Annotated in this window: 110 protein-coding genes, 2 pseudogenes and 1 riboswitch; of the genes and pseudogenes, 61 read left to right on the plus strand and 51 right to left on the minus strand. The window is 71.2% G+C overall.

What is annotated here, in order from left to right; genetic code table 11:
• The coding region (locus AB0I88_RS16155) for a hypothetical protein (RefSeq protein WP_361024016.1) at nucleotides 1-2,252 on the minus strand (2,252 nt) is incomplete at its 3' end.
• A 149-nt stretch (nucleotides 2,253-2,401) separates the two neighbouring features.
• On the opposite strand from AB0I88_RS16155, the gene ndk reads away from it, so the two are divergent.
• Nucleotides 2,402-2,818 (plus strand): nucleoside-diphosphate kinase, encoded by a 417-nt coding sequence (ndk, locus tag AB0I88_RS16160; RefSeq protein ID WP_361024019.1) that lies wholly within the window; start codon nucleotides 2,402-2,404, stop codon nucleotides 2,816-2,818.
• Nucleotides 2,819-2,830: 12 nt separating this feature from the next.
• On the opposite strand, the gene AB0I88_RS16165 is transcribed toward ndk, so the two are convergent.
• From AB0I88_RS16165 to AB0I88_RS16180, 4 genes are read right to left on the minus strand one after another with little or no spacing between them, the layout of a single operon-like run.
• A complete protein-coding gene (locus AB0I88_RS16165; RefSeq protein WP_361024022.1) occupies nucleotides 2,831-3,616 on the minus strand; it encodes an ABC transporter permease in 786 nt (261 codons plus the stop codon).
• Entirely contained in the window at nucleotides 3,613-4,383 is a 771-nt protein-coding gene (locus AB0I88_RS16170; protein ID WP_361024025.1) for an ABC transporter permease, read from the minus strand. Before AB0I88_RS16170 ends, AB0I88_RS16165 begins: the two co-directional genes overlap by 4 nt.
• Nucleotides 4,380-5,357: an ABC transporter ATP-binding protein gene (locus AB0I88_RS16175; protein ID WP_361024027.1), complete on the minus strand. Its 978-nt coding sequence runs from the start codon at nucleotides 5,355-5,357 to the stop codon at nucleotides 4,380-4,382. The genes AB0I88_RS16170 and AB0I88_RS16175 overlap by 4 nt, the downstream gene beginning before the upstream one ends.
• A 28-nt stretch (nucleotides 5,358-5,385) precedes the next feature.
• Nucleotides 5,386-6,393, minus strand: a complete 1,008-nt coding sequence (locus tag AB0I88_RS16180; RefSeq protein ID WP_361024029.1) for an ArsR family transcriptional regulator — start codon at nucleotides 6,391-6,393, stop codon at nucleotides 5,386-5,388.
• Between the two features lie 404 nt (nucleotides 6,394-6,797).
• On the opposite strand from AB0I88_RS16180, the gene ileS reads away from it, so the two are divergent.
• Together ileS and AB0I88_RS16190 are read left to right on the plus strand one after the other, a co-directional pair.
• Nucleotides 6,798-9,914, plus strand: a complete 3,117-nt coding sequence (gene ileS / locus AB0I88_RS16185; protein WP_361024032.1) for an isoleucine--tRNA ligase — start codon at nucleotides 6,798-6,800, stop codon at nucleotides 9,912-9,914.
• A gap of 132 nt (nucleotides 9,915-10,046) precedes the next feature.
• Nucleotides 10,047-10,718, plus strand: a complete 672-nt coding sequence (locus tag AB0I88_RS16190) for a lysophospholipid acyltransferase family protein (RefSeq protein WP_361024035.1) — start codon at nucleotides 10,047-10,049, stop codon at nucleotides 10,716-10,718.
• 134 nt (nucleotides 10,719-10,852) lie between these two features.
• Here the strand turns inward: AB0I88_RS16190 and AB0I88_RS16195 are convergent, their stop codons facing one another.
• Nucleotides 10,853-12,031 carry a hypothetical protein gene (locus AB0I88_RS16195; RefSeq protein WP_361024038.1) on the minus strand — a complete coding sequence of 393 codons (1,179 nt, stop codon included), beginning with the start codon at nucleotides 12,029-12,031 and terminating at the stop codon, nucleotides 10,853-10,855.
• 224 nt (nucleotides 12,032-12,255) lie between these two features.
• Between AB0I88_RS16195 and AB0I88_RS16200 the strand changes: the two genes are divergently transcribed.
• The 18 genes from AB0I88_RS16200 (at nucleotide 12,256) to AB0I88_RS16285 (ending at nucleotide 32,661) form a co-directional block, all read left to right on the plus strand.
• Nucleotides 12,256-13,053 (plus strand): alpha/beta hydrolase, encoded by a 798-nt coding sequence (locus AB0I88_RS16200; RefSeq protein WP_361024041.1) that lies wholly within the window; start codon nucleotides 12,256-12,258, stop codon nucleotides 13,051-13,053.
• 29 nt (nucleotides 13,054-13,082) lie between these two features.
• Entirely contained in the window at nucleotides 13,083-15,575 is a 2,493-nt protein-coding gene (locus AB0I88_RS16205; RefSeq protein ID WP_361024044.1) for a SpoIIE family protein phosphatase, read from the plus strand.
• Nucleotides 15,572-15,919: an STAS domain-containing protein gene (locus AB0I88_RS16210; RefSeq protein WP_361024047.1), complete on the plus strand. Its 348-nt coding sequence runs from the start codon at nucleotides 15,572-15,574 to the stop codon at nucleotides 15,917-15,919. Before AB0I88_RS16205 ends, AB0I88_RS16210 begins: the two co-directional genes overlap by 4 nt.
• A 31-nt stretch (nucleotides 15,920-15,950) precedes the next feature.
• Entirely contained in the window at nucleotides 15,951-17,939 is a 1,989-nt protein-coding gene (locus tag AB0I88_RS16215; protein ID WP_361024050.1) for a TIGR03960 family B12-binding radical SAM protein, read from the plus strand.
• A gap of 51 nt (nucleotides 17,940-17,990) precedes the next feature.
• Nucleotides 17,991-18,725 (plus strand): TIGR03936 family radical SAM-associated protein, encoded by a 735-nt coding sequence (locus tag AB0I88_RS16220; RefSeq protein WP_361024053.1) that lies wholly within the window; start codon nucleotides 17,991-17,993, stop codon nucleotides 18,723-18,725.
• Nucleotides 18,726-18,858: 133 nt separating this feature from the next.
• Nucleotides 18,859-22,110: an Rne/Rng family ribonuclease gene (locus AB0I88_RS16225; RefSeq protein WP_361024056.1), complete on the plus strand. Its 3,252-nt coding sequence runs from the start codon at nucleotides 18,859-18,861 to the stop codon at nucleotides 22,108-22,110.
• 108 nt (nucleotides 22,111-22,218) lie between these two features.
• Nucleotides 22,219-22,707 (plus strand): hypothetical protein, encoded by a 489-nt coding sequence (locus tag AB0I88_RS16230; protein ID WP_361024059.1) that lies wholly within the window; start codon nucleotides 22,219-22,221, stop codon nucleotides 22,705-22,707.
• Between the two features lie 157 nt (nucleotides 22,708-22,864).
• Nucleotides 22,865-23,179 (plus strand): 50S ribosomal protein L21, encoded by a 315-nt coding sequence (gene rplU, locus AB0I88_RS16235; RefSeq protein ID WP_093621557.1) that lies wholly within the window; start codon nucleotides 22,865-22,867, stop codon nucleotides 23,177-23,179.
• A 7-nt stretch (nucleotides 23,180-23,186) separates the two neighbouring features.
• Nucleotides 23,187-23,444 (plus strand): 50S ribosomal protein L27, encoded by a 258-nt coding sequence (gene rpmA, locus AB0I88_RS16240; RefSeq protein WP_361024061.1) that lies wholly within the window; start codon nucleotides 23,187-23,189, stop codon nucleotides 23,442-23,444.
• 137 nt (nucleotides 23,445-23,581) lie between these two features.
• Entirely contained in the window at nucleotides 23,582-25,078 is a 1,497-nt protein-coding gene (gene obgE, locus AB0I88_RS16245; protein WP_361024064.1) for a GTPase ObgE, read from the plus strand.
• A gap of 57 nt (nucleotides 25,079-25,135) precedes the next feature.
• Entirely contained in the window at nucleotides 25,136-25,549 is a 414-nt protein-coding gene (locus AB0I88_RS16250) for a GNAT family N-acetyltransferase (RefSeq protein WP_361024067.1), read from the plus strand.
• 24 nt (nucleotides 25,550-25,573) lie between these two features.
• A complete protein-coding gene (gene pepN / locus AB0I88_RS16255) occupies nucleotides 25,574-28,069 on the plus strand; it encodes an aminopeptidase N (protein ID WP_361024070.1) in 2,496 nt (831 codons plus the stop codon).
• A gap of 68 nt (nucleotides 28,070-28,137) precedes the next feature.
• The gene (locus AB0I88_RS16260; RefSeq protein ID WP_361024073.1) at nucleotides 28,138-29,640 is read left to right on the plus strand and encodes an ATP-binding protein; all 1,503 of its coding nucleotides are present in this window, start codon (nucleotides 28,138-28,140) and stop codon (nucleotides 29,638-29,640) included.
• A gap of 47 nt (nucleotides 29,641-29,687) precedes the next feature.
• Nucleotides 29,688-30,293, plus strand: a complete 606-nt coding sequence (gene nadD, locus AB0I88_RS16265) for a nicotinate-nucleotide adenylyltransferase (RefSeq protein WP_361024076.1) — start codon at nucleotides 29,688-29,690, stop codon at nucleotides 30,291-30,293.
• A 40-nt stretch (nucleotides 30,294-30,333) separates the two neighbouring features.
• Nucleotides 30,334-30,735 carry a ribosome silencing factor gene (rsfS, locus tag AB0I88_RS16270; RefSeq protein ID WP_361024079.1) on the plus strand — a complete coding sequence of 134 codons (402 nt, stop codon included), beginning with the start codon at nucleotides 30,334-30,336 and terminating at the stop codon, nucleotides 30,733-30,735.
• Nucleotides 30,732-31,364, plus strand: coding sequence for a histidine phosphatase family protein (locus AB0I88_RS16275; protein WP_361024082.1), 633 nt, complete (start codon nucleotides 30,732-30,734; stop codon nucleotides 31,362-31,364). Before rsfS ends, AB0I88_RS16275 begins: the two co-directional genes overlap by 4 nt.
• Before the next feature lie 35 nt (nucleotides 31,365-31,399).
• Nucleotides 31,400-31,783, plus strand: coding sequence for a hypothetical protein (locus AB0I88_RS16280; RefSeq protein ID WP_361024085.1), 384 nt, complete (start codon nucleotides 31,400-31,402; stop codon nucleotides 31,781-31,783).
• 29 nt (nucleotides 31,784-31,812) lie between these two features.
• Complete coding sequence (locus tag AB0I88_RS16285) at nucleotides 31,813-32,661, plus strand: DegV family protein (protein WP_361024088.1); 849 nt, start codon at nucleotides 31,813-31,815, stop codon at nucleotides 32,659-32,661.
• A gap of 472 nt (nucleotides 32,662-33,133) precedes the next feature.
• On the opposite strand, the gene AB0I88_RS16290 is transcribed toward AB0I88_RS16285, so the two are convergent.
• Nucleotides 33,134-34,174: a hypothetical protein gene (locus tag AB0I88_RS16290; protein ID WP_361024091.1), complete on the minus strand. Its 1,041-nt coding sequence runs from the start codon at nucleotides 34,172-34,174 to the stop codon at nucleotides 33,134-33,136.
• An 18-nt stretch (nucleotides 34,175-34,192) separates the two neighbouring features.
• Entirely contained in the window at nucleotides 34,193-34,960 is a 768-nt protein-coding gene (locus AB0I88_RS16295; protein WP_361024094.1) for a putative protein N(5)-glutamine methyltransferase, read from the minus strand.
• A 106-nt stretch (nucleotides 34,961-35,066) separates the two neighbouring features.
• Between AB0I88_RS16295 and AB0I88_RS16300 the strand changes: the two genes are divergently transcribed.
• Nucleotides 35,067-35,921 carry a ComEA family DNA-binding protein gene (locus AB0I88_RS16300; RefSeq protein ID WP_361024097.1) on the plus strand — a complete coding sequence of 285 codons (855 nt, stop codon included), beginning with the start codon at nucleotides 35,067-35,069 and terminating at the stop codon, nucleotides 35,919-35,921.
• Between the two features lie 810 nt (nucleotides 35,922-36,731).
• Nucleotides 36,732-38,036, plus strand: a complete 1,305-nt coding sequence (locus AB0I88_RS16305; RefSeq protein ID WP_361024100.1) for a recombinase family protein — start codon at nucleotides 36,732-36,734, stop codon at nucleotides 38,034-38,036.
• A 25-nt stretch (nucleotides 38,037-38,061) separates the two neighbouring features.
• Here AB0I88_RS16305 and AB0I88_RS16310 read toward each other — a convergent pair whose 3' ends face one another.
• The 5 genes from AB0I88_RS16310 to AB0I88_RS16330 form a co-directional block, all read right to left on the minus strand.
• Nucleotides 38,062-38,301, minus strand: a complete 240-nt coding sequence (locus tag AB0I88_RS16310; protein ID WP_361024103.1) for a winged helix-turn-helix domain-containing protein — start codon at nucleotides 38,299-38,301, stop codon at nucleotides 38,062-38,064.
• A gap of 387 nt (nucleotides 38,302-38,688) precedes the next feature.
• The gene (locus AB0I88_RS16315) at nucleotides 38,689-39,789 is read right to left on the minus strand and encodes a hypothetical protein (RefSeq protein ID WP_361024106.1); all 1,101 of its coding nucleotides are present in this window, start codon (nucleotides 39,787-39,789) and stop codon (nucleotides 38,689-38,691) included.
• A gap of 1 nt (nucleotide 39,790) precedes the next feature.
• Nucleotides 39,791-40,012 carry a hypothetical protein gene (locus AB0I88_RS16320; RefSeq protein ID WP_361024109.1) on the minus strand — a complete coding sequence of 74 codons (222 nt, stop codon included), beginning with the start codon at nucleotides 40,010-40,012 and terminating at the stop codon, nucleotides 39,791-39,793.
• Nucleotides 40,009-40,293 carry a hypothetical protein gene (locus AB0I88_RS16325; RefSeq protein ID WP_361024112.1) on the minus strand — a complete coding sequence of 95 codons (285 nt, stop codon included), beginning with the start codon at nucleotides 40,291-40,293 and terminating at the stop codon, nucleotides 40,009-40,011. Before AB0I88_RS16325 ends, AB0I88_RS16320 begins: the two co-directional genes overlap by 4 nt.
• Nucleotides 40,290-40,658 carry a hypothetical protein gene (locus AB0I88_RS16330; RefSeq protein WP_361024115.1) on the minus strand — a complete coding sequence of 123 codons (369 nt, stop codon included), beginning with the start codon at nucleotides 40,656-40,658 and terminating at the stop codon, nucleotides 40,290-40,292. Before AB0I88_RS16330 ends, AB0I88_RS16325 begins: the two co-directional genes overlap by 4 nt.
• 178 nt (nucleotides 40,659-40,836) lie before the next feature.
• On the opposite strand from AB0I88_RS16330, the gene AB0I88_RS16335 reads away from it, so the two are divergent.
• On the plus strand, nucleotides 40,837-41,025 hold the full coding sequence (locus AB0I88_RS16335) for a hypothetical protein (protein WP_361024118.1): 189 nt from the start codon (nucleotides 40,837-40,839) through the stop codon (nucleotides 41,023-41,025).
• Here the strand turns inward: AB0I88_RS16335 and AB0I88_RS16340 are convergent.
• From AB0I88_RS16340 to AB0I88_RS16360, 5 genes are all read right to left on the minus strand, one after another.
• On the minus strand, nucleotides 41,022-41,633 hold the full coding sequence (locus AB0I88_RS16340) for a hypothetical protein (RefSeq protein ID WP_361024121.1): 612 nt from the start codon (nucleotides 41,631-41,633) through the stop codon (nucleotides 41,022-41,024). The genes AB0I88_RS16335 and AB0I88_RS16340 overlap by 4 nt on opposite strands.
• Before the next feature lie 273 nt (nucleotides 41,634-41,906).
• Nucleotides 41,907-42,164 carry a hypothetical protein gene (locus AB0I88_RS16345; protein ID WP_361024124.1) on the minus strand — a complete coding sequence of 86 codons (258 nt, stop codon included), beginning with the start codon at nucleotides 42,162-42,164 and terminating at the stop codon, nucleotides 41,907-41,909.
• On the minus strand, nucleotides 42,161-42,337 hold the full coding sequence (locus AB0I88_RS16350; RefSeq protein ID WP_361024126.1) for a hypothetical protein: 177 nt from the start codon (nucleotides 42,335-42,337) through the stop codon (nucleotides 42,161-42,163). The genes AB0I88_RS16345 and AB0I88_RS16350 overlap by 4 nt, the downstream gene beginning before the upstream one ends.
• Before the next feature lie 147 nt (nucleotides 42,338-42,484).
• Nucleotides 42,485-44,680, minus strand: a complete 2,196-nt coding sequence (locus AB0I88_RS16355) for a phage/plasmid primase, P4 family (protein WP_361024129.1) — start codon at nucleotides 44,678-44,680, stop codon at nucleotides 42,485-42,487.
• A 131-nt stretch (nucleotides 44,681-44,811) separates the two neighbouring features.
• Nucleotides 44,812-45,003, minus strand: coding sequence for a hypothetical protein (locus AB0I88_RS16360; protein WP_361024132.1), 192 nt, complete (start codon nucleotides 45,001-45,003; stop codon nucleotides 44,812-44,814).
• A gap of 327 nt (nucleotides 45,004-45,330) precedes the next feature.
• On the opposite strand from AB0I88_RS16360, the pseudogene AB0I88_RS16365 reads away from it, so the two are divergent.
• From AB0I88_RS16365 to AB0I88_RS16375, 3 genes and pseudogenes are all read left to right on the plus strand, one after another.
• Nucleotides 45,331-46,929: pseudogene (locus AB0I88_RS16365) on the plus strand (ComEC/Rec2 family competence protein); the annotation flags it as partial.
• Nucleotides 46,930-47,167: 238 nt separating this feature from the next.
• Nucleotides 47,168-48,151 carry a DNA polymerase III subunit delta gene (gene holA, locus AB0I88_RS16370; RefSeq protein WP_361024321.1) on the plus strand — a complete coding sequence of 328 codons (984 nt, stop codon included), beginning with the start codon at nucleotides 47,168-47,170 and terminating at the stop codon, nucleotides 48,149-48,151.
• Nucleotides 48,148-48,378 (plus strand): annotated as a pseudogene (locus tag AB0I88_RS16375) (hypothetical protein); the annotation flags it as partial. The gene holA and the pseudogene AB0I88_RS16375, both read left to right, overlap by 4 nt.
• Before the next feature lie 1,224 nt (nucleotides 48,379-49,602).
• On the opposite strand, the gene rpsT reads toward AB0I88_RS16375, so the two are convergent.
• Both rpsT and AB0I88_RS16385 read right to left on the minus strand, forming a co-directional pair.
• The gene (gene rpsT / locus AB0I88_RS16380) at nucleotides 49,603-49,869 is read right to left on the minus strand and encodes a 30S ribosomal protein S20 (RefSeq protein ID WP_093621541.1); all 267 of its coding nucleotides are present in this window, start codon (nucleotides 49,867-49,869) and stop codon (nucleotides 49,603-49,605) included.
• Nucleotides 49,870-50,045: 176 nt separating this feature from the next.
• On the minus strand, nucleotides 50,046-51,026 hold the full coding sequence (locus AB0I88_RS16385) for a phosphotransferase (RefSeq protein ID WP_361024135.1): 981 nt from the start codon (nucleotides 51,024-51,026) through the stop codon (nucleotides 50,046-50,048).
• 54 nt (nucleotides 51,027-51,080) lie between these two features.
• On the opposite strand from AB0I88_RS16385, the gene AB0I88_RS16390 reads away from it, so the two are divergent.
• The 3 genes from AB0I88_RS16390 to AB0I88_RS16400 all read left to right on the plus strand — a co-directional run bounded on the left by AB0I88_RS16390 (nucleotide 51,081) and on the right by AB0I88_RS16400 (nucleotide 54,057).
• Nucleotides 51,081-51,614, plus strand: a complete 534-nt coding sequence (locus AB0I88_RS16390; RefSeq protein WP_361024138.1) for a DUF4240 domain-containing protein — start codon at nucleotides 51,081-51,083, stop codon at nucleotides 51,612-51,614.
• A gap of 198 nt (nucleotides 51,615-51,812) precedes the next feature.
• A complete protein-coding gene (gene lepA / locus AB0I88_RS16395) occupies nucleotides 51,813-53,693 on the plus strand; it encodes a translation elongation factor 4 (RefSeq protein WP_361024141.1) in 1,881 nt (626 codons plus the stop codon).
• An 82-nt stretch (nucleotides 53,694-53,775) separates the two neighbouring features.
• Entirely contained in the window at nucleotides 53,776-54,057 is a 282-nt protein-coding gene (locus AB0I88_RS16400) for a GlsB/YeaQ/YmgE family stress response membrane protein (protein WP_361024144.1), read from the plus strand.
• A 73-nt stretch (nucleotides 54,058-54,130) separates the two neighbouring features.
• On the opposite strand, the gene AB0I88_RS16405 is transcribed toward AB0I88_RS16400, so the two are convergent.
• From AB0I88_RS16405 to AB0I88_RS16415, 3 genes are all read right to left on the minus strand, one after another.
• Nucleotides 54,131-55,753 carry a PAS domain S-box protein gene (locus AB0I88_RS16405; protein ID WP_361024147.1) on the minus strand — a complete coding sequence of 541 codons (1,623 nt, stop codon included), beginning with the start codon at nucleotides 55,751-55,753 and terminating at the stop codon, nucleotides 54,131-54,133.
• Nucleotides 55,754-55,846: 93 nt separating this feature from the next.
• A complete protein-coding gene (locus tag AB0I88_RS16410) occupies nucleotides 55,847-56,713 on the minus strand; it encodes a hypothetical protein (RefSeq protein ID WP_361024150.1) in 867 nt (288 codons plus the stop codon).
• 114 nt (nucleotides 56,714-56,827) lie between these two features.
• Nucleotides 56,828-57,592 (minus strand): enoyl-CoA hydratase-related protein, encoded by a 765-nt coding sequence (locus AB0I88_RS16415; RefSeq protein WP_361024153.1) that lies wholly within the window; start codon nucleotides 57,590-57,592, stop codon nucleotides 56,828-56,830.
• Between the two features lie 27 nt (nucleotides 57,593-57,619).
• Between AB0I88_RS16415 and hemW the strand changes: the two genes are divergently transcribed.
• The gene (gene hemW / locus AB0I88_RS16420; protein WP_361024156.1) at nucleotides 57,620-58,819 is read left to right on the plus strand and encodes a radical SAM family heme chaperone HemW; all 1,200 of its coding nucleotides are present in this window, start codon (nucleotides 57,620-57,622) and stop codon (nucleotides 58,817-58,819) included.
• A 3-nt stretch (nucleotides 58,820-58,822) separates the two neighbouring features.
• Here the strand turns inward: hemW and AB0I88_RS16425 are convergent, their stop codons facing one another.
• On the minus strand, nucleotides 58,823-59,284 hold the full coding sequence (locus tag AB0I88_RS16425) for a DUF4870 domain-containing protein (protein ID WP_361024159.1): 462 nt from the start codon (nucleotides 59,282-59,284) through the stop codon (nucleotides 58,823-58,825).
• 130 nt (nucleotides 59,285-59,414) lie between these two features.
• Here AB0I88_RS16425 and hrcA point away from each other — a divergent pair, with 130 nt between their 5' ends.
• The 3 genes from hrcA to AB0I88_RS16440 all read left to right on the plus strand — a co-directional run bounded on the left by hrcA (nucleotide 59,415) and on the right by AB0I88_RS16440 (nucleotide 62,548).
• A complete protein-coding gene (gene hrcA, locus AB0I88_RS16430) occupies nucleotides 59,415-60,440 on the plus strand; it encodes a heat-inducible transcriptional repressor HrcA (protein ID WP_361024162.1) in 1,026 nt (341 codons plus the stop codon).
• A 34-nt stretch (nucleotides 60,441-60,474) separates the two neighbouring features.
• Nucleotides 60,475-61,611: a molecular chaperone DnaJ gene (dnaJ, locus tag AB0I88_RS16435; protein ID WP_361024165.1), complete on the plus strand. Its 1,137-nt coding sequence runs from the start codon at nucleotides 60,475-60,477 to the stop codon at nucleotides 61,609-61,611.
• 202 nt (nucleotides 61,612-61,813) lie between these two features.
• A complete protein-coding gene (locus AB0I88_RS16440; RefSeq protein ID WP_361024168.1) occupies nucleotides 61,814-62,548 on the plus strand; it encodes a 16S rRNA (uracil(1498)-N(3))-methyltransferase in 735 nt (244 codons plus the stop codon).
• 185 nt (nucleotides 62,549-62,733) lie between these two features.
• On the opposite strand, the gene AB0I88_RS16445 is transcribed toward AB0I88_RS16440, so the two are convergent.
• On the minus strand, nucleotides 62,734-65,100 hold the full coding sequence (locus tag AB0I88_RS16445; protein WP_361024171.1) for a glycoside hydrolase family 3 C-terminal domain-containing protein: 2,367 nt from the start codon (nucleotides 65,098-65,100) through the stop codon (nucleotides 62,734-62,736).
• Between the two features lie 73 nt (nucleotides 65,101-65,173).
• Between AB0I88_RS16445 and AB0I88_RS16450 the strand changes: the two genes are divergently transcribed.
• The 8 genes from AB0I88_RS16450 to AB0I88_RS16485 all read left to right on the plus strand — a co-directional run bounded on the left by AB0I88_RS16450 (nucleotide 65,174) and on the right by AB0I88_RS16485 (nucleotide 73,145).
• Nucleotides 65,174-65,521 carry an HIT domain-containing protein gene (locus tag AB0I88_RS16450; RefSeq protein WP_361024174.1) on the plus strand — a complete coding sequence of 116 codons (348 nt, stop codon included), beginning with the start codon at nucleotides 65,174-65,176 and terminating at the stop codon, nucleotides 65,519-65,521.
• Nucleotides 65,522-65,585: 64 nt separating this feature from the next.
• The gene (locus AB0I88_RS16455) at nucleotides 65,586-66,968 is read left to right on the plus strand and encodes a serine hydrolase domain-containing protein (protein ID WP_361024177.1); all 1,383 of its coding nucleotides are present in this window, start codon (nucleotides 65,586-65,588) and stop codon (nucleotides 66,966-66,968) included.
• 237 nt (nucleotides 66,969-67,205) lie between these two features.
• Nucleotides 67,206-68,285, plus strand: a complete 1,080-nt coding sequence (locus tag AB0I88_RS16460; protein ID WP_361024180.1) for a PhoH family protein — start codon at nucleotides 67,206-67,208, stop codon at nucleotides 68,283-68,285.
• Between the two features lie 24 nt (nucleotides 68,286-68,309).
• Complete coding sequence (ybeY, locus tag AB0I88_RS16465; protein WP_361024183.1) at nucleotides 68,310-68,780, plus strand: rRNA maturation RNase YbeY; 471 nt, start codon at nucleotides 68,310-68,312, stop codon at nucleotides 68,778-68,780.
• 2 nt (nucleotides 68,781-68,782) lie between these two features.
• The gene (locus tag AB0I88_RS16470; RefSeq protein ID WP_361024186.1) at nucleotides 68,783-70,132 is read left to right on the plus strand and encodes a hemolysin family protein; all 1,350 of its coding nucleotides are present in this window, start codon (nucleotides 68,783-68,785) and stop codon (nucleotides 70,130-70,132) included.
• Nucleotides 70,125-70,490 (plus strand): cytidine deaminase, encoded by a 366-nt coding sequence (locus AB0I88_RS16475; protein ID WP_361024189.1) that lies wholly within the window; start codon nucleotides 70,125-70,127, stop codon nucleotides 70,488-70,490. The genes AB0I88_RS16470 and AB0I88_RS16475 overlap by 8 nt, the downstream gene beginning before the upstream one ends.
• A 602-nt stretch (nucleotides 70,491-71,092) precedes the next feature.
• Nucleotides 71,093-72,013 (plus strand): GTPase Era, encoded by a 921-nt coding sequence (gene era / locus AB0I88_RS16480; protein WP_361024192.1) that lies wholly within the window; start codon nucleotides 71,093-71,095, stop codon nucleotides 72,011-72,013.
• Nucleotides 72,014-72,095: 82 nt separating this feature from the next.
• Nucleotides 72,096-73,145: an acyltransferase gene (locus tag AB0I88_RS16485; RefSeq protein WP_361024195.1), complete on the plus strand. Its 1,050-nt coding sequence runs from the start codon at nucleotides 72,096-72,098 to the stop codon at nucleotides 73,143-73,145.
• Here the strand turns inward: AB0I88_RS16485 and AB0I88_RS16490 are convergent.
• A complete protein-coding gene (locus tag AB0I88_RS16490; RefSeq protein WP_361024198.1) occupies nucleotides 73,132-73,902 on the minus strand; it encodes a DUF4097 family beta strand repeat-containing protein in 771 nt (256 codons plus the stop codon). The genes AB0I88_RS16485 and AB0I88_RS16490 overlap by 14 nt on opposite strands.
• A 106-nt stretch (nucleotides 73,903-74,008) precedes the next feature.
• On the opposite strand from AB0I88_RS16490, the gene recO reads away from it, so the two are divergent.
• Nucleotides 74,009-74,785 carry a DNA repair protein RecO gene (gene recO, locus AB0I88_RS16495; protein ID WP_361024201.1) on the plus strand — a complete coding sequence of 259 codons (777 nt, stop codon included), beginning with the start codon at nucleotides 74,009-74,011 and terminating at the stop codon, nucleotides 74,783-74,785.
• On the plus strand, nucleotides 74,782-75,564 hold the full coding sequence (locus tag AB0I88_RS16500) for an isoprenyl transferase (RefSeq protein WP_361024204.1): 783 nt from the start codon (nucleotides 74,782-74,784) through the stop codon (nucleotides 75,562-75,564). Before recO ends, AB0I88_RS16500 begins: the two co-directional genes overlap by 4 nt.
• Here the strand turns inward: AB0I88_RS16500 and AB0I88_RS16505 are convergent.
• Both AB0I88_RS16505 and AB0I88_RS16510 read right to left on the minus strand, forming a co-directional pair.
• Nucleotides 75,551-76,231: a haloacid dehalogenase-like hydrolase gene (locus AB0I88_RS16505; RefSeq protein ID WP_361024207.1), complete on the minus strand. Its 681-nt coding sequence runs from the start codon at nucleotides 76,229-76,231 to the stop codon at nucleotides 75,551-75,553. The two genes, AB0I88_RS16500 and AB0I88_RS16505, sit on opposite strands and share 14 nt — an antisense overlap.
• Complete coding sequence (locus AB0I88_RS16510) at nucleotides 76,228-76,521, minus strand: MTH1187 family thiamine-binding protein (protein ID WP_361024210.1); 294 nt, start codon at nucleotides 76,519-76,521, stop codon at nucleotides 76,228-76,230. Before AB0I88_RS16510 ends, AB0I88_RS16505 begins: the two co-directional genes overlap by 4 nt.
• A 113-nt stretch (nucleotides 76,522-76,634) precedes the next feature.
• Between AB0I88_RS16510 and AB0I88_RS16515 the strand changes: the two genes are divergently transcribed.
• From AB0I88_RS16515 to AB0I88_RS16525, 3 genes are all read left to right on the plus strand, one after another.
• The gene (locus AB0I88_RS16515; RefSeq protein WP_361024212.1) at nucleotides 76,635-76,856 is read left to right on the plus strand and encodes a type II toxin-antitoxin system VapB family antitoxin; all 222 of its coding nucleotides are present in this window, start codon (nucleotides 76,635-76,637) and stop codon (nucleotides 76,854-76,856) included.
• The gene (locus AB0I88_RS16520) at nucleotides 76,853-77,275 is read left to right on the plus strand and encodes a PIN domain nuclease (RefSeq protein ID WP_361024215.1); all 423 of its coding nucleotides are present in this window, start codon (nucleotides 76,853-76,855) and stop codon (nucleotides 77,273-77,275) included. The genes AB0I88_RS16515 and AB0I88_RS16520 overlap by 4 nt, the downstream gene beginning before the upstream one ends.
• A gap of 127 nt (nucleotides 77,276-77,402) precedes the next feature.
• Nucleotides 77,403-77,546: an aldo/keto reductase gene (locus AB0I88_RS16525; RefSeq protein ID WP_361024218.1), complete on the plus strand. Its 144-nt coding sequence runs from the start codon at nucleotides 77,403-77,405 to the stop codon at nucleotides 77,544-77,546.
• Here AB0I88_RS16525 and AB0I88_RS16530 read toward each other — a convergent pair.
• From AB0I88_RS16530 to AB0I88_RS16555, 6 genes are all read right to left on the minus strand, one after another.
• Entirely contained in the window at nucleotides 77,537-78,457 is a 921-nt protein-coding gene (locus AB0I88_RS16530; RefSeq protein WP_361024221.1) for a 5,10-methylenetetrahydrofolate reductase, read from the minus strand. The two genes, AB0I88_RS16525 and AB0I88_RS16530, sit on opposite strands and share 10 nt — an antisense overlap.
• Before the next feature lie 214 nt (nucleotides 78,458-78,671).
• On the minus strand, nucleotides 78,672-79,175 hold the full coding sequence (locus tag AB0I88_RS16535) for a hypothetical protein (RefSeq protein ID WP_361024224.1): 504 nt from the start codon (nucleotides 79,173-79,175) through the stop codon (nucleotides 78,672-78,674).
• A complete protein-coding gene (locus AB0I88_RS16540; protein ID WP_361024227.1) occupies nucleotides 79,172-80,869 on the minus strand; it encodes a PHP domain-containing protein in 1,698 nt (565 codons plus the stop codon). Before AB0I88_RS16540 ends, AB0I88_RS16535 begins: the two co-directional genes overlap by 4 nt.
• A 182-nt stretch (nucleotides 80,870-81,051) precedes the next feature.
• Nucleotides 81,052-81,855, minus strand: coding sequence for an energy-coupling factor transporter transmembrane component T (locus AB0I88_RS16545; RefSeq protein WP_361024230.1), 804 nt, complete (start codon nucleotides 81,853-81,855; stop codon nucleotides 81,052-81,054).
• Nucleotides 81,852-83,282, minus strand: coding sequence for an ABC transporter ATP-binding protein (locus tag AB0I88_RS16550; RefSeq protein ID WP_361024233.1), 1,431 nt, complete (start codon nucleotides 83,280-83,282; stop codon nucleotides 81,852-81,854). Before AB0I88_RS16550 ends, AB0I88_RS16545 begins: the two co-directional genes overlap by 4 nt.
• Before the next feature lie 3 nt (nucleotides 83,283-83,285).
• Nucleotides 83,286-83,876 (minus strand): ECF transporter S component, encoded by a 591-nt coding sequence (locus AB0I88_RS16555; protein ID WP_361024236.1) that lies wholly within the window; start codon nucleotides 83,874-83,876, stop codon nucleotides 83,286-83,288.
• 70 nt (nucleotides 83,877-83,946) lie between these two features.
• Nucleotides 83,947-84,049, minus strand: a riboswitch (TPP riboswitch).
• A 94-nt stretch (nucleotides 84,050-84,143) separates the two neighbouring features.
• Here AB0I88_RS16555 and AB0I88_RS16560 point away from each other — a divergent pair.
• Together AB0I88_RS16560 and AB0I88_RS16565 are read left to right on the plus strand one after the other, a co-directional pair.
• The gene (locus tag AB0I88_RS16560; RefSeq protein WP_361024324.1) at nucleotides 84,144-84,959 is read left to right on the plus strand and encodes an alpha/beta hydrolase; all 816 of its coding nucleotides are present in this window, start codon (nucleotides 84,144-84,146) and stop codon (nucleotides 84,957-84,959) included.
• 31 nt (nucleotides 84,960-84,990) lie between these two features.
• Nucleotides 84,991-85,512 (plus strand): DUF6328 family protein, encoded by a 522-nt coding sequence (locus tag AB0I88_RS16565; RefSeq protein ID WP_361024239.1) that lies wholly within the window; start codon nucleotides 84,991-84,993, stop codon nucleotides 85,510-85,512.
• On the opposite strand, the gene AB0I88_RS16570 is transcribed toward AB0I88_RS16565, so the two are convergent.
• Genes AB0I88_RS16570 through AB0I88_RS16600 form a run of 7 tightly spaced genes read right to left on the minus strand, consistent with a single transcriptional unit; the run spans nucleotide 85,489 to nucleotide 89,759 of the window.
• Complete coding sequence (locus AB0I88_RS16570) at nucleotides 85,489-86,100, minus strand: hypothetical protein (protein WP_361024242.1); 612 nt, start codon at nucleotides 86,098-86,100, stop codon at nucleotides 85,489-85,491. The two genes, AB0I88_RS16565 and AB0I88_RS16570, sit on opposite strands and share 24 nt — an antisense overlap.
• Nucleotides 86,101-86,116: 16 nt before the next feature.
• Nucleotides 86,117-86,518: a transcriptional repressor gene (locus AB0I88_RS16575; protein ID WP_361024245.1), complete on the minus strand. Its 402-nt coding sequence runs from the start codon at nucleotides 86,516-86,518 to the stop codon at nucleotides 86,117-86,119.
• Entirely contained in the window at nucleotides 86,515-86,814 is a 300-nt protein-coding gene (locus AB0I88_RS16580; RefSeq protein ID WP_361024248.1) for a metalloregulator ArsR/SmtB family transcription factor, read from the minus strand. Before AB0I88_RS16580 ends, AB0I88_RS16575 begins: the two co-directional genes overlap by 4 nt.
• A 30-nt stretch (nucleotides 86,815-86,844) precedes the next feature.
• Nucleotides 86,845-87,714, minus strand: a complete 870-nt coding sequence (locus AB0I88_RS16585) for a metal ABC transporter permease (RefSeq protein ID WP_361024251.1) — start codon at nucleotides 87,712-87,714, stop codon at nucleotides 86,845-86,847.
• Nucleotides 87,714-88,496, minus strand: coding sequence for a metal ABC transporter ATP-binding protein (locus AB0I88_RS16590; RefSeq protein ID WP_361024254.1), 783 nt, complete (start codon nucleotides 88,494-88,496; stop codon nucleotides 87,714-87,716). Before AB0I88_RS16590 ends, AB0I88_RS16585 begins: the two co-directional genes overlap by 1 nt.
• A 44-nt stretch (nucleotides 88,497-88,540) precedes the next feature.
• On the minus strand, nucleotides 88,541-89,461 hold the full coding sequence (locus AB0I88_RS16595) for a metal ABC transporter substrate-binding protein (protein WP_361024257.1): 921 nt from the start codon (nucleotides 89,459-89,461) through the stop codon (nucleotides 88,541-88,543).
• Nucleotides 89,462-89,510: 49 nt separating this feature from the next.
• The gene (locus AB0I88_RS16600; protein ID WP_361024260.1) at nucleotides 89,511-89,759 is read right to left on the minus strand and encodes a DUF6703 family protein; all 249 of its coding nucleotides are present in this window, start codon (nucleotides 89,757-89,759) and stop codon (nucleotides 89,511-89,513) included.
• Between the two features lie 35 nt (nucleotides 89,760-89,794).
• Between AB0I88_RS16600 and AB0I88_RS16605 the strand changes: the two genes are divergently transcribed.
• From AB0I88_RS16605 to dusB, 5 genes are all read left to right on the plus strand, one after another.
• Nucleotides 89,795-90,136 (plus strand): antibiotic biosynthesis monooxygenase family protein, encoded by a 342-nt coding sequence (locus AB0I88_RS16605; RefSeq protein ID WP_361024263.1) that lies wholly within the window; start codon nucleotides 89,795-89,797, stop codon nucleotides 90,134-90,136.
• A gap of 43 nt (nucleotides 90,137-90,179) precedes the next feature.
• Nucleotides 90,180-90,668: a hypothetical protein gene (locus AB0I88_RS16610; protein ID WP_361024266.1), complete on the plus strand. Its 489-nt coding sequence runs from the start codon at nucleotides 90,180-90,182 to the stop codon at nucleotides 90,666-90,668.
• Between the two features lie 69 nt (nucleotides 90,669-90,737).
• Complete coding sequence (locus AB0I88_RS16615; RefSeq protein WP_361024269.1) at nucleotides 90,738-92,117, plus strand: glycine--tRNA ligase; 1,380 nt, start codon at nucleotides 90,738-90,740, stop codon at nucleotides 92,115-92,117.
• A gap of 151 nt (nucleotides 92,118-92,268) precedes the next feature.
• Nucleotides 92,269-92,577 carry a hypothetical protein gene (locus AB0I88_RS16620; protein WP_361024272.1) on the plus strand — a complete coding sequence of 103 codons (309 nt, stop codon included), beginning with the start codon at nucleotides 92,269-92,271 and terminating at the stop codon, nucleotides 92,575-92,577.
• A 65-nt stretch (nucleotides 92,578-92,642) separates the two neighbouring features.
• A complete protein-coding gene (gene dusB / locus AB0I88_RS16625; protein ID WP_361024327.1) occupies nucleotides 92,643-93,761 on the plus strand; it encodes a tRNA dihydrouridine synthase DusB in 1,119 nt (372 codons plus the stop codon).
• Nucleotides 93,762-93,852: 91 nt separating this feature from the next.
• Here dusB and AB0I88_RS16630 read toward each other — a convergent pair whose 3' ends face one another.
• The 10 genes from AB0I88_RS16630 to AB0I88_RS16675 all read right to left on the minus strand — a co-directional run bounded on the left by AB0I88_RS16630 (nucleotide 93,853) and on the right by AB0I88_RS16675 (nucleotide 103,803).
• The gene (locus AB0I88_RS16630; protein WP_361024275.1) at nucleotides 93,853-94,836 is read right to left on the minus strand and encodes an arabinan endo-1,5-alpha-L-arabinosidase; all 984 of its coding nucleotides are present in this window, start codon (nucleotides 94,834-94,836) and stop codon (nucleotides 93,853-93,855) included.
• Between the two features lie 62 nt (nucleotides 94,837-94,898).
• Nucleotides 94,899-95,999, minus strand: a complete 1,101-nt coding sequence (locus AB0I88_RS16635) for an MFS transporter (RefSeq protein ID WP_361024278.1) — start codon at nucleotides 95,997-95,999, stop codon at nucleotides 94,899-94,901.
• A 54-nt stretch (nucleotides 96,000-96,053) separates the two neighbouring features.
• Complete coding sequence (locus AB0I88_RS16640; protein ID WP_361024281.1) at nucleotides 96,054-97,130, minus strand: DUF2786 domain-containing protein; 1,077 nt, start codon at nucleotides 97,128-97,130, stop codon at nucleotides 96,054-96,056.
• A gap of 76 nt (nucleotides 97,131-97,206) precedes the next feature.
• Complete coding sequence (locus AB0I88_RS16645; protein ID WP_361024284.1) at nucleotides 97,207-98,853, minus strand: family 43 glycosylhydrolase; 1,647 nt, start codon at nucleotides 98,851-98,853, stop codon at nucleotides 97,207-97,209.
• 252 nt (nucleotides 98,854-99,105) lie between these two features.
• Complete coding sequence (locus AB0I88_RS16650) at nucleotides 99,106-99,477, minus strand: hypothetical protein (protein WP_043526192.1); 372 nt, start codon at nucleotides 99,475-99,477, stop codon at nucleotides 99,106-99,108.
• Nucleotides 99,478-99,528: 51 nt separating this feature from the next.
• Entirely contained in the window at nucleotides 99,529-100,017 is a 489-nt protein-coding gene (locus tag AB0I88_RS16655; RefSeq protein ID WP_361024287.1) for a roadblock/LC7 domain-containing protein, read from the minus strand.
• A 38-nt stretch (nucleotides 100,018-100,055) separates the two neighbouring features.
• Complete coding sequence (locus tag AB0I88_RS16660) at nucleotides 100,056-101,066, minus strand: DUF4388 domain-containing protein (RefSeq protein WP_361024290.1); 1,011 nt, start codon at nucleotides 101,064-101,066, stop codon at nucleotides 100,056-100,058.
• 30 nt (nucleotides 101,067-101,096) lie between these two features.
• Nucleotides 101,097-101,447, minus strand: a complete 351-nt coding sequence (locus AB0I88_RS16665) for a hypothetical protein (RefSeq protein ID WP_361024293.1) — start codon at nucleotides 101,445-101,447, stop codon at nucleotides 101,097-101,099.
• 133 nt (nucleotides 101,448-101,580) lie between these two features.
• Complete coding sequence (locus tag AB0I88_RS16670; RefSeq protein WP_361024296.1) at nucleotides 101,581-102,087, minus strand: DUF4388 domain-containing protein; 507 nt, start codon at nucleotides 102,085-102,087, stop codon at nucleotides 101,581-101,583.
• A gap of 129 nt (nucleotides 102,088-102,216) precedes the next feature.
• Nucleotides 102,217-103,803 carry a methyl-accepting chemotaxis protein gene (locus AB0I88_RS16675; protein ID WP_361024298.1) on the minus strand — a complete coding sequence of 529 codons (1,587 nt, stop codon included), beginning with the start codon at nucleotides 103,801-103,803 and terminating at the stop codon, nucleotides 102,217-102,219.
• Nucleotides 103,804-103,848: 45 nt separating this feature from the next.
• Between AB0I88_RS16675 and AB0I88_RS16680 the strand changes: the two genes are divergently transcribed.
• The 7 genes from AB0I88_RS16680 (at nucleotide 103,849) to AB0I88_RS16710 (ending at nucleotide 111,483) form a co-directional block, all read left to right on the plus strand.
• Complete coding sequence (locus AB0I88_RS16680) at nucleotides 103,849-105,060, plus strand: deoxyguanosinetriphosphate triphosphohydrolase (protein ID WP_361024300.1); 1,212 nt, start codon at nucleotides 103,849-103,851, stop codon at nucleotides 105,058-105,060.
• 11 nt (nucleotides 105,061-105,071) lie between these two features.
• Entirely contained in the window at nucleotides 105,072-106,934 is a 1,863-nt protein-coding gene (gene dnaG, locus AB0I88_RS16685; protein WP_361024303.1) for a DNA primase, read from the plus strand.
• Nucleotides 106,931-107,470: a hypothetical protein gene (locus tag AB0I88_RS16690; protein ID WP_361024306.1), complete on the plus strand. Its 540-nt coding sequence runs from the start codon at nucleotides 106,931-106,933 to the stop codon at nucleotides 107,468-107,470. Before dnaG ends, AB0I88_RS16690 begins: the two co-directional genes overlap by 4 nt.
• Nucleotides 107,471-107,503: 33 nt before the next feature.
• Entirely contained in the window at nucleotides 107,504-108,427 is a 924-nt protein-coding gene (locus tag AB0I88_RS16695) for an ABC transporter ATP-binding protein (RefSeq protein ID WP_361024309.1), read from the plus strand.
• A complete protein-coding gene (locus AB0I88_RS16700; RefSeq protein WP_361024312.1) occupies nucleotides 108,427-109,185 on the plus strand; it encodes an ABC transporter permease in 759 nt (252 codons plus the stop codon). Before AB0I88_RS16695 ends, AB0I88_RS16700 begins: the two co-directional genes overlap by 1 nt.
• A 27-nt stretch (nucleotides 109,186-109,212) precedes the next feature.
• Nucleotides 109,213-110,025 carry an ABC transporter permease gene (locus AB0I88_RS16705; RefSeq protein ID WP_361024315.1) on the plus strand — a complete coding sequence of 271 codons (813 nt, stop codon included), beginning with the start codon at nucleotides 109,213-109,215 and terminating at the stop codon, nucleotides 110,023-110,025.
• Between the two features lie 339 nt (nucleotides 110,026-110,364).
• Nucleotides 110,365-111,483 carry a YihY/virulence factor BrkB family protein gene (locus AB0I88_RS16710; RefSeq protein ID WP_361024318.1) on the plus strand — a complete coding sequence of 373 codons (1,119 nt, stop codon included), beginning with the start codon at nucleotides 110,365-110,367 and terminating at the stop codon, nucleotides 111,481-111,483.
• Nucleotides 111,484-111,555: the final 72 nt, after the last annotated feature.

A 111,555-nucleotide genomic window follows, 5' to 3' on the forward strand; every position in this document is an offset into this window, starting at 1 on the left:
GCCGGGCGGGTCGTGGGCGTTTCGGTCACGGTCTGCGGCGGTGCCGGGCGGGTCGTGGGTGTTTCGGTCACGGTCTGCGGCGGTGCCGGGCGGGTCGTGGGTGTTTCGGTCACGGTCTGCGGCGGTGCCGGGCGGGTTGCGGGTGTTTCGGTCACGGTCTGCGGCGGTGCCGGGCGGGTCGTGGGCGCACCGGACCGGGGGGCGCGTGGCGGGGGTGAGCCGGCGTGGCTCGGCCGGGGCGTGTACCCCGGGGGCGGTGTGGGCGCGTTGGCCGGGCGGGGGGCAGGGGGCGGCGGTGGGCGCAGTTCCTGACTCCACACGCCGGGCGGGGGCGGGGGATTGCCGGTCCGGGGAGTCCGCGAGGCCGGCGAGACCGGATCGACCGGCTCTGCGACCCGCCGTGGCCGCCTCAGGTCCTCGGGTGCCTCCGGCGGGGCGCTGTGGACGGCGGACGTCGCCTCCGGCGTGGTTTCCGGAGAATCCGGTCGTGGGCCGCGGTCATCCGGTCGTGGGCCGCGGTCATCCGGTCGCGGGCCGCGGTCGGCGGCCTCCGGTTGCGATCGGGACGGGCCGGATGCCGCGCCGGTCTCGGTGGGGCGGGCCGGGGCGTCGCTTTCGTCCGCTCGGTGGTGGGCCGCCTCACGAGGGGCGGGCACCGGCTGGGCGGCGGCTGCGGCCGTGGGGCCCGAGGGCGTCGAGCGGGTCGGTGGGCCGTCCAGGTCCAGGTCGATGGCCGCGTCGGGGTCATCCGTGTCGAGGTCGCTCGGCGGGACCGAGGTTTCGGCTCGGCGGGCGCCGGCCGCTTCCGCGGTGCTCCGGCGGGTCTCGGACGCTTCGGTGGTGTCCTGGCGGGTCTCGGACGGGACGGCGTCGCCGGGGTGCGTTTCGTCCGGGTGAGCGGTGTCCCGGCGGGTCTCTGCCACGTGTCCGGGCATCGGGCCGGTGGGGTGATCCTCGTCCACGTGGAGGGTTGCCGGATCGGGCTCCGCGACCATACCGGTGGCGGCAGACGACTCGCTGGATGTGCGCTGGGACGGGGGCATGGTGGTGCCCGCCTGCGGGGTCGCCGTCGTCGTGGTGGTGGCGGTGCGGGAGGCGGCCGACGGGGCGCCGCGCTCGGCCGTCGCGGTGGCTGAGCCACCTCGGGGGCGTGGGCTCGGACGGGAGCCCGGTGGGCGGGATGCCGTGGTGGGCCGGGCTCCGCCCTGCGGGCCCGGCCCGCCGGTGGACGGGCCGGGGTCCCCTGAACGGCCGGAAGTGGAACCGGCGGCCGGTGCGGCGGCGAAGGCCGCTCCGCCCGGCGACTCCGCGTAGGGCGAGGCGGACCCGGAGGAGTGCGAGGGTGCGGCGGGGCCGGAGGAGTGCGAGGGCGCGGCGGGGCCGGAGGAGTGCGAGGGCGCGGCGGGGCCGGAGGTGGGCCGCGGGTCGTCGAGGGGGGAGAAGCCCGGCTCCTCGTCATGATCGTGGGCCGTGGAGCGGGGCGGGTCGTCGAAGGCGGTGGACGCCGTGGCGCCGGCCGGGCCGAACGGGCGGGCCCGCCGGGGCAGCGGCGGAGGCTCCTCGTCGGTGCCGACGACGTGGCCCTCGACGATGGTGCCGGCCGGAGTGTCGCGGACCACGACCGGTGTGGTGGTCCGGCGCCCGAAACCGCCGGAGGAGGCGTGCGGTCCGGCCGGGTCCTCGGTGTCGACGTCCCACTCGCGTTCGCGGCCCTCCCACGGGGCCGGGTCGACGGAGCCGAGCAGTTCGTCGTCGAGGTCGTCGGGCTCGGCGTGGTCGGCGGGTGCGGGAGGCGGAGGCGGGTCCTCGCCCTCGGGGCGGGTGGCCGCGTCCTTCCAGTTGATCCGGACGCGGCGGGTGTCGTCGACGTCGACGGTGATCGGGATGGTCGCGCCGGGCACCGGCCACTTCTCGATCGGCACCCGGGACTCGCGGACCGTGGCGTCGAAGGCGCCGAGGCCGGGCGCCACCACGATCAGTTCGAGGGTGGCCCGCCCGTACGCCCCGACGGGCGGCGGCTCGGTGATCGACCGCACCTCGGCGGTGCCCGCCACGGTGGCCCGGCCGCCGCGGCGCGACACGTTGAGGAAGGCGACCGCTATGGCGATGAGGAGAACCGCGACGCCGAAGAAGGCGACGGCGGAACTGCGCATGCCGAGCCCGTAAACGATCACGAAGGCCGCCAGCGTGGCCATGATCGCCGCCACCAGCTTGCGCGCCGGTGCGATAGGCCGGCCGGTCTGGTTCGCCACTGTGGACCTCCCGGTTGTCCCCGTCAGGTTATGGCCCGGCGGTGCGTCCGCGAAAGTGCGGTAGTCCGGACATCGCCGCTCGCCCCGTTCGCGGTACCGATAGGCTGAACTCCCCGCGTGTCGGCCAGTAGTGATAACGGAGGAACCGCGTGTCCAGCACTACCGAGCGTTCGCTCGTCCTGATCAAGCCGGACGCGGTCCGCCGCGGCCTGCTCGGCGAGATTCTGTCCCGTTTCGAGCGTAAGGGCCTGGTCGTCGAGGCGCTGGAGTTGCGCACGATGGACGGCTCCCTGGCCGACGCGCACTATGCCGAGCATGTGGACAAGGCCTTCTACCCGCCGCTGAAGGATTTCATGACCGGCGGCCCGCTGGCCGCTCTGGTCCTCTCCGGCGACTCGGTCATCGAGGTGGTCCGGGCCATGATCGGCGCGACCGACGGCCGCAAGGCGGCCGCCGGCACGATCCGTGGTGACCTGGCCCTCTCCAACCGGGAGAACCTGGTGCACGCCTCCGACTCCCCGGAGAGCGCCGAGCGCGAGCTGGCCCTCTGGTTCCCGAAGCTCTAGATCCGACAGTCGCTACCGGGTCTCCAGGCCGGCCCGGCGACGGGACTCGGCCTCGAAGACCTTGAGCAGGAGCGCGGCGAGGACCGCGTAGCCGGCGCCGACCAGCAGTTCCCGGCCCAGCACGGGCGCGGCCGCTTCGAGGCCGCGCCCGGCGGCCAGCAGCCGGGCCGCTTGCGCCGCATGGGTGATCGGCAGCAACTGTCCGACAGCGATCATCCAGTCGGGCAATTCGCCGCGCGGCACGTTGACCCCGGTCAGCAGGAGCAGCAGCGCGGCCGACACGTTGGAGACGACCCAGACGTCGCGGAACCTCAGGCCCACCGCGCCCAGGGTGAGCCCGAAGAAGCCGCAGGCCAGCGAGCCGGCGGCCAGTGCCAGCGCCAGGCCCGGCACGGCCGTGACGGGGATTCGCAGACCGAGCAGCAGCACCCCCATGAACAGTGTGAACGCGGCGATGAGCAGACCGTTGCCGGCGTACGGCAGGACTCGTCCCCAGAACACCACGGTCCGGCTGCGCGGGGACAGCAGGACGTGGCCGAGGGTTCCGTAGCGGCGCTCGTTGGCGACCGCCATCGTCCCGCCGAACACGCACGCGGTGGACGCGGCCAGCACCGCGTTGCCGACGATGAAGAACCGGTCGTCGGCCACCTGCAACTGCCGTCCCAGGTAGGCGAAGAACAGCAGTTGGAAGGTGGGCCCGGCGAGCAGTGTCCCGGCGTACATCGCGGGGGTGGTCCAGTTGAAGAGGGCCCGGTACGCCAGCGCGCCACCGATGCCGATCAGCCGTAGCGTCCTCATGCCAGCGCCAGGGTGCCGGCCGCACGGGCGCGGCGCTCGAAGGATTTCAGCAGAACCGCGCCGAGGGCCAGGCACACTGCGCCGAGGGTCAGGCAGATCCCGATGGACGGCCAGACCGGCCCGCCGATGGTGGCCTCGCGCAGCGCCCGGGCGCCCCAGGTGGTCGGCAGGACGGCCGCGATCGGGGCGGTCCAGGCCGGCAGCACGCTGATCGGCACGAGCATCCCGGAGAGCAGCCAGACCGGGTAATCGAGCGAGTTGACCAGCGCGTTGGCATTGCGCAGCAGCACGAACGTGGAGGCCATCAGCAGCCCGAACATGCCGAGCCCGGCGATGCAGGCCACGGTGGCGGCCCCGAACGCGACCGGGTGCGCGAGGTCGATCGGGATGCCGTAGACGATCCGGCCCCACAGCAGTGTGGCGATCAGCGCGTAGCAGCCGGTGACCGCGGTGGCCGCGGTGAGCGGCAGGACGACGATCGCCGGGTGCCGGGGCGTCAGCATGATGATCTCGAGGGTGCCCTCGAACCGCTGGTGCTGGATGGCACCGCCCGAGCCGGTTAGCACCGACGCCCAGACGCCCATCAGCCCTGCGCCGACGGCGGCCTCGAGCAGCCGGTGCGGTTCGTCGCCGGCCCGGAACAGGTAGACCGCCAGGGTGGCCTGGACCAGCGGAATGACCAGGGCCAGGGCGATCTCGAGGGGTGACCGGCTGAGATGCTTGGCGCGCAGCACGGTGCCGAGCAGCAGGGTGCGCGGAGTTCTCATGCGGCGCCCACGATCGCCACGTACGCGTCCTCCAGCGTCGGTTCCCGGCTGTCCACCCGGCCGAGCCGGATCCCGGTGAGTTCCCGCAGCACGTCGCCCTGCACGTCGACGTGCGCGTCGGACTGGACGGTCAGCAGTTGCAGCGCCCCGCGGTCCTCCACCGAGGTCTCGCGGACGCCGGGCAGCCCCCGTAGGGCGCTGATCGCGGTGGTCGGGACTCCGTACGCCTCGACCTCCACGACCCGGCGCCCGTCTGCCCGGCACCGCAGCTCGGCCGGTGTGCCGAGCGCCTGGATCTCGCCGCCGGAGATGACCGCGATCCGGTCGCAGAGCTCGTCCGCCTCGGCCATGTAGTGCGTGGTCAGCACGACCGTGGTGCCGGCTGCGGCGAGCCCGGCCACGGTGCGGCGCAGTTCCCGGGCGGCGACCGGATCCACCCCGATCGACGGCTCGTCGAGGAACAGCACCTCGGGGGCGTGCAGCAGGCCGCGGGCGATGTGCAGCCGCTGCCGCATGCCTCGGGAGTAGCCCTCGACCCGTTCCCGCTCCCGTCCGGTGAGGCCGACGAGTTCCAGCAGTTCGGCGATGCGGCGCCTCTGGTCGCGGGGCGGCACACCGTACAACTCGGCGAAGTAGCGCAGGTTGTCCAGCGCGGACAGCCGGTCGTAGAGACCGCGGTCGCCGCCGAACACGTACCCGATCCTCCGGCGTACCTCCCGGGTCTGCCGGACCACGTCGAAGCCGCGGATCCGTGCCGTGCCGGCGGTCGGGATGAGCAGGGTGTTGAGCATCTTGATGGTGGTGGTCTTGCCGGCGCCGTTCGGGCCGAGCAGGCCGAACAGCTCGCCGCGGCGCACTGTCAGGTCGACCCCGCGGACGGCCTCCACCGTCTCGCGCCGGGGCCGCAGCCAGCCGGTGCGGGTCCGGTACGTGCGGCGCAGGCCCTCCGCCTCGATGGCGTAGTCGCTTTCCATGCCCGGAAAGCTAGAGAACGCCGATCGTTCAGGAAACGGATTCGGTGGTGGCCGAATCGTCGCCGAGCAGATTGACGAGCGCGAGCCCCGCCGGTTCCAGACCGTAGAGGACCCGGCGCCCGGCCCGCCGCCGGTGCACCACCCCGGCGGCCTGCAAACCGGCCAGATGCTCGGAGACCGTGCTCGGGGCGAGCCCCAGCAGGGTGGCCAGCCCGGTGGTGGTGGTCGGAGTGGTCAGCGTCCGCAGCACGGTGGCCCGGCCGCGCCCGATGAGCAGTGCGAGCCGGTCGTCCGCGGCCGGGGTGTGGGTCTCGGCGAGGACGGCGGCGCCGCGGGCCTGGTAGGTCACCAGCACCACCTCGGGATGGTCCGAGCTGTAGAGCAGCGCGCCGCGCGAGAAGATCAGCGGCACCAGCAGGAGCCGCCGGTCGGTGGCGGTGAAGCTGTCCTCCAGCTGTTTCCTCAGGGTGAGCACCGGACGCTCCCAGTGGACCCGGTCGTGCAGCCGGGCGAGCAGCGCGTCCGGCCCGTCGGCGGCCAGCGCCCGGGCCCGCAGCAGGACCTCCTCGTCGAGGGCGGCCCGCATGGCCGGCCAGTACGGGGCCATGGCGCCGTCCCAGAACGCGGCGAGACCGTCGGCGAGCCGGTGCAGCGCGGACTCCCGGTCGTCGAGGAAGGGCCGCAGGCAGGGCGGCACGCCGTCCGGGTGGTGCCGGGCGATCTGCGCCGCGATCACGTCGGCGGGCGTGTGCCGTACCTCGTCGATCTGCTCGCCGATGGTCGGCGCGGCCGTGGTCGGCATCGGGGCCAGGAAATCCGGCAGCATCCGCCCGACCTCGGAGTAGACCCGCAGCGGGGCGGTCACCGGGTCGGTGGCCAGCACCATCCGGGCTCGCCGGGCCCAGGCGTCGTACGGCCACGGGGCCGCCTCCGGATGACTGATCAGCAGCCAGAGTCCGCAGACCGTCTCGATCAACGGGCTGATCGCGATGCGGGTACGCGACAGCGTCGGTTCGTCGAACTCGATCCGGATCACAGGACGGAGTTTAGGGAGGGTGGTCCCGCCCACGGGACCGCGGCGGGAGGGTGAGTGGGCAGCTCCGCCCGGCGCGGGCGGCGCCGGGCGTGAGCAGCGACGGTCGTCGCCTGCCTGCCACGGCGGGGGCGCGCAGGCGTACCCCTCGGGGTAATGCGGATGAGGGAAGCGGAGCGTGCCCGGTATCGTTGTGCGCACGCAGGCTTTGAACCGGCCATCACCGGGGAGCCTCCGGAAGAACGGGCGCGAGCTCTAGTAGAACCGGGCGGACACCGGACCGCGCAGCCTTCCGGCGAATGAGCGGGCGGGTCTCCACGGACCGTCAAGCGAGGTGGTACCGCGGGTCTTCGTCGGAGGCTCGTCCTCGCAGTCACGTCATGTGAACTGCTTGAGGGGAACACCAGATGGCCTACCCGAAACACACCGACGCCTCCGGCGTTCCGGCGAGCCCGGATCTGCCGGCGGTCGAGCGCTCGGTCCTCGACCACTGGGCCGCCGACAAGACGTTCGAGGCGTCCGTCGAGCGGCGCCCGGCCGGGGACAGCGGCGCCAACGAGTACGTCTTCTACGACGGGCCGCCGTTCGCCAACGGCCTGCCGCACTACGGCCACCTGTTCACCGGGTACGTGAAGGACCTGGTGCCGCGTTATCAGACGATGCGCGGCAAGCGGGTGGAGCGGCGGTTCGGCTGGGACACGCACGGCCTGCCCGCCGAGGTGGAGGCGGAGAAGCAGCTCGGCATCACCAGCAAGGCGCAGATCGTCGACCTGGGCATCGACAAGTTCAACGAGGCCTGCCGGACGTCGGTGCTCGCCTACACGAAGGACTGGGAGCGTTATGTGACGCGCCAGGCCCGGTGGGTGGACTTCGCGAACGACTACAAGACGCTCGACCCGGCTTACATGGAGTCGGTCATGTGGGCGTTCAAGACGCTGCATGACAAGGGTCTGGTCTACGAGGGCTTCCGGGTTCTCGCCTACTGTTTCCGGTGCGAGACGCCGCTGTCGAACACCGAGACGCGGATGGACGACGTCTACCGGGACCGGACGGATCCGGCTCTGACGGTCAGGTTCCGGTTGGACACCGGCGAGGACATCGCGGTGTGGACCACCACGCCGTGGACCCTGCCGTCCAACCTGGCGCTCGCCGTCGGCCCCGACATCGAGTACGCCGTCATGTCCGATGATTCTGGACAGAAGCTGCTTGTCGGCGCGGCGCGAGTGGCCGCCTACGCCAAGGAGCTGGACGGCTACGAGCAGGTCGGCAGCGTCTTCGGCCGGGATCTCGTCGGCCGCCGCTACACCCCGCTGTTCGACTTCCTCGTCGAGCCGGCCGGGGAGAACGCCTTCCAGGTCCTCGGCGCCGACTTCGTGACCACCGAGGACGGCACCGGTGTCGTCCACATGGCCCCGGCCTTCGGCGAGGACGACCAGAACGCCTGCAACGCGGCCGGCATCCCGACCGTGGTGACCGTCGACGACCACACCCGGTTCACCTCGCTGGTCCCGGACTTCCAGGGTCTGCAGGTCTTCGACGCCAACAAGCCGGTGATCGCCGTGCTGAAGGAGCGCGGCGTGGTGCTGCGCCACGACGGGTACACGCACTCGTACCCGCACTGCTGGCGTTGCGACACCCCGCTCGTCTACAAGGCGGTGTCGTCCTGGTTCGTCGCGGTGAGCACCTTCCGGGACCGGATGGTGGAGCTCAACCAGCAGATCAGCTGGACGCCGTCACACATCAAGGACGGATCGTTCGGCAAGTGGCTGGCGAACGCCCGCGACTGGTCGATCTCCCGGAACCGGTTCTGGGGGTCGCCGATCCCGGTGTGGAAGTCGGACGACCCGCAGTATCCGCGGGTCGACGTCTACGGGTCCTACGAGGAGCTGTCCCGGGACTTCGGGGTCTCCGTGGAGGACCTCCACCGGCCTCATGTGGATCAGCTGACCCGGCCCAACCCGGACGACCCGACCGGGAAGTCGACCATGCGCCGCGTCCCCGAGGTGCTGGACTGCTGGTTCGAGTCCGGGTCGATGCCGTTCGCCCAGGTGCACTACCCGTTCGAGAACAAGGACTGGTTCGAGCACCACTACCCGGGCGACTTCATCGTCGAGTACATCGGGCAGACCCGTGGCTGGTTCTACACCATGCACGTGCTGGCGACGGCGCTGTTCGACCGGCCCGCGTTCCGCAACTGCCTGAGCCACGGCATCCTGCTGGGCGAGGATGGTCGCAAGATGTCCAAGTCTTTGCGGAATTATCCGGACGTGTACCGGGTCTTCGACACCTACGGCTCGGACGCGATGCGCTGGATGCTGATGTCGTCGCCGGTGCTCCGGGGTGGGGACATGCCGGTGACGGAGGTCGCGATCCGCGACTCGGTCCGGCAGGTTCTCCTGCCGCTGTGGAACGTCTGGTACTTCTTCAGTCTCTACGCTAACGCTTCGGATTATGAGGCGAAATTCCGGACAAATTCGCAGCACTTGCTCGACCGCTATGTGCTCGCGAAGACCCGGGAGCTTGTCACCGACGTTCAGAGCCAGATGGACGATTACGACATTTCGGGCGCTGCGGCAACGGTGCGAGGCTACCTCGACGCCCTCACCAACTGGTACGTGCGCCGTTCCCGGGACCGCTTCTGGGCCGGCGACGAGGACGCCTTCGACACCCTGGCCACCGTGCTGGAGACGCTCACCCGGGTGGTGGCGCCGCTCGCGCCGCTGACCGCCGAGGAGATCTGGCGCGGCCTGACCGGCGGCCGTTCGGTGCACCTGACCGACTGGCCGTCGGCGGAGGTGTTCCCCGCCGACCACCAGCTGGTCGCGTCGATGGACGCGATCCGGGACGTGGCGTCGGCGGCGCTGTCGCTGCGCAAGGCGAAGGGCCTCCGGGTCCGCCTGCCGCTGGCGTCACTCACCGTGGCGGTCAAGGACGGCGGTTCCTTGGCCGGGCTCGGTGACCTGCTCAAGGACGAGGTCAACGTCAAGGAGGTGGTCTTCACCGACGACGTGGCCGCCTACTGCCAGCAGGTTCTCACGGTCGTCCCGCGGGCGCTCGGCCCCCGGGTCGGCAAGCAGGTCCAGCAGGTGATCAAGGCGGTGAAGAGCGGCGACTGGCAGCTCGTCGACGGCGCCCCGGTCGCGGCCGGCGTCACCCTCGCCGAGGGGGAGTACGAGCTGAGGCTGGTCGCCGCCGACGTGGAGAACTCCGCACCGCTGCCGGCCGGTGGTGGCGTCGTGGTCCTCGACACCGCGGTCACCCCGGTGCTGGCGGCCGAGGGGCTGGCCCGCGACGTCATCCGCGTCGTGCAGCAGGCCCGGCGGGACGCCGACCTGGACGTCAGCGACCGGATCGCGCTCGTGCTGTCGGCGCCCCCGGCGGTCCGGGCGGCCGTCGAGGCGCACCGGGAGTTCGTCGCCGGTGAGACTCTCGCCACGTCGGTGGAGTTCGCCGATCTGTCGGAGGGCTTCGCGGGCGAGGTCGGCGACGCTGAGCGGGTCACGGTGACCGTCACGGCGGTGTGATTCAACCGATTGGCCCGGATGTTCGCCTGGTGTGGGCGAATGTCCGGGCCGGACCAAGATCACTAGGTACATCGTGGCGACTGTCAGCTAACCTCACAGCACCACACACCCCCATGCGTCCCGGAGGACGAGTTGCCGCTGCTCTACACAATCGGCAAGGTCACCCTCGGCAAAGTGCTGATGACCGGCTGGCGGCCGCACGTCGAAGGCATCGAGCACGTGCCGCGCACCGGTGGCGCCATCTTCGCGGGCAATCACCTCTCCGTCGCCGATGAGCTTCTCCTCGGCGCCGTGGTGCCCCGGCACCTGGCCTTCTGGGCCAAGTCCGACTACTTCGACGGCACCGGCGTCAAAGGTTTCCTCAACCGCAAGCTGATGGAGGGCCTCGGGGCGATCCGCGTCGAGCGGACCGGTGGCCGCGCCGCCCTCACCGCCTTCGACGCCGCCATCCCGGCACTGCGCGACGGTGAGCTGATCGCCGTCTATCCCGAGGGCACCCGATCGCCCGACGGCCGCCTCTACCGAGGGCGGACCGGGGTGGCCCGCCTGGCCGTCGCGGCGGGTGTGCCGATCGTCCCGGTCGGCGTGCTCGGGACCGAGAAGGTTCAGCCCATCGGCCGGCCGGCCCCCAAGTTGATCCGCGGCGTCATCACGGTCAAGTTCGGCAAGCCGATCGAGACGGTGGGCCGGTCCGACGACCGCACCGCGCTGCGCGAGCTCACCGACCAGGTGATGGCGGAAATCCAGAAGCTCACCGGCCAGGAGTACGTGCCGCGCTACGCCCCCAGCAAACGCGAGCAATAAACCCCGGATCGGGTACGGGCACAAACGCCCCGTCCGATTCTGATCGCCCCGCCGAGCCCCGCGAGCCCCTGCCGGGTCACGGCCGTGCCGCGCCCGCCGGGCTTGAGCGGGTGGTCACCCTCCGCCGAGAGCCGTCACGAGGGCACCAGGACGGTCTCGCGGAGTCTGCTCACCAGCTCGGCGCTCTCCTCCAGGGACCGCCGGGTGAGCAGGACCGTGGCGAGACTGCCGTGGTCGGCCCAGGCGCAGGCCACCACCGACGTGTCCTCCAGACGGCCGGTGCCGCACCGCTGGTGCGCGCCGAGGACCCCCAGGTCGAACGGCTGGACGTTCTTCAGCTTCAGTGAGCCGGACAGCCGGGCGAGCTGGGCTTCCACGTCGGAGGCCGGGGTGAGCCGGAAGCCGGTGACCCCGAAGACGGTGACCCGCTTACCGCGCCCGTCGGCGTAGACGCCGGCGAACGCGTCCCCCTCCGATCCGGCCGACTGCAGTTGCTCGGCCAGCCGCCGGGCGGCGCGCTGGCCGGCCGCCGTGTCGCGCAGCTTCAGATCGGCGAAGGACTCCGGGAGGACCGCCGTCACCGGGTACTGCCGGGCGCCGGGCAGGAGCCAGTAGCCGAGGGCCAGGGCGACCACCACGAGCAGGGCGAGCCGGCGTGGGCGGCGGCGCTTGCGTGGCGGCCGGGGAAGCGGGCGGGCGGCCCACGGCGGGGCGGCCGGTGGGGTGGCCGGCGGACGGGGCTGCACCGGAATCCGGTCCTTCGCCACCCGCTGACTCTTCGCCGCCGCCTGCCGGCCCCACGCCCGCAACCTGGCCGGAGCGTTGCCGGCCGCCTCCTGGCCCTTCGTGGCGGCGCGGCGGCCCCAGGAACGGACCTTCGGTGGCAGCAGTGGCGGCAGGCCGGAGCCGGCCGCCGGTGGCGGGTAGGTGCCCGGCGCCGGGATGGTGGGATTCGGCCTCTCCACCCGGGTGGGTGGTGCGGCCGGCGCGTCCGTGCGGGTCACCGGGAGATCGGCGGGCGCCGGCGGCGTCGTGTAGGCCTCCGCCCAGACCGGCGTGTCCTGATCGGCCCACGGGTCGACTGCCGGCACCGCGGTGCGGTCGTCCTCCGCCTCGGCCTCGCCGCCGGTGATCCGGCCGAGCATGCGGGACCAGCGCGAACGGCGCGGACCCGGCTCCGGCACCGGCGCGGCGGCGCTCCATCGGCCGGCGAGCGCCTCGGTCGGCGGATCGGTCTCGTCCGGTCCGGCGAACCGGGTGGGGCCGGGCACTCCGGCGACCGGAGTCTCGTCGCCCGGCTGCGGGTCGGCCATGTCTTCCGGTCTCCTCCACGCTTTCCGTGACACACACGTCTTCACCCAGGTTAGGGACGCGGCGCCACTGGGACGGCGGGGCCGGATCCGGACGGCGAACCACAATGGCGGACAACGAGGGCGATGTGCGAAACGCTCCGGAGTCGTATGGTTACCCGGACTTGGCATCCTCTGGCCTCCAAGGGCCGGATTCACGTTCGCGTGCAGTCGGGAGAGGTCTCCACATGAGCACGACGCAGAGAAACGCGGTCACGATCTCCGGAGCCGGCTCCGGCCGTCCGATGCTGTTCGCCCACGGGTACGGCTGCGATCAGAACATGTGGCGTTTCGTGACCCCGGCCTTCGAGGACACTCACCGGATCGTTCTGTTCGACCACGTCGGCAACGGGAGGTCGGACCTGTCGGCGTACCGGGACTCCCGGCACGGCACGCTCTCCGGCTACTCCCTGGACGTCCTGGAGATCCTCGAGGAGCACGACCTGCGGGACGTCGTCTTCGTGGGCCATTCGGTGGCCGCGATGATCGGTGTGCTCGCCGCGATCCGCGAGCCGGACCGCTTCGCCGGGATCGTCATGGTGGGCCCGTCCCCGCGGTACATCGACGACGAGGCGGACGGTTACGTGGGCGGGTTCGCCCGTTCCGACATCGAGGAGATGCTGGAGTCGCTGGACAGCAACTATCTGGGCTGGTCCAGCGCGATGGCGCCGGTGATCATGGGCAATCCGGAGCGGCCCGAACTGGGCGAGGAGCTGACGAACAGCTTCTGCCGTACCGATCCGGAGATCGCCAAGAAGTTCGCCCGGGTCACCTTCCTCTCCGACAACCGTGCCGATCTGCCCGATCTGCGGGTGCCGTCGCTGATCCTGCAGTGCTCGGACGACGTCATCGCGCCCGCCGTGGTCGGGGAATACGTCCACAAGCACACCCGGGAGAGCACCTTCATGACCCTGAACGCGACCGGGCACTGTCCCAACCTGAGCGCGCCCGAGGAGACGGTTGACGCGATCAAGTCCTGGTTGTAGACAGCGGGCATGATCGGCGGACGATTGGCGTGAGTGAATCTGGCGGGCCGGACGTGACACAGGAGTTGCGACTGCCCTGGGACGACGATCCTGAGGACCTGTACGAACACGCGCCGTGCGGCTACCTCACGACGCTCCCGGACGGCACCATCGTCCGGGTCAACGAGACCTTCCTGGCCTGGACGGGCTACGCGCGTACCGATCTGATCGGTCACAAGCGGTTCCGTGACCTGCTCACTCCGGGTGATCAGATCTATCACGAGACCCACTACGCGCCGTTGCTGTCGATGCAGGGCGAGGTGCACGAGATCGCCCTCGAGGTGGTCCGTGCCGACCGGACCCGGGTGCCCACCCTGGTCAACTCGGTGCTGGAGCGCGGCGCCACCGGCACGCCCCGGATCATCCGCACGATGGTCTTCAACGCCACCGAGCGGCGTGGCTACGAGCGGGAGCTGCTGGCCGCCCGCCGGGCCGCGGAGGCCTCCGAACAGCGGATCCGGGTGCTCCAGCAGATCGTGGCCGACCTGGCGGCGGCCCCGACCGAGGCCGAGGTGGTGGAGGCGGTGATCCGGGCGCCGGAGCCGGCGTTCCAGGCCACCAGCAGCAGCATCTACCTGGTCGACCTGGAGCGGGACCAGCTGATCGCGGTCTCCTCCACCGACCCGACCACCGGCGGCTGGGACGACATGCCCCGCTCGTCGACCCGGGCGGTCGCCGAGGTGGCCCGGCGCGGCGACCTGCACGTGATCGGCACCGTGGCGGAGGCCGAGGAGCACTTCCCGGACCTGGCCGAGTCGATGCGCCGGTCCGGGCGCGGGACCGTGGTGCTGCTGCCGCTCACCACCGGCCCGGCCGACGAGCAGACCGCCGTGTCGGTGCTGGGCGTGCTGGCGTTCAGCTTCCGTGAGGAGCGCGTGCTCACCGACAGTGAGCTGCGGGTGATCCGCCTTCTCGGACAGCAGGCGGGTCAGGCGCTCGACCGTGCCCGGCTGTACGACGACGCCCGCCGCCGCGAGGACCGTTCCACGTTCCTGGCCCGCACCACCCGGGCGCTGGACGAGGAGCACCGCCTGCTGCAGCGGGCCCGCCGGCTGGTCGAGCGGCTGGTTCCGGAGATCGCCGACTGGACGCTGGTCCGCCTCCAGGTGGGCCCGGCCGGACTGGTCGAGGACCACGGCGGTCCGGCCCCCGCCCCGGAGCTGCTGGACGCCCTGGTGGCCGAGGTGGTCGAGACGTGCGCGCCGGTCTTCGCCGGCGACGGGCCGGGCTGCACCGTGCTGCCGCTGACCGTCCGCGGCCGGGTGATCGGCACCCTGGCGCTGCGGATGGCCCCCGACCGGCGCGGCGCGGAGGCGGACCGGCTCTTCCTGGTCGACCTGGCCGACCGGGCCGCCCTGGCGCTGGAGAACGCACGGCTCTACGAGCAGGAGCGGGCCATCGCCCGTACCCTCCAGCGCAGTCTGCTCGCCGCGGACGTGCCGGGCACCGACCCGCGATTCGCGCTGGAGACCCACTACCAGGCCGCCGCGCAGGACCTGGAGGTCGGCGGCGACTGGTACGACGCCTTCCTGATCACCGCCAACAAGCTGGCCGTGGTGGTCGGTGACGTGGTCGGGCGGGGCATCGACGCGGCCACCACGATGGGTCAGTTGCGCAGCGCGATCCGGGCGCTGGCCACCGCCGAGAACGGCCCGGCCCGGCTCCTGGAAGGGCTGGACCGGTTCTGCGAGCGGGTCGAGTCGGCGCGGATGGCGACCGTCGTCTATGCCGAGATCGACCTGCTCAGCAGCGAGATGGCGTACGCCACCGCCGGTCATCTGCCACCGCTGCTGCACGAGCCGGCCGGCCCGCCGCAGTACCTCATGCAGGCCCGCTCGGCGCCGCTCGGCTCCCGGGCCGGCGACCGCCGCCGGGTCGAGCACCGGATGCGGCTGGCCGCCGGAAGCCGTCTGCTGCTCTACACCGACGGCCTCATCGAGCGCCGCAGCCGCCCGATCGACCGGGGCTTCAAGATCCTGGCCCGGGAGTTCTCGCGGCTGCGCGACGCCCCGCTCAAGGGCCTGACCGCCGGGCTGGCCGACATCCTGGTCGGCCGCGACCACGCCGACGACGTCTGCATGCTCTGCCTCTCGCTGGGCACCGAGGAGCGCCTGGAGCGCACGATCGGCGCCGACCCGTTGCAGATCTCGCTGCTGCGGGCCGACATACGGGGCTGGCTGATGGGCCACGGCATCGACGCCGACTGCCTGAACGCGGTGCTGCTGGCCTGCTCGGAGGCGGTGGCGAACTCGATCGAGCACGGCTATCAGGACGACCCGTTCGGGGTGGTCGACGTGGTCGCCACGATCAGCGCCGACGCCGTCGAGATCCGGGTCAGCGACCAGGGTGTCTGGCAGGGGCCGGGCACCGACGTGGCCCGCGGCCGGGGCCTGCAACTGATCTACGAGTCGATGGATGAAGTGATCTTCGACCGGGGAGAGGGGACGACGGTGACCATGCGACGGCATCGAGGCACGTCATGACCGCGGACCAGTGGGTGAGTTTCTCCCGCCGGGGGACGGCCGAGCTGGTCCACCTCAAGGGTGAGATCGACCTGGCCAACGCCAACGACATCGGCCGCGCCATCGTCGCCCGGACCACCGGGGCGAACGCCGTGGTGATCGACCTGACCGCGGTCTCTTTCCTGGACAGCGCCGGGGTGCGGCTCCTCGACTTCATCGTGGGAGACCTGGACGACCGGAGGAAGCCGGTCCGGCTGGTCGTCGGGGAGCGTGGGGCCGCCCGGATGACACTGCAGCTCTGTTCGTTCCGGAACGACCTCCTGGCGACCGATCTGGACCGTGCGGCGGCGGAACTGGAGCGTTAGCCTCTACCTGCCTCGCGTACCCTGGAGCCCCATGAGCGTGAGTTCCGTCTTCCCGCAGCTCGAGCAGCTGCTGCCCCGGGTCAGCAAACCGATCCAGTACGTGGGCGGCGAGCTCGGCGCCGTCGTCAAGGACTGGGACGCGACCACGGTCCGGTGGGCGCTGATGTATCCGGACGCCTACGAGGTCGGCCTGCCCAACCAGGGCGTGCAGATTCTGTACGAGGTGCTCAACGAGCTCGAGGACGTGCTCGCCGAGCGGACCTACGCGGTCTGGCCGGACCTCGAGGCGCTCATGAAGGAGAACGGCGTCCCGCAGTTCACCGTCGACGCGCACCGCCCGGTGACGGCGTTCGACGTGTTCGGGCTGTCGTTCGCCACCGAGCTCGGTTACACCAACATGCTGAGCGCCCTGGACCTGGCCGGCATCCCGCTGGACAGCGCCGACCGGGACGAGACCCACCCGATCGTGCTGGCCGGCGGTCACGCCAGCTTCAACCCGGAGCCGATCGCCGACTTCATCGACGCCGCCGTGCTCGGCGACGGCGAGGAGGCGGTCCTGGAGATCACCGGGATCATCCGGGACTGGAAGGCCGAGGGCTGCCCGGGCGGGCGGGACGAGCTGCTGCTGCGCCTGGCCCGTACCGAGAGCATCTACGTGCCGCGGTTCTACGACGTGGACTACCTGCCCGACGGCCGGATCCAGCGGGTCGTGCCGAACCGGCCGGACGTGCCGTTCCGCGTCGCCAAGCGGACGACGATGGATCTGGACGCGTGGCCGTACCCGAAGAAGCCTCTGGTGCCGCTGGCCGAGACGGTCCACGAGCGGTATGCCGTGGAGATCTTCCGGGGTTGCACCCGGGGTTGCCGGTTCTGCCAGGCCGGCATGATCACCCGCCCGGTGCGGGAGCGGTCGATCACCACGGTCGGCCAGATGGTCCAGCAGGGCCTGGAGTTCTCCGGCTTCAACGAGGTCGGCCTGCTCTCGCTGTCCAGCGCCGATCACTCCGAGATCGGTGACATGTGCTCCGGCCTGGCCGAGCAGTACGCGGACACCAATGTCTCGCTGTCCCTGCCGTCCACCCGGGTCGACGCGTTCAACATCGACCTGGCACAGGAGCTGTCGCGCAACGGACGGCGTACCGGTCTCACCTTCGCGCCGGAGGGCGGCTCGGAGCGGATCCGCAAGGTCATCAACAAGATGGTGACCAAGGAAGACCTGATCCGTACGGTCGTGACGGCGTACTCGAACGGCTGGCGCCAGGTGAAGCTGTACTTCATGTGCGGCCTGCCCACCGAGACCGACGAGGACGTCCTCGAGATCGCCCACATGGCGCACGAGGTCATCCGGGCCGGCCGGGAGGCCGCCGGGACCAAGGACATCCGCTGCACCGTGTCGATCGGCGGTTTCGTGCCGAAGCCGCACACCCCGTTCCAGTGGGCCTCGATGGAACGTCCCGAGGTCATCGACGCCCGCCTCAAGCTGCTCAAGAACGAGATCAACAGTGACCGCTCGCTGGGCCGGGCGATCGGTTTCCGCTACCACGACGGCGAGCCGTCGCTGATCGAGGGCCTGCTGTCCCGCGGTGACCGCCGGGTCGGCAAGGTCATCCGCCGGGTCTGGGAGAAGGGCGGCCGCTTCGACGGCTGGTCCGAGCACTTCTCCTACTCCCGCTGGGTGGAGGCCTGTGACGAGGTCCTGCCCGGCATGGGTGTGGATCTGGACTGGTTCACCACCCGCGAGCGCGAGGAGCTGGAGGTCCTGCCCTGGGACCACCTGGACTCCGGCCTCGACAAGGACTGGCTCTGGCAGGACTGGCAGGACTCGCTCAGCGAGTACGAGCAGGACGACTGCCGCTGGACCCCGTGTTTCGACTGCGGCGTCTGCCCGGCGATGGACACCGAGATCCAGATCGGCCCCACCGGTAAGAAGCTGCTTCCTCTGACACCCGTAACCCGTCCGACCGCCCCGCCCACCGCCCAAAATTCGGATGAAAACCCTCTTACAGGGGTTCCCGCTTAGGAGTTTCCGATTCCCCCGAAGAACCAACCCGTCGGCGGCCAGGCGCCGGTCGTGCAGCGGATCCGCCTGCGGTACGCCAAACGCGGCCCGCTGCGCTTCACCTCGCACCGCGACTTCGCCCGCGCGTTCGAGCGGGCGCTGCGCCGCGCCGCCGTCCCGATCGCCTACTCGCAGGGCTTCACCCCACACCCCAAGATCTCGTACGCCAGCGCGGCGCCCACCGGCGTCGGCAGCGAGGCGGAGTACCTGGAGATAGGCCTGCAGGCGCCGGCCGATCCGGAGCAGTTGCGCGCCGCCCTGGACGACGCGCTCTCGCCGGGGCTCGACATCCTGGAGGCGGTGACGGCCGGAGAGGGCAGCCTCGCCGACCGGATCGACGCCTCGCGGTGGCGGCTGGAGCTGCCCGGCATCGATCCCGCTGACGCGGAGAAGGCGGTCACTGCGTTCCTCGACTCCACGGAAGTCCTGGTGGAGCGCATGACCAAGCAGGGCCGCCGTACCTTCGACGCCCGCGCCGCGGTGACCCGTTGTGCGGTGACCGGAGAGCCGGACCTACCTTCCGGGGCCGTTGGCGTACCGTGTGCGATAATCGACCTTGTCGTACGGCAGGTAACGCCCGCCGTTCGGCCCGATGACGTCCTATCCGGCCTGCGCGTGGTGGCCGGCCTGGAGCCGCCGGTGCCCCCTCGGGTGACCCGGCTGGCCCAGGGCACACTCACCGCGCAGGGGGAGATCGTCGATCCGTTGGACGCGGATCGCGGAGACGTCGGCATCGGAGGACGCTAGCCGGAAACCGGCCGGTGTTCGTTGGCAGACTTCGGCAGCCCGTCCCCTTCGGCCGGGCCCGAAAAACTTTGCAGCGACCCTGCGTGGCAGCGCTTACCCGCGCCCGGGGTCGCCGAGAACTGGAGAGCGCCCCATGCTCGATAACGAGCCCCCAGTCAACCTGGGAGATCAGGGCGGTGAACGGGACGGAGCTGTGACGCCGCCCGGAGATACCGCCGCAAGCACGACCCCGGCACGCCGGACGCGGGCTCCGCGTCGCAAGGCGGCAGCGTCTCCGCCGGAGGCCGACGCGCCGGACAGCGCCGCCGATCCGGCCGCCGGTCCCGGTGCCGTTCCCGTCGCGGATCCCGTCGCCGAGACTCCGGCTCCGGTGAAGAAGGCCACCCGCAGCCGGAAGAAGGCCGCCGCTCCGGCTGTCCCGGCTGAGGCGCCCACCGCCCCGGCTGAGACTCCGGTCACCCCGGCTGAGGCCCCGGTCGCCGAGACCCCGCCGCCGGTGAAGAAGGCCACCCGCGCCCGCCGGAAGAAGGTCGAGCAGCCCACTCTCGTCGAGGTGGAGGAGCCGGCCGTCCCACCGGCTCCGGTTGCCGAGGTCGCCGAGATCCCGGTGGCCGTGACCCCGGCCGAGGACGCCGAGGAGCTCACCGAGGACGAGGCCGCCCTCATCGAGGACGCCGCCGTGGAGGCCGCCTCCGCGGCCCGCGCGGCCGCCGTACCGGTGGTCGGGGTTCTTCCGCTCGACGACGACTTCGTCGAGGAGAAGCCGGCCACGCCCACCCGGGCCCGCCGCGCCGCGCTTCCGCCCGCTGTGCTCTTCATGCCGCCGGACCCGGCCGAGGCCGTGCCCGCCCCGGTGACCCGCCGCCGTCGCGGCGCCGCCGAACCGCCGGTGGCGGTCGAGACCCCGGTCCCCGAGGTCGCCGAGGCCGCCGAGACGGCCGAGGAGGAGACCGAGGAGGTCGTCGAGGCCCCGCGCCGCAGCCGGCGCCGCCGCCGTGGTGCGGCCGAGGAGCCCGCCGAGGTCACCGTCGCCGAGCCCGAGCCGGTCACCGCCGAGATCGACGAAGTCGACGAGAGCGCTGACGACGTCGAGGACGGCGCCGATGAGGACGAGGACGACGAGGACGCCGCCGGCCGCCGTCGCCGCCGCCGGGGCCGTCGCGGCCGCGGCCGGGGCAAGGGCCCGTCCGACGAGGCCGACGAGGGTGACGACGAGAGCGACGCCGAGGAGGGCCCCGAGGCTTCCGCCGAGGAGGGCGAGGAGGACGATGAGCCCGAGGACGGCGAGGGCGACGGAGTCACCCGCCGTCGGCGCCGCCGTCGCCGCAAGGGTTCCAGCGGTGACGGCGAGACCGGTGGCATCGAGGACGGCGTGCACACCGTGGTGCGGGTGCGCGAGCCCCGGCGTACCGACGAGGTGCAGGGTGTCTCCGGCTCGACCAGGCTCGAGGCCAAGCGCCAGCGCCGCCGGGACGGCCGTGAGCAGCGGCGGACCCGTCCGCCGATCCTGAGCGAGTCGGAGTTCCTGGCCCGTCGCGAGGCGGTGGACCGGGTCATGGTCGTCCGGCAGAAGCAGGACCGCACCCAGATCGCGGTCCTCGAGGACGGCATCCTGGTCGAGCACTACGTGGCCCGGGCCACCTCCGGGACCATGGTCGGCAACGTCTACCTCGGCAAGGTGCAGAACGTGCTGCCGAGCATGGAGGCGGCGTTCGTCGACGTGGGCCGCGGCCGTAACGCCGTGCTGTACGCCGGTGAGGTCAACTGGGACGCCACCGGCCTGGAGGGACGGGCCCGCTCGATCGAGCAGGCGCTGCGCTCCGGCGACTCGGTTCTGGTGCAGGTCACCAAGGACCCGATCGGTCACAAGGGCGCCCGGCTGACCAGCCACATCGCGCTCTCCGGCCGGCACCTGGTCTACGTGCCCAACGGCAACGCCTCGGGCATCAGCCGCAAGCTGCCGGACACCGAGCGCAAGCGGCTCCGCGACATCCTCAAGAAGCTGGTGCCGGACGGCGCGGGCGTGATCGTCCGGACCGCCGCCGAGGGCGCCAGCGAGGACGAACTGGCCCGCGACGTCAAGCGGCTCCAGGCGCAGTGGGAGGACATCCAGGCCCGGGCCGCCGAGGGCAACGCGCCGCGCGCCCTCTCCGAGGAGCCGGACCTGGTCATCCGGGTGGTCCGGGACCTCTTCAACGAGGACTTCCGTGAGCTCGTGGTGCAGGGCGAACAGGCGTACGCCGAGGTGGAGAACTACCTCGACTCGGTCTCCCCGGACCTGGTGGAGCGCCTGCGACGGCACACCGGTGTGGCGGACGTCTTCGCCGAATGGCGTATCGACGAGCAGATCCTCAAGGGCCTGGACCGCAAGGTCTTCCTCCCGTCCGGCGGTCACCTGGTGATCGACCGGACCGAGGCGATGACCGTGGTCGACGTCAACACCGGTAAGTACACCGGCGCGGGCGGCAACCTGGAGGAGACGGTCACCCGCAACAACCTGGAGGCGGCCGAGGAGATCGTGCGCCAGCTGCGGCTGCGTGACCTCGGCGGCATCGTGGTGATCGACTTCATCGACATGGTGCTGGAGAGCAACCGCGAGCTGGTGCTGCGGCGGCTCACCGAGTGCCTGGGCCGGGACCGGACCAAGCACCAGGTCACCGAGATCACCTCCCTGGGCCTGGTGCAGATGACCCGGAAGCGGATCGGCGCGGGCCTGCTGGAGGCGTTCAGCGAGAACTGTGACCACTGCAAGGGCCGTGGCCTGATCCTGCACCCCGAGCCGGTGCCGGAGAAGCGGTCGAACGGCGGCGGGGGCAGCAGCAGCGGCGCCGGCGGTGGCGCTCAGGTGAAGGTGGTCGCCGCGGCGGTGCGTACCGAGGCGCCGCCGGCTCCGCCGCAGCAGCCGTCCCGGTCGCGGCGCCGCCGTGGTGGCGCCGACAGCGCGCCGGCCGAGCCGGTGGAGCCGGTCGTGGCGGCCGAGCCGGTCGCGGTGGCCGACCCGGTCGAGCGGGTGGCGCCGGTGGAGGAGCCGCCGGCCGTCGTGGTGGTGGCCGAGGAGCCCGGTCCGGTGGCGGAGGTGGCCGAGGTGCCGCCGGCAGCCCCGGTGTCGGGTTCCGGGATCGTCCGGCGTGCGCCGGCGGCGTTGACCGCCCCGGACGGCGACGACGACTACGACATCAGCGGCTACGACCTGTCCCGGTACGAGTCGGAGGACACGAACGGGCACGCGGGCGAGGCCGAGCCGATGCGGCTGGCCGGGTCCGGCGACCCGGACGCGGCGGAGGACGACGAGGACGAGGACGACGACGAGGACGTGGTGGGTGCCGCCACGGGTACTCGCCGGCGGTCCAGGCGGGGTGGCGCACGCCGCCGTACCCGCCCCTGAGCGGCTGAAACCCGGCCCGGTAGTTATCTGTAAAGAAAGCTAACTACCGGGCCGGGTTTTCCGTTACCCTCGGCGGGATCGATCCCTGCCCCCGAGGAGACCGACCCCATGCGTACGCGTACCCCTGTTGTCATCGCATCGGCGGCGCTGGCCGCTCTCGTGCTGGCCGGCTGCTCCGGCGCCGATCCCGCGCCGACGGCGGCGGCTCCCGCTCCGGCCGTGCCCCGGTCGGCGGCCGCCACCACCGAGAAACCGACCGACACCGCGCTCGCCGAGGACACCGAGGCGATCTGCGCGCAGGCGAGCCGGACCAGCACCGGCTTCGGCGCCACCTTCGCCGAGGACTACCGGCTGCTCGTCAAGGCCGAGGGCGCCGAGGCGAAGGCCAAGGCCAAGGAGAAGGTCACCCGGGACGTGGAGAGCTTCTCCTTCGCTCTGCTGGACATGTCGAAGCTGGCCTCGGACCCGAAGCTCAAGAAGGCGCTCGCCGCCATGGGCGCTCAGGTCACCGCTCTCAAGGGCGACGTTGCCAAGATCGACGACAAGGAGCTCACCGCCCTGCACGCCAGGCTGGACAAGGCCTGTGGCCGGGGGTAGAGCCCGGTTTGGGTCTCGGGCGAGCGATGAAGTAGTCTTGCCAACGGCGCCTTTTCGGCGCTAGTTCCGTGCGCGCCCCCAAGGCGCTTGCCGGAGCCTCTCAGCAACATCCGCCAGCAGCCATACGGCTGCGTAAGTCTCAGGGAGTCCGCGTCCCATGTACGCGATCGTCAAGACCGGCGGCAAGCAGTACAAGGTTGCCGAGGGCGACGTGATCGAGGTCGAGAAGCTCGCGGGTCAGCCCGGCGATGCCCTGACCCTCGCCGCGGTCCTCCTCGTCGACGGTGACAACCTGGTGACCGAAGCGGCCAAGCTTGCCAACGTTACGGTGTCCGGCGAGATCGCCGAGCACACCAAGGGTCCGAAGATCCGGATCCACAAGTTCAAGAACAAGACCGGATACCACAAGCGCCAGGGGCACCGTCAGCCGCTGACCCGCGTCAAGGTGACCGGCATCAAGACCGGGAAGTAGGCGCGCCATGGCTCACAAAAAGGGTGCATCCAGCTCGCGTAACGGCCGTGAGTCCGCCGCCCAGCGACTGGGTGTGAAGCGGTTCGGTGGTCAGCTGGTCAACGCCGGCGAGATCCTGATCCGCCAGCGGGGCACGAAGTTCCACCCGGGCGACCTGGTCGGCCGCGGCGGCGACGACACGCTGTTCGCGCTTGCCACCGGTAACGTCCTGTTCGGCACCTCGCGCGGCCGCAAGACCGTCAGCATCGTGCCGGTCGCGGAGTAGTTTTTCTCCACAGCGGGCCGTGGACCCTCGGGTCCGCGGCCCGCTGTCGTTTTCAACCCCGGCGGCTGGCCTCCAGTGCTGTCTCAGCGCTGCTGAGACAGCACTGAGAGCCAGCCAGCAGCAGTAGGAGTCGCAAAGTGACCACGTTCGTCGACCGGGTAGTGCTGCACCTGCAGGCGGGTGACGGCGGGCACGGTTGTGCCTCCGTGCACCGGGAGAAGTTCAAGCCGCTCGGCGGGCCGGACGGCGGCAACGGCGGGCACGGCGGCAGCATCATCCTGGTGGTGGACCCGCAGCAGCACACCCTGCTGGACTTCCATTTCCACCCGCACATCAAGGCCAACAACGGCGGCGGTGGCGCCGGGTCGAACCGGGACGGCGCGACCGGCCGTGACCTGGTGCTCAAGGTGCCCGACGGCACGGTCGTGCAGACCGAGGACGGCGAGGTGCTCGCCGACCTGATCGGCGCCGGCACCGAGTTCACCGTGGCGCGCGGCGGCCGTGGCGGCCGGGGCAACGCCTCGCTGGCCAACGCGCGGCGCAAGGTGCCGGGCTTCGCCGAGCTGGGCGAGCCGGGCGACCGGCTGGACGTGGTTCTCGAGCTGAAGAGCGTCGCCGACGTCGGCCTGGTGGGCTTCCCGTCGGCCGGCAAGTCGTCGCTGATCTCGGTGATGTCCGCGGCCAAGCCGAAGATCGCCGACTACCCGTTCACCACGCTGGTGCCGAACCTGGGCGTGGTGCAGGCCGGCGATGTGACCTACACCATCGCCGACGTGCCCGGCCTGATCCCGGGCGCGGCCACCGGCAAGGGCCTGGGCATGCAGTTCCTGCGGCACATCGAGCGGACCTCGGTTCTGGTGCACGTGCTGGACGCGGCGGCGCCGGAGATCGAGCGGGACCCGCTGGCCGACCTGGACGCGATCGAGGCGGAGCTCTCGGCGTACGGGGGACTGGAGGACCGGCCGCGTCTCGTGGTGCTCAACAAGATCGACATCCCGGACGGGCGGGACCTCGCCGAGATGGTCCGCCCGGACCTGGAGGCGCGCGGCTACCGCGTCTTCGAGATCAGCGCGGTCACCCGTGAGGGCCTTCGCGAGTTCAGCTTCGCCCTGGCCAAGCTGGTCGCCGAGAACCGCGCGGCCAAGCCGGTCGAGGAGGCGACCCGGATCGTGATCCGCCCCCGGGCGGTCGACGACACCGGCTTCACCATCGAGCAGGACTCCGACGGCGTCTTCGTGATCCGCGGCACCCAGGTGGAGCGCTGGATCAAGCAGACCAACTTCGACAACGACGAGGCCATCGGATACCTGGCCGACCGGCTGGAGCGGCTCGGCGTCGAGGCCGAGCTCGGCAAGAAGGGCGCGCAGCCGGGCGACGCGGTGCGCATCGGCACGCGGGAGTTCGACTGGCAGCCCAACGCCGGCGAGTACGTCTCCGGCCCGCGCGGCACCGACTCGCGCCTCGAGGAGCTCGACACCCGCCCGTCCGCGGCACAGCGTCTCGCGGCCCGTAAGGCCCGCCGGGTCCGCAACGACGACGAGATCCAGCACATGGCCGCCGACGGCACGATCAGCACGGTGTCGAACTCGCAGCTGCCGGTGCTGGTCAACGACGACGACGACATCGAGGAATAGGTCGCCGGTCAGATCGGCGCAACCCTCCGGCAAGGGTGGTCACCTAGCGTCACCCTCGTGCTGATCGAATCCCGTCCCGCCCTCGACCCGGAGCTGGCCGCCCTGATCACCGGTGCGGCCTTCGGGGCCGGGGCGGGAGCTCTCGAGCCGGACGATGACCTGGAGTATCTGGTCGGCTTCGTCAACGGCCGGGCGGTCGCGTGCGGGGCGTGGCAGGCAGGTGAGCCTGGCGTGGCCGAGCTGCGGCGTCTCTTCGTGCGCCCGGCCTTCCGCGGGCGCGGCCTGGCCCGCCAGATGATCGTGGCGCTGGAGGAGGAGGCGCTCGCCGCCGGCCGCCCCCTGCTGCGACTGGAGTTCGAGGCAGGGCTGTCCGCGGCGGTCGGCCTCTACCAGTCGGCCGGCTACCGGCGGGCGCCGTACGGGCCGTACCGTGCCCGGTTCGAGAAACGCCTGCCCGCGTTGGTCCCCTAGAGCACGACGGGCATGATGGTCGGCATGCCCACCCTGACCCGTGCCGAGGCCGCCGACCGAGCGGCCGTCGTCGACGTCGAGGAGTACCACGTCGACCTGGATCTCACCGCGGACGGCGACACCTTCCGATCCCGTACGGTGGTCCGGTTCCGGGCGCGGGCCGGCGCCGCGACGTTCCTGGAGTTCGAGCCGGCCGAGGTCGCCTCGATGACGCTGAACGGCGCCGAGGTGCCGTCCGCGGCGTCCACCGGCGCCCGGCTCGAACTGACCGGCCTGGCCGAGGAGAACGAGCTGGTCGTCGACGCCCTGATGCGGTATTCGAACGACGGCGAGGGCCTGCACCGGTACACCGACCCGGCCGACGGGCGCACCTACCTCTACCAGCATCTGTTCATCAACAACGCGGGACGGGTGCTGCCCAGCTTCGACCAGCCCGACCTCAAGGCGTCCTTCCGGGTGAGCGTGACGGCACCGGCCGACTGGGTGGTGGCCACCAACGGCATGCTCGCCCGCCGTGACGGCGGCCGCTGGGAGTTCGCCCCCACCCAGCGGATCTCCACCTACCTGGCCAGCCTCATCGCCGGGCCCTACCACGTGGTGACCAGCGAGCACGACGGCATCCCGCTGGCGCTCTACGCCCGCGCCGCCCTCGCGCAGCACCTGGAGGCCCAGGCGCCGGAGATCCTCCAGCTGACCCGGCAGTCGCTGGACCGGTTCCACGAGATGTTCGACATCCGCTACCCGTTCGGGCACTACCAGCAGGCCTTCGCGCCCGAGTTCAACTTCGGCGCCATGGAGTACCCGGGCCTGGTCGTCTTCCGGGACGAGATGATCCCCCGCTCCAAGGTCACCGACAGTGAGCGGGAGCGCCGGGCCAACATCATCGCCCACGAGATGGCCCACATGTGGTTCGGCGACCTCGTCACCATGGCCTGGTGGGACGACCTGTGGCTGAACGAGTCGTTCGCCGAGTACCTGGGCAGCCGGGTCACCGCCGAAGCGACCCGGTTCTCCGACGCGTGGACCACCTTCGCGATGCAGCGCAAGGCCTGGGGACTGCGAGCCGACCAGCGGCCGTCCACCCATCCGGTCGCCCCGTCCGAGGTCTCCGACACCGACGAGGCCCTTCTCAACTTCGACGGCATCTCGTACGCGAAAGGCGCCGCCGTTCTCAAACAGCTCGTCGCCTGGCTCGGTGACGAGGCGTTCCTGACCGGGCTGAACGCGCATTTCGAAGCTCACGCGTACGGCAACGCCACCCTGGCCGACCTGCTCGGGGCCCTGTCCAAGGCGTCCGGTCGCGACCTGTCCGGCTGGGCCGAGGTGTGGCTGCGCCGCGCCCAGGTCAACACGCTGCGCGCCGAGGTGACCCGGGACGGCGCGGACTACGCCGAGGTGGCCGTGGCGCAGACCGCCCCGGACGGCTACCCCACGCTGCGCCCGCACCGCATCGGTGTCGGCCTCTACGACCGGTCGCCCGGTGGGGGAGTGGTCCGCCGCAAGCGCCTGGAGGTCGAGTTGGAGGCGTCCGGGCGTACCGTGCTGACCGCCCTGGCCGGGGAGCCGGCGGCGGACCTGCTGCTGCTCGACGACGGTGACCTGACGTACGCGAAGATCCGGTTCGACCCGGAGTCCGCGGCCAACGTACCGCTGCTCCTCCCGCTGCTGGACGACTCGCTGGCCCGCGCGGTGATCTGGGCCGCGACCCTCGACGCGGTGGTCGACGGCGAGCGCCCGGTCGCCGAGCTGGTCACCCTGGTCCTGGCCGCGCTGCCGGTGGAGACCGAGGTCGCCGTCGTCGAGGACGTGCTGCGCGCCACCCGCGGCCTGGTCGACCGGTACGCCACCCCGGAGACCCGCCCGGCCGCCCTGGAACTGCTCGCCCAGGCCACCGGCCGGCTGCTCGCCGCCTCGATGCCCGGCAGCTCCCGGCAGCTCGCCGCGGCCCGCGGGCTGATCGGCGCCACCACCGACATCGCCCGGCTGAAGGGCTGGCTGGCCGGCGACGGCGTGCCCGACGGGCTGACCGTCGACGCCGACCTCCGCTGGCTGATCATCTACCGGCTGGCGGTGCTCGGCGCGGCCGGTCCGGACACCATCGATGCCGAACGCGAGCAGGACCGCAGCGCCTCCGGCGAACAGTGGGCCGCCCGGTGCCGGGCCGCCCGGCCGGACGCCGCCGCCAAGGAGGCGGCGTGGGCCGCGGTCATCGGCGACGGGACGCTCTCCAACCGGCTCGCCGAACTCACCGCGGCCGGTTTCTGGCAGCCCGAGCAGCTGGACCTGCTGGAGCCGTACGCCGAACGGTACTTCGCCGACATGCCGGAGATGATGCGGGTGCGCAGCGGGATGAGCGCCGAACACATCGCCCAGGTGGCGTACCCCGCGGTCGCCGTGTCGGCGCGGACCCGGGAACTCGCCGCCGGACTGCTCGGCACGGCCGGGCTCAACCCGATCCTGCGCCGCGTGGTGCAGGACGCCGACGACGACATGCGGCGGGCGCTCCACGCCCGCGGCTGATCGGATTCGCCCGTCTCCACCCCCGTGACCTCGGCGTTTTCGTAGCCTGAGGTTTCGGGGGTGAATGCGTGGAGTGGTCCGAGGAACTGGCCGGAGGTCTGCTGCAGGCGGCGCCGGACGCGATCCTGGTCCTGGCCGCCGGCCACATCATGCTGGCCAACGATCGTGCCGGGCAGATGTACGGCTGGCCCGCCGGCGAACTCGTCGGCCAACCCGTCGAAGTGCTGCTCACCGACCGGTCCCGGGCGCTCGTGCCGGAACGGCGGCGCCTCATCGAGGAGAGCCCGCCCGGCTCGATCGGCCGGATCGTCACCACGGCCCGGCGGCGCGACGGCACCGAGTTCCCGGTCGAGTCGTCCACCACACTCGTCGACACCGCCCAGGGCCGGGTGGCCGTCGCCGTGGTGCGCGACATCACCGAGCGGGCACGTGCCGAGGAGGAGAAGGACCGGCTCCGGGCCGAGGCGCACACCCACCGCAGCCAGCGCCTGGAAAGCCTGGGCCAGCTGGCCGGCGGGATCGCCCACGACTTCAACAACATGCTCGGGGTGATCCTCAACTACGCGAACTTCGTGATCGAGGAGGCCGAGTCGGCCGAACCGGACGTCGCGATGATCGCCTCCGACGCCAGACAGGTCGTCCGGGCCGGCAAACGGGGCACCGACCTCACCCACCAGCTGCTCGCCTTCGCCCGCCGGGAGGTGGTCCGGCCGCAGCCGGTCGACCTCAACGTGCTCATCACCGCGACCCAGGAACTGCTGCGGCGTACCCTCGGCGAGCACATCAACCTGATCTTCCGGCCCGGCCCGGATCTGCCGATGGTCACCTGCGACCCCAGCCAGATCGAGCAGATGCTGGCCAACCTGGCCCTCAACGCCCGGGACGCGATGCCCACCGGCGGCAACCTGGTGATCGACACCGCCCTGCTCGACAACCAGGTGCGGCTGCGGGTCTGCGACTCCGGCCGGGGCATGCCGGCCGACGTGGCGGAACGGGCCTTCGAGCCGTTCTACACCACCAAGGGCAGCGCCGAAGGCTCCGGCCTGGGCCTGGCCACCGTCTACGGCATCGTCACCCAGGCCGGCGGCGAGGTGAGCCTCAGCAGCGAGGTCGGACTCGGCACCACGATCACCGTACTGCTGCCGGCCGGCGCCACGCCCGCCACCGACAGCGCCGCCGAACGGCCCGCCGCGACCGGCGGGCACGGGGAGACCCTGCTCGTCGTGGAGGACGAGGACGCGCTGCGGGACGTTGCCGGGCGGATCCTCACCGGCGCCGGGTACCGGGTGCTCGCGGCCGAAGGCGGCGCCCAGGCCCTGGAGCTGGCGGCCCGTCACAACGGGACGATCGACCTGCTCGTCAGCGACGTGGTCATGCCGGGGATGCTGGGCAAGGAACTGGCCGAGCGGCTGGTGGTCGCCCGGCCGGGGACACGGGTGCTCTACATGTCCGGGTACGCGCAGCCGGTACTGGCCTCGCAGGGCACCCTCGACCCCGGGGTGGTACTTCTGGAGAAACCGTTCACGGCCAACGACCTGCTCACCGCCGTACGCCGTCGTCTGGATGGTTGATCTTCACCCGGCGGCCCGTGAACCGCAACGAAAGATATTCTTCTCCGATGTCCGGAAAACGAGTGGGAATCATGGGCGGCACCTTCGACCCCATCCACCACGGGCACCTCGTAGCGGCCAGTGAGGTCCAGGCCAGATTCGACCTGGACGAGGTGGTGTTCGTCCCCACCGGCCAGCCGTACGAGAAGGGCCGCGTCTCCTCCGCCGAGGACCGCTACCTCATGACCGTCATCGCGACCGCCTCCAACCCGCGCTTCCACGTGAGCCGCGCCGACATCGACCGGGACGGCCCCACCTACACCGTCGACACTCTGCGGGACATGCGCGCCGTCTACGGCCGGTCGGCGGAGCTGTACTTCATCACCGGAGCCGACGCGCTGGGCCGGATCATGTCGTGGAAGGACGCGCTCACCATGCTCGGCCTGGCCCACTTCATCGGCGTCACCCGGCCGGGCTTCGAACTCTCCCGGGCGCACCTGCCGGCCGAGAGCGTGACCCTGGTCGAGGTGCCCGCGATGGCCATCTCCTCCAGCGACTGCCGTAACCGGGTGGCGTCCGGCCTGCCGGTCTGGTACCTGGTGCCGGACGGCGTCGTCCAGTACATCAACAAGCGGGGCCTGTATCGCGACTCCGGTGCCGCCGGGCCGATGTGAGACGCTTGAAGTCCGAAAACCCGACCGAGGGGACTCTTCTTTGCCCGTCACCGAACGCGCTCTTGAACTCGCACTGACGGCCGCCCAGGCCGCCGCGGACAAGAAGGCGCACGACATCTCCGTCATCGACGTCGCCGACCAGATCTACATCACCGACGCCTTCGTCATCGCCTCGGCGTCCAACGAACGTCAGGTGATGGCGGTCGTCGACGCCATCGAGGAAGCACTCGTCAACCTGCCGGAGAAGGCCAAACCGGTGCGGCGCGAGGGCCAGAACCAGGGCCGCTGGGTGCTGCTCGACTACGTCGACATCGTGGTGCACGTCCAGCACAGCGAGGAGCGTGAGTTCTACGCCCTCGACCGGCTGTGGAAGGACTGCCCGATCATCCCGTTCGTCGACCGGGACATGGTCGACGCGACGGCCGGCACAGAGGCGCCGTGACCCGGCTCATCGTCTGGCGGCACGGCAACACCGACTGGAACGCGGGCTCCCGCGTACAGGGGCAGACCGACGTGCCGCTCAACGACCTCGGCCGGCGGCAGGCCGTCGACGCCGCGGAACTTCTCGTCAGGATGCGCCCGGCCGCGATCGTCGCCAGCGACCTCAGCCGGGCCGCCGACACCGCGGCCGCGCTCGCCGCGCTGACCGGCCTCACCATCAGCGCCGACGAGCGGCTCCGGGAGCGGCACTTCGGCGAATGGCAGGGCCTCACCATGGCCGAGGTGGCCGCACAACGGCCCGAGGAACACGCCCGCTGGACCGCCGGCGAAGACGTCATCGGCGGCGGTGTGGAGACCCTCGACGACCTCGGCAAGCGAGTCTCCGACGCGTTGCAGGACGCGGCCCTGCTGGTCCCGCCCGGCGGCACGGTGGTGGTCGCCACCCACGGCGCCGCGGCCCGGCAGGGCGTCGGTCACCTCCTCGGCTGGCGGCGCGAGCAGTTGCGCACCCTCCGCGCGCTCCAGAACTGTCACTGGGTGGAGCTGACCCACGACACGGCACGCGGCTGGCAGATGGCGGCGTACAACGTCGGGATTCTCGCCGACCGTCCGGTTCCCCCGCCGGTCTGAGGGAACCGGCCTGATTCCGGTAACGTCTCACCACCATGCTGATCCGTAAAACCGTCGTCCCCGCCGCGCTGCTCCTGGCGCTTTCCGCCGGTTGCGCGAACAACAACACCCCCACCGACGCCGGCGGCGCCCCCGAGCCCGCACCCGCGTCCTCCAGCGCCGCCACGCCCGGGCCGTCGGCCTCGGCGCCCGCCGGCTCGACCACCCTCACCGGGACGGTGACCGCCGGCGTCGAGCCGGACTGCCTGCTCCTCAAGGACGGCACCGGTGACCATCTGCTCGTCTTCGACGACGAGAAGATGCAGGCCACGGTGCAGGTCGGAGCCGAGGTCACGGTGGTCGGCAAGGCCGATCCGGGGCGGATGACCACCTGCATGCAGGGTGAGCCGTTCCTGGTCTCCTCGGTGGCCACCAACTGACACCCGTCTGAATCAAGTACGTTGCCTGCATGTCCATCGCGGTCGTGACCGACTCCACCGCGTACCTGCCGGCTGAACTCGACGGCATGTATGACCTGACCATCGTGCCGCTCACCGTCGTCATCAACGGCTGGGACGGTCTCGAGGGCATCGAGGTCTCACCTGCCGAGGTGGCCCGCGCGCTGACCGCGCGCCGGGCCGCCGTCAGCACCTCACGGCCCGCGCCCTCGGCCTTCACCGAGGTGTACCGTCGCCTGCTCGACGCCGGAGCCGACGGCATCGTCTCGGTGCACATCTCCGCCAAGCTGTCCGGCACCTACGAGGCCGCCCAGCTCGCCGCCGCCGAGATCGGCCCCCGCGTCCGGGTGGTCGACAGCGAGACCGCCGCCATGGGTCTCGGCTTCCCCGCGCTCGCCGCCGCCGAGGCCGCCCGCAAAGGCCACGACCTGGAGACGGTGTGGCAGGAGGCCACCGATCACGCGGCCCGGGTCACCACCCTCTTCTACGTCGACACGCTGGAGTTCCTGCGCCGCGGCGGCCGCATCGGCGCCGCGTCCGCCCTGCTCGGCACGGCCCTGTCGGTCAAGCCGATCCTGCACGTCGACGACGGCGCGATCGTGGTCCGTGACAAGGTCCGCACCGCGGGGCGGGCGCTCACCCGCCTGGTCGACCTGGCCGTGGAAGCGGCCGGCGACGGCCAGGCCGACGTGGCGGTGCACCACCTCGGCACCCCGGAACGGGCGGCCGCCCTCGTCGGCGACCTCAGCGCCCGCCTCGGCGACCGGCTGGTCGACTGTTATCTGACCGAGGTGGGCGCGGTCGTCGCCGCCCACACCGGCCCGGGCCTGGCCGGAGTCGTGATCCACCAACGCCGCTGACCCCACGGTGGTCCATCACCACCTCACCTCCCGTTCAACCCTTTCCTGGTACGCCGTGAGCGCGGTCCGGGGAGCGAGCCGTTCAGGCCCTTTCGCCGGATGCCGTGAGTGCGGCCCGAATAGCCGGCCGTTCAGGCCCTTTCCCGGTACGCCGTGAGCGCGGTCCGGGGAGCGAGCCGTTCAGGCCCCTTCGCCGGATGCCGTGAGCGCGGCTCGCGCCGGGGGCTCCGGGTGGTCCGGGGGATCGCGTGCCACCCGCTTCCGCCCGGCGCGGGCGTTACGGTCTGGCGTGGCAGTGGGTCGCATTCTGCCCCGGGCGGGACCCGTAGCCCGTACCGAAAAAGGGAAGCGGGAGAGAAGCGCGGAGGCCGCGGCAGAGACCGGAATTCTCGCGGCCGTGGGTCGCGACGATGAGGGAAAGCAACGGCTCCGCATGCCGAGGATTCCAGCACAAGGGTCTGACAAAACGCTGCTAGCTGGGGAAACAGTCCCAGGAGGAGGCCAGCCAGCGAGCCGGGGTGTGCGCGGTGGCGGTGAGATGGGGGGCCACCTCGGACCATGGCAGGACCCGGTCGCCCAGTTGGACCTCGTCGGCCTCCGGGAGCAGCATGGGGGTGTCGCGGGGCCAGACGGCACGGGTCCGCCAGCCTTCGGCCGGGGAACCGCTCAGGTCGACGGCGGCGAAGGGCAGGGCCGGATCGGGCGGCTGGTGGGCGTATTCATGGAGGGCCAGCAGGCACTCGGCGCGACGGACCGTCCGGTGCAGGGGATGCTCCGGCGAAGCGGAGTAGGGGATGGTGCAGCCGCGGTCGTCACTGGTGTAGGCCATCGGGCTCAGGGCGTGCGGGGACGAGGCGAAGATCGTCTCCGCCTCGGCGAAGAGAGCCGGCAGGTGCGGGCTGCCGTCGGCGGTCACCAGGAGGGTGCCGCGTTCCGGGGCGAAGGCCACCGGGGCGCCGCCCACCTGGTCGGCCAGACGGGACAGCCAGCCGTCCAGCAGCAGGTGGGAGGTCCAGTAGGCGTTGCCGTCGTCGACGAAGCGGACCACCACCGGTCCGGTGGCCACACCCTGGAGGACGGCGCCGGTGAGGTTGCCACGGGCGGTCGTGAAGATCCGCTCGGCACGGACGTCCCAGATCTCGCACTGAGCCGGGGTGACGTAGGTCATCGTGTCGGGCTGGTCGACCACCACGAACTCGGACAGGAACGGCAGAACCGGCCGGCGCAGCGGCGCGCCCGGGGCAAAGCCGCGCAGCACCGGGCGCAGCAGGGGCGCCGCGTCCTTCCAGACGGCCGGAATGGGTTGCAGACCCGCGATGAGGGTGTCCAGGTGACCCCGGTCGCTCAGCAGCGGCGCCAGGCGCAGGATGGTCGGCTCGGTGTCGTCCGGGGCGGTGAACCGGACCTCGAACGACGCCGCGTGGTAGCGGGCGTCACGAATCCCGGCCCGCCGCAGCCGCCGGATGACCTTCGCGGCCAAGCGGGCGCGGGCGATCCTACGGAGCAGGCCCACGGAATCCCTCTTCTTACGTCAGGGTTGGCGCGACACGATCGCGCGGGCGTCGAGATCATCGTCGGTGGTGATGGTGGGCGTCAATCCGTTCCCGGCGGCGGCCGCCAGTGCCGGCCCGGTCTGCGCCTCGGTGATCTCGGAGATCAGCAGACCGCCCGGGGCCAGCCAGTGGGCGGCCCCGGCCGCCACCGCCCGGAACACGGCCAGACCGTCGTCGCCGCCGTCCAGCGCGGTGCGCGGCTCGTGGTCGCGGGCCTCGGCCGGCAGGAACGGCAGGTGCCTGGTGGCGACGTACGGCACGTTCGCCAGCAGCAGGGTCACCCGGCCACGCAACCCGGGCGGCAGGGCGGCGAACAGGTCGCCCTGATGGACCGCGCCGCCGGGCAGGTTGTCGCGGGCGCACGCCACGGCGACCGGATCCACGTCCGCGGCGTGCAGGACGATGCCCGGCACCCGGTGACGCACGGCCAGGCCCAGAGCCCCCGAACCGCAGCAGAGGTCGACGACCACGTCGCCCGGACGGACCGCGGCGGCGCCGAGACGCACGAGCAACTCGCTGCGAACCCGGGGCACGAACACGCCGGGGCGCAGGCGCACGCGAACCCCGCAGAAGTCGGCGTAGCCCACCACCTGCTCCAACGGCTCGCCGGCTGCGCGCCGCCCGACCATGGCGGCCAGATCGTCGGCGCCGGCCGAGGCCTCGGCCAGGATCTCCGCCTCCTCTTCGGCGAACACGCAGCCGGCGGCACGGAGCCGGCTGATCGCGGCGCCCTGGACATCTGTCACACGCAGTCCTTAGCACGAATCGGAGGGCCCTGGACGGTTGTCCACAATGCCGCGTCGTCCACAAGGCCACGAGCGGGGGAACGCGGATCGCTCCTACGGTCGGGCCGTGCGAGAGGCGAAGGATAGCGGTGACGTCGTGGGGCAGCGGCTACGGGCCGTGCTCGACGGGGGCGCGGCGCCGTCCGGCGGGCCGCTGGAGTGGGCGGACATCATCCCCGCCTGGGCGGCGGAGGAGGACGATGTCTCCCCTTTAGAGAGCCGTTCCTCCGGCGGTTCGCCGGCGGGGGACGTCCCGCCCGGCGCCGGCTCGAGCGCCTTGCCGGGTGAGGGCGCCTTCGGGGGTGGACGGCGGCAGTGGCTGCACGCCTTCGATCCGGGGCGGCCGGGGGTGCGGGCGCTCGGCGCGGTGGCGCTGGCGGTGGTGCTGATCGCGGCGTTCGTGGCCTGGCGGGCCCGGCCGCGCGTCGATCCGGTGGACGCCTCCCCGGCGGTCGCGCGGATCTCGGCGGAGCCTCGGCCGGCGTCCTCCTCCGGTGAGGTGGTGGTGGCGGTCGGCGGCAAGGTCCGGCGGCCCGGCCTGGTGCGGCTCAGCCCGGGCGCCCGGGTCGCCGACGCCCTGGCCGCGGCCGGCGGAGCCGATCCGGGTGTGGACGTGGCGATGCTCAACCTCGCACGGAAAGTGGCCGACGGCGAGCTCATCATGGTGGGGGTCACGCCTCCGCCGGGCGCCGTGCCGGCCGCCGGGCCGTCGGCGCCGGGCGGACCCGGGTCGTTGGTGAATCTGAACACCGCCACCCTCGCCGATCTCGACGGGCTGCCCGGCGTCGGGCCGGTTCTGGCGCAGCGGATCCTGGACGCCCGCGACGCGCAGGGCGGGTTTCGGGCGGTCAGCGATCTGCGGAAGGTGGACGGCATCGGGCAGGCCCGGTTCGAGCAGTTGAAAGACCTGGTGACGGTCTGATGGGGGTGGCCGTTCCGGATCTGCGCCTGGCCGGGTTCACGGTGGGGCTGTGGCTCGCGGCGCTGGGCGCGCTGCACCTGTCGACGGGCTGGGGGCTCGTGGCCGGGATCAGCGGTCTGGGGTGTGCGGTGGCGCTCGCCGCGGTGCTCCGGTCCGTCGCGCTGCGGTGGATCGGTGTGGCCGTGGCGCTCGGGGTCGGCTGCGGGGCGGTCGCCACGGCGGCACGGATGTCGGTGCGGGAGACGCCGGCGCTGTCCGTGCTCGTGGAGTCCGGCGCGACGGTTCGGGCCGGGCTCGTGGTGCGCGACGATCCCCGGCTCATGGCCCGCTCGGCCGGACCGCCGACCTATCTGGTGGCCGTCTCCCTGGAGACGGTGACCGCGGAGGACGCGCCGCCGGTCCGGCTCTCCGCGCGGGCACTGGTGCTCGGCGCCGATCCGGGCTGGCGAGGGCTGCTGCCCGGGCAGCGGGTCACGGTGACCGGGCGTCTCCTGCCGCCGCGGCCGGGGGATCTGCGGGCCGCGGTGCTGTCGGCGCGGACCCCGCCGCTACCGGAGGGCCGGCCGTCGTGGGCTCAGCGCGGCGCCGGTGTGCTGCGGGCGGGACTCCAGCGGGCCTGCGAGCCGCTGCCGGACGACTCCGGCGGCCTGTTGCCCGGGCTGGTGGTGGGTGACACCAGCCGGCTGGATCCGGCCCTGGAGGAGGACTTCCGCACCACGGGACTCACGCATGTGATGCCACGATTAAGGCGTGATTACCGCTGCGATCTACGTACGAATCTCGTCCGACGTGACCGGGGAAGGACTCGGCGTGGCCCGGCAGGAGGCCGACTGCCGCGCGCTCATCGAGGCGCGCGGGTGGGCCGTGGGGGACGTGTACCGGGACAACGACACGTCCGCCTACTCCGGCCGCGTCCGGCCCGAATACGAGCGCCTGCTCACCGATATCGAGGCAGGCAACGTCCGCGCCGTGGTCGCGTGGCACGGTGACCGCCTCCACCGGTCCCCGCGCGAGTTGGAGCGGTTCATCGACCTCGCCGAGCGGACCGGGCTCCGCATCGAGACCGTGAAGGCCGGAACCGTCGATCTGTCCACGGCGAGCGGCCGGGCCGTCGCGCGAACGCTCGGAGCGTGGGCGCGCTTCGAGAGTGAGCACAAGAGCGACCGCATCCGCCGCAAACTCGCCGAGAACGCGGCGGCCGGGAAGCCGCACGGCGGACTTCGCCCGTTCGGGTGGGAGCCGGACAAGATGACGATCCGCGAGAGCGAGGCGGCCGTTCTCCGCGAGTCCGCGAACCGCATTCTCGCCGGAGAGCCCATCCGCGCGATCATCCGTGACCTGAACGAGCGCGGGCTCTTCAACGCGAGCGGAACGCCGTGGACTCACCCGACGTTCCGGAAAGTCATCATCAACCCGCGTCACGCCGGACTCCGCTTCACGAACGGGCAAGAGGTCGGCCCGGCCGCGTGGCCCGCGATCATAGAGCCGGAAACGTGGCGCGCGGTCTCCCGCACTCTCACGAACCCGGAGCGGGTGACCACGCCGGGCCGTGGCGGGAAGCTTCACCTCCTGTCCGGCATCGCGTTCTGCGGCGTGTGCGGCGCTCCGCTGCGAGTCGGGCACTCGAAGAGCACGAAGGCTTACCGCTGCTTCGTGAAGGCGTGCGTCTCGCGCCGCTCGGACTACTTCGAGGAATACGTGGAAGAAATCATCATCGAGCGTCTGAGCCGCCCGGACGCGGCGGCGCTGCTCGTCTCCGATGATGACGGGGGAGAGCGCGAGCGGGCCGCTCAGGAAGCCGAGCGGGTACGCCACCGGCTCGATGAGGCGGCTCTCGCCTTCGCCGGTGGGCTCATCACCGCGCGGCAGCTCTCCACCATCACGGAGCAGCTCCGGCCGCAACTCGCCGACCTCGAAGCCGCCGCCGCGCCGCCGCCGGACCGGGCGAAGGTACTCGGCCGGCTGATCGGCTCCCCGGACGTGCGCAAGGCGTGGGAGTCCCTGAACAGGGACGCTCAGCGCGCCGTGGTCCGTCTCCTGCTCTCCATCACCGTGAACCGTGGGCGGCGCGGACCGGGATGGAGCGTGGACGGGATCGAGATCGAGTGGCGCTAATTCTTCGCCGGAGCAGTGACTCTCGTCATCGCTCCGTGGAGGAAATGACGTACGTGCCACGCTGCGGCGCGGTCGCCACGAGCCCGCGCTCTCGGAGCAGGCGGACGGCCGAACGGACCGTTCCGCGTGCCACGCCGTATTCCTGTTGAAGTGTCGATTCGCTCGGAATCGGATCGTTCACTTTGTAGTCCCCGCGCTTGATCCGCTCCGCCAACAGGTCGGCGAGCTGCACATATAGCGGAGTCTGCGCGAGCGGATCAATCACCTCTCGAACGCTAGAACGTCCTGAACGACCACGTACGTTGGATACGTTCTAGACGTCTAACTCGTACAGGACGTACAGTCCGCTCTAGCCCGCTGTGGGGGTCGGCCGACCCGTGACTCCCGGCTCCCACGGCGGCAAAGAGGGGGTGACAGCGTGGCGATCGAGGACTTCCCGAACACAACCCGCATGATCACGCGATCCGTGATCACTCAGCACGAAATGTGGGGCCGCCGGTGCCGGAACTGTCGCGATGACGGGACGTGCGAGCTGCTCGCATGGGCGCGGCTCGTAGTCGCGTCTTCCGGCCTACGGCATCCCCACACCTGAGCGAACACACGAGAACGGCCCGCGTCCGGAGGCAGGTGGACGCGGGCCGTTCGGTTTGAGTCAGCGAGCGGCTTCCGCCTTCGCCGTGCGTCGCGCGAGCCCGCCGAGCGTCTCCGCCACGCGGGCGCGAGACTGCCGCGCCTCATCGAGCGCCGCGCCCATCGCGAGCACGGAAGCGCCGTTGAAGAGCGCGGACGTGCTCGCCGCCTCCACGGTCTGACGCACCCGATCGATCTCCGCGAGGTCTTCGAGCGCCGCGCCGAGTTCGGCGATCACGAGATCCAGCCGCGCGAGGCCGTGGGCCGCGTGCTCGTGGAGGTAGGCGAGCCACTCCTCCCGCTGCTCCGTGATCGTCCCGGCCACCTCGCGCCGGACGCTCTCCACGGCATCCCGCGTGCCATCGGCGAGGGCTTGCGCCGTCTCCGCCTGCTCCTGCCGCTCCCGCACGATCGCGGTCACGGCCGCCGCGTCCGGCGTCTCTCCGGCCGCCGCCGCCTCCGCCACGGCGCGGCGAGCCTCCGCCGGAGCCTCGCTCGCCGCCTGCTTCGCCTCGCGCGCCTCCCGATCGAGACGCTCCGAGTGCGCCTCGATCGAGGCGAGCCGCGCCATGCTGGCCCGAACCTCCGCCGGGACGTGCCGCGCGGGCACCGTGCCGCGCCGGGTGCGGACTTCCTTGCCCGTCCACACCTTCGGAGCCTTCGCGCCGGGAGCGGCGGGTTCGAGGGTGCGCGTGTCCGGCGCGGGGAACGGCTCCGTGGCGTTCCACAACGCGGTCCGGTCCTGCTCGTAGAGCCGCTTCGCTTCCGCCTCGCCTTCGGCGTTTGCGAGCGGGCACATGGTTGCGTTGCCCGCTTCGGCGTTCAGCGCGCCGGAGCCGAGCATTCCGTGACCGAGGATGGAGAACGCGCCGCCACCGGCGCGGAGAACGGCGTGAACCTTCGGCGCGCTCGCCTCCACGCCCGGATTCATGCCGTCGCGCGCCACGCTCACGTCCGGGAAGCAGGTGCAGTCCGGAAGCTGCCCGGCCTCGCGTGCGTAGTGCATCGCGGAAGCGAGAACGTCCGGAGCGCCGCCCGTGTAGTGCATCGTCTCCATGTCCACGGTCCACACGCCGAGTTCCGGCGCGTAGCGCACGCGGCGATCCTGCCCGATGAGTTTCATGTCATGCCTCGCCTTCGGTGGTGGGGATTGCGCCGCCGCCCATGAGAGCGAGTCGGTATACGTGCTGGATCTCGGCGATCTCGTCCGCCTGCCTCGCCTGCCGCGCGGCGAGGGCCGCCCGGCGCGCATCGAGCCGCGCCCGCGTGGATTCCTCCCACTGCGCCGCCTCGCGCGCCTGCTCGTCCTGCCGCGCGGCCCATTCCTGCCAAACCGCGTCCGTCATGCCGCGTCCTCTCCGTTCAGGTAGGCGAGCGCCGCCGCGCCGATCTCGGCGAGGCACTTCGGGCAGTCACCGCGCCGCCGGGCCGACTGCCGGGGGATGGGCACTGATTCGGCCGGCTGTTCGCCGTCTTCCTCCGCGAGCCACCTCCGCGAGTCCTCCGCCGCGCGCTCCGTGGCTACCTGTTCGGCGAGGTCACCGCGCATCCGGCGCACGAGGGGGCGGCCGTGGGTCCGGCAGGTGCCGAGCGAGCCGGAGGCGGCTCCGAAGGCGAGCGGGCTCACTGCGCGGCCTCGCTCATCTCGTGCTGAACCACGATCGCGGCCGGGAGCCGGAGGCCGTAGAGCTGCACGCGGTCGCGTTCGAGGGTGGCGAGCGTGTTGATCACCTTCACGGTGTCTCCCACGGAGAGTTCCTCCGAGGAGAGCAGCGCGGAGAGCCGCCGCGTCCAGCCGTTCAGGCGCGCTTCCGACTGCCGCCGTAGGGTGTCCGCCTCATGCGCGGGAACGCGCCGGAGAGCGTCCCCTACGCGGCGCGCAGCGGTCGCACGGGACACGTCTAGGCGGTCCGCGATCACGTCGATGGAGTGTCCGGCGTTGCTGAGTTCGAGCGCGGCGATCTCCTGCTCTCGCCGCTGCCCGGCCGTCATTCTGGGCATAGTCTCATTTTAAGTTACTAAGTATCACAAAGACTAACTAAAAGTATCAAAAAGAATGCACCATAATGCGCCTACTGTTGTAAGCGGGCTGCGCGATCTCCGGCGTTCTGGCCTCGCGCGCCCGCTCTCTCTGGTTTTCTGGTGGTGACCGCTGCGAAGAGGGGGAGTCATGCCGAAGCGCCCGGAAGTGCCCGCAAGGACTCTCAAAGTTGGACAGACGTTTTATCCGGACGGCGATGCGCAAGTGATCACTAAAATCACAATGGTGATCGAGCACAAGAGTCCGGGAGACGCGAACAATCCGGATATCGAGACGGCCACTACGAATTTCACGCCGGACTACGAGGTTGAGGTTTAGCGGTCCTCGCCCTGCGACAGTTGCCGCATGAGGCGCCTCCTGCGCCGCCGGTATGCCCGCGTGCCGAGTCGTGTGGTCGGAGGCGGTTTCATTGGGATCGCGATGCTGTCTAGGCGCTCCTGTGCTGTGACGAGGTCTTTCCTGATCTCTTCCCACTGCGAATTGATATCAGCGATGCGGTTCTCGCTCTTCGGAATGTGCAGAGCGTAGACGGGGCGGATCGTCTTATCGAGATGCTGAATCCTCGCCGTGACGGCGGACCATACCGGAGCGTTTGGTTTCATGAGGCGCACGCGGCGGTTCAGGAGATGCATCCGCGTTGTCAGTTTGTGCAGCTCGATTATGGCCGCGTTGTGCTGATCGCTCATCTCCTTCCGGAACTCTTCCTCGTGTAGCTCGCTGTCTTTCACCGAGAAATGCAAAACGGCGGTTTGGTAGGCATCGCTGACTGCCTGCGGTAGTTCCTCGTGGAGCAGGGTTGCTAGCTCCACCATGTCTTTCTCCCACCGCTCCAATCTCCGGGTTCGCCGCTGCACCCACGGAATGATCAGGATTTGCACGAGCGCGGTCACCGCGAGGGTGATCAATCCACCGAGGAGAACATTCACGTCCTCGAAGGTAAGACGAACGCGCTCGTCCATTCGTCCGGCCGGGGGACGAGGACGAACGCCGGGCCGGACGCGTCCGCGAGGTACCTCGTCCGGGGACGTATCGCCTGCTCAGGACGCGTCCACTGGACGTGCCTACCTCCTAAGTTCTGAGGAACTAGCCTCGCGCCTGCACATGCTTTTAGCTGGGGAAACGGCCTCCGGCGACCTAGGTCAAGGCCGGACGCGTCCATCCGTCCCCGCGTCCGGCGAGGGACGCGGGGACGGACGAACTCACCGGGACGCGTCCACGCGGACGGGACGGAGCCACCGGTACGTCCCCGGCCGCCGGACGATCCGTCCGTCCACCGGGACGCGGGACGGACGAACGCCTACCGCGTAGATCCCGCCCCCGGCGGAGAGCCGGGCTCCGGCGGCCGTGCGCAGCGGCTCGCCTGCCGCGTCCCGGTAGAGGGCCGTCCGGCGGATCGCCTCGATCTCGTGGCCGTCCAGCGGGCCGCCCTCGAACACGAACGGGTAGCGGGGGATCACGGGGCAACCTCCGGCCGGAGAGCCTCCACGATCGCCGGAGAGGCCGGGACGGAGCCGTACTCGGTGAAGACCTCCACCACCTCGCCTCCGGCCGTCTCGAAGCCGATGACGCGGGATGAGCGGTCTCCGGAGGCGGAGAGGACGTAGAGCGGGTGCGTGACCTCGAAGAACATGGGATCTCCTCCACGGGGGATGGAGCGAGCCGGCCGATCGGAGGCGGCTCGCGCGGGTGGCGTTCCCTGTGTTCCGTCTCCATCCAAACTTCCCCTAGAAGCTCTTCGCGAGGAGAGTTTGTAAGTAGACGGAACACAGGGAACGGGCTAGCTGGCCTCGCTGAACGCGAGTCCGACGTACGCGCTCACCGTGGCTCCAAGCGCCTTCGGCTCCGCGCCCGGCCACGCCGGAGCGGGCCGCGAGCCGCCGGGCAGCGTGGCGCGGACTTTCTTCGCCTCCACGAAGGCCGGGAGCCCGCCGTGACTGCGCATCCGCTTCGCGAACTCCTTCGAGGACATGGCCCGGTGACCGTTCGCCGCCGCCCACCTCGCGTACTCCGCGTACAGCTCCGTAGCGACAACCCACCGGCCGGGATCGAGGCTGCACACCTCGTCCACAAACCGGAGAATGTCATCGGAGTCTTTGCGCCACTTCGCCTTCGCCTGCTCCACGGACTCCGGATCGAGCGGCAACCGCTGCTCGTTCTCGTACCACCGGACCGCGCCCGCGACGATCCACGCGAGGGCCGCTCGCCGCGCCTCATCCGTATCGAGATCGCGCTTCAAGCCCTCATCGCCTTCGCGATCGTTCTCCCGCTCGATCGCCTGCCCCGGCGCGCGGAACCGGAACGGGAACTCCACGCGAGCGAGCCGCCGCCACGCTCCATCCCCCGTGTCCGTCACGGTGGGCGCGTGGTTCGTATTCAGGAAGATGGAGTGCGTGGGCTTCCACGAAACGATCGGCCGGTAGAGGTTGCGGCCCTCGATCTCCTCCGCGTCGATGAGTTCCTTCGCCACCTGAGCGTCTAGGTAGCCTTCCTCCGGCGTCTCCTCCATGTAGGCGAGCCGGACTCCACGGAGCGTCATTTTCTCCGGCGTAGCGCTTCCGAGACTCTTCCCTTTCAGGAGGAGAGTGTTCGGCACCTTCGCCGCGTACCCGCCGAGCGTTCGGAAGATCGTGCCCATAAGCGCCGTCTTCCCGTTCCGGCCCACGCCGGTTAGCAGGATCATGCGTTCCGCGCTATGCCCGCTCGCCGCCTGCCCGATGTTCAGGTGGAGCCAATCGAGCGCGTCCGCCGGGACGGCTTCGAGCGCCTTCGTGAACGCCTTCGCCTCCGCGCCGGGCTCGTACTCCACGGTTGCGACCTTCGTGAAGTAGAGCGCCGGATCGTGCTCGGAGAGTTCGCCCGTGCGGAGATCGACCACGCCGTTACGCACGCTCAGGAGATCCCGGTGGGTATCGAACACGGAAGCGTCCCGCCGGACGGCTCCGTTGTTCCGGGCGAGGCGGAGCACGGCATCGAGCCGGTTCGCGCTCTGCACGCGCCGCCATCCCTCGATCTCGAACGTATTCGTCTCCTGCCCGGCGGACGCGGCCTCGCGCTCTTCTTCGAGCGCGCTCCGGTACTCATCGCGAGCCCACAGACGCAACTCTTCGAGAACCACGCCGTCCTCTACCGGCTCCCACACGATCCCGGACCACCGGAGCCACCCCAGACCGGACGTGAAGACGTACGAGCCGGAGAGCACATCGGAGACCGCGACCTCCGAGAGGTACGAGTCCGTGAACGTGTCCTCCTTCGCCTGCTCCGCCGGAGGCTTCGAGGACGCGGCGGCAAGGAAGTCCGCCAGCGTGCCACCGGCCGCGAAGAAGTCATCCGCGCCTTTCGTGGGCTCGCCGTTCACCTCGCCCGGCGTGATGAGGTAGCGAACCTTCGCGCCGCGCGAGCGGAGCCAGCGTCCGAGACGGCGCATGGCGCGGAGGACGTTCCGGTTCGTGCGAGCGTCCGCATCGAAGCAAACCGTCACCTCGCGTCCGCGAAGCGCCACGTCCTCCCAATCGCCGAGCGTGCCGAGCGTGCTCCGCCAGTTGAAGACTCCGAGCAGCGCGACCGTGCAGAGACCGCGCGAAGTCATCGAGTCCGCCGTCTTGATGCCTTCGGTGACGTAGAGCGGCACCTTCACGTCACGGATGGGCGGAACGATCGCGTCCGTGGCGAGAACCGTCCAGCGCGGGTGAACGTCAAGCCGGATGCTCTGGCCTTTCGGGCTCGCGTACTTCATCCGCTTGCCCTCGCGGTTCGGAACGGCGTTGCGCGGCTTCAACTGAGCGGACACGTGCCGCCCGGTAGGGCCGTACATCGGGAGCAGCAACGCCGGAAAGTACGAGTCTTCGCGCGTTGCCCACCGGGGGAAGCCGAGAGCTTCCACTTCGCGGCGGGGATCTTGGTTCGCCGTGGTGGGCCGACCGATCGACGTGTATCCGCGTTCGCGGGCCACCTCCGGATCGATGGCGGACTCCACGAGTAGCTCCCGCCGGTGGTGATCAAAGAGGAAGTGACCAGCGCTTTTACCAGGAACTGAGGTAGAATCGGGGGTAGAGATCGAGTGCGCGGAGCGGCCTTGCTGGGGAGTGGGGCCGCTTTCGTTTGCCGTCATCGCACCGCACCTCCGAAGAGCGTGCGGAGCTTCGAGACCTGCTCCGGCGTGAGTTCCGGCGCACGGTCCACAACGGCTTTCACTGCTCCGGCGAGGTGGGCGCGGCGCGCTTGTTCGCGGCGCTGCTCCGGCGTGAGTTTCTCGGATCGGGCGCGGCCTCCGAGTGCGCCGCGTTCCTTCGTGCTCATCGGCACGGTGGCTCCCTAAGAACGGGAACGCCGAGCGGGACAGCGCATCCGGCGCTAGTCCCTGCTCGGCTCTCCCGTCCGGGCGGAAGCCGTTCGCGCGGTTACTCGGCTGTGGGCGATGCACTCCATCCGGAGGCCAATCCCACGCCTACCCGCGCTAGCGAGCGTTCGTGATGCCTCCATGCTAGCTAAGCGCTAAGCCGATTGCTAACCAAGAACTTAGTAAGAACGTGCTCTGAGCTGGGGATTTACTAAGTCTCTAGTAGACGGAGCCGCCCGAATCCTTACTAAGTGCCTGCTCAGAGTTCCCGCCTTAGTTGCGCAGTGACACACTTGACCGCGGTCTCCGGTACGAACGTCGCGATCGTGCTGGGCGTGGTGCTGTTCGTGGTGCGGCGCTTCCCGGCCGGGCCGGTTCTCTGCGCCGTGGTGTGTGCGGTGGCGCTCGCCGGGTTCGTGATCCTGGCCCGGCCGTCGCCGAGCGTCATCCGGGCCGGCGCGATGGGCGCCATCGGGCTGCTGGGGCTGGCCGGCGGACGGCCACGGGCGGCGGTGCCCGCGCTCGCGGCCGGGGCCGCGGCACTGCTGGTCGTCGACCCGGAGCTGGCCGCCGACCCCGGGTTCGCCCTGTCGGTGCTGGCCACGGCCGGGCTGTTGCTGCTCGCGCCGGTCTGGCGGGACGGGCTGCGCCGGTCCGGGTGCCCGGGCGGGGTGGCCGAGGCCCTGGCCGTTCCGGCCGCCGCCCAGGTGGCCTGCGGGCCGGTGGTCGCCGCCATCTCCGGCACCGTCAGCCTGATCTCGGTGCCGGCCAACCTGGTGGCGGTTCCGGCGATCGCTCCCGCCACGCTGCTCGGGGTGAGCGCGGCCGTGCTCTCGCCGGTCTGGCCCGCGGCCGCCGAGTTCGCGGCCTGGCTCGGGCACTGGCCGGCCGAGTGGCTGGTGCTCGTCGCGCACACCGGCTCGCGGGTGCCGGCGGGCGCGTTGCCCTGGCCGGACGGTGCGGCGGGCGGGCTGCTGCTGGCCGGGCTCACGGTGGCGTTCCTGGTGGCGGCGCGGCGGGCGGTCGTGCGGCGGCTGGCGGCCGTGGTGGCGCTCGGGGCGGTTCTCGGCGCGCTGCCGGTGCGGCTGCTGTCGCCCGGGTGGCCGCCGCCCGGCTGGTTCGTGGTGGCCTGCGCGGTGGGGCAGGGGGACGCCGTGGTGCTGGCCGCCGGTCCGGGCCGGGCCGTGGTGGTGGACGCCGGTCCGGAGCCGGACGCGGTGGACCGGTGCCTGCGGCGGCTCGGTGTGCGGCAGGTGGCGCTCCTGGTGGTGAGCCATTTCCATGTCGATCACATCGGAGGCGTCGACGGAGTGTTCCGCGGGCGGGAGGTGGGCGCCGTGATCGGGCCGGACTGGCCGGAGCCGGCGGGCGGGCGGGCCGCCGTGGAGACGATGGCGGCCGAGGCCGGGCTCGCGGTGGGGGCCGCCGGGCCCGGGTGGGCGTACTCGGTCGGTGGCCTGCGGTTGGAGGCGCTCGGCCCGATCACGCCGATGCGTGGCACCAACTCGGATCCCAACAACAACTCGCTGATCCTGCGGGCCTGGGCCGGCGGCCGTTCGGTGTTGTTGCTCGGGGATGCGGAGACCGAGGAGCAGGAGGATCTCGTTGCGGGGCTGGGCCCGGCGGGGTTGCGGGCCGACGTGATGAAGGTGGCCCACCACGGCAGCGCGCTGCAGGCCACGGCGCTGCTGGACGCCGTCGGGCCGGCGGTGGCGCTGGTGTCGGTCGGGCGGGACAACGACTACGGGCATCCGAACCCCGGTGTGATCGGGCGGATCGCGCGAGGCGGGGCGAGGGTGCTGCGCACCGATGAGTCCGGCGACGTGGCCGCGGTCATCGTGGAGGGCCGGTTGGCGGTGGCGGCCCGGGGAGAACCGCCGCAATGACTCTTTCCGGGCGGAGCGACACGCCCGGGGCGGGTGGCTTATGCGCGAACTTTGCCCCTTATAAGGCTCAATAAGGGACGAAAGGAACAAATCATGGCGCCAACGCGTTAGGCCTGGGCAGGCGACTCTACGGGCGTCGCGACATGTCAGCTTGCCGATATGTCTGGTTTCGCGTTCGGTGATCGGCGGTCTGCGCTAAGGAGTGAGGCTCGCGGACTTGTCGGTCACCCGTGCGACGATGTTGCACGTGAATGCCGTGCCACCCCCCTCGTTGCTGCTCGTCCAAGGCGATGAGGAGCTGCTCGCCGCCCGTGCCGTCGCCGAAGCGATCGAGGCGGCGCGAGCCGCCGACCCCGGCGCGGACGTCCGGGAGTACGAGGCCGGCTCGCTGGTCGCCGGCGAGGTCGCCGAGATTCTCAGCCCGTCGTTGTTCGGCGGGCGCCGCGTTCTGGTGATCCAGAGCGGTCAGGACGCCCGCAAGGACCTGAGCACCGCCCTGCTCTCCTACGCGAAGAACCCCGACCCCGAGGTGACCCTGATCGTCACCCACGTGGGCGGGGCCAAAGGCAAGGCCTTCGCCGACGGGCTCCGTGCCGCCGGGGCCACCGTGATCCCGGCGATGAAGCTCAAGAAGGACTCGGACCGGATCGCCTTCGTCCGCAACGAGTTCCGGCGCAACGGGGCCCGCTGCGACGATGCCGCCGCTTCCGCGCTGCTCCACGCCGTCGGCAACGACCTGCGCGAGATCGCCGCCGCCTGCTCCCAATTGCTCGCCGACACCGACGGCAAGATCACCGAGGCGGTGGTGGCCCGCTACTACAAGGGGCGGGCCGAGGTGACCGGGTTCGCGGTCGCCGACGCCGCGATGGTCGGTGACCTGCCGGGAGCGCTCGAGGCGCTGCGCTGGGCGCTACACGTCGGGGTCGACCCGGTGCCGATCGCCGACGCCCTCGCCGACGGGGTGCGGACCGTGGCGCGGGTCGCGTCGGCGGGACGCGGAAACCCGTACCAGTTGGCTTCCACACTCGGCATGCCGGCCTGGAAGATCGAGAAGGCGCAGGGACGCAGCCGCGGCTGGACCCCGGAAGGACTCGCCGACGCCATGCGCGCCGCCGCCCACTGCAACGGCGCGGTCAAGGGCGGCGCCGAGGACCGGGGCTACGCCCTGGAACAGACCGTCTTCGCGATCGCGGCCGCCCGCCGGGACGGAGGGGCCCGATGACCCGGACGATCCGGTCCCGCCGCGCCGAGGACACGAGCCGGCCCCTGTACGCGCGGGCGCTGCGACTCCGTCACCTCGCGCCCAGCGGACTGCTCTGCTTCGTCTTCCTCGAGGGCGCCGTCGTCCTCGGCATCCTGCTCGCGCTGGCCGAACTCGTCAGCTGGTGGGGGGTGCTCGTCCTGCCGATCACCGTGGCGCTCATGGTGAAGTTCAACGACCTCGTGGCCGGGGCGCTCCCCCCACGGCCGGTCGCCACCGAGGCCGCGGCGGTCCGGGCGCCGGTACTGCGGCCCGCCACCATGCCGGAGCGCGGGCGCCAGGCCGGGCCGGTGTCCTCCTCCGGTGACTCGGGGCGCTATGCGCCGGAGCAACTGTCCGCCGGGTACGGACCGGGCACCGTCTCCGATGGGTACGGGCCGGCGGTGATGTCCGAGTCGTTCGGCGACGGGTATCCGCCGGAAGGGCTGACCGGTGTGCCGGCGGTGGGATATCCGGGCACGTTCGCCAGCACCTCGACGTATGGGAGCGGGCCGTCCTACGGCTACCCGGGTGGTGGCCACAACGCCGGGCCCGAGCATGGCGGAGACGATTCGGCGGTGCATGCGTGGCCGGCGGTTCCGTCCACGTCCGGATATGGGTCGGTGGGGCAGGAGCCGGCGGTTCCGTCCACGTCCGGATATGGTTCGGCGGGGCAGGAGCCGGCGGCGACGCCCGTGTCCGGATTCGGGTCGGCGGCACCGAGGCCGGCCGAGGAGCCGCGTACCGCGGGAAACGGCGCGCCCATCCGGCGGCCGTGGGCCGAGCAACTGGATGTCCGACAGCAGATCGCCCGCCAGGCGGCCGCCCGCCGCTACGAGTGACGGACTGATCGGTCGCGCCGGCAGAGGCGGCGTGGGAGCCGTTCCGGCGGGCGGGGCGGCGGAAGGGCCACAGACGGCGCGGCGGACGGCGGACGAGTGGGGCGCCGGGCCACGATGGCTGACCGGCGGAATTGTTTGGGATGCGGCGGCTGGCGGACGCGTGCCGGGCCTCTCGTGGAGTATGCGGTCAGCCGTTCCGGGACGGGACGGCTCGCCTTGCCGACCGGCGGTGATCCGGGCACCGAGGGCCGAGGAGATCCGTTCAGCGTGGTGCCGGCGGCTGCCGAGTGGCCACAGAGCCGCCGAGCGGCGATTTGATGAGGTGACCGGGCCGGCCACTCCCGGTGGCACCGCCTTACCCGGCCGGCCGCGCACCAGACGATGATCATCCGAGTGCCGTGGGCGCCACGAAGAGACAGCCCGTCGGTCGCCGTTTCGGTTGCTCGCGGGCCCGTACTCTCGAAGGGAAATGGGACCGGGCACCGCCGCGGCCCCCGAAGGAGCCGACGCGGTGCCCGGGTGTGTCCAAGCCGGCTCACCGTCGATGGTGGCCGGTGTCAGCTGACGCTGACCTGATCCGGAACGAGCAGATCAGGCGGACAGCGAGGCGATCTTCTTGGCGATGGCCGACTTGCGGTTGGCCGCCTGGTTCTTGTGGATGACGCCCTTGCTGACAGCCTTGTCAAGCTGACGCGACGCGTCACGCAGAAGCGCGGTGGCCGACTCGACGTTGCCCGAGTCGCTCGCCTCGTGCAGCTTGCGGATCACGGTCTTCAGGGAAGACTTGACCGACTTGTTGCGCAGACGGGCCTTCTCGTTCTGCCGGTTGCGCTTGATCTGGGACTTGATGTTCGCCACGCGACAGCCTTGTCCTGACTAGGTTCGGAAACGGTCTCAAGCGGTGGTCGCCGCATCGTCTGTCCCGGCTGGGAGCCGGGTGCAGTCGACAGCAACGTGTCACCACACGCGATGAGCCAGACTACCAGCACCGTTTCGGGCTGCCAAAACGGCTCCGGCTCTACGGCTGGCGAGCTCTACGGCCGGCGGGTCCAGCCGCGGCGCTCGGCCAGCCAGGCGAGAGCCTGGGCGCCGCTGAACCGCTGGTGCTGCCGGCTGTGCGGGGAGGCGCTGGTCGGCCCGCCGTCCGCCCGGACGAGCCAGTACCCGGCGAGCGCCGCCAGAGCGCCGTCCACCCCGTCGTGCGGCGGGCACCACTTCCGGATGTGGGCGTCGGTGTCCAGGCCGCTGGCGTACGCGCTGATCAGGAGGGTGACCGTGTCGAACCAGGTCGCCCCCAGGCAGGGCCACGTCCAGTCGCAGAGCCAGGCCGTGCCGGCGCCGTCGATGAGCACGTTGTCGACCCGCAGGTCCCCGTGGCACATGCCGGAGCCGCCGGCCTTCGACGGCAGGCGGCGTTCGAGGTCGGCCAGCTCGCGCAGTCGCTCCGGCGCGACGGTGCCCTGTGCGGTCGCCGGCATCGGCTCGTGTCCGGCTTCGATCAGCGACCACCAGGACATCTCGGCGCGCAGGATGTCCGGCAGTGTGGGCAGGCCCACGGCCAGCAACTCGGGGCCCGGGTCGGCCAGCGCCCACGCGGCCTCCGTCCACGAGGCCAGCGCGGCCTCCAGGTGGGCCTCGGACCAGGGCAGGGACGGGATCCGGCCGTCGATCGGGTCCATGCACAGGACGAACCATCCGGCCTCGGCCAGGGTCCAGCGGGGGCGGGCCGCGATCACCTCCGGGGGGAGGGCCGTGGTGATCGCCTGCTCACGGGCGTACCACTGGGAGATGGGATCCGAGAGCGGGGCCGCTTTGACGAAGGCGCTCGTCCCGGCCTCGGTGGTGACCAGCGCGGCGAAGGCCCTGGTGAAGCCGCCGCCGGCGCTGCGCGCCGAGACGACCGGAGAGCCGAGACGCGCGGCGATCGCCTGACGCGTTCGCCGTGGCAGATCAGACCAATCCGGGCGTACGGCGGTGGCGTCGTACGGTACGTCGGGCAGCGAGATCGGCCGCATGTTCCCCATCCTGCCGCCGGCGGAATTGTCGTACCCCACTGGGAGGATCACAGCATGAGAACCGACGACTTCTGGGCGGTCATCGACCGTGCCACCGCTGACCGGCCGGCCTCGCCCGCCGAGGTGGCCGAGAGGGCCGTCGCCGACCTGGCCACCCGCGATCCGGAGGAGATCGTCGCCTGGGGCCGTCACCTGGACAAGGTGATGACCGCGTCCGGCACCGAGGATCTGTGGGCCGCGGCCTACCTGATCAACAGCGGCGCCGACGGGCCGGATTTCGACGCCTTCCGGGGCTGGCTGATCGCGCACGGGCGCAAGGCCGTCTCCGCGGCGGTCCAGCAACCCGACGTGCTGGCCAACGTGGTCGTGATCAAGGAGGCGGCGGACACCGGCGCCGTCTTCCGGGCCGAGGAGGTGCTCGACATCGCGGCCCGCGCCTACGAGCAGGCCACCGGCGGGCCACTGCCGGCCGGGGAGCGGCTCCGCACCCGTCCCGAGGTCGCCGACCTGTGGGACTTCGACGACGAGGAGGAGATGCGCCGGCGTCTCCCGCGCCTGTCCGCGCTGTTCCTGGAGCCACCGGACTGACCGCGGGGCGCGGGGCGCGGGGTGCGGGGTGATTCGCCCGGGAGATCCGGTTGCCGTGGGGCTTCCGCCGGGCCCATGCTGACCGCTCGAACGGGTGTGATCGGACCTGCCCTCGTGGGCGTGGGACGATAGGGGGGTGCCGGTGGAAGCCCGGCGCTCACCCGAACCCGAAAACCAGCCCGAGAAGAACGGACGACCGTGCCTGGACCGCTCGACCCCGGCGTGAACGTGATCGGATCGACCGATCCGAGCCGCATCCGCAACTTCTGCATCATCGCCCACATCGACCACGGCAAGTCGACGCTGGCCGACCGGATGCTGCAGATCACCGGGGTGGTCGACCCGCGCCAGATGCGTGCGCAGTATCTCGACCGGATGGACATCGAACGCGAGCGCGGCATCACCATCAAGTCGCAGGCCGTGCGCATGCCCTGGACTGTTCGGGAGGGCGACCAGCGGGGCGAGACCGCGGTCCTCAACATGATCGACACCCCGGGTCACGTGGACTTCACCTACGAGGTCTCCCGCAGCCTGGCCGCCTGTGAGGGCGCGATCCTGCTGGTGGACGCCGCGCAGGGCATCGAGGCGCAGACCCTCGCCAATCTGTATCTGGCGATGGAGAACGACCTGCACATCATCCCGGTGCTCAACAAGATCGACCTGCCGGCGGCGCAGCCGGAGAAGTACGCGGAGGAGCTCGCCAAGCTGATCGGCGTGGAGCCGTCCGACGTGCTGCGGGTGTCCGGCAAGACCGGTGTCGGGGTGGATCACCTGCTCGACGAGATCGTCCGGCAGTTCCAGGCGCCGGTCGGTGACGCGGCCGCCCCGGCTCGCGCGATGATCTTCGACTCGGTGTATGACGTGTATCGCGGCGTCGTCACCTACGTCCGGGTCATCGACGGCCGGATCGAGGCGCGCGACCGGATCAAGATGATGTCCACCGGCGCCGTGCACGAGCTGCTCGAGATCGGTGTGGTGTCGCCCGAGATGGAGAAGGCGGGCGCTCTCGGCGTCGGCGAGGTCGGCTATCTGATCACCGGTGTGAAGGACGTCCGCCAGTCGAAGGTCGGCGACACCGTCACCGGCAACAACCGGCCGGCGAAGGAGGCTCTCGGCGGCTACAAGGACCCGAAGCCGATGGTCTACTCGGGCCTCTACCCGATCGACGGATCGGATTATCCGGCGCTGCGTGACGCCCTCGACAAGCTGAAGCTCAACGACGCGGCGCTCACCTACGAGCCGGAGACGTCGGCGGCACTCGGCTTCGGCTTCCGCGTCGGCTACCTGGGCCTGCTGCACCTGGAGATCATCGGCGAGCGGCTGGAGCGCGAGTTCGGCCTGGATCTGATCTCGACCGCGCCGAACGTGGTCTACCAGGTGATCACCGAGGACGCGAAGGAGACGGTGGTCACCAACCCGAGCGAGTTCCCGACCGGGAAGATCGCCGAGATCCACGAGCCGGTGGTGCGCGCCACGGTGCTGGTGCCGAACGAGTACGTGGGCTCCGTCATGGAGCTGTGCCAGTCCCGCCGGGGCAGCCTGCTCGGCATGGAATACCTGTCCTCCGAACGGGTGGAGTTGCGTTACACCCTTCCGCTCGCGGAGATCATCTTCGACTTCTTCGACCAGCTGAAGAGCAAGACCAAGGGGTATGCGTCACTCGACTACGAGCCCTCCGGCGAGCAGGTGGCCGACCTGGTGAAGGTGGACATCCTGCTGCACGGCGAGCCGGTCGACGCCTTCAGCGCGATCGTGCACAAGGACAAGGCGTACACGTACGGCACGACGATCGCCGCCAAGCTGCAGAAACTCATCCCGCGGCAGCAGTTCGAGGTGCCGATCCAGGCGGCCATCGGCTCCCGGATCATCGCCCGCGAGACGATCCGCGCGATCCGCAAGGACGTGCTCGCGAAGTGCTACGGCGGTGACATCAGCCGGAAGCGGAAGCTGCTGGAGAAGCAGAAGGAGGGCAAGAAGCGGATGAAGATGGTGGGCCGTGTGGAGGTTCCGCAGGAGGCCTTCATCGCCGCGCTCTCCACCTCCGACACATCTGACGCGAAGGGGCCAGGCAAGAAATAGGGCGGTTTGATTTCTCGAGGGGTCGGGAACTCAGGGGCTCGACGGACGCAACCATCAAGCTCCACCCCCGAGGAGGAACCTCATGGAACTCACGCTCACCGGCATCATCGTCGCCCTGATCGTCGGCGCGGTCATCGGCGTGCTCGGTCGCCTGGTCGTACCGGGCCGCCAGAACATCCCGCTGTGGCTGACCGTTGTCGTCGGTGTGGTGGCCGCGCTGCTGGGCACCGTGATCGCCCGGGCCGCGGGTGTCGCGAACACCGCCGGTTTCGACTGGATCGAGTTCTTCTTCCAGGTGGCCCTGGCCGCGATCGGTGTGGCGCTGGTCGCCGGTGTCGGTGGCCGTCGCCGCCTGACCCGATGACCGTGGCCTGACGAAAGACGGAAATGCCGGCCCCGCCCCCGCGGGCCGGCTTTTCCGTGTCGGAGGCGCGGGATCAGAACCGGAATTTGTGCTGGGCGCTTCGCCGGTTGACCCACGCCGGCAGGTCCCCGCCCTGCTGCGGGACCGCCTCGGCCCGGCTGCCGGCCACCCGCAACGTCACGACCAGTCCCTGGACGAGCCGATCCTGCCGCAGGTCCCGGTAGCTGATCTCGACCAGCGCCTGTGACCCGTCCGCCCGCTGGACGGCGCAGTGCACCGTCCCGTCGCCCTTGGTGGACAGGGCGCTTCGTACGCTCTCCCGGTCGTCCGGATGGATGAGGTCGTCGAGGACCGTGAGCGGAGGCAGCTCCTCGCCCCCGGCCAGCCGTCGCAGCCCGGGGCTGGCGTACCGGATCCGGCGGTCGGAGTCGATCACCGCCATGATCTCCGCCGTGTTGCCGGTGACCGCCCGCAGGTAGAGGTCGCTGTCGCGGCGGCCGACCGCCTCGACCAGGGTGATCCGGTCCAGGGCCAGCGCGGTCTCCCCGGCGAGCACCTCGAGGGCGTCGCGCCCGGCGATCAGGGCCTCACGGCGGCCGGTGATGACCAGGGCGCCGCCGCTGGGCCGGGCCACGGCCAGCGGCTCGAGCCGGAGCGGGCAGACCAGGGTGCGCTCGTCGGGGTCGGTGGCCGCGATCCACCAGCTGCGGGATCCGGCGCCGGCCGGCGCGGCGGGCAGTCCTTCCCGGGCCATCCGGCCGTCGTCGGCGGCGAGCAGCACCCGGCGGACCGTGGCGGACGGCAGCAGGCGGATGACGGCGGCGCGGGCCGCGGCTTCGACGGCCGGCGGGTCGGCGGCCGCGACGAGGGCGGTGGTGGCGGTACGCAGCCCGCGTTCCCGGTTGAGCGCCTGGCTGTGGTGGTGGATGGCGTCGGCGAGCCGGGTGATGGTGAGGACCAGGGTGATCGCGGCGGTGATCGCGATCACCAGCCCGTCGCGGACGGTCCCGGACAGCGCCTCGATGATCAGCACGACCGGGGGTGTGGCCGCGGACGCGGCGAGCAGGCTGGTGTCGCGGAACCGCCAGGGCGACGGCTGGGCCGGGCGCGGCTCGGTGAGCCGGCGCATCGACGGGTGCAGCGCGGACAGCCCCCATGCCAGGTAGAGCAGCACGTACGCCGACTCGGCCGGCAGGCTCTCGGTGAGCGGGTAGAGGACGTCCCCGGCGAGCAGCCCGACCGCGCCGGTGAGCAGCAGGATCGCCGAGACGTTGCGGCGGTCGGCGGCGACCAGCCGGCCGGCCACGCCGATCAGCAGCAGGGCGCCGATCACGTCGGCGGGGGAGACGGCGCCGAACCGGTCGGCGGCACTGATCACGAAGACCCAGACGACGAGCAGGGCGGCGCAGGCGAAGGCGACCAGGTCGATCAGCCGGGCCCGGTCGGCGAGCAGGGCGCCGCCCCGGGTGAACTGGAGCAGACTCAGTGTGACCAGCGCGAACATCGCCAGGTAGGCGGTGTCGGCGAGGGGCATGCGGTCCAGTGCGTACCAGACGTCGCCGGCCGCCAGGGCGGTGACCGACGCGGCGAGCAGCAGCCACGGGGAACGCCGGGCGGGGCGGTGCCGGCGCACGCCGATCAGGATGGCGCCGGCGCTTCCCGCGCCCAGCAGGATCCACGCGATCGCGCTCAGCACGACCTACTTAGTACCAGGGAGGTTGCGCACTGTCTATGCGGAGGTATACGCAGCGCCACGTCACGGGTAGTCACCGATAATTCCGGGGCCGGCTCAATGGAAGACCTCAGCTACCACCTGCGCCTGATCGCCGGCGCCGCCGTCGGTCACCGGCTGCCACTTTCCCTCCGGGGCGTGCCACTCGAGATCACCGAAACGTACCCGTTCGAGGCCGGTGGCCGAGGCGTGCGAGACCAGCCAGTGCGCGAACCGCCAGCCCACGCTGGCATCGGCCACCGCCACGGTCAGGCCGGCCCTCTCGGCGCTGCGGGCCTGACCCGCCAGCTTCTTGCCCCAGTCCAGCTGGAGGCTGCTGAGCAGGGCGGTAGCCGCCTCGGCGCCGCGGATCGCCGGGGTGTCCGGGACGACGCACTCGACGGCGCCGGTGGCCCGGCCGGTCAGCGCGGCGGCCAGCACCCGGGACTCGTCGGCCCACTTCTCGTAGGCGTTCGGGTACGCCGACCGCTGCACCTTCTGGGCCGCGTCGGTGACCCGCATCTTCTCCCAGCCCTTGACCTTCTTCAGGGCCGCGTAGAACTTGCCGGCCGAGTACCTCGGGTCCATGATCTGCTCCACGGTGCCCCAGCCCTGGCTGGGCCGCTGCTGGAAGAGGCCGACCGAGTCACGGTCCCCACCGTCCAGATTCTCCAGCTCGGACTCCTGGAAGGCGGTGGCGAGCGCGACCACGACCGCCTGCTCGGACATGCCCCGGCGCACGCCCACCGCGGCGATCGTGGCGGCGTTGGCCATCTGCGCGGTGTCCAGGGTGACCTCGCCGTCGGCCTTGACGGTGCACTCCGGGCCGAGCTGGGGCAGCTTGATGCTGCCCGTCAGGTTGCTGATCAGCACGACCACGCCGAGCGTGCCGACGAGTGTCAGGGCGGCGATCACACCCACGATCGATCTGGTACGCACCGTCACCTCCTCAGCCGAGCCGGACGCCAAGCCTAGACAACGACCGCTCGTGCCCCGCCGTGACTGGTGGCCCTTTCATCAGGGCGGTGTGGATCACACCTTGCGAGACGGCCGGGCGGGTCACCGGACCCAGCCCGGATCCCGCTTCTCCCGGGCCGCCGCCACGCCCTCCCGGCCCTCCGCGGACTTGAAGTATCCGGCCGACCGTTGTGCGAGATCGGCCAGGTCGGTACGGATGGACTCGGCGCGCGTACGCCGGAGAAGTTGTTTGGTGCCGGCGAGGGCGAGCGGGCCGCCGCGGAGCAGCGACGCGCAGTAGGCCGCGACGGTGGCGTCCAGGTCGTCCTCGGCGACCGCCGCGGTGACCAGGCCCACCTCCGCGGCCCGGGTCCCGTCGAAGACGTCGCCGGTGAGGTAGAGCTCGGCGGCGGCCCGGGGCGCCAGCCGGGGCAGCACGGTGGAGCTGATCACCGCCGGGATCACCCCGAGCCGCACCTCGGTGAAGGCGAACGTCGCCGAGCGGGCGCAGACCGCGATGTCGGCCGCGCCGATCAGGCCGAGGCCGCCGGCCCGGGCCGGACCGCCGATCCGCGCGATCACCGGCTTGGGGAACTCCCAGAGCACGGCGAGCACGTCGGCGAGCATCTCGGCGGGCAGCCGGTCGCCGGGGCGGGCCGCGGCGGTCTCCTTGAGGTCGACGCCGGAGCAGAACACCGGGCCGGTGTGGGACAGGACCACCACCCGCGACTCCGGGTCGGCCGCCGACGCGGCCAGCGCGTCGAGCATCCGCCGGAGCAGGGCGGTGGAGAGGGCGTTGCGGTTGCCGGGGTTGTCCAGGGTGAGGGTGGTCACCCCGGCGTCGGTGGCGGTACGGACCAGATCCATGCCGGGAACCTTAACTACGCTTGCCGGATGGCCGGCGCACTCCCCGATGGTGAACCCGTACCCGACGACGGGTCGCTCCCCGACGACGCCACCCGTGAGGTCGGCAAGGACGGGTTCGCCGTCTACGTCCACGTGCCGTTCTGCGCCAGCCGCTGCGGCTACTGCGACTTCAACACGTACACGGCGAGCGAGCTGGGCGGCGGGGCGAGCCGCGACGAGTACGCGGACACCGTCCTGGCCGAGCTGGCCCTCGCCGCGCGGGTGATCGAGCCCGGCCCGGTGCGGACCGTCTTCGTCGGCGGCGGCACACCCACCCTGCTGCCGGCCGGCGACCTGGCCCGGATCCTGGACGGCATCGACCGTACCTGGGGCCTCGCGCCGGGCGCCGAGGTGACCACCGAGGCCAACCCGGAGTCGGTCGACCCGGCCTACCTGCGGGCGCTGAGGGCCGGCGGCTTCAACCGGATCTCGCTGGGCATGCAGTCGGCCGCGGAGAACGTGCTGCGCGTCCTGGACCGCCGGCACACCGCCGGGCGCGCGCCCCGGGCCGCAGAGGAGGCCCGCGCGGCCGGGTTCGAGCACGTCAACCTGGATCTGATCTACGGGACGCCGGGGGAGAGCGCGGAGGACTTCGCGGCCTCCCTGCGGGCGGTGATCGGTGCCGGGGTGGACCACGTCAGCGCCTACGCCCTGATCGTCGAGGACGGCACGCGGATGGCCGGGCGGATGCGCCGGGGCGAGCTGCCGTACCCCTCGGACGACGTGGCCGCCGACCGTTACCTGGCCGCCGAGGCCGCGCTGAGTGAGGCCGGCCTCGACTGGTACGAGGTGTCCAACTGGGCGAGGAAGGACGCCGAATGCCGGCACAACCTCCTGTACTGGACCGGCGCCGACTGGTGGGGTCTCGGGCCGGGCGCGCACAGCCACGTCGGCGGGGTCCGCTGGTGGAACGTCAAACACCCGGTCACCTACGCGAAACGCCTGGCCGCCGGGACCTCGCCGGGCCACGGCCGGGAGACGCTGAGCGCCGCCGACCGGCACATGGAGGACGTCATGCTCCGGGTGCGGCTGCGCGACGGCATCGGTCTGGACCGGGTCGATGCCACCGGCGCCGCGCGGGCCCTGGCGGACGGGCTGCTCGAACCGGGGGCGTACGACGACGGCCGCGTCGTGCTCACGCTGCGCGGCCGCCTGCTGGCCGACGCGGTCATCCGGGACGTGGTGTGAGCCTCACTTGATGAAGCGGGCGCTCAGCGGATAGTTGAACGGCTCGTTGTTGGCCGCCTTCACCCCGGCGACGACGCCCAGGACGGTGGCGATGAGCCAGGCCGCGCCGACCACGAAGATGCCCACCCCGACGCAGATCAGCAAGCTGCCGACCAGGCCGATGATGCCCCACAGCAGCTGGAAGTTGAGCGCCTTGACGGCCTCCTCCCGCACGAACGGCGAGGTGTTGCCCCGGGCCAGCAGCGCGACCAGCGGCGCTATCCAGCCGAAGAACGTGCCGCCGAAGAACGCTCCGGCCGCACCGCCGAAGTGCGCCACCAGGATCCAGGTGCGCTCGTCGCCGGCGGTGGCCGGGGGCCGGTAGCCGTACCCCGGAGGCGGGTTGTAGGGAGGCGGCGGATATCCGCCGGGCGGCTGGTAGCGGGCGGTCGGATCGTCGTCCGGTGGGCGCGGGGGCTCTGTCATGGAACACACGCTAGGACCCGCCATCGAGCCGGTCGAGGTCCACCTCCGTACTTTCGATCATCGCGCTGCCGCCCCGGGCGACGTAGACTGGCACTCTATTAGCAGGAGTGCCAGAAGGGGGAGGGGTCATATGAGTCTGGATGACCGCAAGCTCGAGGTGCTCCGGGCGATCGTCGAGGACTACGTCGACACTCAGGAGCCGGTCGGCAGCAAAGCCCTGGTCGACCGGCACAAGCTCGGCGTCTCCCCGGCCACCGTGCGCAACGACATGGCCGTGCTGGAGGAGGAGGGCTACATCCGGCAGCCGCACACCAGCGCCGGGCGGGTCCCCACCGACGCCGGCTACCGGCTCTTCGTCGACCGGCTCACCAGGATCAAGCCGCTCAGCCCGGCCGAGCGCCGGGCGATCGAGCGCTTCATGGTCGGCGCCGTCGACCTGGACGACGTGGTGCACCGCACGGTCCGGCTGCTCGCCCAGCTCACCCGCCAGGTCGCCGTGGTCCAGTATCCGAGTCTCTCCCGGTCCTCGGTGCGCCATCTGGAGCTCGTTCCCATCTCCACCACCCGCCTGATGCTCGTGATGATCACCGACACCGGCCGGGTCGAGCAGCGCCTCGTGGAGCTGCCCGGCCCGGTGCCGGACGGCGACGTCTGGGAGCTGCGGCGCCGGGTGAACGAGAAACTCTCCGGCCAGCGGCTCGCCGACACCCCACCGCTGGTGCAGCGGTTGGTGGAGGAGTGTGACGATCCCGAGCGGAAAGCCACCATGGCCTGTCTGGCCTCGGTACTCTTGGAGACCCTCGTCGAGCGGAGTGAGGAGCGCCTCGCCCTCGCCGGTACGGCCAACTTGACACGCGGCGGTGTGCTGGACTTCCAGGGCACGCTACGGCCCGTCCTCGAGGCCCTCGAGGAGGAGGTGATCCTTCTGAAACTCATCGGCGACCTGGAACCCCGGACCACCCGGGTCCGGATCGGTGACGAGAACGAGATCGACAACCTGCGTTCGGCGTCCGTGGTGAGCAGCGGTTACGGACCGGGCACCACGATCGTTGGGGGGCTCGGCGTGCTGGGCCCCACCCGGATGGACTACCCCGGCACTATCGCTACCGTTCGTGCAGTGGCACGCTACGTTGGCGACCTGTTGGCACAGAATTGACGGATTCGCGCAGACATTGAGGACTCCAAACCCCGTGGCCAAGGACTATTACGGAATTCTCGGTGTGAGCCGGGAGGCAACCGACGACGAGATCAAGCGCGCCTACCGCAAACTCGCTCGGCAATACCACCCGGACGTCAACCCCGATCCGGAGGCGCACAACAAGTTCAAAGAGATCAACGCGGCGTACGAGGTCCTCTCCGACGACCAGAAACGCCAGATCGTCGATCTCGGTGGCGACCCGCTCGCGCCCGGTGGCGGCATGCCCGGCGGTGCCGGCGGCGCCGGCCCGTTCGTCGGCTTCCAGGACATCATGGACGCCTTCTTCGGCACGGCCGCCGGCGGCGGCTCCCGGGGCCCGCGCCCGCGCACCCGCCCGGGCGCCGACGCCATCCTGCGCCTCGAGCTGGACCTGGTGGAGACCGCCTTCGGAGTGGAGGCGCCGATCACCGTCGACACCGCGGTGCTGTGCACCCAGTGCTCCGGCGCCGGCACCGCGCCCGGCACCCACCTCGCCACCTGCGAGGTCTGCTCGGGCCGCGGCGAGGTCCAGTCGGTGCAGCGCACCTTCCTCGGCCAGGTCGTCTCGTCCCGCCCCTGCCAGAACTGCCAGGGCCACGGCACGGTCATCCCCAGCCCCTGCCCGACCTGCGCCGGCGACGGCCGGATCAGGACACGCCGCTCACTCACCGTGAAGATTCCGGCGGGCGTCGAGGACGGCATGCGGATCCGCCTGGCCCAGCAGGGCGAGGTCGGCCCCGGCGGCGGCACCGCCGGCGACCTCTACGTGGAGATCCACGAGCGGCCGCACGACGTCTACTCGCGCAAGGGCGACGACCTGCACTGCCGGGTCACCCTGCCGATGACCGCGGCCGCCCTCGGCACCCGGATGACCATCAAGACCCTCGACGGCGAAGAGAACATCGAGGTCAAGCCGGGCACCCAGCCGGCCAGCACGCTGCGCATCCGCGGCAAGGGCGTCCCGCACCTGCGCGGTCAGGGCCGCGGCGAGCTGTTCGTGCACCTCGACGTCAAGACGCCGACCAAGCTCACCGCCGACCAGGAGCGCATGCTGCGCGAGTTCGCCAAGACCCGCGGCGAGGACGTGGCGGAGCTCTCCAAGCAGGGCGGCTTCTTCAGCCGCATGCGCGACGCCTTCAACGGCCACTAAATCAAGATCAAAACCAGGATGTCGTAGCGGGGTGGTGGGTGCGGACCGTCGCTCCCGCCGAGGGCGCGGCGTGTCTCGCTGGCCGCCGGCGCGTCCAGAGCGCGAGCCACCCCGCGCGACGTGCGTGAGCGGTTGCGCCCGAAACCCCGCGCGCCGACCCTGCCGGACCGCGGTGACCGGGCGGCCGGGTAGCGTTCCGGGGATGTCCGCGCCGCTGTTCCTGGTCGAGAGCCTGCCCGAGGGGTCGTCGTACACGCTGGACGGCCCGGAGGGGCATCACGCCGCCACCGTGCAGCGGCTGCGGATCGGTGAGGCGCTGATCCTCGCCGACGGGCGGGGCGGCACCGCGCGCGGCGAGGTCACCGCGGTCGGCCGGGGCAGCGTCGACGTGATGGTCACCGCCGTCGGTCAGGAACCGGCCGCCGACCCGCGGCTGGTCGTCGTGCAGGGCATCGCCAAAGGCGACCGGGGCGAGCTGGCCGTGCAGGCGATGACCGAGGTCGGCGTGGACGAGATCGTGCCGTGGGCGGCGTCCCGCTCGGTGGCGCAGTGGCGCGGCGACCGCGGCTTCAAGGCCCGCGACAAATGGGCGGCCACCGCCCGGGAGGCAGCCAAGCAGGCCCGGCGCTCCTGGCTGCCCCTGGTGGCGGGCGACCCCGACCGCTCCACCAAGCAGGTGGCGGCCCGCCTCACCACCGCTGCCGTGTCGTTCGTGCTGCACGAGGAGGCCACCGAGCGCCTCACCACCGCCCCGCTGCCGGACCAGGGCGACATCGTCCTGGTGGTCGGCCCCGAGGGCGGCATCAGCGACGCCGAGCTGGAGGCCTTCCGCGAGGCGGGCGCCACCCCGGTCCGTCTGGGCAGCGCGGTGCTGCGCACCTCGACAGCGGGAGTCGCGGCACTCTCCGTTCTGAACGGCCGTCTCGACCGTTGGTGATCCCGGTCGATGCGGGCGACACGGTGCTGCGCACCTCGCCCGAGGGTCCCGAGCCGGTCCGCTCCGGATGGTCGTCTCGACCGTCAGCGGCCGAAGTCGTCCCGCCGCTCTCTCCACCGTGCCCGGCGCCCCGGGACCGTGCTCAGGGCGGGACCGATGATCACCGCCCTGAGTAGGGCCCCGGGTCAGCCGACGGTGAGCGTGCCGGTCAGGCGCGGGTCGTCGAGCGCGTGCGCGGCGATCACCGTGTAGTCGCCGGGCACCGTCCGCCAGCCGCCGTCCCACACCTGGAAGACGCGTTCGGGCAGCGGGATCGTCACGGTCACCGTCTCGCCGGGCGCCGCCGTGGCCGTGGCGAAACCGGCGAGCCACCGGTCCGGGCGGTCGACCGGACCGGCCTGGCCCGCCGACAGGTACACCTGGACGACCTCCCGGCCGGGGCGTTCGCCGGTGTTGGTGAGCGTCACCCGTACCTCTGCGGTCTCCAGCGCGATCTCCCCGTACGACCAGGTGGTGTAGCCCTGACCGGAACCGAACGCGAAGAGCGGGCAGGCCGACCAGCCGCGGTAGCCGATCCGGATGTCCTCGCCGTAGGCGAGCGTGCCGTCCGTAGGACGCACCTCCAGGACCGGGCAGTCCTCCTCGCGGCGCGGCCACGTGGTGGGCAGGCGGCCGCCCGGCTCCGCGACGCCGAGCAGCACGTCGGCCAGCGCGGCGCCCGCCTCCTGCCCGGGGAACCAGGTCAGCAGCACCGCGGCCGCCTCCTCGGACCAGGGCAGCAGCACCGGCGATCCGGCGTTGACCACCACGACGGTGCGCGGGTTGGCCGCCGCCACCCGGGACACCAGCTCGTCCTGGCGGCCGGGCAGGGCCAGCGAGGTGCGGTCGAAGCCCTCCGACTCGACCTGCTCGGTGGTGCCGACCACCACGACGGCCACGTCCGAGCGGGCGGCCAGCTCGACGGCCTCGGCGATCAGGCCCTCCGCGTCCGGTCCGGGCGCCCGGTGGCCGAGCGTGGTGGAGACCGAGTGGGCCGTACCCGGCTCGAAGGACTGCCGCAGCACCACCGGAACCCGCACGCCGGCCTCCAGCCGCACCGTGAACCGCTGCTCCCGGGGGTGCAGCAGCAGGTCCGCGCGACCGGTGCCGGGCGGGTGCAGCGAGCCCTGGTAGAGCGTCTCCTCGCCGACGACCAGCTGGAACGCGCCGAACCCGGAGACCGCCAGGACGTGCTCGCCGCCGACCGCCGGGGTGATCTCGGTACGCAGTTCGAGCGTGCTGATCGCGGCCACCGCCAGTCCGCCGGGCGGGTCGCCGAGCCAGCGGATCGTGGCCGTCTCGACCGGGAAGTCGTGCCCCTCGGCGGAGAAGACGAACGGCGCCCAGTCCGGTCCCTGCGCGGCCGGCAGGAACGGGCGCGGATCGGCGCCGACCGCGTAGGCCACGTCGACTCCGGGCAGGGCGGCGCGCAGCCCGTCCAGCGGGGAGATCACGTGCCGCGGGGTGACCTGGGCGCTGCCGCCGCCGAGCACCCGTGCGTCGGTGGCCAGCGCGCCGATCACCGCGACCCGGGTGAGGTCGGCGGCCCGCAGTGGCAGGGTGTTCCCCTCGTTGCGGGTCAGCACGAACGACCGGACCGCCACCTCGTGCGCCACCGCGTCGCCGTCCTCGTCGGGCGGCGGCACCGGCAGGGCGTGCCCGTCCAGGGCGCCGGTCCGGGCGGCGAGCCGCAGCACCCGCCGCACCTTGTCGTCGATGACCTCCTCCGGTACGGCACCGGCCCGGACCGCCTCGACCAGTGCCGGGCCCCACGGGTTGTCCATGGCCGGCATCGCGATGTCGAGCCCGCCGAGCGCGGCCGGCACGGTCTCCCGGGCGGCCCGCCAGTCCGAGACGACGACCCCGTCGAAGCCCCACTCCCGCTTGAGGATCTCGTCCTGGATGCGCCCGTTGGCGGCCATCGGTGTGCCGTCGACCCCGTTGTAGGCGCTCATCACGCCCCAGCCGCCGGCCGCCGTCACCCGCTCGAACGGGGCCAGGTAGATCTCCCGCAGCGCCCGCTCCGGGATCCGTACGTCCACCGTCATCCGGTCGGTCTCGAAGTCGTTGCCGACCAGGTGCTTCACCGTGGTGCCGACCGAGTGCGACTGCACCCCGGACACGAACCCGGCCGCGATCTCACCGGTGAGCAGCGGGTCCTCCGAGTAGCACTCGAAGTGGCGGCCGTTCAGTGGGGTGCGGTGCATGTTGACGGTCGGGCCGAGCAGTACGTGCACACCCTTGCGCCGGGACTCCTGCCCGAGGAGCCGGCCGGCCCGTTCGGCGACCGCGGCGTCCCAGGTGGCGGCGAGCGCCGTGGGGCTGGGCAGGGCCACCGACGGGTCCTCGGGGGTGTAGCCGGTGCCCCGGACCCCGACCGGGCCGTCCGACATGACCAGCGACCGCAGCCCGATGCGCGGCACGGCCGGCAGCGACCAGAAGTCCTGCCCGGTCAGCAGAGACACCTTCTCCTCCAGGGTGAGTTGGTGGAGAAGGTCGTCGAACTCGGCCATGAGAGCGCTCCCAAGCAGTGTGTCGAAGGTCCGACGACCATCTAAGCCCACCTCCGGCCATAAGATCCATGAGGTGGAAAACACCTGCCTGTTCTGCCGCATCCTGGCCGGCGAGATCCCCGCGACCGTCGTGCACCGGACCGACACCACCCTCGCCTTCCGCGACATCGACCCGAAGGCGCCCACCCACGTCCTGGTCATCCCGGTCGCCCACCACGCGAACGTGACCGAGCTCGCCGCCGACCCGGCCGCGGCCGCCGACGTGCTGGCCACCGCCGCGAAGGTCGCCGAGATGGAAGGCCTGACCGACGGATTCCGGGTCATCTTCAACACCGGGCAGCACGGTGGCCAGGAGGTCTTCCACGTGCACGCGCACGTGGTCGGCGGCGCCCCGCTCGGACCGATGCTGGCCCGGCGATGAGCGCGCTCGCACGCGGATCATCGGCTCCGAGGAATCCGTGCCGGAGCGAAGCGGAGACGATGGCATGAGCGAGCCGACCCCTCGCTACGAGCGCGCCGCCCGCCGAGCCCAGGCCGACGGCCGGATACCCGCGCTCTCGGTCGCGCTGCACCGCGCCGACCGGCAGCCGTGGGCCTTCACCGTCGGCGACTCCGGCAACCCGGACCACCCCCTCGGCCCGGGCACCCGGTTCCGGATCGGCTCGGTCACCAAAACCCTCACGGCGGTGCTGGTCATGCAAGCCCGCGACGAAGGCCTGGTCGACCTGGACGCGCCGATCGCGAAATACCTCGACGTGCCGGCACACGGCGACGCCACGATCCGCCGGCTGCTCTCGCACACCGCCGGGTTCCAGCGAGAGCCGTACGGCGACGTCTGGGACACCCTGATCGCCCCGGACGCCGGCCGGATGCTCGCCGAACTGGACCGCGCCGAACGGGTCCTGCCCAACGCCCGCCGCTTCCACTACTCCAACCTCGGGCTGGCCGTGCTAGGCCAGATGGTCGCCGGACTACGCGGCGGCACGTGGGCCGAAGTCCTCACCGAGCGCGTCCTCACCCCGCTCGGCCTGGACCACACCTCGATCGACATGCCACCGGACGCGGCCGTCGGCTACCTGGTCGACGCCTACTCCGACGCGGCCCGCCCGGAACCCCCGGTCGACCTCGGCGGCGTCGCCCCGGCCGCGCAACTCTGGAGCACCGCGGCCGACATGGCGAAGTGGGCCGCCTTCCTGGCCGACCCGGAGACCGTCGACCAGGCGGGCAGAGTCCTCGCCCCGGGCACCGTCGACGAGATGCGCTGGCCGCTCACCACCACCGACGAAACCCTCTGGGCGGCCGGCTTCGGGCTCGGCCTGATCCTGATCCCGGAAGGCAACCGGATCATGCACGTCGGCCACGACGGCGCCATGCCCGGATTCCTGGCCGGCGTCTACGGCCGGCGCGGCGGCGAGGACAACCCGGGCGCCCTCGGCTGCGCCGTCCTCGGCTCCTCCGGCACCGCCGGGCAGACCAACGAACTGGTCCACGAACTGCTCCGGCTCGCCGCCGACCTGGACCCGGCGGAGATCCGGCCCTGGCGGGCCGCGCCGCCCGCCCCGCTCGCGTACCGGCCGGTGCTGGGCCGCTGGTGGAGCGAGGGCATGGAGTTCGTCTTCGCCTGGCACGACGGCCGGCTCCAGGCCCGCGCCGCCGAGGCGCCCGCCGGACGGCCCCCGGCGATCTTCGAGCCGCTGCCGGACCGGCCCGACGTGCTCCGCACCGTCTCCGGGCGGGAAGCCGGCGAACTGCTGCGCCTGACCCGCGACGACAGCGGGGCGGTGGTCCGGATGCACTGGGCCACCTACCGGTTCACCAGGCTCCAGGAGGGCTTCGACGGCGGCTGGGCCGCCGACGGCCCGGAGTGAGACGGCTGCCGGGCGGCGCGTGGCCGGAGTGCGGGCGGGCGGCGGGCCGGAGTGAACGGCCGCTGGACGTCGCGTGGCCGGAGTGCGGGCGGCGGTTCGGCGGCCGGGAGTGAAACGGCGATAATGGCATCGGCGGGCGGGCGGCTGAGCGGATAGGATGGCACGATCCTTGAGCGAGCCGCCCGATCCGGGTGGCGAAGATAGAGAGCAGGTGGCGGAGGCCCGCCGGGCCACCCTATGACCGGTACGCCGAATGAATCCAGCACTGGCTCGACCAGCCCGGTGCGGGCGCAGACCAAGATCTCGGTGAACGACCCGAAGATCATGGTGAACCTGCTCGGCGCCAAGGACGAGATCCTCCGGCTCATCGAGCGCAACCTCGACAGCGACGTGCACGTCCGCGGCAACGAGATCACCATCACCGGCGATCCGGCCGAGAACGCGACGGCCGAGCGCCTCTTCTCCGAGTTGATCGAATTGATCGAGAAGGGGGAGATGCTCAGCGTCGACGCTGTCCGCCGCACCCTGCGGATGCTCGAGGAGAACACCTCGGAGCGTCCCGCCGAGGTGCTCACCCTCAACATCCTGTCCCGTCGCGGGCGCACCATCCGGCCCAAGACACTGGGCCAGAAACACTACGTCGACGCCATCGACAAGAACACCATCGTCTTCGGCATCGGCCCCGCCGGCACCGGTAAGACGTATCTGGCCATGGCCAAGGCGGTGCAGGCGCTCCAGGCCAAGCAGATCAACCGGATCATCCTGACCCGGCCGGCGGTCGAGGCGGGGGAGCGGCTCGGTTTCCTGCCGGGCACGCTGACCGAGAAGATCGACCCCTATCTGCGGCCGCTCTACGACGCGCTGCACGACATGCTCGACCCCGAGACCATCCCGCGCCTCATGGCCGCCGGGACGATCGAGGTCGCGCCGCTGGCCTATATGCGCGGAAGAACGCTCAATGACGCGTTCATCATTCTCGACGAGGCGCAGAACACCACGCCTGAGCAGATGAAGATGTTCCTGACCCGGCTGGGCTTCGGGGCGAAGATCGTGGTGACCGGTGACGTCACCCAGGTCGACCTGCCCGGCGGGACGACCAGCGGCCTCAAGATCGTGCGGCAGATCCTGCACGATGTGGAGGACGTACACTTCGCGGAGCTGTCCAGCTCCGACGTGGTGCGGCACCGGCTGGTCGCCGAGATCGTCGACGCGTATGCGCGGTACGACGCCGACCAGGAGCAACAGACCGCACAATCCGTCCACGCCGTGCCGGGCCGGGCCGCCAGCGGTGGCCGGGCGCCGGGCCGTCGGCGCTGATTCGCAAGGGGTAATCGCACCACTATGTCCATCGAGATCGCCAACGAGTCGGGAGTCGAGGTCGACACCGACGCGATCCTCGCGGTTGCCCGGCACGCCCTGGACGAGATGGGTGTCAACCCGCTCGCTGAGCTGTCGATCCTGCTCGTCGACATCGACTACATGGCCGAGCTGAACCATCGGTGGATGGGCAGCGACGGCCCGACCGATGTGCTCGCGTTCCCGATGGACGAGGGCAGTGTCGATCACGGCCCCGGCGAGTCCGGCACCGGTGAGCCGGCCCTGCTCGGCGACATCGTGCTCTCCCCGGAGGTGGCCGCCAAGCAGGCGACCGTGGCCGGGCACGCCGCCGCCGACGAGCTGCACCTGCTCACCGTGCACGGAGCGCTCCACCTTCTCGGCTACGACCACGCCGAGCCGGAGGAGGAGCGGGAGATGTTCGCCCTGCAGAACAAGTTGCTGCAGAGCTGGCGCGCCGGGCGTAAAGCCGGCTGATCGTGGACCCCGCGTCGGCCGGCCTGCCGGACCTGCAACTCATCACACTCGCGGTCGGGCTGGTGCTGCTCGCCGGCCTGGCCTCGATGACCGACGCCGCGCTGGGCACCGTCTCGCACGCGCGCGCCACCGAGCTGGCCCGGGAGGGCCGGCGGGGCGCGGGCGCGCTGGCGGCGGTCGCCTCCGACGTGGTCCGCTATGTCAATCTGCTGCTTCTGCTGCGGCTGCTCTGTGAGCTGACCGCCACCACGCTGGTCGCGCTGGTCGCGGTCGACACCTGGGGGGTGGGCTGGCGGGCGGCGCTGGTGTCGGCCGGCGCCATGACGCTGGTCAGCTTCGTGGTGGTGGGGGTGGCTCCGCGCACCTTGGGGCGCCAGCACGCGTACGCGGTCGGTCGTGCCACCGCCCCGCTGGTGCGCTGGCTGGGCAGGGTGCTCAATCCGCTGGCCAAGCTGCTGATCCTGATCGGCAACGCGGTGACTCCGGGTAAGGGGTTCCCGGAGGGCCCGTTCGGCAGCCAGGTGGAGTTGCGTGAGCTGGTCGATCTGGCCGAGCAGCGTGGTGTGGTGGAGCACGGCGAGCGTGAGATGATCCACTCGGTGTTCACTCTCGGTGACACGATCGCGCGTGAGGTGATGGTTCCGCGTACCGAGATGGTGTGGATCGAGGCTCCCAAGACTCTGCAGCAGGCGCTGTTCCTGTTTCTGCGGTCGGGGTTCTCGCGGATTCCGGTGATCGGCGAGAGTGTCGACGACGTGCTGGGTGTGCTTTATCTCAAGGACGTCATCCGGCTCACTCAGAACGGCGATCCCGCGGCGGCCGCGCAGGCGGTGGCCGACGCGATGCGCCCGGCCAACTTCGTGCCCGAGTCGAAGCCGGTCGACGACCTGCTCTCCGAGATGCAGGCGGCCCGCAATCATCTGGTGATCGTGGTGGACGAGTACGGTGGCACCGCCGGCCTCGTGACGATCGAGGACATCCTTGAGGAGATCGTCGGCGAGATCACCGACGAGTACGACGTGGAACGCCCCCCGATCGAGCATCTGGAGGACGGCTCGGTGCGGGTGGCCGCACGGTTGCCGATCGAGGATCTGGGCGAGGTGTTCGGCGTGGAGCTGCCCGCCGACGAGGTGGAGACGGTCGGTGGTCTGCTCGGGCAGACGCTCGGCCGGGTCCCCATTCCCGGTGCCGAGGCGGAGGTCGGGGGCCTGCACCTGATCGCCGAGGGTGCCAGCGGCCGGCGTAACCGGATCGACTCGGTGCTGGTGCGCCGGGTGCGCCCGGAACCGGCCGCCGAGCAGGACGATGAGAACGTTGCCGAGAACGAGGAAAGACAGCCCGCCGATGCCTGAGCAGTCCTTTGCCCCCACCGCCGTCCCGCTGAGCGCGGAGGACACCAAACTGGTCACTCTCGCGCGCAGTTCCCGTGCCCGGGTGGGCGCTTCCGAGGGTGCGGCGGTGCGAGACCAGGACGGCCGTACCTACGCGGCGGCGACCGTGGCGTTGCCGCACCTGTCGCTGTCGGCGCTCCAGGCGGCGGTCGCGCAGGCGGCCTCGTCGGGGGCTACCCGCCTGGAGGCGGCGGCGGTGGTGACCGAGGCGCCGGCGCTCGAGAGTGCCGGCCATGCCGCGGTGCGTGATCTGGCGGTGGATGCGCCGATCCATGTGGTGGGCCCCAGCGGCACGCTGCTCGGCACGGTCACCCAGTGATGGCGGAGGAGCCCGGCAAGCGCGGTCAGTCTCCGAGGAAGCCCCGTCAGGCTGCGGCGAAGCGTGGTCGAGCGGCCGGTCCGGCCGACGGCCGGCGTGGTCCGGCGCCGGAGAAGCGTGGCCAGGCTCCGCAGAAGAGCGGCCAGGCGTTCGACAAGCGTGGCCAGGCTCCGCAGAAGAGCGGCCCGGCGTTCGACAAGCGTGGCCAGGCTTCGGAGAAGGGCGGCGAGGCTGCCCGGAAGCGCGGTGTGGCGCCGGAGAAGCGTGGTCAGGCGCCGGTCGACGGTGGCCGGTCCGCTGAGCAGGGCGGTCAGGCGCCGGGTGAGCGGCGGCTCACCGCGGGCGAGCGCAACGAGTTGCGGCGTCAGGAGCGGCGGGCGGCCCGCCGGGCCGCGGATCAGGGCACGGAGCAGCGTGGGCGGTCGCGTGACGGCTCCGGCGCGGGCCGGGCTTCTTCCGTCCCGGGTACGGGTGACGTGCCCCGCCGAAGCGGGAGTGAGGGCAGATCTACGGGTAAGGCCGGAGTGCCCGGGAGCTTCCGGGGACGGGGTGGTGCTTCTGCGGACGGTCCACCGCGTACCGGGAAGGGGTCGTCGCGGAAGGTGCACCAGCACACGGCCGCGGTTGCCGCGAAGGGCGAGGACGGGGTTTACCGGGCGGGCTTCGCGTGTTTCGTCGGACGGCCCAACGCCGGCAAGTCGACGCTGACAAATGCGATCGTCGGTCAGAAGATCGCGATCACCTCGAGCAAGCCGCAGACCACCCGGCATGTGATCCGTGGCATTCTGCACCGGCCGGATGCGCAGGTCGTCCTGGTCGACACGCCTGGCCTGCACCGTCCCCGGACCCTGCTCGGCGAGCGGCTGAACGATCTGGTCCGCGAGGTGTGGAGCGAGGTCGACGTGATCGGGGTGTGTTTCCCGGCGGACGAGCCGATCGGGCGTGGTGACCGGTTCATCTCGTCGGAGATCGGCGCGCTGAAGGCCAAGGTGATCGCGGTGGTCACGAAGGTGGATCTGGTCGATCCGGCCACCTTGGCGCAGCGGCTGCTCGATGTCTCGAAGTTGTACGACTTCGCGGAGATCGTTCCGGTGAGCGCGGTCTCGGGTCATCAGGTGGAGACGCTGACCGATGTGATGGTCCGTTACCTTCCGGAGTCGCCGCAGCTGTACCCGGACGACGTGCTGACCGATGAGCCGGAGCAGGTGCTGATCGCCGAGCTGATCCGGGAGTCGGCGCTCGAGGGGGTACGTGACGAGCTGCCCCACTCGATCGCCGTGCTGGTGGAGGAGATGCTGGTCGAGGGCAAGCTCACCAGGATCTACGCGGATCTCTACGTGGAGCGTGACAGCCAGAAGTCGATCGTGATCGGGACCCGGGGCGCGCGGCTCAAGGAGGTCGGTTCACGCGCGCGTACGGAGATCGAGAACCTGATCGGTGGGCGGGTCTACCTGGATCTCCACGTTCGGGTCGCCAAGGAGTGGCAGCGCGATCCGAAACAACTGCGCAAGCTCGGTTTTTGATCGATAAGTGGACATTTCCCAACTATGGTGAACTTCACCATAGTTTGCACAGGTTACCCACCCGGGGGTAACACCTTGGGCCATGCGAAATCGGTACCTGGACCTGCTGCGCGCTGTGGCGACCGTCCGGGTGGTCGTCTATCACCTGACCGGCTGGACCACGCTGACCGTGGTCCTGCCGGCCATGTCGGTGATGTTCGCCCTGGCGGGGTCGCTGATGGCGGCCTCGCTGGACCGGTTCGGGGTGTGGGCGGTGGAGCGGCGGATCCGCCGGCTGCTGCCCTCCCTGTGGGTGATCGCCGCGATCGCCGTCGCGACCATGCTGGCCACCGGCACGTCGGCCCCGAGTGCGATGCTCCTGCTCTGGGGGTTCCCGCTGGACACCCCGGAGGCCACCGGCTGGTGGATGCAGGGTCTGAGTCACACGTGGTACCTGCGGGACTTCCTCTGGATGGTGCTGCTGTCGCCGCTCGCGCTGCCGCTCTACCGCAGGTTCCCCGTCCCGGTCGTGCTGGCCCCGTTCGCGGCGCTGCTCGCGATCACCCTGTCCGGGGCGACCGTGCCGCCGGTGGCACAGAGCCTGGCCCTGTACGGCGGGGCATGGCTGCTCGGGTTCGCCCACCACGACGGGCACCTGGAGCGGATCGGCCGTAAACGGCTGCTCGGCATCGCGGCCGCCCTCGCCGTCCCGGCGGCCGCCTGGGTGCTCACCCACCCCGGGCCGCGGGGGTACGACCTCAACGACATCCCACTCGGCAACGCGCTCTGGTCGGCGGCGTTCATCCTGGTCGTGCTCGGATGCGTACGGCCGCGGGTGCGCGGCCACCGGCTGCTGACCGTGCTGAACGCCCGGGCGCTGACGATCTACCTCTGGCACGTGCCGGTCATCGTCGCGGTGACCCAGTGGGGTGAGCGCCACGACCTGCCGCTTCAGGGGTGGGTCGGCATCGGGTGGCGTACGGCCGTGGTCGTTCTGCTGCTCGGTGTGGTGATCGCCGCGGTCGGCTGGGTGGAGGACCTGGCCGCCGGGCGCCGGGCCACACTGCTGCCCGGACGGCGGATCCCGGTCCCGGTCTCCCCGGCCCCGGCACCGGCCCCGGCCGCGCCCAGCCCGGTGTCTAGCCTCCGATGACGCTCACGTCGCCGGCCCGGGTGCGCACGTCCAGCACGTCGGTCGCCTTCGGGTCGTCGGTGACGCCGGCCACCTCCTGGTCGCCCGAGCTGGAGCCGGTCCGGACCCGGTAGGAGCCGGCCGGGACCATGACCTGCACGTCGCCGTTGGTGGCCGTGGCGGTCACCGACGACGCCTCGGCCAGCTGGACGTCGATGTCGCCCGAAGTGGTGCGGACCGTGACCGGGCCGGTCGCGTTCATCACCCCGATGTCGCCGGACTGGGCCTCCAGGGTCACCTCGGACCGGCCCACCACGTTGAGATCGCCGGCGGTCGCCCGCACCTTCACCGGCCCGGTGCCGTGATCCACCATCACGTCCCCGGAGGTGAGCCGCAGATCCACCGGCCCGACCCCGCTCAGGCCGACGTCGCCGGAGGTCAGCTCGCCCCGCACGGTCACCCCGGCCGGGGCGCTGATCTCGTAGGAGACGTTGCAGTCCCGCCCGCAGTCGGAGGTGAGGGTGAGCACACCGCCGGACCGCTGGTAGGTGGAGCCCGGGTCGGACCCGCCATGGATGATCCGCCGGATCGTCGTCTCGGTCGTCGACTCGCTCGCCGAGACCGTCACGTCGCTGTGCCGCCCGGACAACACGATCTCGGTGATCTTGACGGTCTCGGTGTCCTCGAAGGTCAGTCGCGCGCCCACCGCGCCGTCGCAGCCGGCCAGGGCACCGCCCGCCGTGACGGCGGCGAGGATCAGAGCAACTCTTCGGGTCATGAGGTGAACCTATTCGGGTCGCCCGCTCAGGCCATCGGGTCCCGTCCCGGAGTCGACCCTGAGATCCGGGTCAGGGTCTGTCGTAGGTACCGGGCAGAATGGCGGGGTGCCCGCCGGATACCGCCGCCAGCTCTACCGCGACGACGCGGTGGTTCTCCGTGTGCAGAAACTGGGCGAGAGCGACCGGATCGTCACCCTGCTGACCCGGCGGCACGGCCGGCTGCGCGCCGTCGCCCGTGGGGTCCGCCGGATCAACTCCCGCTTCGGTGCCCGGCTCGAACCGTTCGGCCACATCGACCTGCAACTCGCCGGGTCCCCGGAAGGCCTGGGCAGCTCACTGCACTCGGTCAGCCAGGTCGAGGCGGTCACCCTGTTCGGCAAGAGCTTCCTCACCGACTACCCGCGCTACACGGCGGCCAGCGCCATCTGTGAGACCGCCGAGCGGCTCACCCCCGTCGAGCGGGAGCCCGCGCTGCGACTCTTCCAGCTCACCCTGGGCGCGCTGAAAGCCCTAGCCGCCGGCGAGCACCTGGGCGGTCTGGTGCTCGACGCGTACCTGTTGCGGGCCATGGCCTTCGCCGGCTGGGCCCCCGCGCTCACCGAGTGCGCGGTCTGCGGCACCGCCGGGCAGCACGCCGCCTTCGCCGTCCCCGCCGGCGGCGCGGTCTGCCCCGACTGCCGGCCACCCGGCGCCGCCCACCCCAGCCCGGCCACCCTCGGCCTGATGTCCGCCCTCACCTCCGGCGACTGGACCGTCGCGGACGCCGCCGAGGCCTCGGCGCGCCGCGAGTGCAGCGGCCTGGTCGCCGCCCACCTGCAATGGCACATGGAGCGGGCGCTGCGCTCGCTTCCGCTTGTCGATCGACGGGAGTTGAACCCTTGAGCCCGCGTCCGCCCACCCCACACATCTCCGGCGCCCGGCCACCCCAGTTACCGGCGGCCGCGCTGCCGAAGCACGTGGCGATCGTCATGGACGGCAACGGCCGCTGGGCCAAGGACCGCGGGCTCGCCCGCACCAAAGGCCACGAGCAGGGGGAACACTCGCTCTTCGACACCATCGAGGGCGCCATCGAGATCGGCATCCCCTACCTCTCGGCGTACGCGTTCTCCACCGAGAACTGGAAGCGCTCACCCGACGAGGTGCGCTTCCTCATGGGCTTCAACCGGGACGTCATCCGCCGCCGCCGCGACCAGCTCGTCGAGCTGGGGGTCCGGGTCGTCTGGTCCGGACGGGCCGGCCGGCTGTGGAAGAGCGTCATCTCCGAACTGCAGACCGCCGAGGAGATGAGCCGCCGCAACAGCACGCTCACCCTCCAGTTCTGCGTCAACTACGGCGGCCAGGCGGAGATCGCGGACGCCGCGGCGGCCATCGCCCGCGACGTGGCGGCCGGCAAACTCAAGGCCGACAAGGTCAACGAGAAGACCATCGCGCGGTACCTCTACCACCCGGAGATCCCCGAGGTGGACATGTTCCTGCGCCCGTCCGGCGAGCAGCGCACCTCCAACTTCCTGCTCTGGCAGTCGGCGTATGCGGAGATGGTCTACCTCGACACGCTCTGGCCCGACTTCGACCGCCGCCACCTGTGGTATGCGTGCGAGCTCTACGCCCAGCGCGACCGCCGCTTCGGCGGGGCCCTGCCGAACCCGGTCAGCCCGACGTAACCAGCGCCTGCACGGCGGCGTCGGTGTCCGCCAGATCCGGCAGCACCACATGCGCGCCCGCCGCGGCCAGGTCCGCCGCGGCGGTGCGGCCCGTCGCCACGGCGACCGCGACCGCCCCGTTCGCCAATGCCGCCGTCACGTCGTTGACCGTGTCGCCGATCACCACCGGGTGGAAGGTCTCGCCGTACTTGGCCTGCGCCCGCTCCAGACAGCGGCGCACCAGGACCGCCCGCACCGCGTGATCGGTGCCGTAACCGCCCACCTCGGTGTCCAGCTCGCCGCCCAGCCCGAAAGCGGCCAGTTTCGCCGCCGCCACCTGCGGGACGTTGCCGGTCACCAGCGTCTGCACCACGCCGGGGTCCCCGGCCAGCCGGGCCAGCACCTCACGGACGCCCGGCATCAGCGCGCCCTGCTCGGCGAACTCGTGCCGAACCTCGTGCACCACCTCGACATAACGGGCGAAGAACCGCTCCGGTGTGCAGTCGGTGACCCCGTGCGTGGCGAACACCTCGGTGCAGATGTCCGTGTCCGTCCGCCCACCGAAGACCGGTGTGTCCCGCCAGGCCACCCCGGTCACCTCGGTGAACGCCGCCCGCCAGGCCCGGGCCGCCACCCCGCCGCCGCTCAGCAGGGTGTAGTCGACATCCCACATCACCAGCCGCCTCACTCGGCGAGCACCCGCTCGATGTGCTCCACCTTGGCGGTCAGCGCGCCGGTCACGCCCGGGCGGACGTCGGCCTTCAGCGACAGGCTGACCCGGGGCGACACCCGCGCGACGGCGTCGACGGCCTGCTTGACCACGGCCATCACCTCGTCCCACTCGCCCTCGATCGTGGTGAACATGGCATCGGTCCGGTTCGGCAGACCGGAGGCGCGAACCACCCGGACCGCCTCGGCGACGGCGTCACCGACGGAGTCGCCGGTCCCGATGGGCGTGACAGAGAAGGCAACCAGCATGCCCCCATCCTTCCAGCAGATCCACCCTTGAGTCGATCAATGCGCACGCCTAGTCTGGGCGGAAAGCAAGTTGGCAAGAAGCAAGTCGCCTATTGTTGAGAGGGAGCAATTTCGTGGGGGTTGCCGTGGCAGACGAGTCGATGAATATTGATGAGCAGGCTCTGATGGAGGCTGCGAAGATTCTCGGTACGAAAACGGCCGACGAGACCGTGAATGCTGCGCTCCGCGAGGTGATCGCCGTCCGCCGGCGGGTCGAGGCACTGGAGCGTCTCGGTGAGATGGGCGCGGCGGGTGACTTCGACGAGTTCCTGGACAAGCGGAGCTACCGGCGATGACCGTGGAGTACCTGGTGGATACCAGCGCCTACATGCGGCTGGCTCGTGAGGCCGGGCTGCGCGAGGCTTGGCGTCCGTGGTTTGTGGCAGGGACCCTGTCCCTGTGCCCGTTGACGAAGTTGGAGATCTACTTCACGGCCCGGTCGGCAGCACATCGAAAGGACCTCGAGTCGACGATCCGGAATCGATACGGTTGGGTCCTCATGCCGGATGTGATCTTCTCGCGAGCGGCCCAGGTGCAGGATCTTCTCACGAGATGCGGTGCGCAACGATCCGCCGGTCCTGTCGATCTCCTGGTGGCGGCCACTGCGGAGGTGCACGGGATGACGATCCTGCATTACGGCCGAGACTTCATGAGCGTCGCCGAAGTGACCGGCCAGCCGGTTCGGTGGATCGCGGAGCCAGGAAGTGTCGACTGACCTACCATTCCCTGTCTGAAAACTATCAGGGCCCGAGCGTCCGGCCGGGGCCGAGCGCGGGCGGGTAGACGCGGGCCAGCGGCCGGAGTGGCGGATTGCCCGGGAACGCGGGGTCACCGGCCATCAGGTGCGGCTCGCTTGGACGCTGCATCAGGGCAGGCATGTGCTGGCGATTCCGGGCACCGGGGACGTCGCCCATCTGGAGGAGAACGTCGCCGCCGGTGCGATTCGGCTCACCGCAGCCGAGTTGGCCGAAATCGATCAGGGCTGACGGCCGAGGAGGGCGGCCACGTCGGCGGCCAGTTCCGTGGTGGCCTCGATCTCGGCCTTGCGGATCGACACGCTCTCGACGTTGAAGCCGTAGGGGAGGCCCAGGTGTTCGCAGAAGTCCATCAGATCCCGGGCGATCAGCATGCACTGCCGGTAGGACTCGGCGAGCGGATCGGGGGAGTGGCGGATCGAGTTCTCCAGCCAGCGGGGCACGTCCACGCCGAGCCAGCGGACGAACTCCAGCGTCTTCAGCGAGCCGCACAGCGACAGTGTGAAGATCACCGTGCGGGGGTCGACGCCGCGCTCCCGGCATTCCAGGTAGTAGTCGCTGAGCAGGTTCTTCGTGTCGTTCAGGTGGTAGATCACCTGCGTCACGAAGAAGCCGACGCCCAACTCCTGCTTGGCCAGCATGCGCCGATGCTCGTCACGGCGCTCCCCGATCACGACGGCGCCGAGTGGCAGGTCCGGGCGCACCTGGTGGCGCAGCTCCTGAGCCCGGCGAAGCCCGGTGTGGACCGGTTTTCCGCCGGAGGAGGCGCCCACGAAGACAGTCAGCACCTGGTCGCTGACGCCGGACATCCAGGTCCGCAGCTCGTCCTCCGGGTATTTCCCGACACAGCGGTAGATGATCACCGGCTTCTCCCAGCCGGTCAGGTGCCGGCTGTAATAGCGCGCCGGGTCAAGAGTCGGCAGGTAGGGGAAGGGCCGCTCGATCGGGTTCCGGTCGGACTCGTCGTCGATGTCGTAGAGGATCAGACCGTCGACATCGAGGGCTTCCAGCCGTTTCTGGGTGACCTCGGCGATCTCGCTGATCCGCTCCTGAGTGGCGTGGCTCCGCGGTGGCGTGAGGCTGAACACCAACACCCCACTGCGAGCCTCGGCCAGGAGCTGTCGCAAAGAGTCACGAGACATGCGACCACAGTAGGGTCCGGCCGGGCGGGGCCCCTCACCGAACGCGGCCCATCCCGCTCTTCGAAACCCGGCCGGGGTACGGCTACCAGCGCCCGATTCACGTAATGGGTGTGTGACGGCGCGACCGGGGTGGCACGGCTGTCCGTGCGTGATCTACGCGATGGGAGCGTGACGGGGCCGGGCTCAGGGGTCGAGCCCGGCCGCGGGCGACGAGTCAGTGGTCGGCGCAGCAGGGGGTGGGGTGGCGGGCCTCGAACGGGATCAGCCGTCCGCCCGCCGCCGGGGTGGTCACCAGCACCAGTTCCCCGGAACGGAACCGGGGGCGGACGAAATCGCCGGTCTCCACCACCGTCGCCGGGGCCGCCGGTCCGCTGCCGAGGACCTCGACCCGGGAGATGGCGCTGCGCTGCAGGATCTCGCTCACGGTGAGGTCGCCGGTCAGGCGTTCCACACCGGGGAAGCGGACGGCCCGCCCGTCACGGCCGGACGCCGCCTCGGCCGCGGCGGCCGCCAGAGCCGGATCCGTCTCGTGGGAGGCGGCCGTGAGCAGGCTGATCGCCACGTGCGGGTAGGGCGTGGCTACCAGGTGGGTGCAGGCCAGCACCGGCGCCGGGGCCAGCGACGTGATCCAGTGGTCGGCTTCGGCCAGGGTGCGGTGGCCGAGGCTGACCCCGACGATCCGGGCCGTGGGCCGGATCGCCGGAGACGGCGTGGTCATCGGGGCAGAACCCAGATGGGGTTGGTGTAGAACCACAGGTCGCCCCACGGGTCGGCGGCGCCGCTCACGTCGAGCCGCGGCCCGTACGGGTCGACTGACGCGCCGAGCAGGCCGGGCTGGGTGCGGTTGCCGTCGGTGCCGCGCACCCGCAGGTAGAACGGCTTGTCGAGCCGGCCCAGGTCGTACGCGAAAGTGATTTTGCCGTTGGTCTTGGTGACCTCGAACGACGTGACCACTCTGGTGTCGGGGGCGGTGAAGGCGTCGCGGTCGGCGACCGGGCCGGTGACCGTGCCGACGATCACGTCGACGCGCTTGAGGAGCGGGATGAATCCGGCCCAGTTCGGCACGTCCTGGAGGTCGATGTCGAGGACCAGTTCGGTCGAGGTGCCGCGCTTGACGTGCAGGACACCGCCGAGCGGGGTGCCGGTGGACCAGCGGCGATCGCCGGTGACCCGGACCCGGGCGTTCAGCGCCTTGATGAGCCGGCCGTGGTCGACCCAGACCCGGCCGGAGCGCAGACCGTCCATGACGGCCCGGTACGAGAACGACGTCGAGCCCACGTTGGTGCGGCCGTAGTAGCCGGGCCAGAAGTCGCCGGCCTGAGTGTTGATCGAGCCGTTGTGGACGGGGTCGTTGTACTTGCCGTCGGCGTTGAAGTCGCTGCCCGGCCCGCGTTCGGTCTGGTCCAGGTAGTTGACGTGGCTGTCCGAGTTGACGGTGATCCACCACGCTTTGCCCTCGGCGAGCAGGCTGTCCCAGAGGCCGCCGACGGTGGCGGTCATCCAGTCGAAGCCACCCCACGTGCGGTACGACTCCAGTGGGTAGCCGGGGAACGACGCGGCCGACGGGCTGTTGTCGTAGTAGCCGCGGGCGCCACCCCGGCCGTTCGGGGCGGGGATGCCGGCGGCCTGGTGGCCGGGCGCCCCCTCGAAGCCGACGGCGACCGTGGGGTCGGCGTCGCGCCAGTTGCGGATCTCGTGCGGGGAGTCGATGCCGCGCCGGGCCGGGTGGTTGGCGAAGAACAGCGCGCCGTCGATCTTGCGGGCTTTCACCTGCTCGCCGAGGAACTTGATGCCGGCGATCGCCATGGCCTCGTTCTGGGTGGCGGTGTTGGTCGTGGGCAGTTGTGAGCCGTCGTACCGTGTCTCGAACTGCTTGAGGACCTCGACCTCGTTCCGGCCCGGGTGCACGAAGACGGTGGCGTGCTCGGCGGCCGGGATGTTCCACTCCAGGCCCTGGAAGGTGAGCAGGCCCTTGAGTTCCTCGCGGGTCTTCACGATGTCCGGGTTCACCTTGTCCACACCGATCTTGGCGTGGGTGGTGCTGCCGTGGTCGGTGATGACCAGCCAGTCCAGGCCGTACGCGTACCCGTGCTGAGCCTGGTCGATCACCCGGTACTGGCCGTCGGAGCTGTACTGCGTGTGGACGTGATGGTCGCCGGCCAGCCACGTCAGTTCGCCGGTGCGCGGCTTTCCGGCGAGCGGCCCGGTGGCCTCGGCGGCACCCGGACGGGCCAGTACGGAGGCGGCGGCACCGGCGCCGAGCAGGCCGGCGCCGAGCAGGAAGCGTCGGCGGGTGGCGTCGGCGGGGGACAGCTCCGCGGCCGGCACGGAGAGGTCGAGAGCCTCGGGAAGGTCGTTCCCGGGGGCTGCGTCATGCGAGTGGTCGTGAGAATGATCGTGGCCGTGACCCATGGCGGACACCCTCGCCCGAGCAGGTCAACGCCCGTTGTCGATCCAGTGGACACCCGGCGAACGATCAACTCCCGGCGGGTTCCCAGGGTTGTTCCGCGGGTTTGAGGCGGCGCTCACGGCCGGCTGATGTGGATCAACCCCCGGCGGGTGGTCAGGGTTGTTCCGGGGCCGGCTGAAGTGGATCAGCCGATGATCGGGTTGAACAGGCCGAGCACGACGGTCACGGCGAGGATCGCGATCCCGGCCAGGAACCCGGCGGCCAGCAGGACGGCGTCGGCCGCGGTGAACCGTTGCACCCGCGCGTGGGTGCGCGTCGCCCCGGAGTCGAAGCCGCGCGCGTCCATCGCCACGGCGAGCCGCACCCCGCGCCGCAGCGCTCCGACCAGCAGCGCGAACGCCGTCGACGCGAACAGCCGCAGTTTGGCCAGCGGGTTGCGCCCGGCGTCCACCCCGCGTGCCCGCCGGGCCAGGGTGAGCGCCCGCCATTCGGCCCCGAGCAGCGGCACCAGGCGGAACGCGGCCAGCGCGCCGATCGCGAACCGGGCCGGGGCCTTCGCGTTCTGCACCAGCGCGTCGGCCAGGTCGGTGGGGTCGGTGGTGGCGAAGACGACGATGCCGGGCAGCGCGATCGCGAAGATCCGCAGCACCAGCGCGGCGGCGGTGGACAGCACGCCGGTGGTGACGTCGAACGGGCCGAGCGACACCAGCGAGTCCCCGGTGCGTTCCGCGGCGAACAGGATCATCGTGACCAGGATGCCGCCCGCGGTCAGCAGCAGCGGGGCCATCCGGCGGGCCAGCGGCAGCGGCCGGATGCCGAAGAACGGCAGCGCGATCAGTTCGACGACCAGGGCCGCGGACGGGGTGAACGGGTCCACGGTGAGGATCAGCGGCAGCGTGAACAGCAGCGCCGCGCCCAGCTTGGCGACCGGGTTGCGGCGGGCCAGCGGGGCCGCCGGGTCGGCGATCGGCTCGACGGAGACGCTCACGGCCGGGACCTTCGCGGCAGCGGGTCCGGCGCCGGCTCGCCGAGGGGCACGGTCCGGTCGGCGAGGGTACGCACGAAGACGTCGTCATGCGTGACGGCGACCACCCCGTGACCGTCGTCGCGGAGCCCGGCGAGCAGGTCGACGAGTTCCCGCCAGGTGCGCCGGTCCTGCCCGAAGGTGGGTTCGTCGAGCACCAGCAGCCGGGGCGCGGTGGCCAGCGCGGTGGCCACGCTCAGCCGGCGGGCCTCCCCACCGGACAGGGTGTACGGGTTGGCCTCGGCGAGCCGGGTCAGCCGCAGCCGGTCCAGCAGGTCGTCGACGATGCGGCGGATGTCGGCGGGGGAGCGGCCCAGCCGGCGCGGGCCGAGGGCCAGCTCGTCGGCGACCCGGCCGGTGACGAACTGGTGCTCCGGGTTCTGGAAGACCGATCCGATCCGCCCGGTCAGGGTGGCGGCACGCCAGCGGTGCGGCGGCCGGCGGTCCCCGAACGCCTCGACCCGGCCGGCCGTCGGCGCCAGGAGGCCGCCGAGCAGCAGCGCCAGGGTGGACTTGCCGGCGCCGTTGGGCCCGGTCACGGCGACCACCTCGCCCGCCGCGGCGGACAACGAGACGGGCGGGAGGCGTTTCGTGACTTCGGCGCGCGTCACGCGTACCAGATCATCGGTTGATCTTGATATGGCCTTGATCGGCGGGGTGCTGAAGCCGGGGACCCAGACGCCCTCGCCGGCGAGCCTGTCGCCGTAGGCGGCGAAGATCAGCTCGGGTGTGCCGTCGGCGCGGACCCCGCCGCCCGGCTCGAGGACCACCACCCGGTCGACGAGCGGAAGGGCCTCGGCCACCCGGTGCTCCACGATGATCAGCGTGGTTTCCGGGCCGGTGGCCCGGGCGACCGCCTCGCGGATCAGCCCGGCGCCTGCCGGGTCCAGGTTCGCGGTCGGCTCGTCCAGCAGCAGAAGGCCCGGCCGCATGGCCAGCACCCCGGCCAGAGCCAGACGTTGCGCCTCGCCGCCGGAGAGCGCGGCGGTGGGCCGGTTGATGGGGTACGGGAAACCGACGCGATCCAGCACGTCGGACACCCGTGGCCAGATCTCGCCGGACGGCACCCCCCGGTTCTCCAGCCCGAACGCCACGTCGTCGCCACTGCGGGCCATCACGAGCTGGGTCTGCGGATCCTGGAAGACGATGCCGACACGGTCGCGGGCCTTGCGCGGATCCAGGCCGTCGATCTCGATGGCGCCCTCGGACTCGCCGGAGTCCTCGGGCAGCAGGCCGGCGAGCGCGGCGAGCAGGGTGCTCTTGCCGGCCCCCGAGGGACCGAGCAGCAGCACCCGCTCGCCGTGCCGGATCTCCAGATCCAGCTCGCGGACCGCCCAGGCGCGGCGACCGGCGTGCCGCCACCCGAAGCCGCTGAGCCGAACATCACTCATGAACTAGATGACTGCCCGTTCCCGGCCCGCGCCGAACCGGTCCAGCACCCCGGTCGGCGCCAGCGCCCGGACCAGCGCCCACGAGCCCAGACCCGCGATCACGGTGCCGCTCAGGACGGTGATCAGCGCGTACGGAATCCGGTACGACCAGAGGGCGGCCTCCGAGTTCCACACGAAGAAGTCGAAGACCGCGGCGCTCACCCCGGTCAGCGTGCCGGCCAGCAGCGCCGCGCCGAGCCGGAACGACTGGTAGCGCAGCCCCGCGAACGCCAGCTCGGCGCCGAGACCCTGCGCCAGGCCCTGCCAGACGACGGTCATGCCCCACGGGCCGCCGAGCATCGCGGAGACGATCGCGGCCACCAGCTCGGTGTAGAGCGACGCGCCCGGCTTGCGGATGACGAGCCCGCCCAGCACGGCCGGGATCAGCCAGACCCCGTACAGCACGGTCTGGGACGGGGGGAAGAAGGCGAAGGCGCTCTCGGTGACGACCCAGAGATTGCCCCAGGCCCAGAAGATGACGCCGAACGCCACGGCGATCACCGAGGCGATCACGATGTCTATCGTGCGCCACCGGTTCGGGTTCTGTTCTTTCATGTACGCCTCCCAGCGGACACCGGGAGGAGACGCACGCCGTGACCCGGGCTGCGATGCCCGGGCGCGACGCGGCTGGAGAAGACCGAACTTCCTGCGCTGGCATTACCCAGATCAGGTACGAGGGTCTGCGGTCGCCCGCACTCTCAGCGCTGTGCGCTCCCCTGTCGGATCGGAGCTCCTCCGCTGTCGCGGCAAAGCTCCGGTGGATGTGCTTCGATGACCGTAACACCTGGTAGCAGAGCGGCACAGGGAGGTAGTGATCACGTGATCGAGGTCAAAGCCAGAGGCATGACGTTCGATGTCTACGAGGGTGGGCCCTCGGACGGCGATCCGGTCCTGCTGCTCCACGGATTTCCGCAGGACTCCCGTGAGTTCGACCTGATGCTGCCCCGTCTGCACGAGGCCGGGCTGCGCACGTACGCCCTGGATCAGCGTGGTTACTCGCCCGGCGCGCGGCCCGCGGGGGTCCGGCCGTACCGGATGTCGGAAGTCACGGACGACGCCATCGCGGTCCTCGACACCCTCGGCGTCGAGCGCGCCCACGTCGTCGGCCACGACTGGGGCGCCCAGGTCGGCTGGCAGCTCGCCGCCCGCCACCCGCATCGGGTGCGGACGCTCACCGCCGTCTCCGTGCCGCATCCGAGGGCGCTGCTGCTCGCCCTCCGGGTCCGGCCCTCCCAGCAGGCCCGGCTCGCCTACTTCGGGGTGTTCCGCTCGGGCGTCGCCGAACGGCTGCTGTCCGCCCGGCACTCCCTCGTTCTGCGGCTGATGCTGCGGCCCATCGGGATGCGCGCCGAACAGTACGTGGCGGCGATGCGCGAGCCGGGACGGCTGACCGCGGCCCTCAACTGGTACCGGGCCTTCACCAGCGAGCAGGTCTCCGGGCTGGGCGTGGTCACCGTGCCCACCACGTACGTGTGGAGCGACAAGGACGGTGTGGTCGGGCTGACCGCGGCGCTGCGCACCCGGGACTGGGTGCGGGCCGACTACGAGATGGTGGCGATGCGCGGGGTCAGCCACTGGGTGCCCGAGCAGGCGCCCCGCGAGCTCGCCGACGCCGTGCTGCGACGGATCGGGGTTTGACCGCGAGCGTGCCTGGGAACGCTTCCGCAGCATGGCGGTCGATACGCATCACACCCCCCGTGAGTCGGAGAAACAACGCTGGGATCGCAACTTCGGCGACCTGCTCCAGGAGCTGAGGGTTGCGCAGACCGGTGTGCAGATCCTCTTCGCGTTCCTGCTGACACTGCCGTTCAGCAGCGGTTTCCCGAAGGCCACCGGTTTTCAGAAGGATGTCTACATCGTCGCGCTGATCAGTGCGGCGTTCGCCACCGCGATGATCATTTCGCCGGTGGCGTTCCACCGTGCCCTGTTCCGGCAGGGCCGTAAGCCGGAGCTGGTCCGCTACGCCCACAAGATGGCGTCCGGTGGACTCGCCTTCATGCTGATCTCGATGGTCAGCAGCGTCCTGCTGATCACCGACTACATGCTGGACTGGCGGTGGGCCATCCCGCTGACCGTCGTCACCGGAGCCTGGTTCCTGACGTTCTGGGTCATCCTGCCGTTCGCCCACCGCGAGTGGGGCGACGACGACGAGGACGAGGACGAGCAGTCAGACCCGGCGACGGTGTCGTAGACCCAGCGCCCGCAGTTCCAGATCGGCGAGAGCGTCCACGGCGGCCGCGTCGCCGGACCGCCAGCTCTGCGCGATGTCCGGGCCCAGCTTGGCGAGCTGGCCGAGCGGGCGCCCGGCCAGCGCGCGCAGCGCCAGCAGATCACGCCCGGCCGCGTCGTCGCGGACCGCGGCGGCGATCCCGGCCCGGCGCATCCAGCGCAGCCGCGACGGCAGCCACAGAAACAGGACCAGAGCCAACGGTACGGCCACCGCCACCGCCGGCAGGATCAGCGCCAGCCGTCCCACGATCTCCTGCTGCTCCTGCCCGGCGTCGGCGATCGCCCGCGCGGCGTCCGCCGCACCGTTGAACGGCTCGGTCAGGTCGTCGCCGACGATCGGCACCCGGCCCACCTTGCCGCCCGCGTCAGCCAGATTGCCGGCGATGCCGTTGCCCGCGCTCTCCAGCTTCTGCCCGGGCACGGCCAGCTTCTCGACGGTGTCGTTGATCCACAGAGCCACCCGGATCCACAGGTAGACCCAGAGCACCACGACGATGTCGGTGATCAGTTGGCGAAGGGCGACGGGGACTCGGTCCGCATAGAGCTTCACACCCGAAGCGTCGCACTCAGCGTTTCGCGGCGCATTCCGGGCAGGTGCCGAAGATCTCCATGGTGTGCGAGACGTCGACGAAACCGTGCCGGCCCGCCACCTTGTCGGCCCACGACTCCACCGCCGGGCCGGCCACCTCGACCGTCCGCCCGCACGAGCGGCACACCAGGTGGTGATGGTGGCCCTGGCTGCACCGCCGGTAGAGGTGCTCGCCACCCGGCGGGCGCATCACGTCGATCTCACCGGCGTCGGCCAGACCCTGCAACGTCCGGTATACCGTGGTGAGCCCCACCCGCTCGCCCCGCTCACGCAACATCGCGTGCAGATCCTGTGCGCTGTGGAAACCCTCGGTCTCGGCGAGGACGGCACTGACGGCGCTGCGCTGCTTGGTGTTGCGGATCGTGCTCTCGGGGTTCACAGTCGGCTCTCCCTGGCGTGGCTCACGGCGTCGGTGACGATGTGGGCGACGTGTTCGTCCACCAGGGAGTATGCGATCTCCCGGCCGCGCCGCACACCCCGCACCACGCCGGCCCCGCGCAACACCCGCAGATGCTGGGAGACCAGCGGCTGCGGCGCTCCGAGACTCTCCACCAGATCGTGCACGCAGCGCTCACCCACACCCAACTCGACCACGATGGCGACACGGATCGGGGCGGAGAGCGCACGCAGCAGCGCCCCCGCGGATTCGTACGCCTCGTAACCGGTGGTCGTCATCGTTGCGACCACCGTACAGGGACCGTGTCGTCAGACATGCAGGGCGACATCGGGTGGCTCCGTGGCGGCCGGAGCACGCTCGCCGCCCCGCCGCCAACGCCGGATCAGGCCACCGCCCACCGCGGTGCCCACGAACGCGGCCAGGGCCAGCAGCACGATCGTCGCGCCGGGCGCGGTGTCCACCTCGGCGGACAGCAGGACACCCGTCCCGGCCGCCAGCACACCGATCAGCATGGCCAGCGTCATCGTGCTGCGGAACCCGCGGGTGACCTGCTGGGCGGCGGCCACCGGCACCACCATGAGCGCCGACACCAGCAGCAGCCCGACGGTGCGCATGGCGATCGTCACGGTCACCGCGGTCGTCACCGCGAGCAGCAGGTTGAGGGTACGCACCGGCAGGCCGCTGACCCGGGCGTACTCCTCGTCGTTGCAGAGGGCGAAGAGTGCCGGGCGGAACACCAGCATGGCGGCCAGCACCGCGGTGCCCAGCCCGCCGATCAGCGCGAGATCCTCCGGCGACGTGGTGAGCAGCGATCCGAACAGGTACTGCATCAGGTTGCTGTTCCCGGCGTTGTCGGAGAGCCCGACCAGCAGCACCCCGCCCGCGATGCCGCCGTAGAACAGCATGGCCAGCGCCAGGTCGCCGGAGGTGCGCCCCCGCTCCCGGATCAGCTCCACACCGACCGCTCCGGCCGTCGCCACCAGCACCGCGGTGAGTACCGGTGAGGTGTCGGTGAGCAGGCCCACGCCGACGCCGGTGAGCGCCACGTGGCCGATCCCGTCACCGATCAGCGAGAGACGGCGCTGCACCAGATAGATGCCGAGCGCCGGGGCGGCCAGGCCGATGATCACGGCGGCCACCAGGGCGTACTGCATGTAGGGGTATGCGAGAAGCTCCATCAGTACGCCTTCGTCCCCTCGGTGGGCGCCCACTCGCAGATCGCCGGCTGTGCCTCGTCGGCGTGCGGGTGCACGTGCTCGTGACCCGGCTCGGCGTGGTGGCCGACCGGCTCCGGGGGCGTCCCCTGGTACGCGATCCGGCCGTCGTGCACCACCACGGTCCGCCCGATCAGCGGCCGCAGCGGGCCCAGCTCGTGCAGCACCAGCAGGATCGTGCCGCCGTTACCGGCGAACCGGGTGAGCGCCGCGGCGAACGCCTCCTGGCTGGCCGCGTCCACGCCCGCGTTCGGCTCGTCCAGCACCAGCAGGTCCGGCCGGCCGGCCAGCGCCCGGGCGATCAGCGTGCGCTGCTGCTGGCCGCCGGAGAGGGTGGCCACCGGGTCGCCGATCCGGTCCAGCAGGCCGACGGCGGTCAGCGCGTCGCGTACCGCCGCCTTGTCCTTGGCGCCGGGGAAACGGAACACGCCGCGCCGGGCCAGCCGGCCCGACGCGACCACCTCGCCGACCGTGGCCGGCACGCCGCTGCCGGCGCCGAGGCGTTGCGGCACATACCCGATCCGCTCCCAGTGCCGGAACCTGCGCTGCGCCGTTCCGAACAGTTCGATCTCGCCGCGGCGCACCGGGACCAGACCGAGGACGGTGCGGATCAGGGTCGACTTCCCGGACCCGTTGGCGCCGAGGACCGCGACGACGTCGCCGGCCGCCACGCTCAGCGAGACGTCACGGAGGACCTCGCGGCCGTCGTAGCCGGCCGCGAGATTCCGCACCTCGACAACGGTCACGCCGCCACCTGAATCCTGAGCCCGGGGGTCGGCTCGCAGTTCGCTCATGAACACTCCAGGCCGAGCTTGAGGGCGGTCAGATTCGCCCGCATCACCGAGAGATAGTCCGCGCTGTCGTCGGTCAGACCCTCGATCGGGTCGAGAACGGCGGTCTGCGCGCCGACCTCCCGGGCGATCGTCTCGGCGACCTTCGAGCTGACCAGAGTCTCGAAGAAGATGGTGGTGGTGCCGTGCTCCTTGGCCTCGGCGGCCACCTCGGCCAGCCGCTGCGGGGACGGCTCGGTCTCCGGGTCGATGCCGGTGATGCCGATCTGGGTCAGGTCGTACCGGTCCGCCAGGTACGCGAACGCGGTGTGGCTGGTCACCAGCTCCCGCCGGGCGCAGTTGGCCAGCCCGGTCTTGAACTCGCCGTCCAGCGCGGTCAGCTCGGTGCGCAGCGTGGCGGCGCGGGCGGTGAAGTCGGCGGCGTGCTCCGGGTCGGCCTTGCCGAGCCGCGCGGCCAGCTCGCCGGCGATGGTGGCGAGCCGCTCCGGGTCGAGCCAGACGTGCGGGTCGTTGCCGCCGTGCTCCTCCTCGGCGTGCCCGCCCTCCTCCTCGGCGTGGGCGTCCGCCTCGGCGGCGGTGAGCTGCCGCACCGTGCCGGCCACGTCGAAGCCCCGGTCCCCGCCGTTCTGCTCGACCGCCTCGTCGACGGCCGGCTGGAAGCCGCTCAGGTAGACGATCAGGCCGGCGTCGGCGACCTGGCCCACCTGGCTCGCGGTGAGTTCCACGTCGTGCGGCTCGGCGCCGGGCTTCGTGAGGGTGGAGACGCTGACCACGTCGCCGCCGATCCGCTCGCTGATGAACTGCAGCGGGTAGAAGGCGGTGACGACGGAGAGCTTGCCGTCGTCGCCGTTGGCCGAGCCTCCTCCGCACCCGGTCAGGGCGGTCAGCAGGAGTACGGCGGGAAGCACGCGGCGCATCATGGCAGCAACTCTGGTCGATAATGACAATGATTGTCAAAGCCGCATGGATTCACAGGGCCTTCGCCACCACGGCGGCCACCAGAATGCTCAGCAGGACGAGCCGGACGGTTCTGGTTATACCCGACTGCACCGGCCAGGTGGTGAAGGTCAGCGTGGCCAGGCCGGCCGCGAGCACGCCGAGCAGCAGGGCGCCCACCACCCCGGGCAGGAACAGCCCGGCCAGCAGCACGACCAGCGCCACCACGAAGGCCGTGGTCGGGTTCACCCGGGCCAGGCGGTGAAGGACGGACGGTGTCACAGGGGCTCCTCCTCGCGCGTGCGTACCCTCGTCACATGCTGGTGCTCAACCGCTTCTCGGTCCCGACGGAAACGCAGGACGCCTTCCGGGAGCAGGCGCACGCCGCGCTCGCCGCTCTCGCACGCACGCCCGGTTACCGGTCCGGCCGCCTCACCCGGGCCCTGGAGGACCCGGCCGGGTGGATCCTGGTCACCGAATGGGAGTCGGTCGGAGCCTACCGGCGGGCGCTCGGCGCGTACGACGTGAAGGTGTCCGCCACTCCGCTGCTCGCGCTCTCGCTCGACGAGCCGTCCGCCTTCGAGACCCTGGCCGAGGCCGGTCCCGGCGGCGACGTGGTGATCACGGCGAGCGACCGGGCGGCCGATCCCCGGCGCTGAACACTAGGCTGTGGACATGAGTCTTGCTCCGCAAGGCGGGGACATGAGTCTCGTTCCGCCTCCACCGCCGGGTCCGGGTGTTCATCCGCCGTTCCCGGCGCCTCCGGTCGAGGGCCGTGGCAAGCGCACCGGGACGAGCCTGGGCATCACCGCGGGCGTCCTGGTCCTGGTCTGCGGCGCGGGCGCGGTCGCCACCGGCGGGTTCCTCACCGCCTTCGGCAACGCGCTCGACGAGCAGGCCCAGGTGGTCGTCGGCCGCTACCTCGACGACGTCAAGGAGCGCGACTTCGACGGGGCCTACCGGCAGTTGTGCCAGGCCGCGCGGGACGAGGAGAGCCAGGCCGCCTACGTGGCCCGGATGTCCGCCACCGAGCCGTTCAACTCCTACCGTCTGGGAGAGCTGGCGCTCGGGGTGCGGATCGTCCTGCCGGTCGAGCTGGTCTACCCCGGCGGCGGGTCGGAGCAGCAGGAGGCCGTGCTCGGGCAGAACACCACGACGGGCAAGTTCGAGGTGTGCGACCTCGGGGAGTAATCTCGCTTTTCGTCCAATCCCTTACCGATTTCCCCGCCGACACCCAGCCGGCGTAGGAGGAGACCGCACATGCCTGCCGATCGTATCGACAGCGTCGTCAGCCTGGCCAAGCGCCGGGGCTTCGTCTTCCCCTCCAGCGAGATCTACGGAGGCACCCGTTCGGCCTGGGACTACGGTCCGCTCGGTGTGGAGCTGAAGGAGAACGTCCGCCGGCAGTGGTGGCGGACCATGGTCCAGCAGCGCGACGACATCGTCGGCCTGGACTCGGCGGTCATCCTGTCCAAGGACGTGTGGGTCGCCTCCGGTCACGTCGAGGCGTTCACCGACCCGCTGACCGAGTGCCAGTCCTGCCACAAGCGCTTCCGGGCCGACCACCTGGAGGAGGCCTACGAGGCCAAGCACGGCACGCTGCCGTCCTCGCTGCAGGAGCTGAACTGCCCGAACTGCGGCAACAAGGGCACCTTCACCGAGCCGAAGAACTTCAACGGCCTGATGAAGACCTTCCTCGGCCCGACCGAGAGCGCCGACGGCCTGCACTACCTGCGGCCCGAGACCGCCCAGGGCATCTTCGTCAACTACAACAACGTGGCCACCGCGGCGCGTAAGAAGCCGCCGTTCGGCATCGCCCAGATCGGCAAGAGCTTCCGCAACGAGATCACCCCGGGCAACTTCATCTTCCGTACGCGTGAGTTCGAGCAGATGGAGATGGAGTTCTTCGTCGAGCCCGGCACCGACGAGAAGTGGCACGAGTACTGGCTGCAGGAGCGCTGGAACTGGTACCGCGACCTCGGCCTGTCCGAGTCCAACCTGCGGTTCTACGAGCACCCGGCGGAGAAGCGGTCGTTCTACTCCACCCGGACCGTCGACATCGAGTACCGGTTCATGTTCGGCGGCAGCGAGTTCGCCGAGCTGGAGGGCATCGCCAACCGGACGAACTACGACCTGTCGACCCACTCGAAGCACTCCGGTGTCGACCTGTCCTTCTTCGACCAGGAGAAGGGCGAGCGCTGGGTGCCCTACGTCATCGAGCCGGCGGCCGGCCTCACCCGCGCGGTGCTGGCGTTCCTGCTCGAGGCGTACGACGAGGACGAGGCCCCGAACACCAAGGGCGGCGTCGACAAGCGCACCGTTATGCGGTTCGACCCGCGGCTCGCCCCGGTGAAGGTCGCCGTCCTGCCGCTGTCGCGCAACCCGGAGCTGTCCCCGAAGGCCAAGGGTCTCGCCGCGGATCTGCGTAAGCGCTGGATCGTCGAGTTCGACGACTCGCAGGCGATCGGCCGCCGTTACCGTCGCCAGGACGAGATCGGCACCCCGTTCTGCGTCACGGTCGACTTCGACACCCTCACCGACAACGCGGTTACGGTGCGCGACCGCGACACGATGAAGCAGGAGCGGGTCTCGCTCGACCACATCGAGGACTACCTGATCAAGCGCCTGCCGGGCTGCTGATCCCGACGACGTGCGAGGCCGGGCCCGCGGGCCCGGCCTCCGCCGTCCTCAGAACTCGAAACCGCCGGGCCGCCCGTTGCGCTCGGCGCCGGGCCCTTCACCGGCCTACCCTCCACCCCTGGAGACGTCGTTGCCTACCGTGGAAGAGCGCTTGACCGCACTGGAGGATCGTATGGATGAGCAGGAGCGACTCCGTGCCAGCCAAGATCAGGATTTGAGCGACATCGGCGAGAAGCTGAGGGTGCAGGGTGAGCTCATGAAGGCCCTCGCGATCACCCAGTCCGAGCACACCGCGACGCTGTCGAAGCACACCGCGATCCTCGACAGGCACACCGCGATGCACAGGGAACATGCCACGGCACTCGCGATGCTCCAGCTCGACATGGGTACCGTCAAAGACGGGATGCGGCAGATCGTGGGGATGCTGGACCGCTTGATCGAGCAGGACGGTCAGCAGTAGCCGAGCGGCCGATTCGAGGTCGCCGGGCAGGGCGTGTCACCCTAGGACGCGTGATTGCACCGCTCATGCTCGGCGACCAGGCCGTCAACCCGCCCGTCGTGCTCGCGCCGATGGCCGGGATCACCAACGTGGCGTTCCGGCGGCTGTGCCGGGAGCAGGGCGGCGGGGTCTACGTCTGCGAGATGATCACCACCCGGGCGCTGGTCGAGCGGATCCCCAAGACGCTCAAGATGATCGCGTTCGCGGAGGACGAGGGTTTCCGCAGCCTCCAGCTCTACGGCGTGGACCCGGACGTGACGGCGGCCGCGGTCCGGATGGTCGGCGAGGACGGCCTGGCCGACCACATCGATCTGAACTTCGGGTGCCCGGTGCCGAAGGTGACGCGGCGCGGCGGCGGCTCGGCCCTGCCGTGGCGGCGCCGGCTCTTCGGGCGGATCGTCGGCCAGGCGGTCGAGGCGGCGAAGCCGTTCGGGATCCCGGTCACCATCAAGATGCGCAAGGGCATCGACGACGACCATCTGACGTACGTCGAGGCGGGCCTGGCCGCGCAGGACGCCGGTGTGGCCGCGGTGGCCCTGCACGCCCGCACCGCGGAGCAGCGCTATTCGGGCCGGGCCGACTGGGACGCGATCGCCACCTTGAAGCAGGCGCTGGACGTGCCGGTGCTGGGCAACGGCGACATCTGGGAGGGGTCGGACGCGCTGCGCATGGTCGAGCACACCGGCTGCGACGGCGTCGTGGTGGGCCGTGGCTGCCTGGGCCGCCCGTGGCTCTTCGCCGATCTGGAGGCGGCCTTCACCCAGGGTGCCGACTACCGGCCGGTGCTGCCGGCCCTGGGCGAGGTGGCGAAGATCATCGCCCGGCACGCGCAGCTGCTGGTCGAGGCGCTGGAGGACGAGCGGCACGGCTGCGCCGACTTCCGCAAGCACGTCGCCTGGTATCTGAAGGGTTTCCCGGTCGGCGGCGAGCTGCGCCGCGAGCTCGCGATGATCTCGTCGCTGGCCGAGCTGGACGACCTGCTCGCCGAGCTGGACCCGGCGGTGCCGTTCCCGGCCGAGGCGCTGGGCCAGCCGCGCGGCCGGGTCAACGCGCCCGGCAAGGTGTCGCTCCCGCACGGCTGGCTGGACAGCCGCGACGACGAGTCCGTCCCGGAGGGCGCCGAGACCGACGAGTCCGGCGGCTGACGCCCGCGCCGGCGATGCCCCGGCCGCGTACCGGCGACCGGGGCATCAGGTGTCAGGCCGTCAGGCCGTCGTCTTCCACTGGACACGCATCTCAGTACACCGTCGGCCAGCCGGAGGAGCTCCAGCTCAGCAGGTTGATGCCGAGTCGCGCGTCCCCGGCGGCGGTGTAGTAGTGGTAGATCAGCACGTCCTGCGTGCCGTCCTTGATCACCGCCGGGTGCCCGGGACCGTGGACCGCGTCGTGCGAGGCCAGGATCTCGGTGCCGCCGCCCGCGGTCATCAGCGTGCCGGCGCGGTCCTTGTACGGCCCGGTGATGCTGGTGGACCGGCCGACCATGGTCCGGTAGGTGCTGGACGCGGCCCTGCAGCAGAGGTCGAACGCCACGAACAGGTAGTAGTAGCCGTTGCGGTAGTAGACGTGCGGCGCCTCGATCGACTTGCTGTCGACGAACCGCTCGGCGATGTGGTGGATGGTGCTGTCGGCCCGTTTGCCGGTCGACGGGTTCAGCTTGACCATCTTGATGCCGCTCCAGAAGGAGCCGAAGCTGAGGTACCACTCGCCGGACGGGGTGACCGTGAGGTTCGGGTCGATCGCGTTGTAGCCGCTGGTGGCGGTGCTCTCGATGACCTTGCCGTAGTTGGTCCAGGTGCCGGCCGCGCCGGTGGTGCTGCCGGCCAGGAAGATCGCCGACTTGCTGGAGCCGAACGTCGAGGCGGAGTAGTACATCAGGTATTTGCCGCCCCGGTAGGAGATGTCCGGGGCCCAGAGGTTGGTGTCGCCGTTGGTGTACGCGTCGGCCCACGGCGTGCCGTTGGGGAATGCTTTGCCGGCGTCGGTGAACTTCGTCCGGTCGGTGGACGTCTTCAGGCCGATGCCGGGCGCCGTGTAGGCGAGGATGTAGCCGCCCGCCGGCTTCTTCACCATGGTCGGGTCGTGCGCGAACGTCGAACCGGTCACCACGCCCGGGTTCGGGTAGGTGGCGGCGTCGGCCCTCGTCAGGCCGTAGGCGCTGGCCGACACAGCCAGCAGGCCGGTGGCGCCGGCCAGGAGGATCTTGCGGAGGCGCGCTCGCATGGGGGATTCGCCTTTCGATGGGGGAACGCTCTTCAGGTGTCCGGGGGAGCCGAAAAGGTTGCTCAGTGGATGCGCCTTCCGGGCCAGGACAACAGAAAAGTGAGCAGCAACGGCAGAGCCATGGCCGCGACCATGTGAGAAACCGGTACAGGAAGGGCGAAAGCCGCATAGAGGGCGACCGCGCACACCTCGGCGCCGAACCCGGCGACCGACAGGGCGGTGGCCCGGGCCGGACCGGTGATCGCGTCCTGGAGGCGGGCCTCGGCGTGCACCATGGCGAACTGGAGCAGACCGAACGCCACCGACACCGGGATCATCCCGGCCGGGTGCGGCACCAGCGCGCCACCGGCCAGCAGGACCGCCGCGAGCGCCAGGGCGCCCGCCAGCGGACGCGAGGTGGTGGGTGGGAGGCGTCCGGCGAGCGTGTTCCCGGCGGCCATCGCGAGTGAGGTCACCGCGAAGAGCAGGGGTACGGCCGAAGTAGCCGTTCCCATCTCCCGGGCGAGCAGCGGCAGATACTCGTCGAGGGCGCTCAATCCCGGGACGGCGGCCGCCACGAACAGCACCCGGATCACGCCGCGACGGGTGACGGCGCGAAGACCCGACCGGAGCATCGACGGTGCGGAATCGTCGTCGTCGCCCGTACCGGAAAGGGGTTGTTCGGGCAGGCGCAGCGCGAGCAGACCACCCAGGGTGACCGTCACGACGCTGATGGCGCCCACCAGGAGGTAGCCGCCCGCCAGATGGGCCGGCCCGGCCAGTAGCGTGGCCACCAGCATGCCGAGCAGGCCGGCGGTGCGTGCCCGGCCGATCACCCGGGCGTAGGCCGTTCCGTCGCCGAGCCGGTCGTAGACGAGCGCCTCGAGCGTGCCGGACGAGAACGCCCCGCCCAGCCCCCACAGCACGAAGCCCAGGGCGAAGCCGGGATAGGACGGCCAGAGCAGCCACGTGCCGAAACCGGCGGCCGTGATGATCTCACCGAGGGCGTAGAGCCGCTTGCGCGACCAGGCGTCGGCGAGCGCCCCGGCGGGGATCTCACACGTGAACGAGACCACCGACCAGATGGCGAACAGTGACGAGATCTCGCCGGTGGTGAGCCCGGCGTCGGCGAACAGCAGCGCGTAGACCGGGTAGAGGAGCACCCCCTCCTGGAGGGCGTGCACCGCATACAGATGTCAGCGTCAAGTCGGGTGCATGCCCTCAGTCTGCCGTGGCCGTCAACGCAATTCGGCCTCGTCGGCGGCGGCCCGGCCGGACTCCCAGCCCTCCAGGCTCTCCACCCGGCTGCCGCGTGCCCGCACGGTCCGCGGGAACGCCCGGTCCATCGCCTCGTGCACCTGCACCTCGCGGCGGCGCAGGACCGGCAGCAGATCACCGTGACCGGTCATCTCACGCTCGGTGACCTGCCGCATCCGTTCCCCGATGCGTACGCCGTACGCGACCAGGAAGGACCGTTTGAACGCCTTGAGCCGCGCCTTGCGGACCGACTTCTCGTCGCGAACCATCGCCCGGTTGGCCTGCACCAGCAGCGAGGTGTAGAGCAGCTCCACCGCGTCGATGTCCGCGTCGAAGCCGAAGATCGTGCTGAACCCCAGCTCCGGCGACCAGACCGTGCGGCAGGTGTTGGCCCGTGCCACGGCGTCCAGCAGGCCCGCCTTCTCACTCTCGTACGGGTGGTCCACCCCGATCCGCCGGGCGAACGGTGTCATGTCCACGGCCGGGGCGGTGACCTCCTCGATCCGGTACCGGGTGATCAGCTCCTGGGCCTTGGCGCTGTACGACTCCGCCTCGGCCGGGAAGTCGGTGGCCTCCGCCTTGGCCAGCAGTGCCCGGACCCGGTCGAGGATGCGCCGGTCACCGTGCTGCGGCACGGTCGTGAGCGGGGTGCCGGGCGGCGGGACGAGGATGTCGATGCGGGGCATCCGGCGCAGCTCGGCGAGCAGGGCGAGCGAGGCGTCCAGCACGGCGATCCGGTCCGGTCGGCGGCCCTCGGGGGCGCGCAGCGCGTCCGCCTGGGCCTGCCAGCGCTCGTCGACCGGGCTGCGGCCCCGGGCGAAGTCGCGGGCCGCGTCGGCGACCAGCCGGGCCTGGATCGGGTTGCCGCGCCGGGCGACCGCGCGGTGCAGCTCGGCCGGCTGCCAGCCGTTGCCGAAGAGCCGGTCGAACTCACCGCTCAGCGCGGCGGTCAGTGCGGCGTCCACCTCGGCGGACGGTGCGCCGGTGAGGGCGTCCAGAGCGTCCTCGTGATCGAGGGTCCCGGATCGCACCGCCTCGATGATCTGCCGGGACGTCATGGGTGGGAATGGTAGTTGCCGGGGTCCTGGTTCCCGGCCAGGACCCCGGCGCCGTGACCACCGAGCGGCCGGACGGTCACGGAGTCAGCAGCAGGACCTCCCGGTTCTGCCCGTTCTGTCCGGCCAGACGGTATCCGCCGGTGGCCAGTGCCTCGATGCGCCACAGGGTGCCGCCGAGCGCTTTTCGACTGAACGAGTCGGTGATCCGGTACCAGCCGTCAGCCGTGTGGGTGAACCGCCAGCTCCTGCCGATCAGCCGGGTGTTGTCCCGGTCGGTCAGCAGCACGTCGCCGACCGGCTGGATCCGGAAGCCCTGGCAGTCGCCGGCGGCGTACGTCTGGACGGCCGCGCCCACGCCACCGCAGCCGGTGGGCTGCAGGGCCCGCCCGGCCAGCGGGTTCACGATCCGGGACCAGCCCTCGGTGCTCGGCGTCAGCCGGAACCGCTGGCAGTCGTTGGCCAGCCAGCCCCACTGGGCCACCCGGGCGCCGTCGGCGTCGACGCAGGCGGCCACCTCGGCCACCTTGTTGCTCTTGCGGTTGGTCAGGCTCACGTAGCCGGAACCGCGGTCGATGAGCCGCCACTGCTGGCAGACGTCCGTGCTGTCGGCGGCGGCCAGGGTGATGTCGGCGCCCTCGTAGCCGCAGGTGTCGTTGGCCAGGGCCGCGCCGCTGTCGGCGTGGACGAGCTGCACGTAGGCCGGGCCGTGCCCGTGGCCGCCGTTGCCGCTGAGCGGGTCGGACAGCCGCGGCCAGCCGTTCACCCACCGGATCCTGCGGATCGAGCCCTTGGGGGCGCCGTCGTCCGCGGCGTCGTAGTAGTGGTGTGCGAACAGGTCGCCGTAGACGTCACCGTGGCCCGGCCCGGTGAAGTCGTTGTAGCCGGCCAGGATCTGGGTGCCGCCGCCGTCGGTCATGGCGACGCCGTCCGCGTCCACGTACGGCCCGGTGATGGTGCGGGACCGGCCGACCATCACCCGGTAGTCGCTGTTCAGGGCCCGGCAGCAGAAGTCGAAGCTGACGAACAGGTAGTACCAGCCGCCGTGGTAGGTCACCGACGGGCCCTCGATCGCCATGCCGTTGCGGGAGGCGATCCGGTGCTCGGTGGTGTCGGTGGTGGACAGCAGGCCGGTCTTCGGGTCCAGGCGCCGCATCCGCAGGCCGTCCCAGAACGAGCCGTAGGACAGGTACGCGTTGCCGGCCCGGTCGAAGCTGACGTCCGGGTCGATGGCGTTGACGTTCTCGACGCCGCTGGTCGTGCGCATCACCATGCCCCGGTCCACCCACCGCGGGTTCTCCAGGGATCTGGTGGTGGCCAGGCCGATCACCGAGTTGTTGGTGCCGAACGACGAGGCCGCGTAGTACAGGCGGTACTCGCCGTCGAAGTAGTTGATGTCCGGCGCCCAGAAGTCGGCCGGGGTGACCCCGAGCTCCGCGACCACCCAGGCCGGCGGGGTGTCGAAGACGGTGTCGACATAGGTCCAGTTGATCAGGTCGGTGGACCGGCGGACCGGCAGGTAGGTGCGGGTCCCGCTGTCCCCGGTGATGATCTCGTAGTAGTAGCGCCCCTGTTTGATGATCGAGGGGTCGTGGGCGACCGGGTCGGGATTGACCCGCTCCGGAGCGGGATCGGGAGTGGCCGCGTGGGCCGGGACCGCCGGGAGGGCGGTCATCAGCACGGCGGCGAGCAGAGTGCCCAGGCGCCGTTTCGGGAGCAGTTTCACAAGGTCCTCACAGACGGATGCGCGGCACACGGTGCTGGCACACCGGGCGCCGATCTGCAGGCACGAAAACGCATGTCAGACGATGCGTTCGCGCTCTGACGCTGTCTTTGCAGCGCTGCAAAGACAGGATGCACGCGCCTCGATCGGACGGCAAGGGGTAACGTCCCGGAAACCTTGTTCGCAATCACCGCGGCGGCGGGGAGGGCGGTGCGAGCCCTCCCCGCCAGGGGTGGCGATCACGCCTCGCCGGCCTCAGACGTCGAGGTCGTTCTCGATGCGCCGCAGCTGGTGGCGGGACATCGCGAGGTTCGCCCGGTCCCGCCGCAGCGCGACGTAGAGGAACAGGCCCTTCCCGGACCGGCTCGTGAGTGGCCGGATCATGTGGTACTGCGTGTCCAGCGTGATCAGGATGTCCTCGATCTTCTCGGAGAGGTTCAGCATCTCCATGGCGCGCAGTTTGGCTCGTACCACGTCGGTGTTGCCGGCGGCCGCGACCGTCAGGTCGAGGTCCTTGCCGCCGCCCAGGGTGCCCAGGGCCATGCCGCTGGTGTGGTCCACGAGCGCGACGCCGATACAGCCGTCGATCTCCATGATTTCCTTGAGTGCGGTGTCCATGTCGGGCATGGGATTCGTTCCTCCGTTGGGTGGGATGGGTTCGGTGAAGCGGTCAGGCCGTCAACCGGTCGCCTGGCGGCGCCGGGCGACGTTGGGCAGGGTGGCCATCGGGGTCCGCCGGGCCAGCGGAGTCGATGGACCGGTCTGCACGGGGATCTCCGGCCGCAGCTGCGGCGCGGTCTCCAGGGCGAGGATCCGGATCAGCCGGCGTACGCAACGCCGCGCCTCGAGATGGACCATGGCGAGGTTCGCGTCACCTGAGGTGACCACGGTGAGCAGGGCATTGGGCCCCGCGGTGTACGAGGTGATGTAGCCGCCGTCGCACTCGACCACCGACTCCCGCAGCTCGCCGTGATTGACCGCGTGCGCGAAGCGCCGGGCCAGGGCGAGGTGGGCCGCGGCCAGAGCCGCGAGGGTGTCCGGCTCGATGCCGTGCGAATCGTGCGCGACGACCAGCCCGTCGGCGGTGGCGAGCACGCTGCCGGACAACTCCGGCACCCTGGTGCGCAGGCGGCCGAGTTCCTCGAGTACCGCCGGATCCACCGTCATCCTCTCTTCGCTCCTTCGGCTGGTCGGGGGTGCGCGCGTCACCGCAGTGCCCGCAAGGCGGTGCGTATGCGCTTGAGCAGGACCTCGTCGGTGCCCTGGTGCACCGGCGGGTTATCGGTGGCCAACTCCTTCGGCAGCTTCGCGCCGGGTTTCCGGCGGGCCAGGCGAGGTGGCCGGTTCATCGGGGTGTTGCTCTCACCGGCCGCGGCGGCCGGCGGGGGGTCACTGTTCGGAGGCGGGTGCCGGGCCGCGGGTTCCGGGCCTTTCGAACCCGAGATCACCGGTACGGCCGGAGCGGCCCGATCCCGCGGCACCGAGGCGCCGCGGGGGTGCGGCAGCCGCACGAACTCCGGCACGTCCACGGTCCGCGTCTCGGGCAGCTCGATCAGCCCGGCCGCGGCCAGCCGGCGCAACTCCTGGATGGTCGCGTATCCGGCCCGGCCCAGCAGCTGGGCCAGGTCGGCCGGGGTGCGCTGACCGTCGGCGTGGACCAGCAGCTCCCACTGCGCGGCGGTGACCGTCACCCGTTCCCGGGGCGGCCGGGTGACCGGGCTGACCGGCGCCACGTCGATCCGCCGGTTCGGGAAGATCTCGTCGAGCAGTCGGATCCGGCGGCGCACCTCCCGGTTGACCGCGGCCGCGTCGATGTGCACGACCGCGCCCAGCCAGTGGGTCGCCCCCGGCAGGAAATCGATCGGCGCCGCGTCCGCGCCGAGCACGAAGTACGCCGCGTCGTACGTCGCGCCGAGCACGCACAGCTCCAGCTCGCCCTGGGTGAGGTGGCCCTGTTCGACCAGCAGCCGGCCCACCCGGGCGGTCGAGGTGCCCAGGTCGAGCGCGTTCTGCCAGGTCCGCCCGGCGAGCCGCCCGGACGAGGTGAGCAATTCGCCCACCCCGGGCGCGGACGGCGACTCGGCGTAGATGACCCGCCCCTCGAAGACGTAGACCGTGCCGCCGGGGTGGCCACCCACCATCAGCGCTCCGGTCTGCCGCGCACCGGCGACCTGCGTGAGCAGGTTGCCGGGCGCGGCGGTCTTCGTCAGGGCCACCGATCGCTCCTTCGTCTTCAGTGGATCCGGTCACCGGGCCGCGACCAGTTCGTCGGCCAGGCGTTGCATCATCCGGCGGGCCACGGCGAGATTGCCGCGGATCCGGTCCAGCCACACGTAGAGCACCAGGCGGCTGTCGAACTCCGTCTGGACCATCCGCAGGAGGTGATAGCCCCCGGCAGTGGTGATGATCAGGTCTTCCAGCAGGTCGTGCGGTACGGCCGAGACGAACAACGATCGGCTGTTCGCGGCCTGGACCACCTCGGCCGTTCCGGCGGCGGCGGCCTCGTGGTCCTCGTTCGGCGCGGCTCCGGTCGTGGCGACCGGGAAGCCCGTGGTGTAGTCGACGATGCTGGCGCCGACCGCGCCGGGGATCGTCATGGCTTCCTGTAGACAGTGGTCGACGCCGGGCACTTCACTCCTCAGCGTTGCGGTCGGCGGTCAGGCGTTTCCGGTCCGCCACCGTGGGCCATCCTCCGGTGACCGTGCGACTACAAGTCGCACGGATTGTGCGTCATGGTCCAGTGGCCGGAACCCGTCTGCGGTGCCGGCGTGGACGCGGCACGGCCCGCAGCCGGGCCGCCGTGAGATGGCCCGGCGAGCCCAGGTCGACCCCGGCCACCTCACCCAGCCAATGCCGCTCGCCGGGCACGAACCGGGCCGGCGCGTCGGCCTGCTGCAACAGCGCGTGGGTGGCGTCGGCGATCACCGCCACCACACGCAAGGCCAGCTCGTTCTGCCCGAGCCAGCCGCCCCGCACCAGCATCCGGCCGACCCGGTGGGTGCCGCGGCCCTCCGCGTACACGGCCCGCCAGGTCTGCGGGGCGAGCCGGCCGGACGACACCAGCCGTTCGCCGAGGCCCGGGCAGGCGGGCGACTCGGCGTACGAGATGCGGCCGGCGATCAGGTAGAGCACCCCACCCGGGACGCCGCCCACGTGCAGCGCGCCGGTCCGGCCGGACTCGCCCAGTTCGGTGAGCAGGCGCCGCATCGACGCGGTCGCCGGTGAACCAGGAATCACGGATCGTCATCCTGAGGCAATCATCGAGTGACGTCGTCGCACGGCCGGTGCGCTGTCTCGTATCGATTCACCCGCCCGGGTTCGGGCGACCTGGCCGGCGGGCCGCTCGGCAGCCGGCCGAGCACAGCCTCAGTAGCGGAACTGGCCGATCAGCGCCCGGATGTCGTCGGCCGCGCCGCTGACCAGCTCGGCCGAGTGCCGCGTGGTGTTCGCGCCCTCCGCCGTGAAGGCGCTCGACGAGGTGATGTGCGACACCGTGCCGCTGATCTCGGTGGCCGCCGCGGACACCGCGCCCACGTTGCGGGCCAGAAGATCAGTGGTGGCCGACTGCTGCTCGACGGCCGCCGCGATCGTCCGCTGGCCGTCGTCGACCCGGGTGATCACCGCGGCGATCTCCTCGATCGCCTCGGCCGTCGAGGTGGTCATCTCCTGGATCGCGTGAATCTTCGCGGTGATCTCACCGGTCGCCTGCGCGGTCTCCTGCGCCAGATCCTTGACCTCCGTCGCCACCACGGCGAACCCCTTGCCGGCGTGGCCCGCCCGGGCCGCCTCGATACTCGCGTTCAGCGCCAGCAGATTCGTCTGCTCCGCGATGTTGGTGATCATCCGGACGATGTCGCCGACCTCCCGGCTGGCCTCACTGAGCCGGGCCACCGCCTCCGCCGTCCGGGTGGCGGTCGACGTCGCCTCGCTCGTGGTGGACGCCGCCGACATGGCCTGCTTGGCGATCTCCCGGATCGACGCCGACAACTGCCCGGTGGCGGTCATCATGTCGGTCACCGACCCGGACACGTGCGCGGCCGAACTGTCCGCGCTGCGCGCCTGCGACGACGTCTGCTCCGCCGAACCGTCCAGCTCCCCGGCGAGCATCTGCAGGTCCACGCTGGCCTCGCTGAGACTGCCGACCCGGTCCGCGGTCGTCGCCACGGTGCTCCGGATCTCGGCGAGCGCGTCGTTGAGGGCCTGCGCCATCTCGCCGAACTCGTCCTGGTTGATGATCGGCGCCCGTACCGTCAGGTCCCGCTGGGCCACGGCGCGCAACGTCTCCCGCATCCCGCGCAACGGCCGGCGGACCGCCCGCACGGTCAGCACGCACGCGATCACCGTGAGCAGGTTCGCGACGCCGGCCGCGACCTGGATGAACAGGGTGCTGTCCGCCGACGCCGTCCGCCCCCGCGCACCGGCCGCCGTCACCTCCGCCGCCACCGCCTCGTCCAGCCCGCCCAGACTCTCCTCGAGCGCGGAGAACCGTTCCAGGAAATCGCTCAGCGAGCCCCGGGCCGCGGCACGGTCGGCCGACGCGGCCGCCACCGTGGCGACCGCCGCGTCGCCGTACTCGATGATCGACGGGCGGGTCTCCGCGTAGTCGGCCCGCAGCGCCGCCGGAGCGACCGAGGCCGCCGCGTCGAACTTGTCGATCATCGTCCGGGCGTGCTCGGCGACCGCGTCCACCTCGTACTCGGTCCGCTGCGCCCCGGTGGTCGCGTACATCGCCGACATCACGTCGGCCCGCAGCGCGTCGTGCATCATGTCCGCGTTCCACTGGCTGCTCATCCCGGCGCTGGCCGCGACGATCTCCTCGATCGCCGCACTCTGGTCCTCCGAGTTGCGCACCGCGAAGCCCGTCACCAGCGCCACGGAGAAGAGCCCGGCGGCGCCCAGGATCACCAGACGGCCGACTATCGAGATACCACGACGGCGCGAAACGGACTCCACGGTTGACCCATCGGCATCCTGGACATCCGGCTTAGGCTGGGGACCGTGACCGCCGCCGACGCCCAGCGGTGGGCCGCCGAGCCCGCCAAGGACAGTGGGTACGGTCGCACGCCGTACCAGCGGGACCGTGCCCGGGTGCTGCACTCGGCCGGGTTCCGCCGGCTCGCCGCGAAGACCCAGGTGCACACCGCCGGATCCGACGACTTCCTGCGTACCCGTCTCACCCACTCGCTGGAGGTCGCCCAGATCTCCCGGGAGATGGGCGCCCGGCTCGGCTGCGACCCGGACATCGTGGACGTCGCCGGCCTCGCCCACGACCTCGGGCACCCGCCGTTCGGGCACAACGGCGAAGCCGCCCTGGACCTGGCCGCCGAGATGTGCGGCGGCTTCGAGGGCAACGCGCAGACCCTTCGGGTGATCACCCGTCTGGAGGCGAAAGTGCCCGGCGCCGGCCTCAACCTGACCCGCGCCACCCTCGACGCCTGCTCCAAATACCCGTGGTTCCGCAAACCCGGCCATCGCAAGTTCGGGGTGTACGCCGACGACCGCCCCGTCTTCGCCTGGCTGCGCGACGGGCGCACCGACGAGCGCCGCTGCCTGGAGGCGCAGGTCATGGACTGGGCCGACGACGTCGCCTACTCGGTGCACGACCTCGAGGACGGGGTGCACGGCGGCTACATCACCCTCGACACGCTGCGCGACGCGGGGGAGCGGGCCGAGCTGTGCGCCGACGTGGCCGCCACCTACTCCACCGAGACACCCGGCGAACTGGCCGCCGCCCTCGACCAGCTGCTCGCCGACCCGGCCGTGACAGCGGTCCGCGGCTACGACGGCGGGTACGACTCCCTGGTCGCGCTCAAACGGATGACCAGCGTGCTGACCGGCCGGTTCGTCGCCTCGGCGGTGGGCGCCACGCAGAGCCGCCACGGCACCGGGCCGCTGCGCCGGTACGACGCCGACCTGATCGTCCCGCGTACCGTCCGCAACCAGTGCGCGCTGCTCAAAGGTATGGCGCTGCGCTATGTGATGCGGGCCAGGGCCGCCGAGGACTGGTACGAGCGGCAGCGCACCATCCTTACCGAACTGGTGGAGGCGCTCACCCGTACCCCGGAGAGGTTGGATCCGTTCTTCCGGCCGTTGCACGCGGCCGCCGAGGATGACGCCGCGGCACTGCGCGTGGTGATCGACCAGGTCGCGTCGCTCACCGACCACGCCGCGGTGGCGTGGCACCGGACCCTGCTGGCGGGCCGCCGGTAGCGCGAGGCAGGATGTATGCCGTGGCGGGCAGGGTCAAGGACGAGGACATCGCACTGGTCCGCGACCGGACCTCGATCGTCGACGTGATCAGCGAGACGGTGACGCTGAGGTCGGCGGGCGGCGGCAACCTGAAGGGGCTGTGCCCCTTCCACGACGAGAAGACCCCGTCGTTCAACGTCTCGCCCGCCCGAAATGTCTATTTTTGCCACGGTTGTGGGCAGGGTGGCGACGCGATCAAGTTCCTGATGGACGCGGAGCACCTGTCGTTCATCGAGTCGGTGGAGCGGCTGGCCGGCAAGGCCGGACTCCAGCTGCGTTACGACACCGACACGGGCGCCCCGGCCGGTCCACGGCCGCAGACCGGGCAACGGCAGCGGCTGCTCGCCGCGCATGCCGCCGCCGTCGAGTTCTACCACGACCAGCTCGGTTCGCCGGGGGCACGCAAGGCGCGCGAGTTCCTGGCCGAGCGTGGTTTCGGCCGGGACACCGCGGAGAGGTACGGGTGTGGCTTCGCCCCGGACAGCTGGGACGCGCTGAGCAAGCATCTGCGTCTCAAGGGTTTCACCGCCGAGGAGCTGACCACCGCGGGACTGTCGAAGCCGGCCCGCTCCGGATCGCTGATCGACCGGTTCCGGCGCCGCCTGCTGTGGCCGATCAGGGACCTCAGCGGTGACGTCATCGGGTTCGGCGCGCGCAGGCTGTTCGACGACGACGACGGTCCCAAATACCTCAACACCCCCGAGACGCCGATCTACAAGAAGTCGCATGTGCTCTACGGCATCGACCACGCGAAACGGGAGATCGCCAAGCGGGGCCGGGCGGTGATCGTGGAGGGCTACACCGACGTGATGGCCTGTCACGAGGCCGGTGAGCCGACCGCGGTGGCGACCTGCGGCACCGCCTTCGGTGTGGATCACATCCAGGTGCTGCGGCGGCTGCTGATGGACAGCGACAGCTTCACCGGCGAGATCATCTACACGTTCGACGGTGACGCGGCCGGGCAGAAGGCGGCGCTGCGGGCGTTCGAGGAGGATCAGCGTTTCGTCGGGCGTACCTTCATCGCCGTCTCGCCGGACAACATGGATCCGTGCGAGCTGCGCCTGGCCCGTGGGGACCTGGCGGTCCGCGACATGATCGCGGCCCGGGAGCCGCTCGTCGACTTCGCGCTGCGGCAGACCATCTCCCGTTTCGATCTGGACACGGTGGAGGGCCGGGTCGAGGCGATGCGGCGTGCCGCGCCCCTGGTCGCCAAGATCAAAGACCGGGAGAAACGGCCGGAGTACGCGCGAAAGCTCGCCGGCGATCTGGGAATGGATCTCGACCCGGTCCAGCGGGCGGTGAACAACGCGCTGCGCGGCGAGCAGGCCGAGACGCGGGCACCCCGGCGGCAGGCGGCGGCCGACTCGCCGCAGCGCCTGGTCGAACGGGAGGCGCTCAAGCTGGCCCTGCAGGAGCCGGTGATGGCCGGGCCGATGTTCGACGCGGTCGGCCCGGAGAACTACGGCGACGAGGTGCTGCGGACGGTTCGTGACGCGATCTTCCAGGCCGGCGGCGCGGCCTCGTCCACCGGCGGTGTCGTCTGGATCGAGAAGGTCCGCGACGCCTGCCCCGACATGGGCGGCCAGATGCTGGTCAGCGAACTCGCCGTCGAGCCGCTCTACGTGGACGGTCAGGTCGACCCGCGTTACGTCCAGGTGACCCTGGCCCGGCTGCAGGGCGGGGCGCTCGCCACCCGCATCCGCGACCTCAAGTCGAAGGTGCAACGGCTCAACCCGGTGACCAACAAGGATCAGTACCTGGCGCTGGCCGGGGAACTCTTCTCGCTCGAACAGCAGGCACGGGCCCTGCGCGACCAGGCGGCAGGTGGACTGTGAAGCTTTTCCGACGGCGTCCCAAATTGCCGGCCGCCGCCCGGCCCCCGCTGGCCGCCGAGGAGCGCGTCCTGGCCTGGTGCGCGGTCGCCGGCGAGGCCGCCTCCCGGGAGGACGTGGTGGTCGCCACCAACCACGGGATCTGGCTGCCGTCAGCGGCCGAGCGGCTCGGCTGGCACGAGATCCACAAGGCTGCCTGGTCCGGGCGGGAGCTGCGGATCACCCCGGCCACGGCGCTGGCGGAGCGCGACGGCTACACCGTGCTGGTGGACGGCCCGGACGTGTCGTTCCTGCTGCTCGACCCGGGGGAGCTGCCGGACCAGGTGCGCTCGCGGGTGACCCGTTCGGTGGCGTACACGACGTATCACCCGCTGCCCGGTGGCGCGGTGCGGGTGGTCGGCCGCCGGGTGAGCGGGCGTGACGGGCTGAGCTGGGCGGTCCGCTACGACGCGGGCACCCCGGCGGACTCGCCCGAGATCGTCGACGCGACCGGCGAGCTGGTCGGCGCGGCCCGGTCGGCGGCCGAGCCACGGGACTGAAAAGTGTCACACTCCGCCCGTAGGGTCGGGGGCGTGAACTCCCTCATCCACGCGCGCGGGCTGATCAAACGGTTCGAAGGTTTCACCGCGGTCGACGGCATCGACGTCGACGTGCGGGCCGGTGAGGCGTTCGGGTTCCTGGGGCCCAACGGGGCGGGCAAGAGCTCGACCATGCGCATGATCGGTTGTGTCTCCCCACCCACCGACGGTGTGCTCGAGATCCTCGGGATGGATCCGCGCCGTGACGGGCCGCGGATCCGGGCCCGGCTCGGCGTCTGCCCCCAGCTGGACAATCTCGATCCCGAGCTGACCGTCCGGGAAAATTTGACCACCTACGCCCGCTTCTTCGGCATCCCGCGCAAGGTGGCCCGCGCCCGCGCCACCGAGCTGCTCGACTTCGTGCGGCTCAGCGAGCGGGCCGACAGCAAGGTGGAGCCGCTCTCCGGCGGGATGAAACGACGGCTCACCATCGCCCGCGCCCTGGTCAACGAGCCCGATCTGGTGCTGCTCGACGAGCCCACCACCGGCCTCGACCCGCAGGCCCGTCACCTGGTGTGGGAGCGGTTGTTCCGGCTCAAGCAGCAGGGCGTCACCCTGGTGCTGACCACCCACTACATGGACGAGGCGGAGCAGCTCTGCGACCGGCTCGTGGTGATGGACGGCGGCCGGATCGTGGCGCAGGGCTCGCCCCGGGCGCTGATCGAGGAGCACTCCACCCGCGAGGTGGTGGAGCTGCGCTTCGCGACCGACGACCAGGGCACCTACGCGGAGAAGCTGGCCGGCATCGGCGAGCGCGCCGAGGTGCTGCCCGACCGGATCCTGCTCTACGTGGCGGACGGCGACGACGCCCTGGCCGAGGTGCACCGGCGCTCGCTGAGCCCGGCCAGCGCCCTGGTCCGGCGCAGCAGCCTGGAGGACGTGTTCCTGCACCTCACCGGCCGGACCCTGGTGGACTGATGGCCCCCTCGCTGTATGTGATGGAGTACTACCTGGTCAACTACCGGCGCACCTGGCGGGCCAGCGTGCTCTCCTCGCTGGTGCTGCCGCTGCTCACGATGCTCGGCTTCGGCGTGGGTGTCGGCGCCTACGTGACCGGTGGTGTCGAGGGCGTCAGCTATCTGCAGTGGATGGTGCCGGGCCTGATCGCCAGCACCGCCGTGCAGGGGGCGATCGGCGAGACCACCTGGCCGGTGATCAGCAGCTTCCAGTGGGTGAAGAACTACTTCGCCCAGGCGGCCGCGCCGCTGCGGGTCGCCGACATCCTCGGCGGCCACCTCGTCTTCATGCTGTTCCGGGTGGTCACGAGCGTGGCGGCGTTCCTGCTGGTCGCGGCTCTGTTCGGGGCGCTCCGGTCACCGTGGTCGCCGGCCGTCCTGCCGATCGCGGTGCTGCTCGCGCTGGCCGCGGGCGCGCCGGTGGCCGCCTACACGGCGTCCGTGTCCAGCGACAGCTACCTGGCCGTCCTGATGCGGTTCGCGGTGTTGCCGATGTCGCTGTTCTCCGGGGTCTTCTTCCCGGTCGAGTCGCTGCCGGCGGTGCTGCGCTGGATCGCGTACGCGCTGCCCCTGTGGCACGGCGTCGACCTGAGCCGCGCCGCGACGCTCGGGCTCGCCCCCGGCCCGGAGGCCGTGTGGCAGGTGCTCTACCTGATGGTGTGGGGTGTGGCCGGGTGGTTCCTGGCGCACTGGCGCTATCGCAGCCGGCTGGTGATCTGAGTTGACGTCGCAGAGGTGTGTGGGATCGTGCTGACGCTGGTGCTGCCCCGCCGGCTGGTGGGCTTCGAGGGCGCCGCGCGCCGGTCGGCCTCGGTCGCCCAGCGCAACATCGCCGCGCTGAAGACGGCGTATTGGCTGGTCATGCTCGGCGGTCTGCTGGAGCCGGTGCTCTACCTGTTCTCCATCGGGATCGGGGTGGGCCAGCTGATCGAGGAGATCACCCTGCCCGGCGGCCGGACGATCGGCTACGCGGAGTTCGTGGCCCCGGCGATGCTGGCGTCCTCGGCGATGAGCGGGGCGCTGGCCGAGACGACCTTCAACTTCTTCGGGAAGATGAAGTTCATGCGGCTGTACGAGGGGATGCTCGCCACTCCGGTCCGGCCCATCGAGATCGCGCTCGGCGAGCTGTCCTGGGCCATGCTCCGCGGCAGCGTCTACTCGGCCGCCTTCCTGGTGATCATGGTGCTGCTGGACCTGACGACCGCGGGCCGGGCGCTGCTCGCCTTCCCGGCCGCGGTTCTGGTCGGCTTCGCCTTCGGGGCGCTGGGCATGACCATCTCCACGCTGATCCGCGGCTGGCAGGACTTCGACATGATCGGCGCCGGGCAGTTCGCCCTGTTCCTGTTCTCCGGCACGTTCGTCCCGGCCACCACCTACCTGCCGGTGCTGCGCTGGCTGGTCGAGATCACCCCGCTGTATCGGTCGGTCCATCTGATCCGCGGCATCAGCACGGGCACGCTCGGTGTCGTCCAGGTGGTCGACGTGCTCTATCTGGTGGCGCTCACCGGCGCCGGCCTGTTCATCGCGGGCCGTCGCATGGAGCGGCTGCTGTGTCGTTGATTTGTTGCGTGGTGGGTAGGTTTCGTGTTGTGGGCGGTCGTGTGGAGTGGCTGCTCTGCCGCTGATTCGTCGCGTGGCCGGTGGGGTTTCGCGTTGTGGACAGGTGTCGTGTGGAGCGGTCGCTCTGTGCTGACCTTTTGTGTGCCGAGCGGGTTTGCGTGGGCCTGTCGTGTGGAGTGGCTGCTCTGCCGCGTCCCGAACGGGCCGCACCTCGTCACGGGTGGTTAGCCGGCGCTTTCGGCGGGCAACAGATGCGCAGGTCGTCCGCGCCCGCCGTGGCGGGGACACGGTGAGCGGATCGGCCGGGAGCCATCGCTTCTGCCCGGAGGGAACCCCGCCATGAAACTGTTCCACAAGGCTGACGAGAACGCCGCAGCGACCGCCGAGGACCGCGCGGCGGCGGAGGCGCGCCGTCAGGGCACCGCCGACTACGACGTGGCCGCGGCGGCGACCGCCCGCACCGCCGAGGACCGTGACCGCGACCTGTCCGCCCCGGGGCCGGACGCCGGCCCGGACAGCCCGGTCCAGTTGCGGGGCAAGGGCATCCTCGCCGCGCTGAAGCGGACCTTCAAGCAGTTCTCCGAGGACAACATCTCCGACTGGGCGGCGGCGCTCACCTACTACGGCGTTCTGTCGATCTTCCCCGGCCTGCTGGTGATCGTGTCCCTGCTCGGCATGCTCGGCAACGACGGGCAGCAGACGGTTCGGGAGGCGGTCAACGACATCGCCGCCAACCAGAAGATGCAGGAGTTCGTCGAACTGGTGCTGACCCAGGTGAAGGGCACCGGCAAGGCGGGGCTGGCCGCGATCATCGGTCTGCTGGTGGCGTTCTGGTCGGCGTCGGGTTACATCGCGGCGTTCATGCGGGCGTCCAACTCGATCTACGACGTGCCGGAGGGCCGGCCGATCTGGAAGACGTTGCCGATCCGGGTCGGCGTCACCGCGGTCGTCGGCGTCATGCTGGTCGCCTCGGCCGCCATCGTGATCTTCACGGGCGAGCTGTCCCGGGTGGTCGGTGAGAGACTCGGCATGGGCGGGGTGGCCGTCACGACGTGGAACATCGTCAAGTGGCCGGTTCTCGTGATGCTGGTCAGCCTGATGTTCGCGGTCCTCTACTGGGCCTCGCCGAATGCGAAGACCGGCGGTTTCCGCTGGGTCAGCCCGGGCGGCATCTTCGCCGTGGTGCTGTGGGTGGCCGCGTCCGCCGCGTTCGCGATCTATCTGGCCAACTTCGCCGACTACAACGCGACGTACGGCACTCTCGGCGGTGTCATCGCCTTCCTGGTCTGGCTCTGGATCTCCAACATGGCGATCCTGCTCGGCGCCGAACTCGACGCGGAGCTGGAACGGGGCCGGGCCATCGCGGCCGGGCACCCCGCCGACGACGAGCCGTTCCTGGAGCTGCGTGACACCCGCAAGCTCAAGAAGGGCAGCGAGCACGGGCTGAGTCAGAGCTGACGCCGTGCCTCCCGGCCGGTGTGCCGCCTCACGGGGCGGCAACGGTACATGACCGTCGCAAGCCAAAGCGAG

The organism is Actinoplanes sp. NPDC049802 (assembly GCF_040656595.1).
Classification (GTDB): domain Bacteria; phylum Actinomycetota; class Actinomycetes; order Mycobacteriales; family Micromonosporaceae; genus Actinoplanes.

What these genes read in the sequence shown, in the direction of transcription:
- dnaG (WP_361024303.1), top strand. Translation starts at nt 105,072, where the DNA reads ATGTATGCCGTGGCGGGCAGGGTCAAGGACGAGGACATCGCACTGGTC.
- AB0I88_RS16445 (WP_361024171.1), bottom strand. Translation starts at nt 65,100, where the DNA reads ATGGCCGAGTTCGACGACCTTCTCCACCAACTCACCCTGGAGGAGAAG.
- AB0I88_RS16385 (WP_361024135.1), bottom strand. Translation starts at nt 51,026, where the DNA reads ATGCGGCCGATCTCGCTGCCCGACGTACCGTACGACGCCACCGCCGTA.
- nadD (WP_361024076.1), top strand. Translation starts at nt 29,688, where the DNA reads ATGTCCGGAAAACGAGTGGGAATCATGGGCGGCACCTTCGACCCCATC.
- AB0I88_RS16230 (WP_361024059.1), top strand. Translation starts at nt 22,219, where the DNA reads ATGCGTACGCGTACCCCTGTTGTCATCGCATCGGCGGCGCTGGCCGCT.
- rplU (WP_093621557.1), top strand. Translation starts at nt 22,865, where the DNA reads ATGTACGCGATCGTCAAGACCGGCGGCAAGCAGTACAAGGTTGCCGAG.
- AB0I88_RS16195 (WP_361024038.1), bottom strand. Translation starts at nt 12,031, where the DNA reads ATGGCCGACCCGCAGCCGGGCGACGAGACTCCGGTCGCCGGAGTGCCC.
- AB0I88_RS16335 (WP_361024118.1), top strand. Translation starts at nt 40,837, where the DNA reads ATGCCGAAGCGCCCGGAAGTGCCCGCAAGGACTCTCAAAGTTGGACAG.
- AB0I88_RS16665 (WP_361024293.1), bottom strand. Translation starts at nt 101,447, where the DNA reads ATGACGATCCCCGGCGCGGTCGGCGCCAGCATCGTCGACTACACCACG.
- AB0I88_RS16655 (WP_361024287.1), bottom strand. Translation starts at nt 100,017, where the DNA reads ATGACGGTGGATCCGGCGGTACTCGAGGAACTCGGCCGCCTGCGCACC.
- AB0I88_RS16390 (WP_361024138.1), top strand. Translation starts at nt 51,081, where the DNA reads ATGAGAACCGACGACTTCTGGGCGGTCATCGACCGTGCCACCGCTGAC.
- hemW (WP_361024156.1), top strand. Translation starts at nt 57,620, where the DNA reads ATGGCCGGCGCACTCCCCGATGGTGAACCCGTACCCGACGACGGGTCG.
- AB0I88_RS16460 (WP_361024180.1), top strand. Translation starts at nt 67,206, where the DNA reads ATGACCGGTACGCCGAATGAATCCAGCACTGGCTCGACCAGCCCGGTG.
- AB0I88_RS16415 (WP_361024153.1), bottom strand. Translation starts at nt 57,592, where the DNA reads ATGGATCTGGTCCGTACCGCCACCGACGCCGGGGTGACCACCCTCACC.
- AB0I88_RS16455 (WP_361024177.1), top strand. Translation starts at nt 65,586, where the DNA reads ATGAGCGAGCCGACCCCTCGCTACGAGCGCGCCGCCCGCCGAGCCCAG.
- AB0I88_RS16595 (WP_361024257.1), bottom strand. Translation starts at nt 89,461, where the DNA reads ATGATGCGCCGCGTGCTTCCCGCCGTACTCCTGCTGACCGCCCTGACC.
- AB0I88_RS16175 (WP_361024027.1), bottom strand. Translation starts at nt 5,357, where the DNA reads ATGGAAAGCGACTACGCCATCGAGGCGGAGGGCCTGCGCCGCACGTAC.
- AB0I88_RS16330 (WP_361024115.1), bottom strand. Translation starts at nt 40,658, where the DNA reads ATGACGGCCGGGCAGCGGCGAGAGCAGGAGATCGCCGCGCTCGAACTC.
- AB0I88_RS16615 (WP_361024269.1), top strand. Translation starts at nt 90,738, where the DNA reads ATGCCTGCCGATCGTATCGACAGCGTCGTCAGCCTGGCCAAGCGCCGG.
- AB0I88_RS16555 (WP_361024236.1), bottom strand. Translation starts at nt 83,876, where the DNA reads ATGAAAGAACAGAACCCGAACCGGTGGCGCACGATAGACATCGTGATC.
- AB0I88_RS16475 (WP_361024189.1), top strand. Translation starts at nt 70,125, where the DNA reads ATGCCTGAGCAGTCCTTTGCCCCCACCGCCGTCCCGCTGAGCGCGGAG.
- AB0I88_RS16425 (WP_361024159.1), bottom strand. Translation starts at nt 59,284, where the DNA reads ATGACAGAGCCCCCGCGCCCACCGGACGACGATCCGACCGCCCGCTAC.
- AB0I88_RS16630 (WP_361024275.1), bottom strand. Translation starts at nt 94,836, where the DNA reads ATGCGAGCGCGCCTCCGCAAGATCCTCCTGGCCGGCGCCACCGGCCTG.
- AB0I88_RS16610 (WP_361024266.1), top strand. Translation starts at nt 90,180, where the DNA reads ATGAGTCTCGTTCCGCCTCCACCGCCGGGTCCGGGTGTTCATCCGCCG.
- AB0I88_RS16650 (WP_043526192.1), bottom strand. Translation starts at nt 99,477, where the DNA reads ATGCCCGACATGGACACCGCACTCAAGGAAATCATGGAGATCGACGGC.
- AB0I88_RS16565 (WP_361024239.1), top strand. Translation starts at nt 84,991, where the DNA reads ATGGCGGTCGATACGCATCACACCCCCCGTGAGTCGGAGAAACAACGC.
- AB0I88_RS16520 (WP_361024215.1), top strand. Translation starts at nt 76,853, where the DNA reads ATGACCGTGGAGTACCTGGTGGATACCAGCGCCTACATGCGGCTGGCT.
- AB0I88_RS16350 (WP_361024126.1), bottom strand. Translation starts at nt 42,337, where the DNA reads ATGTTCTTCGAGGTCACGCACCCGCTCTACGTCCTCTCCGCCTCCGGA.
- holA (WP_361024321.1), top strand. Translation starts at nt 47,168, where the DNA reads ATGTTGCACGTGAATGCCGTGCCACCCCCCTCGTTGCTGCTCGTCCAA.
- AB0I88_RS16170 (WP_361024025.1), bottom strand. Translation starts at nt 4,383, where the DNA reads ATGAGAACTCCGCGCACCCTGCTGCTCGGCACCGTGCTGCGCGCCAAG.
- AB0I88_RS16285 (WP_361024088.1), top strand. Translation starts at nt 31,813, where the DNA reads ATGTCCATCGCGGTCGTGACCGACTCCACCGCGTACCTGCCGGCTGAA.
- pepN (WP_361024070.1), top strand. Translation starts at nt 25,574, where the DNA reads ATGCCCACCCTGACCCGTGCCGAGGCCGCCGACCGAGCGGCCGTCGTC.
- AB0I88_RS16540 (WP_361024227.1), bottom strand. Translation starts at nt 80,869, where the DNA reads ATGGGTCACGGCCACGATCATTCTCACGACCACTCGCATGACGCAGCC.
- AB0I88_RS16700 (WP_361024312.1), top strand. Translation starts at nt 108,427, where the DNA reads ATGGCCCCCTCGCTGTATGTGATGGAGTACTACCTGGTCAACTACCGG.
- AB0I88_RS16585 (WP_361024251.1), bottom strand. Translation starts at nt 87,714, where the DNA reads ATGGAGCTTCTCGCATACCCCTACATGCAGTACGCCCTGGTGGCCGCC.
- AB0I88_RS16535 (WP_361024224.1), bottom strand. Translation starts at nt 79,175, where the DNA reads ATGACCACGCCGTCTCCGGCGATCCGGCCCACGGCCCGGATCGTCGGG.
- AB0I88_RS16360 (WP_361024132.1), bottom strand. Translation starts at nt 45,003, where the DNA reads ATGAGCACGAAGGAACGCGGCGCACTCGGAGGCCGCGCCCGATCCGAG.
- AB0I88_RS16165 (WP_361024022.1), bottom strand. Translation starts at nt 3,616, where the DNA reads ATGAGGACGCTACGGCTGATCGGCATCGGTGGCGCGCTGGCGTACCGG.
- AB0I88_RS16280 (WP_361024085.1), top strand. Translation starts at nt 31,400, where the DNA reads ATGCTGATCCGTAAAACCGTCGTCCCCGCCGCGCTGCTCCTGGCGCTT.
- hrcA (WP_361024162.1), top strand. Translation starts at nt 59,415, where the DNA reads ATGAGTCTGGATGACCGCAAGCTCGAGGTGCTCCGGGCGATCGTCGAG.
- AB0I88_RS16320 (WP_361024109.1), bottom strand. Translation starts at nt 40,012, where the DNA reads ATGACGGACGCGGTTTGGCAGGAATGGGCCGCGCGGCAGGACGAGCAG.
- AB0I88_RS16315 (WP_361024106.1), bottom strand. Translation starts at nt 39,789, where the DNA reads ATGAAACTCATCGGGCAGGATCGCCGCGTGCGCTACGCGCCGGAACTC.
- AB0I88_RS16485 (WP_361024195.1), top strand. Translation starts at nt 72,096, where the DNA reads ATGCGAAATCGGTACCTGGACCTGCTGCGCGCTGTGGCGACCGTCCGG.
- AB0I88_RS16200 (WP_361024041.1), top strand. Translation starts at nt 12,256, where the DNA reads ATGAGCACGACGCAGAGAAACGCGGTCACGATCTCCGGAGCCGGCTCC.
- AB0I88_RS16490 (WP_361024198.1), bottom strand. Translation starts at nt 73,902, where the DNA reads ATGACCCGAAGAGTTGCTCTGATCCTCGCCGCCGTCACGGCGGGCGGT.
- AB0I88_RS16710 (WP_361024318.1), top strand. Translation starts at nt 110,365, where the DNA reads ATGAAACTGTTCCACAAGGCTGACGAGAACGCCGCAGCGACCGCCGAG.
- AB0I88_RS16225 (WP_361024056.1), top strand. Translation starts at nt 18,859, where the DNA reads ATGCTCGATAACGAGCCCCCAGTCAACCTGGGAGATCAGGGCGGTGAA.
- rpmA (WP_361024061.1), top strand. Translation starts at nt 23,187, where the DNA reads ATGGCTCACAAAAAGGGTGCATCCAGCTCGCGTAACGGCCGTGAGTCC.
- dusB (WP_361024327.1), top strand. Translation starts at nt 92,643, where the DNA reads ATGCTCGGCGACCAGGCCGTCAACCCGCCCGTCGTGCTCGCGCCGATG.
- AB0I88_RS16530 (WP_361024221.1), bottom strand. Translation starts at nt 78,457, where the DNA reads ATGTCTCGTGACTCTTTGCGACAGCTCCTGGCCGAGGCTCGCAGTGGG.
- AB0I88_RS16550 (WP_361024233.1), bottom strand. Translation starts at nt 83,282, where the DNA reads ATGAGTGATGTTCGGCTCAGCGGCTTCGGGTGGCGGCACGCCGGTCGC.
- ybeY (WP_361024183.1), top strand. Translation starts at nt 68,310, where the DNA reads ATGTCCATCGAGATCGCCAACGAGTCGGGAGTCGAGGTCGACACCGAC.
- AB0I88_RS16580 (WP_361024248.1), bottom strand. Translation starts at nt 86,814, where the DNA reads ATGACGACCACCGGTTACGAGGCGTACGAATCCGCGGGGGCGCTGCTG.
- ileS (WP_361024032.1), top strand. Translation starts at nt 6,798, where the DNA reads ATGGCCTACCCGAAACACACCGACGCCTCCGGCGTTCCGGCGAGCCCG.
- AB0I88_RS16440 (WP_361024168.1), top strand. Translation starts at nt 61,814, where the DNA reads ATGTCCGCGCCGCTGTTCCTGGTCGAGAGCCTGCCCGAGGGGTCGTCG.
- AB0I88_RS16640 (WP_361024281.1), bottom strand. Translation starts at nt 97,130, where the DNA reads ATGACGTCCCGGCAGATCATCGAGGCGGTGCGATCCGGGACCCTCGAT.
- AB0I88_RS16605 (WP_361024263.1), top strand. Translation starts at nt 89,795, where the DNA reads ATGCTGGTGCTCAACCGCTTCTCGGTCCCGACGGAAACGCAGGACGCC.
- AB0I88_RS16510 (WP_361024210.1), bottom strand. Translation starts at nt 76,521, where the DNA reads ATGCTGGTTGCCTTCTCTGTCACGCCCATCGGGACCGGCGACTCCGTC.
- AB0I88_RS16215 (WP_361024050.1), top strand. Translation starts at nt 15,951, where the DNA reads ATGAGCGTGAGTTCCGTCTTCCCGCAGCTCGAGCAGCTGCTGCCCCGG.
- AB0I88_RS16210 (WP_361024047.1), top strand. Translation starts at nt 15,572, where the DNA reads ATGACCGCGGACCAGTGGGTGAGTTTCTCCCGCCGGGGGACGGCCGAG.
- AB0I88_RS16400 (WP_361024144.1), top strand. Translation starts at nt 53,776, where the DNA reads ATGGAACTCACGCTCACCGGCATCATCGTCGCCCTGATCGTCGGCGCG.